Raw genomic sequence first — 105,515 nt, forward strand, 5'->3', positions numbered from 1 at the left:
TCCCGATCGCCGTTGTCGAGAACGATCACGTCACTCACCGATCTCGACAGATTGACTGCGACAGAGCCTCCCTGCTCCGCCACGCGGGACCGGATGTCTCCGGCCGTGCGGTGATCGCCGCCCAGGACGAGGATCCGTCGGCCGGCGAGCGGCCCGGGCCCCGCTGCGGGCTTTCTCTCCTGCGTCCTTGCCGGCGTCGCTTCCCGCAGAGCCGGGCTCGACTTGGGAATGCCGGGCACGATGTTGGCGAGGAGCCTGAGGAAGTCCGCTTCGCGGACGATCGGCGTGCCGTGCGCAACGGCAGCCCTCACCTTCCGCGAATCACCATCGTGCCGGTGGGCGACGAGCAGGCTCGTGTGCCGACTCACTGAACCGACCATGTCCAGGCCCGCACGGTCGCCGGCCGCGGTCAGTTCGAGCCGAGACGATGCCGTTTCGCCCGTGATCGCTACCTTCATCCCCTGAACCAGGACGGTCTCCAGACGTCCCGGGTTCCGGAATGCACAGGGCGGCTTTGGCCCCAGTCGAGACGGCTCGAAACGCGCTGCGCCGCTCGGCTTCGTCGCGGGTGCGCTCGGAACCACAGGGGGCTTCACCCCGAGCAGCGATGCGTCCGCGAGGAGGCGAAGCAGGACTCCAGCGAGCACACGCGAGTCTTCAAGAGCGTCATGCGCGCGCCGCTGAGGCACGCCGTAGTGCACGGCCAGAGTGCCCAGACGACAATCGACGGTCGGTGGGGCCACCCGACGAGCGAGGGCCAGGGTGCACATCCGGTCGACCACAGGCATCTCTCCACCGCAGCGTCGGAACTCAGCATCGAGGAACGCCATGTCGAACGCCGCGTTGTGCGCGACGACCGTGCGTTGCCGAATCATGCCGGCCACGCGGGGAAGAACTTCGGAGAATGCGGGCGCGCCGGCGAGCACCTGTCTCGTCAAACCATGGACGTGCACTGGTCCCGGATCGCAACCGGGGTCGATGAGGGTGTGGAACTCGGATTCGATCCGTCCGCTGGAATCGAGGAGGACGACCGCTATCGACAACACTCTGTGCCGCTCAGGCGAGAGGCCCGTCGTCTCGACGTCCACCAGGGCCAGGGACGCCAGATCCAGATCATGATTCAAGAGCGCGGGTTCAAGCACCCAAGATCAGTATCACGTCGGCCGGACAATTCCTGCGCTTCCGACGGTCCGATCGCCGCCCGCGACGATCCCGCACAGCAGAAGCGGGATCAGCAGCACCAGCAGGGTGATCAGCGGGAGGGTCCAGTCCCCGCGCACGCCGTGCAGGACGCCCATGAGCATCGGACCCCAGGCGGCGAAGAGGTAGCCCACGGTCTGCGACATCGCCGAGAGCGAGACCGCCTCGGACGTGGTGGCGGCGCGCAGGTTCATCATCGTGACCGCGAGCGAGATCATCGCGCCCAGGCCGAAGCCGACGAAGATGTTCGCGATCCACGCGCCGAGGCCGTTCCCGAAGGCGAGGACGCCGAGGACGCCGATCCCCTGCAGCGCGACGGCCGCGACCGCGACGATCCGCTGCTCGCGACGCCGCGCCGCCCACTGCGGGAAGGTCAGCGCGGTCACCACGCTGAGCAGGCCGCCGATCGCGAGCATCGCGCCGCCGGCCTCCGCGGACATCCCGCGGTCGCGGTAGATCGTGGGGATCCACCCGATGAGGGCGTAGGCCTGCAGCGACTGCAGTCCCATGAACCCGGTGACCGCCCACGCGACCGGGCTGCGCAGCACCGTCCGGGCCGCGCCGCGGGCGTCGGCACCGTCGTCCTCGGGGACGGTCCGGCGGAACCTGAGGTACCGCACCGTGACCACGACCAGCAGCGCGGCGGCGACCAGCGACGGGATCGCCCAGAGGGCGAGCGAGCCGCGCCAGCTGCCGCCGAGGGCCGTCGCACCGGGAACCGTCAGCGCCGAGGCGAAGCCGGTGGAGAGGCAGACCATCGAGGTGAACAGGCCCGTCATCAGTCCGATGCGGTGGGGGAAGAAGATCCGCACGAGGACGGGCCCGAGCACGTTCCCCAACGCGATGCCGGCGCCCGCGAGCATCGTGCCGCCGAGCAGGACGGCCCAGCTCGGCGCGATCCGCAGGGCGCTGCCGATCGCGATCATGGTGACGGCCACCGTCGCCACCACGACCGCGGTGTAGCGGCGGGCCAGGCGCGGTGCGGCGGCCGAGAACAGGCCGAGGCAGATCACGGGGCCGGTGGTGAGCATCGCGACCTCGGCGCCGCTGAGGCCGTAGGCGTCGCGGATCTCGTCGAGCACCGCGGACGAGCTGCCGAAGATCAGGCGCAGGCAGATGCCCATCGTGATCAGGGCGGCCGCGCAGGTCAGGACGCCGACGGCCCGGAGCGGGGCGGGGACGGGGTCGTGCGGGTGCGACGTCATCCCCGGAATCATGGGATGACTTTGACGTCCGCGTCAACTCACCGCCGCGACCTCCTCGTCGAGCGCGCGGAGCACAGCGGCCACCGCGGGCCGCCGCTCGGCGCCGGGCCGGGTCGCCACCTCGAGGATGCGGGCGGCGAGGACACCGACGATCTCCAGGCTGCGCACGCCGGGATGCGTCACGGCGTGGCGCGCGACCAGCGCCACGCCGAGCCCGGCCGCGACCATCGCCTGGATCGTGTGGAAGTCGTTGATCCGCTGCACCACCCGTGGCTGCACTCCGGTGATGGTCGCGAGGGAACGGAGCACGTCGTCGACGGGGAAGCCGTCGCGCACACTGATCCAGTCCAGATCCGCGAGCTGCGCCGCGTCGACCCGGCCGGCCTCCGCGAGCGGGTGGTCGACCGGCACCACCAGGTCGATCGGCTCACGCATGAGGACGCGGGAGGCGATCCGGGGCCCGCCGAGCGGCGCGGCCCGCTCGTCGCGGTGCGCGACCACCACGTCCGCGTCGGCGAGCATCGCCGGCAGCTCCGTGCCGGGCAGGTCGGCGTCCGCGGCGGCCACCTGGATGCCCGCGGCGGCGGTGCGGCGCAGCACGCCGGGCAGGAGGAGTTCGGCCGCCGACGGGAAGAGCGTCAGCCGGACCACGCCGATCGGCGTCGAGCGGTAGCGGTCCATCTCCGCGCGCGCCCGGTCCAGTTCGCCCAGAACGGATTCCGCGCGGACCACGAGCGCCAGCCCGGCGTCGGTGAGGCGCACGCGGCGACCGTGGGGCTCGAGCAGGTCGACGCCCGCCTCGCGCGCGAGCACCTTGAGTTGCTGGGACACCGCCGACGGCGTCATATCCATCGCCCGGGCCGTCGCCGCGACCGTGCCGCGATCGGCGAGCTCACGCAGGATCCGCAAGCGGTGCACGTCCATGCGCACCGAGAGTACGCGGGGCTCAGCGCAGGGCGTACCCGCCGTCGACGTACAGCGTCGAGCCCGTCGTGTAGGTGTTCGTGAACAGGTGGACCACCGCGGCGGCGATCTCCTCCTCGGTCCCCGGCCTCCCGAGCACGGCCTCGCGCTCAATGTGCGCGAAGGCCGCGTCGCGCACCTCCGGCGGCCTGCCCGCCCAGAGATTCCCGTCGACGGTGCCCGGCGCGATCGCGGTGACGCGCACGGGTGCCAGCTCGACGGCCAGGCCGCGCGCGAGGCCCTCGATCGCGGCGTTCGCGGCGACGTACGGCGCCGCCGGACCCGCGGGACGCACGCTGGCCGCGCCGGAGGTGAGCACCACCGCGGCGTCGGAGGTCAGCTTCGGCAAGGCCGCCTTGACCACGCGATACTGGCCCCAGAACTTCGATTCGAAGGGACTGCGCGCGTCTTCGACGGAAAGGTCTCGGAACGACCCGACGGTGTAGGTGGCCGCCGTGGTGAACAGCGCGTCGACCGCATCGATCCCGGCGAAGAAGGCCCCCACCGACTCCGGGTCGGCGGTGTCGACCGTCCGCGCGGTCGCGGCAGGACCGAGCTCGGCGACGGCACCGTCGAGCCGCTCCTGCGAGCGTCCCCCGAGGACGACCCGGGCCCCCTCCGCGACGGCGAGACGGGCAACGGCCAGGCCGATTCCGCTGCCTCCCCCGATGAGGACGACGGTGCGGTCACGCAGTGCGAAGGTCATGCCGCGAAGCTAGCGACCCCACCCCAGCGCGGGGCAGTGCTGCGCGCCGCGTGATTCCAGATCCGTGTAGCGCCGCTACATGGACACTCAAGAAGTATTCGATTGTTCTTCCTGTCCGGGGCCGGGACAGTGGAGTTCATGAGCCCCCGTCACCGCCTCGTCGCCCTCACCGTCGTCGTGCTGTGGGGTCTCAACTTCCTCGCCATCCGCTACAGCCTCGACTACTACCCGCCGCTGTTCCTCGGCGCGCTGCGGTTCCTCGTGCTGGCGCTCCCCGTGCTGCTCTTCGTGCGACCGCCGAAGGGACCGGTCAAGTGGCTGCTGCTCTACGGCATCGGGTCGGGCACCTTCCAGTTCGGCCTGCTGTTCACCGCGATGCACATCGGCATGCCCACCGGCCTCGCCTCGCTGGTGCTGCAGTCGTCCGCTCCCTTCACCGTGCTGCTCGGTGCCGTGCTGCTGCACGAGAAGCTGACCGTCCGACAGATCGCGGGCATCGGGATCGCCGTCGTCGGCATGGGCCTGATCATCGCCGACCGCGCGGACGCCGCGGCCGGGGTCGGGGTGCTCGGCGTGATCCTCACCCTGCTCGGCGGGCTCAGCTGGGCGTTCGGCAACATCGGACAGCGGCTGGCGGCACCGTCGGAGCCCTTCCGCTTCACGCTCTGGATGTCGGTCATCCCGCCCCTGCCCATGCTGGCGCTCAGCGCGGCGGTCGAGGGCCCCACGATCGGCTGGAAGGCGCTGGCCCACAGCCTCGACGGTGTCGACGGTCGCCTCGCCCTCCTGGGCGTCGCCTACATCGCCATCCTGAGCACCGTCGTCGGGTACGGGCTGTGGGGCGCGCTGATGGCCCGCTACCCCGCCTCGACGGTCGCGCCAGCGACGCTCCTCGTTCCCGTCGTCGGCATCGCGGCGAGCGCGGTGGTGCTCGGCGAGCACCCCACCGCACTCGCGCTGGCGGGCGCCGGGATCGTCATCGCCGGCTGCCTGCTGGGGATGCTGCGCAGGCCCGCGCCGCTACCGCTCGGCGATGAGCGCGATGGTGCCGGCGGCGAGCTCGACGTCGCCATCGCCGATGACCTCGGCGAGCGCGGCGCGCAGGGCGACCCGGCGGTCGTCCGGCAGGGTTGAGTGGCCCGAATAGGTGAAGACGAGGTCCAGCCACCGGTCCTTCTCCTGCGTCTCGGTCCACGAGTCCTCGCGCTCGGTGACGGTGAAGCCCGCGGCCTCGAACCGGCCGCGCAGCTCCGCCATCGCGAACATCTGGTCGTGGGCCGTGCCCGCACCCGCCGCCTCGACGTTGACGTAGTCCTCGCTCGCTGCCCGCAGGTCGTCGTTCGACGGTGCCGTCGGCCGCAGCTTGTTCCACAGCAGGACGACGCGGCCGCCCGGGTTGAGCAGGCCTGCGAGCCGCGGGACCGCGGTCTCGGCGTCGACCCAGTGCCAGGACTGGCCGAAGGTCACCAGGTCGAAGGTGCGGCCCCGCGCGTCCCACTCCTCGAAGGTCGCGACCTCGGCGGGGACGCCCGACTCGCGCGCGACCGCTGCCATGGCACCGTCGGGCTCGACGGCGAGGACGTCCAGCCCGCGGTCCCGCAGCTGCCGGGCGAGGATCCCGGTCCCGGCGCCGACGTCGAGGGCGGTGCCACCGGTCGCGATCGCGTCCAGCGTGACGTCGCTGTAGCGCGGGCGGAGCCGGTCGTAGTCGTCGGCGATCGCCCCGAAGGAGAGGGCGCGGCGCCGATCTTCGTGCAGTTCAGCCATGAATCCAGCTTGCCCTATCCTGGAGCGCATGCCCGGACTCCCCCTCCGCGCCCGCGCGGCGCTGCTCGCCGCCCGATCCGCAGCCTGGGCGTCGCAGCGCGCCGGGCGCGGCAAGGGCTCGATGATCGGCGGCCTCGTCGCACTCAAGATCGAGCCGAACCTCATGTCCCGGCTCGCCGCCGGCAAGCGGACCGTCGTCGTGACCGGCACCAACGGCAAGTCGACCACCACCCGGATGACGGCCGCCGCGCTCGGCACGCTCGGCCGGGAGGTCGCCACGCAGGCCGACGGGGCCAACATGGACGCCGGCATCGTCGCCACGCTCACCGCGCACCAGCGCGCGCCGCTCGCGGCCCTCGAGGTCGACGAGCTGCACGTGCCGCACGTCCTCGACGCCACCGCCGCCGAGGCGCTGATACTGCTGAACCTGTCCCGCGACCAGCTCGACCGGGTCGGCGAGATCAACGCCATCGAGCGCCGACTGCGCGCGGGCGTCGACGCGCACCCCGAGCTGACCGTGATCGCGAACTGCGACGACGTGCTCGTGACGTCGGTCGCGTACGACGCGAAGAACGTCGTCTGGGTCGCGGCCGGCGCCGGCTGGACCAGTGACTCCACCTCGTGCCCCCGCTCGGGCGAGCCCATCGTCCGCGACGGCGCGCACTGGTACTCGACGGGGACCGACTTCTCCCGTCCCGAGCCCGACTGGTGGGTGGACGACACCTCCATCCACGGGCCGGACGGCTTCGTCGCGCCGCTCACTCTGAGCCTGCCGGGCCGCGCCAACCGCGGCAACGCCGCGCAGGCCGTCGCCGCGGCGGTCGCCATGGGCGCCGACCCGCAGGCCGCGGTCGAGGCCGTCGGCACCGTCGGCGAGGTCGCCGGACGGTACGCGACGGTCACCGTCGGCGAGCACACCGTGCGGATGCTGCTCGCGAAGAACCCCGCCGGCTGGCAGGAGGCCATGTCGATGATCGACGGCACCGCCGAGGGCCTGGTCATCGCGGTGAACGGGCAGGTGCCCGACGGCGAGGACCTCTCCTGGCTGTGGGACGTGCAGTTCGAGCGGTTCGAGAACGGCAAGGTCGTCGCCTCGGGCGAGCGCGGCGCCGATCTCGCGGTACGGCTGACCTACGCCGGCGCCGAGCACTCGCTGGTCGCCGACCCCCTGACCGCGATCGCCTCGTGCCCGCCCGGGCGCGTGGAGGTGCTCGCGAACTACACAGCGTTCCGCGACCTGAACACGGCTCTCGAAGGGCGGCGCGCGTGATCGACTTCTCCGGATCCGAGTCCCGGATCACCGAATCCACGCTGGTCATCGGCCTGGTGCTGCCCGACGTGATGGGCACCTACGGCGACGGCGGCAACGCCCTGGTCCTGCGCCAGCGCGCGCGGCTGCGGGGCATCGACGCCGAGGTCCTGCCGATCACGCTCGCCGATCCCGTCCCCGCGACCTGCGACATCTACACCCTGGGCGGCGCCGAGGACTACGCGCAGCGGCTCGCCACGCGGCATCTCACGCAGTACCCGGGCATGCAGGAGGCCGCAGCGAAGGGCGCGCCGGTGCTGGCGATCTGCGCGGCGATCCAGGTGCTCGGCCACTGGTACGAGACGTCCGAGGGCGAACGCGTCGACGGCATCTCGCTGTTCGACCTCACCACCACGCCGCAGGCGGAGCGGTCGATCGGCGAGATCGAGGGTGTGCCGCTGATCGACGGGCTCACCCAGCCGCTCACCGGTTTCGAGAACCACCGTGGCGGTTCGGCTCTCGGCCCGGACGCCGCGCCGCTGCAGCGCGTGGTGCGGGGTACCGGCAACGGTGCGGGTGCCGCGGTCGACGGGGTAGTGCAAGGCAGCGTGCTCGGCACCTACATGCACGGCCCCGCGCTGGCCCGGAACCCGGAGCTGGCCGACCACCTGCTGTCCCGCGCGACCGGGCGGTCGCTCGAGCCGCTGGACCTGCCCGACGTGGACCTGCTGCGGCGCGAGCGCCTGCGGAAGTAGGACCGCCGGGGCCGTCCGGGGTTCACGCACGCTCGGCCCGGGCCCGCGGGGCAGGTGTCTCGTCGCGAAGCCATGCGTGCGACGCATGGCTGCGTCTGCCCAGTTCAGCGTGTGTTTTTGGGACGCCGGCCATGCGTACGACGCATGCCTGCGTCACCCGCCGCGCCGGATCCAGGTGGTGCCCACGTCGCCGACGAAACATGTCGGTGCGGCGTCCTAGCCTGTCTCATCATCGAGAGTTCGGGGGGACATCGTGAGCAGAACCAGCAAGCAGCGGCGCGACGCGCGGAAGAAGCGGAATCGCGGAGCTGAGAACGGCGCAGCATGAGTAGCACAACGGGTGCTACCGTTGGGCACATGGAGCAGATCGGGGTCCGTGAGCTGCGGCAACATGCGTCGAAATACCTCGCCCGCGTGGAGGCGGGCGAGGAGATCGAGGTGACCAATCACGGCAGGCTCGTCGCCCGGCTGGTCCCGGTCAGCGAGAAGGAACGCCAATTCCGCGAATTGGTCGCGGCCGGAAAGATCAAGCCCGCCAAGCACCCGTTCGACCTCGAGAAGCTCGTCGCGATGCGGAGGCCGCTACGGCCCGGCGAGAAGTCGCTGACTCAGATCCTCCTGGAGATGCGGGAAGAATGATCTACATGGACACCTCCGCACTGACCAAGCTCATCATCGCGGAGCACGAATCGGACGCGCTCACCATGTGGGTCGCCGAACAAGCCGAAGCGCACGAGTCGTTGACAACCAGTGACGTCGGCCGCATCGAGCTGATGCGCACGGCGGCGCGCCGCGATGACGAGGAGATCTTCGACCACGCCCGATACGTCGCGAACTGGATCAACGGCGCTTCAGTGACCGAGGAGATCGTTGCCGGAGCCGAGCGCATCGGACCACCGACTCTGCGATCGCTCGACGCGATTCACCTGGCGTCGGCCGTGAGCATCCACGAGCAACTCAGTGCATTCGTCAGCTACGACAAAAGACTTCTGGACGCCGCGCGAGCGGAGGGGCTCACCGTCGTCTCGCCCGGCGCGGAGTAGTCACCAGAGCCCCAGAACTGCCTGCTCGGTCGCGAGGAGACGCATCTTGGTCTCCACGCCGCCGCCCGCGGAGAAGCCGCCGGTGCGACCGTTCGCCGCGGTGACGCGATGGCACGGAACGACGGGCGGATACGGGTTCTCGCCCAGCGCCCGGCCTACCGCGCGGGCCGAGCCGGGAAGGCCGATCTCCGTGGCTATCTCGCCGTAGGTGCGAGTCGAGCCGGGCGGGATCCGTCGCGCCACGTCGTAGACGGCGCGCTGGAAGTCGGTGAGCCCCCGCATGTCCAACGGCACCCAGGCGAGGTCGTCGTCGAGGTTCGCACCGGAGACCAGGCCGACGACGGCCGCGATCACCCGCGCGATGGACTCCGGCGGTTCGGACGGCTCCGCGCCGTCGCCGAGGTATTGCGCGGTGATCTCGTCGGATTCCTCCGGCAACCGGACGGCGGTGACGGCATCGTCAGCGCCCCAGGCGATCCCGCACCGTCCGACAGCGGTGTCGAAGAGGGCGTACCCGGCGGCCACGTCAGCCCACCTCCCGCGCGAGCAGATCGAGGTTGGCATCCATGTAGTCGCGCCAGAGGCCGAGGCGGAAGTCGATGATCTGCGCCTCCTGCTCCGGGTGCTGCGCGATGTACTCGCTCAGCGGCGAGGCCCCGGTCCCGGCGCGCGCCCACTGCCGCACCAGCGCGCCGCCCTCGGCGGGTTCGACCTCGAATCCCCAGGTGGCCAACGGATCATCTGCCGGGCCCACTCGCCAGACCCAGCGCCGACCGTCCTCGACCTCGGCGACCTCGGGCTCGGTGAACCACTCGCCGATCTCCGGATCGGCGTTGTAGCCGCGGAACCGCGCTCCGACGGCGACGCCGTCGGCACCGTCGAGCCATTCGGCGCGCTGCAGCTCCCCCTCCGCCCGGGTGGGCAGCGTGATGTCCGTGACGAGGCGCCATGCCTCCTCCGGCGAGCAGGGCAGCCTCCGGGAGACCTCGATGATCGGATGGTCGCGCAGGCGCATGGGGCGATCCTATTCCGCCGCCCGCGCCGCGGCTTCGACCTTGGCGCGGTACGCGACCCAATCGGCACCGTCGGGAAGGTTGGTGTTGCCGGGCTGGAGGCCGGCGGCGCCGTCGATCATCTCGCGGAGGATGTCGGCCTGGCCGGCATGCCGGTCGAGGTCGAAGAAGGTGTGCATCGCGAGCCGGTGCACCGTGACCGACCGGCCGCGCTCGCCCCACCATGGCACGCTGCCCGTGGCGCCGAGGGGGAGCTCGGCGAGGGTCGCGGTGGCGTGGGCGCGGGACCGCGTGAACAGGTCGACGATCGCCTCCGTCGGCTCGTCAGCGCGCACCCACAGGTCATCGTCCGCGACGTACTCGGGCGACTCCGGATCGGGGAGGTGGGGATGCGCGAAGGGACGGCCGAAGCAGCCGCCGAGGTAACCGGAGTCCACCATCGCGCAGTGCTTGACCAGCCCGAGGAGATTCGTGCCCGTCGGCGTGAGAGGCCGGCGCAGGTCGTACCCACCGAGTCCGTCGAGCTTCCAGAGCAGCGCGTCCCGCGCCTGGTCCAGGTAGCGCTGGATATCGGCCTTAAGGGCCGCCTCGCTCGACTGGACGTCCATGCCCCGGCGGTGCCACAGGGCACCGACAGGTTTCTACGTCTCGACCATCCGGGGCTCGACGACGACGCAGCGATCACGCGTCCCGTCGACCGCGAACCAGCCGCGCTCGAACTCCTGCCAGCGCACGAGCTCGGCGCGCGACTCCTCGCCGTCGCGCGCGACGGCCCGTTCGAGTCGCTGCTCCGCGGTGCCGCCGTCCAGCCAAAGGCCCAGCGAGAGGCGATCGGCGAAGGAGCGGCGCGCGCTGGAGACGCCCTCGATCACGACGAGGGACGCCCGTGGCACGCGCAGCTCCTCCCCCGGCGTCGGCACGCCGTCGCGCCAGACCATGGGGCGGTAGAAGGCGTCCCGGCCGCGGACCAGGGGGTCGATCACCTCGTCGACGAGCTGCGGCCACCACGACACCGGGTCGTCCCAGGTGGCGTAGTGGTCCGTGCGGATCAGGGCGACCCGGGCACCGTCGGCCCGGAGATCGCCCACGAGGCGCTGCGCGTACGTCGACTTGCCGGCCCCGGAGGGACCGTCGATCGCGACGATGCCCTCGGCGCCGCCCAGCCGGGCCAGCAGTTCGGAGGCCTCCATGCCTCACCCGCCCGCGGGCGGGAACTCCTCGAGCACGCGCGGCGGCTCGGACAGGGCACGACGGCCGCTCATGGCACGGCCGAGGGTCAGCTCGTCGGCGAACTCGAGCTCGGCGCCCATCGGCAGGCCCGCGGCGGGGCGCGTGACGGTGAGGCCCGGGAAGTCCTTGAGCATCCGCACGAGGAAGGCCGCGGTGGCCTCCCCCTCGGTGTTCGGATCGGTCGCGATGATCACCTCGTCGACGTCGACCCCATCGACCGATGTGCCGAGGCGGACGAGGAGCTCGCGGATCCGCAGCTTGTCCGGACCGATCGACTTGATCGGGTTCAGCGCGCCGCCGAGCACGTGATAGAGCCCGCGGTACTCGCGGGTCCGCTCCACGGCCTGGACGTCCTTGGCCTCCTCGACCACGCAGATCTTGGAGGCGTCGCGGCGCGGGTCCGAGCAGATCCGGCACCGGGTCTCGGCCGAGACGTTGCCGCACACCTCGCAGTAGCGCACGTCGTTGCGCACGCGGGTGAGTGCGTTCGTGAGCCGGTCGATGTCGGTGGGCTGCACCCCCAGGAGGTGGAACGCGATGCGCTGGGCACCGCGCGGTCCCACCCCCGGGAGCTTGGCCAACTCGTCGATCAGCTCCTGAACGGGTCCTTCGTACACGTGCCGACCGTCAGAAGGGCAGGCCGCCGGCCAGCGGCCCCATCTTCTGCTGCGCGACGGCGGCGGTGTTCTCCGCCAGGTTCGAGAGCGCTCCCAGGACCAGGTCCTGCAGGGTCTCGACGTCCTCCGGGTCGACCACCTTGGGGTCGATGGTCACGGACTGCACCTGGCCGTCGCCGGTGCCGGTGACCTTCACGAGGCCGCCGCCGGCCTGTCCCTCGACGGTGGTGACCGCGAGTTCCTGCTGGGCCGCCATGAGCTGCTGCTGCATCGCGCCGACCTGGGCCATCAGGTCTTCCATCGAGCCTCCGGGCTGCATGCTTGTCTCCCTAACGCCGGTCACATGACCCGCTATGTCCGATTCGTGTTACTTGTGTTACCACCGTGCCGGTTGGGGCGGTACAGTGCGATCCGTGACGAACCGCCGTTCCGCCCTCCTGGCCGCGACCGTGCTCCCCGCACTGGTCCTCTCCGGCTGCACCCTCGGTGACGCCGGACAGCAGCGGAACGCGGCCGCACCCACCAGCCTATCGCCCGACGGCCCCGCCCTCGTGAACAACGCGGCGCCGCTCGCCGCCGGCGCGCTGAGCGGGAAGAAGATCTTCGTCGACCCGGGACACAACGGCGCGAACGACGCCACGATCAACAAGCAGGTCCCGACGGGGCGCGGCGGCACCAAGCCGTGCCAGACCACCGGAACGACCAGCGTGAACGGGGTGCCCGAGCACACCTTCAACTACGCGGTGGCGTACAAGCTCTACCAGGCGCTCACCGCCGCCGGCGCGCAGGTGATGCTCTCCCGCACCGACGACACGTCCGTCGCGTCGTGCATCGACGCCCGCGCCGCGGCCGCGAACTCCTGGGGCGCCGACGCCGCCGTGAGCATCCACGCCGACGGTTCCACCCCCGGTAACCGAGGGTTTCACGTGAATCTCTCCTCGCCGCCGCTCAACCCCGTGCAGGAGACGGCGAGTCCCGCGTACGCGGCGAAGATGCGCGACGCGCTGGTCGCCGGCGGTTTCACCCCGGCGGCGTACATCGGCTCGGGCGGGCTCTACCCGCGCTCCGACCTCGCCGGGCTCAACCTCGCGACGGTGCCGTCGGTCCTGGTCGAGGCGGGCAACCTCCGCGACGCGACCGAGGCGAAGGTGCTCGAATCCGCCGACGGCCAGCAGCGGCTCGCCGACGCCATCGCCGCCGGGCTCGCCGCCTACCTGGGCACTCCTGCGACGCGCTAGTCGTGAATCCGGCCGAATTCGGGGCTACGAAGCCTCATCCGGCTCGCTGATACGCTGAGCCGCCGAATTCACGACCGCCAGGTCCCGCCGGCTCACGTATTCGCGCTCGGTGCCGTCCACCGGATCGGCGAAGGCGAGCGTGCGCGCCAGCAGGCGCAGCGGGTCGGAGAAGTCGCCGTCCACGAACTCCCGCGGTTCCGGATACAGCGGATCCCCCAGGATCGGCACCCCCAGGCCGGACATGTGCAGGCGGAGCTGGTGCGTCTTGCCCGTCTCCGGGCGCAGCCGGTACCGCCCGACGGTGCCGCCCCGCCCGTCCGGCACCTCGGCCTCCAGCGCGACGTGCGAGCGCGCGTTCACCGGGCCGTCCACCTCGTAGGCCCGCATGATGCCGGGCGTCTTCTCGATCCGGGACTCCACGACCGGCGGCAGCGCAAGGCCGGCGCGTAGCGGCGCGAGGGCCGCGTACTCCTTGCGGGCCCGCCCGGTCGCGAACAGCTGCTGATAGGCGCCGCGCACCGCCGGGTCACGGGTGAACAGCAGCACGCCGGCGGTGAGCCGATCGAGCCGGTGCGCGGGCGAGAGCAGCGGCTCATCGAGCTCCCGACGCAGCCGCACCAGGGCGCTCTGCACGACCCGCGCGCCGCGCGGCATCGTCGCCAGGAAGTGCGGCTTGTCCACGACGACGATCCGCTCGTCCTCGTACAGGATCGGCATCGGGAAGGGCACGTCGATCTCGTCCGGCAGCTCGCGGTACATCCACACCGCCTGCCGGGCGGTCACCACCGAGCCTGGGCCGAGCGGCGCACCGTCGGAGGACAGGACGCGTCCCGCCGCGCTCTCCCGCGCGACGTACTCCGCCATACCCGGGAAGCGGGCCTCGAGGACCTCGCCGAGCGTGCGCCCGGCCTCCTCCTCGGCGATGACGAGCCGCGTCGGGTCGACCCCGTCGCGCAGCGGCAGGGGCGCGACGGGGGCGCCCCGGTGCCGCCGCGGCCGTCTAGCCGTTGGACTCGACCTGCACCTTGAGGTTGGTGAGCAGCTCGTCGTAGATGCGCCCGAGGCCCTTGGGGGCGAAGGTCTTCTCGAAGAAGCCGCCGATGCCGCCCGCGCCCTGCCAGGTGGTGGTGATGGTGACGGTGGTGGCGTCGCCCGCGCTGTCGGCGGCGACCGCCCGGTAGGTGGTGACCATCGAGCTGTTCGCGTCGGTCTCGGTCACGGTGACGCCGTCCACGGCGACAGTCGCGCGCACGTTGCGCGAGCGCTTCTCGGTGGCCTGCAGCACCCACTCGGCGACGGTGCCGGAGCCCTGGCCGCCCTCGACGACGCGGTACTCGCGGTAGTTCGGGGGCAGGATCTCCGCGCGGCGGGTGTAGTCGGAGATGGCCGCCAGGACCTTCTCGGGCGCGGCGGCGATGGTGATGGACTTTGTGGCGGTTACCTGGGCCAACGTACTTCGATCCTCTGAGTATCGGTGCCCCCGAGCAGGTCGGAGGCGTGGATGTCGGCACCGCCGACGGGTTCGATGCCAGCCTAACCAATCGGTAACGACCCGCGCGCGTCGCGCCCGAGAGGTATAGCGTCGATGATTGTGAGTGCTCGCAACGCAACGCCGGCGCGAACCCCGACGACGGTCCCGATCGCAGGCGAAGCCGCCTACCAGGAGGGCCTCGCGCGGCTCCGCGACAGCTATCGCGCCATCCCGCCGAACGCCCGGGTCCGCCTGGCCAAGAAGACCTCCAACCTGTTCCGGGCCCGCGCGGCCACGGACGCCCCCGGGCTCGACGTCTCCGGCCTCGCCTCGGTCATCTCCATCGACCCCGAGGCCCGGACCGCCGACGTGGGCGGCATGTGCACGTACGAGGACCTCGTCGCGGCGACGCTGCCCTTCGGCCTCGCCCCCACCGTCGTCCCGCAGCTGAAGACGATCACGCTCGGCGGCGCGGTGAGCGGCATGGGCATCGAGTCGAGCTCGTTCCGGGCCGGGCTGCCGCACGAGGCGGTGCTGTCGATGGACATCCTCACCGGCAGCGGCGAGGTGATCACCGCGACGCCGGACGGGCCGGACGCGGAGCTCTTCTTCGGCTTCCCCAATTCGTACGGCACGCTGGGCTATTCGACGCGGCTGACGATCGCCCTGGAGCCCGTCACGCGGTACGTGGAGCTGCGGCACGTGCGCTTCCACACGCTGGACGACCTGCAGGAGGCGATGGCGGACATCGTCGATGCGCGGGAGTACGACGGCGAGCCCGTCGACTACCTCGACGGGGTGGCCTTCTCCGCGACGGAGTCGTACCTGATCCTCGGCCGCAAGACCGACGAGCCCGGCCCGCTCAGCGACTACACGGGCCGGGAGATCTACTACCGTTCGATCCAGCACGCCGACGGGGTGAAGCGCGACCGGCTCACCACGCACGACTACCTGTGGCGCTGGGACACCGACTGGTTCTGGTGCTCCCGCGCCTTCGGAGCGCAGAATCCGAAGATCCGGCGCGCGTGGCCGAAGCACCTGCTGCGCAGCAGCTTCTACTGGAAGCTGGTGGCACTGGACCGCAAGTGGGACATCGGCGACCGGCTCGCCGCACGCAAGGGCGAGCCGCCCGGCGAGCGGGTGGTGCAGGACATCGAGGTGCACATCGACGAGATCGTCGACTTCCTCGAATGGTTCTTGGACGAGATCCCCATCGAGCCGATATGGCTGTGCCCGTTGCGATTGCGTGAGCCGCTGCCGCCCGGCGCGGATCCGGACCGGCCGTGGCCGCTGTACCCGTTGGAACCCCGCGAGACCTACGTGAACGTCGGTTTCTGGTCCGCGGTCCCGAAGCAACCCGGCCAGATCGAGGGCCGGGCGAACCGCCTGATCGAGGAGAAGGTGTCGGAGTTGGGTGGACACAAGTCCCTCTACTCCGAGGCCTTCTACGAGCGCGCCGAGTTCGACGAGCTCTACGGCGGAATCCACTTGGAGAAGTACAAGTCCCGCTACGACCCGGAGGATCGTCTGCTGGGGCTGTACGACAAGACAGTCAGGAGGCAGTGAATTGACGCGATCCACTGAGCATCTCCCCAAGCTCAGCCTCGCCGAGATCATCGAGAAGGTGGCGGGCGGGAAACTCGCCATCCGGGTGAAGGCCTACGACGGCTCGTCGGCCGGCCCGGACGACGCGGCCTACGGCCTCGACCTGCTCACCCCGCGTGGAACCACCTATCTCGCAACCGCACCCGGCGACATGGGCCTCGCCCGCGCCTACATCGCGGGCGACCTGGAACTGACCGGCGCGCCCCCCGGCGACCCGTACGAGGCACTGCGTGCGCTCTCGGACGACCTGAAGTTCGCCAAGCCGGGGCCGCGGCTGATCGCACAGATCGCACGCTCGGTGGGCGCGGAGCACATGATCCCCATCGCGCCGCCCCCGCAGGAGGCGATCCCGCGCTGGCGGCGGATCGCGGAGGGTCTGCGGCACAGCAAGTCCCGCGACGCCGACGCGATCCACCACCACTACGACGTCTCCAACCGGTTCTACGAGCTGGTGCTCGGACCGTCGATGACCTACACCTGCGCGTGCTACCCGGATGCCGAGGCGACGCTGGAGGAGGCGCAGGAGAACAAGTACCGCCTCGTCTTCGAGAAGCTGCGCCTCAAGCCCGGCGACCGGCTGCTGGACGTCGGCTGCGGCTGGGGCGGCATGGTGCGCTACGCGGCCCGGCGCGGCGTGCACGCCATCGGCGCGACGCTGTCCAAGGAGCAGGCGGAGTGGGCGCAGGCCGCGATCGAGGCCGAGGGCCTCGGCGAGTTCGCCGAGGTGCGCTACAGCGACTACCGCGACGTGCCCGAGGGCGACTTCGACGCGATCAGCTCCATCGGTCTCACCGAGCACATCGGCGTGCACAACTACCCGGCGTACTTCACGTCGCTGCGCGAGAAGCTGAAGACCGGTGGGCTGCTGCTGAACCACACGATCACGCGGCACGACAACAAGCTGTCGGGCAAGGGCGGCCAGTTCATCGACCGCTACGTCTTCCCCGACGGTGAGCTCACCGGTTCCGGCCGGGTGATCGCCGCGATCCAGGACATCGGCGGGATGGAGGTGCGGCACGAGGAGAACCTCCGCGAGCACTACGCCCTCACCCTCGCCGCGTGGTGCCGCAACCTCGTCGAGAACTGGGACGAGGCCGTCGCCGAGGTGGGCCTGGGTACCGCGCGCGTCTGGGGCCTGTACATGGCCGGTTCACGGCTGGGCTTCGAGCGCAACGTCGTCCAGCTGCACCAGGTGCTCGCGGTGAAGCTGGACCCGAAGGGCGGGGCGGGCGATCTGCCGCTGCGCCCCTGGTGGGACGCGTAGGGCTTCAGCCCCGGAAGTACTTCACCACGAGCACTCCGCGCTCCGGGTACAGGAAAGCCCGCACGGTGCCGGGCTCGACGGCCACGTAGGCGTCGAGCCCGGTGCTCGTGACCCCGGCACCCGGATCTCCCAGTGCCTCGGAGACGTCGGGCCGCCCGCCAGCGGGCGTATCGCCCGCCGCCGCGCGCAGTCCTCGCACCACGCCTGGGTCGTCCACGACGACCACGGCGTCGAGCCACGTAGCGTTCGGCCCGGGCACGCGCTCGTCCCCGCGGATCCCACCGACCCAACGGGCTGTGAACCGGTCGCCGATGTTCTTGACCCGCTTCTGAATCGGCGCGATATCCGTCCGGACCGTCGGTTCCGGCGCGGGGCTCGACGGAGCACATCCTGCCAACGCGGTCGCGGCCAATGCGGCCGCAAGTAGTCGCCGCGACCTCGCCATCAAATCGGACGGGCGCCGAGTTCGTTCTTGAGGAGCTCGAGGGCGATCTCGTCCGGGTCGCGGCGCGGGGCGGCTGTGCCGCCCGAGGCGGCGTCCTCCCGGTGCGCCGCGTCGATCATCTCCTCCTCGGAGATCTCCTCGACCGGTGCCGGCTCGGGGTCCGGCTCGGGCGGAAGCGGGATGTCGTCGTGGTGCGACGGTGCGCGGTTCTCCCGGCCCGCCGGCCGTGAGTCCGGTCGTTGATCGCCCGCGCGGCTGCGCCGCTCGAAGGTGGGCGGCGCCTTACGCGGCTCGCCGGACGGACGCTGCTGCTGTGCCGGCGCCGCCGCGGCCGCACTCTGCGGGCGGGCGCTACCGTCGCCGACCTCGACGTTCCACTGCGTGCCGAAGACCTCGCGGACGGCGTCGCGCAGGTTGCCGACGTGCTGCTGATCGCTGAACCTGCTCAGCAGCGCGGGAATCGGCAACGCGAGATGCAGGACGTCGCCGGCGAGGCCGAGCACCTGGACGTTCGGCATCAGCGCGAACGTCACCGTGCTGCGGTCCTTGACCGCCCGCAGCACCTTGGGCCACGCCGTGCGGACCTCGTCCACGGACGGGCCCGACGGCGCCTGCGCCGCGGCGGCGGCCGGCTCGGGCTCCGCGGCACGTGGTGGCGCGGCCTCGGCCGGAGGGGCCTGCGGGGCGGGCTCCGCAGCAACTGCCTGCGGGGCGGGCTCGGCCGGAGGGGCCTGCGGCGCGGGACGCGGCGGCGCAGCGGTTTCCGGGTCCGGCTCGGGCCGGTGCAGCACGGGCTCGGATTCGCCGGGCTGCGCGGGCTCGGCCGCAGTGGCGGGCTCCGGTTCGGCGACGACGGCGGCCTCGTGCTCGGCCGCAGCAGTAGGCTCCGGCTCGGCCGGGGCGGCGGGAGGCGCGGGCTCTGCGGGCGGGGTGACGGCGACCGGCGCAGCCGGTTCCGGGGCGACGGGCGCCGGTTCCGGCGCGGGCGGTGCCGCCGGAGCCACTGCGGACGCAGCGGCCGGGGCCGATTCGGCGGGGGCCTCCGGCTGCCGCTGGCTGGGCCGGACGAAGCGGGACGGCGGACCGTCGGACGGCGGAGTGCTGCCGGCGGCGGGGCTCGGCGGGCCCGGCGCCGCGGCGGGCGTCGCAAGGGCGGGCGCGGCACCGTCGACGGGAGCACCCGCGGGGCGGCGCTCCAGCGCCTCGATGCGCTGCAACAGGGCGGCCTGCGAGTCGTCCGCGGCGGGGAGCAGCATGCGGGCGCACATGACCTCGAGCAGCAGGCGCGGCGACGTGGCGCCGCGCATCTCGGCGAGCGAGGCGTGCGTGACCTCGGCGCAGCGCGTGAGGGTGGCGAGGCCCAGCTTCGCCGCTTCCCCGCGCATGGTCTCGAGCACGTCCTCCGGCACGTCGATGAGGCCGCGGTCGGCGGCGTCGGGGACGGTGTGCAGGAGGATCAGGTCGCGGAGGCGCTCCAGCAGGTCGGTGGCGAAGCGGCGGGGGTCGTGCCCGGCCTCCATCACCTTCTCGACGGCGCCGAAGAGGGCCGCGCCGTCGGCAGCGGCGAGCGCGTCGACGGCGGCGTCGATGAGCGCGGTGTCGGTGACGCCGAGCAGGCCGAGGGCGCGCTGGTAGGTGACGCCCTCCGGCCCGGCGCCGGCGAGCAACTGGTCCATGATCGACAGCGAGTCACGCGGCGAGCCGCCGCCGGCGCGGATGACCAGGGGGTACACCTGCGGCTCGACCGTGACGTGCTCGGCGCCCGTGATCTTCTCCAGCAGCGGCCGCATCACATTGGGCGCGAGCAGCCGGAACGGGTAGTGGTGCGTCCGGGAGCGGATGGTGGTGAGGACCTTCTCCGGCTCCGTGGTGGCGAAGATGAAGATGAGGTGCTCCGGCGGCTCCTCGACGATCTTCAGCAGCGCGTTGAAGCCCTGCGGCGTGACCATGTGCGCCTCGTCGACGATGAAGACGCGGTAGCGCGACTCGGCCGGGGCGTAGAAGGCGCGGTCGCGCAGCTCACGGGCATCGTCGACGCCGCCGTGGCTGGCGGCGTCCATCTCGGTGACGTCGAGGTTGCCGGGCCCGCCGGGCGCGAGCGCGACGCACGAGTTGCAGACGCCGCAAGGCGTGCTGGTGGGGCCCTGCTCGCAGTTCAGCGAGCGGGCCAGGATGCGGGCCGACGAGGTCTTGCCGCAGCCGCGGGGGCCGGAGAACAGGTAGGCGTGGTTCACCCGGCCGGAATCGAGCGCGGTGCTCAGTGGCTCGGTGACGTGCTCCTGCCCCACGACCTCGGCGAACGTCGCTGGACGGTACTTGCGGTAGAGAGCCACGGTGCCAGGTTACCGGCAGGGTCCGACAGCGGCGCAGCTCGCTCCAGCACCGTCCGCGCGTCCGCCGGGCCGTGCCGTCAAGGTCGCTCGTCGGCCTGGGGCGGGACTGAGGGGAACCGACCCGACGGGGGCGGCGGATCCGCGGGGAACTGCCCGGTGTGGTGCGGCGGGACCGCGGGGAACTGCCCCGTCGGATACGGGGGCGGGGGCGCGAACTGCCCCGGTCCCGGGCCCGGGACCGGCGGCTGCGGCGGGCGGGCGCCGCCGAGGCGGTCGGCGAAGGACATCGCGAGCAGCATGCAGAGCGAGACGAACAGGACCAGGACGTAGGCCGGGTGCACCTGCACCGCGACCAGACCCAACAGCATGAGCACACCCCAGATGCAGCAGCTGGCGACGCGGGCCGGGAGCGACCCGCGCGCGACGAAGACGGAGAGGCCGATGAGCGGCACGAACAGGAGCGCGACCTGGATCAGCGTGGGCGCCAGCAGGATGAACATCATCCCGCCGAAGCCGAGGTCGTCCTCGTAGTCGTCCCCCATCGACGAGTACGACGACATCCACCAGATCACGAGCCCCACCAGGGTGAGCGCGGCGATCATCGCCTGGATCAGCGCGAGCGCGCGATAGATGCGCGGAATCGGTACGGCGTTCGGATACATGCGGGCCCTCCCCCTCGACGTTTGCGTCTGCACCCACGGTAGCGGGCGGACCGTCGGCGGAGAAGGGCGAAAGCCGCGTGCGGCGACCCGGAAGGAATCCGGGCCGCCGCACAGTCGGTGGTGCTACTTCTTGTCGCGGTCCAGGCCCAGGACATCCGTGATGTAGAAGAACGGGTCGGTCTGGTCGGTGAGGCCGACGACGTTGGCGGCGCCGGGGCCGTACGCGGCGATGCGGACCTGGCCGCCGGTGTGCTGCTCCTCGCCCGGCTCGAGCGAGGTGCCGTAGTTGACGGTGAGCAGGCCGCCGTCCTTCGTGTTCAGCGTGCGGGTCAGGCCGGGCGTGACGGTGCCCGCCTCGATGATCTGGCTGGTGTGCGCGTGATCGCCGGTGACGATGACGAGGGTGTCCTTGTCCTGCTTGGCGAACTCGAGCGCCGCGGTGACCGCCTCGGAGAGCTGGACCGTCTCGCCGATCTGGCCGCAGGGGTCGGCGTCGTGGTTGGCCTTGTCGACGGATCCGGATTCCACCTGGAGGAAGAAGCCCTTGTCGCCCTTGAGCAGGTCGATGGCCTTCTTCGTCATCGACGCGAGCTTCGGGGTGGCGCCGAAGGCGGGGTTGGGCGCGCAGGTGACGGCGGGCTCTCGGCCGCCGTCCTTGGTGGCGGTGGCCTTGTCCCACAGGCGCGGGAGGTTGCCGTCGGCGAAGACGCCGAGCACCGGCTTGTCCTGGTTCGCGGTGCTGATCGCGTCGAGCTCGGAGCCCGACCGCACGATCTGGTAGCCGCGCTCCTTGGCCTGCGCCTCGAGCGTCTTGTCCCGGTACTCGCCGCCGGTCGCGGTCTCCTGGAAGGTCTTCCAGCCGCCGCCGAGGGTGACGTCGGCACGGGCCGCGATCAGCTGCTCCGTGATCGACCCGAGGCCGCCGTTCTCCAGCGCGTCCGAGCTGCACTTCTCCTTGGTGGCGACGGGGCCGTAGCACTTGCGCTGGGCCACGTGCGCGACCTGCACGGCGGGGGTGGCGTCCTGCAGCTCGGTGGTGGTGACGTTGCCGGTCTTGCGGCCGTTGGCCCGGGCGATCTCGAGGATCGAACGCTGCGGCTTGCCGTTCACGTCGACGCCGACGGCGCCGTTGTAGGTCTTGGTGCCGGTGGACCACGCGGTGCCGGACGCGGCGGAATCGGTGGTGTAGTCGGGCTTCTTCGTCGTCTTGTCCAGCGCGTACGTGGTGTAGTCGCCCGACAGCGGCAGCTCGTCGATGCCGGGGATCTTCCCGCCCGCGCCCCACTGGTAGTCCCGGGCGAGGGTCAGCTCCTGGTTGGCGGTGCCGTCGCCGATCACGAGGATCACGTTCTTGGCCTTGGAGCGCTGGATGGACTCGGCGATGGCCTGCGTCTGGTCGCCGGCCAGGCGCTTAGCGCCGCCGTGCGTGGTGATGTCGCCCGCGGCCTGGCGGTTGATCTCCACCTTCGAGGCCGTGTCGCCGGACGTGCCGGGGCCACCGTCGTTGCTCCCGCACGCGCCGACCACGCCGAGAACCGCCACCGCGCTGACGGCGAGCGCCGTCCGAGCCTTGCCCCTACCGAGATTCGTCATTGCTGCAGCGAAACATGCGCATGTGAACATAAGTCCATGCGCGGGTGAACTTTCCGTGATCGCGGCTAACGAACCCGCTCGGCGCGCCCGATCATCGCCTGCGCGAGCGCCGAGCCGAACAGCAGGCCGAGGGCGAGGGCGCAGATCACGGCCGCCACGTCCACGACGGTACGCGCGCCCTGTTCGGGATCGATCCCCACCGACGTGACGGACAGCAACCCGAGGCTGCCCGGCACCAGCACCCAGAACGCCGGCAGGAAGACCACCAGACGCGGCAACTGCGGCCGCACGTACGCGACCAGCGAGGCGCCGAGGCTGCCCGCGATCGCCCCGAGGAAGCCGCCGAGCACGGCGCCGGAGACGTGCTGCCCCGCGAGCTGCGCCCCGAACGCGGCCGCCACCACGAGGCCGATCGCCGGGAACAGCCGCATCGACGCGCCCTCGTTGAGGCACACGCCCACGCAGATCAGCGCGAGCCCGACGGGCGGGCCCCACCAGCCGAGCTGGTTCACCCGCTCGTTGACCATCAGCTCCGGCCCGACGCCCAGCGCGGTCGTCGCGGCGAGGATGCCCAGCGAGAACATCAGCAGCTGGACGGTCCCGAAGGTGAGGCGGGCGCTGCCCGCGACCATCGCGCCGGCCGCGAGCTCCGACATCCCCGTCACCATGAGGGCGCCCGGAAGCAGAACCGCGAGCGGCGCGAGGAGGGTGCGCAGCGGACCGTCGAGCCAGCCCGCCTGCGCGGCCGCGAAGACCCCCGCGCCCACCGTGAAGGCGGCGATCGTGGGCAACAGCGTCGCGGCCAGCCGCACCCGGCCGGCCAGCTTGACCAACAGCATCACGACGACACCGCCGATCGCCGCGGCCGCGATGTTGGGCCAGCCGGGCTGCAGCAGCATCGCGATGCCGACGGCGATCACCGGCCACGAGACGTCCTGCACCCACTGGGGGTAGTGGTGCGGCAGCGAGCGCAGGGTGCCGAGTCGCGCGAAGGCCTCGTCGACGGAGAGCGTCCGGGCGACGAGGCCCCTGCGCACGTCGGCGACGACGGCCGACTGGTCGAGCCGCATCGGCCCGTCGACGGACTCGAAGGTCGCGGCGGCGCCCGGCTCCAGGCCCAGCGTGAGCCCGGTGGGGGTGGCGCCGATCTGCGCGAGCGGGTGCCCCATCGCGGTGGCGACGCTCTTGAGCTCGTCCTCGACCTCGTGCACGGGCTGGCCGCCCGCGATCATCGCGGCGCCGAGGTAGGCGAGCAGGCGGCGGTCGTCCTCGACCCGGTCAGGCTGCACGGGCGGCCGGCTCCGCGCTCGCCGGCACGGACCCGTCCGTGCTCCGCAGGTACCAGGCCGATCCGATCAGGGTCGCGACGAAGATCCACACGTAGGCCCCGCCCGCGAGGGCCTTGAGCACCGGGTTGTCCATCGGCCGCAGGAAGATGCCGATCGCGTAAGTGTCGTGGACGTCGTCGACCCCCGTCGGCTGCAGCGTCGGGAAGTAGGTGACCCAGATGAAGGTCGCGGCGACGAGTCCGGCGGCCGCGACCAGCGCGAGCACCCGCCGGCGCGGGTCGTCGGTGAGCATCGCCAGGGCGAGGAGGAGCACCAGCAGCGGCACGATCCACACCCAGTGGTGGCCCCACGAGAAGGGCGAGACCGCGCACGCCGTGAGCCCGACGACGGTGACCGCGAGCAGCACCACCCCACGCCGGTACGCCCAGGCCGCGACCGCGAGGCCCGCGAGGGCCGCGGGCACGGCGACCGCCAGCCAGACGACCGTCGACGGCTTCTCCGCGTTGGTGAGGTAGGCGATGAGACCGTTGATGGACTGGTTGCCCACCTGGTTCGGCTCGCCCACGCGGTTCGCGTCGAGGAACGTGCCCGACCAGTACTGCCACGACTGCTGCGGGATCACGATGAAACCGATCACGACGGTGCCGGCCAGCGTCGCCAGAGCCGTGCGGGACTCGCGCCACTGCCGGGTTACGACGAGGTAGGCGAGGAAGAACAGCGGCGTGAGCTTGATGCCGGCGGCGATGCCGATGCTGAAGCCCTTGAACCGCGCGCCCGGGGGCCGGCCGAGGTCCCACAGCAGGAGCAGCATGAGGAAGACGTTGATCTGGCCGAACCACAGCGTGGTTCGGACCGGCTCGAGCACCGTCGCGACCAGCGTCAGGCAGATCGCGGCGAACCAGACCCGGCCGTCGCGCACGAAGCCGACCAGCCGGAAGGCGATGAGGATGCAGGCGAACAGCGCCAGCATCACGGCGATGGACCACACCCACCGCAGCACGTCGGTCGACATCCAGCTCAGCGGCACGAACAGCACACCGGCGAACGGGGTGTAGGTGAAGGGCAGGATCTCGTTGAGCAGCGGACCGTCGTACAGCCCGTCGCCCCCGTGCGCGACGATCTCGCCGCCCTTGCGGTAGACCTCGGCGTCGATCTGGTTGTGGAACAGCCCGTACATCGGCGTGGAGAACGGGATCCGGACGAACTGCTGCCAGACGGCCACGCCCGCGGACACCGCGAAGAGGGCCAGCACCCACCACTGCCGGGGGAACCGCCGGCTGTTCTCGTCCGCCACCGGCGCGATCCTCCTGCTCAGGCGCGGCCCCTATTCGGGCTGCGACATCAGCTTTTCAGCAGAAGCCAAGAGTACACAGGTCGCCACGCCGTCCATTGCGGTCTCAAGCTCCGCGATGGACGGGAAGGTCGGCGCGAGCCGGATGTTGCGGTCGTGCGGGTCCTCGCCGTGCGGGAAGGTGGCGCCGGCGGCGGTCAGGGCGATGCCCGCCTCCTTCGCCAGTGCGATGGTCCGCTTCGCCGTCCCGTCGAGCACGTCGAGGCTGATGAAGTAGCCGCCCGTCGGCTCGCTCCAGGACGCGACCTTCGCCGCCCCGAGCCGGTCCTCGAGGATCTCCAGGACGCGCGCGAACTTGGGCGCGATGAGGTCGCGGTGCTTGCGCATGTGCGCGCGCACGCCCTCGGCGTCGCCGAAGAACCGGGCGTGCCGCAGCTGGTTGACCTTGTCCGGGCCGATCGAGGTCAGGCCCGTGTACTTGCCGTACCAGGCCAGGTTCTCGGCGGAGGCGCCGAAGAAGCTGACGCCGGCGCCCGCGAAGGTGATCTTCGAGGTGCTGGCCAGCACGTACGGCCGGTTCGGGTGGCCGGCCTCGGCGGCCAGGCCCAGGATGTCGGGGTCCGACGGTGCGTCGCCCACCAGGGCGTGCACGGCGTAGGCGTTGTCCCAGAAGATCCGGAAATCGGGCGCGGCGGTCGGCATCGACGCCAGCTCGCGGGTGACCTCCTCGGAGAACACCGAGCCCGTCGGGTTGGAGAACTTCGGCACGGCCCAGATGCCCTTGATCGCGGGATCGTTCGCGACGAGCTCCTTGACGACCGCCATGTCGGGGCCGTCGGGGTTGAGCGGCACCACGATCATCTCGATGCCGAACTCGGCGGTGATCGCGAAGTGCCGGTCGTAGCCGGGCGCGGGGCAGAGGAACTTCACCGTCTCCTCGGCGCCCCACGGGCGCTCGCCGTCGACGGTGCCGTGGATCCACGCCAGGGTGATCAGGCGGTGCATGATCTCCAGGCTGGAGTTGTTCTGCGCGTACAGGTTCGCGACGGGGATGCCGAGCAGCTCACCGAAGATGGCGCGCAGCTCGGGCAGGCCGGCGAGGCCGCCGTAGTTGCGGGTGTCGGTGCCGTCGGCGGCGCGGTAGTCGCCCTCGCCGGGCAGCGCGAGCAGCGCGTTCGACAGGTCCAGCTGGTCGGGGGCGGGCTTGCCGCGGGTGAGGTCCAGCTTCAGCCCCTGCGCCTTCAGCGTCTCGAACAGCCCCGTCAGCTTCGCGTGGACGTCGGCGAGTTCGGACTGACTCAGGGACACGTACGTGGACATCGGATGCGCCTCCGGCGGAATTCGGGCCCGGACATAAAGGGGACTCCGCGCACCCGCCAGAGCCCGTTGACCCTTGCTGCGTTCCCGCCCTGGGGGAGTTCACAGGATGGACGCCGCGCGGAGTCCGTGGACCACTATACGGGTCCGGGCTGGTTTGGGTCGACGGGGGCCTTCGTCTACAGTGGTCCACGGAGGATTCGCCTAGTGGCCTATGGCGCTCGCCTGGAACGCGGGTTGGGTTAATAGCCCTCAGGGGTTCAAATCCCCTATCCTCCGCAGATCAGGGGCGGTTTCCGAGCAATCGGAGGCCGCCCCTGAGTCATTCCCACCCCGATCGACCGGCGAAAACCACCGCTCTTGCCTGCTGCCCCTGGTCATCGCAGGGACCACGGCTGCCACCGGCGGTCTGGGCGGGCATCGAGGAGCGCGGCGGCCGCACGTCGTTCGTCGGTCATCGCCACATAGGTCGTGCCGTCCTCGGACGCTCCCCTGGCAGGGTCTTCGATCCTGTATCCGACCGTGCACCTCTCGCCCGGCACGTCCCAGTCCGTGTCCGACTCGATCGCCTCGTTGAACCTTCCCGCTGCGACCGCGAGCACCAAGTGCTCGATGTCCTCAGCGCAGGTCTCCCACGTCTCATCGCACGCATCGCACGAACACCTGGGGAAGTCGACGTGGTGAGCAAGCCCCGAATCCACCTCCACCGACGGATAGTCGGTGAGACGGAACCGCAGGGACGCCCGACCATCGCCGGAGGGTGTCAGCCTCCATGCTCTGATCGTCGAGCAGTTCCATCCGGTGTCATCGAAATCGAAGGGCGTGCTCGTGACCTCGTACGTGCTCACCAGGTGGTCGATGAGCGCTTCAGCAACGAGCAGCAGGGGCTCGAACCTGTCCAGGTTGCTCGTGCGGGTATAGCTGTCGTCGGGCGGGGACTCGACACCCCAGCGATTCCCGTAGTCGATCACCGCGCCCGACTCGTCGCGGTACACCTGCTCAGGCACCGACGGTCTCACGTAGCCGTTCACACTCGTAACCCTATGGCGCGACAGCGCGCCGTCGCGATGAGTTTTCCTTCGGAACGTCGACCTCGCGGAGCGAAACTGCCTAGATGTGTCGCACTGCCGCCGGCGGGAGAGTGAGCACGCTCAGACCCTCGACCGTCTCGACCCCGTGCCTCAGCGAAATCGTCACGCGCTCGTCCGCGGCTTGAACCAGGTCCGCGTCGATCCACAACTCGGTAGGCAAGTCCGAGGCAGGGGTGTCGGGATACAGATCGAGTGCGGTCAGAACGGGCACCTTCTCGCTGATCCGATGCGTCCGACCGTCCGCGTCCGTCACCTCCACCTCGACCCAGCCTGGGTATCCATCCCAGTGCCACCGCACAATGCTGACGCGCGTCGCCGAGATGCCTACGGTCGGAGAATCTGCTGGAACCACATCACCGCTGGCAACGGACACATATGCGAACCACGGGAACTCATCAGGGGTCACCTGGAACCGCTCGCCGCGCTCGATGCGCGCACCCTCCTCCCGCGCGTGAGGGCAGATCACATCGAGGACCGACTCTGCCATCTTCCGCGCATCCGCCTCCGTGACATCGGCAGCCAGGTGGCGCACTCGTCGATCGTTCAGGGGCTCGTTCGGATGCTCGACTTTCCACTGCTCGGCGAGGGCTTCATGCGAAGGTTCATCGGCGGCGGCGTCCACAAACTCGAACCGAGGTGCCGATTCACCCGAAGCGGCGGTTACCGCTTCGATCACACGGGTCTCATCACCCGGTCGGATAAGCACATCGAACAGAACACGGCTCTCGCTCATGACAGCGAACCTATCGAGACCGCGGGCGCGAACGCATCGGGACTTCCACCCACTTCGACCCGTCGCGGACGTCGCGATGATGCCCATCGCCACGGACGAGTTGGCCACTGGTTCGGTACTGCGATCAGCCGTCGAGGGCGAGGGCGGCGTCAGCCAGCTTGGGGATCAGGGTGTTGCGGTAACCGCGCTCGGCGGCGTTGCGGGCGAACAACTGCTGTCGATCGTCGACGTCGAAGCCCGACATCGTCAGGACCACACGGGTGCCCTTCCCCTCCGGAACCAGCCGCCAGTCCACGATCCAGCGCGCGGGCCGGGCGGCGCGGAGGTCGGTGTAGCTGTGCGTGAAGCGCTCGCCGGCGACGGCGGCGGTGACCTCGCAGGACACCTCCCCGGGCGGATCCGACGGGATCTCGAGAATGAACGTCGTGCCCTCCTCGGGCCGGAGCCCGACGGACCGCACCAGCCACTGCTCGACGATCTCGGGCTCGGTGAGCGCCCGCCACACCACGGCGGGCGTGCAGGGCACGAAGCGGTCCAGTTCCACGATCGCCGGGTCGCGCTCCATCTCGAACACGGGACCAGTACAGCACGGTCCCGTCCTGCGCCCCGAGGGCTTCGGTGCTGCCAGACTGGGGCGGAACGAGGGGAATGCGATGACCGACGACCGATTCCGCAGCGACGAGGGTGCCGGCGCGGTGCGCGACGAGTACGACCGGCTGCTGTCGGCGTACCTGCCGGACGTGGAGCGCACCGTCGTCGACGGGACGCACGTCCTCAGTGCCGGGCCCGACGGTGCGCCCGCGGTCGTACTCCTGCACGGCTCGGGCGGCACGTCGCTGAACTGGGCGACGGAGATCCCGCTGCTGGCGCATTCCCACCGCGTGCACGCCCTGGACCTCCCCGGCGAGCCGGGCGGCACCGTCGTCGAGCGGCTGCCGCTGGAGCCCGGGGCGCACGCCGCGTGGCTCGCGGGCGTGACCGACGCCCTGGGCGCTCCGTACGCCGCGGCGATCGGCGAGTCCCTGGGCGGCTGGGTGGCGCTGGACTACGCCACCGAGCACCCGTCGCGCGTGCGGTCGCTGGGCCTGCTGGTGCCGGGCGGGCTCGGGCCGCGCCGGACGGCTCCGCTCCTGGTCGCGGGCCTGCTGAGCCTGCTGGGCGCGCCCGGCCGGCGGGCCGCGATGCGCTACTTCACGGGCTGGACGCCGTCGGACGAGCCGGGCCTCGAGCGCGACCTCGCCGCCTTCAGCGACCTCACGTTCCGGGCGTTCCGGCCGCGCACCGACGGCCTGCCCGTCTTCGCCGATGAGGCCCTGGGCCGGATCACCGCGCCGGTCACCGCCGCGTTCGGTGGCCGGGACAAGATGCTCGACGGTCCGCGGGCCGCCGCGCATGCGCGGACGGTCTTCGGCGACGACGCGGTGACCCTGCTGCCCGGCGCGGGGCACCTGCTCCCCGACCGCGCGAACCGAGCGCTGGCGGCCGCGGACCGGTAGCCGCCTGCGGGCGATTGAGTTCGCAAGCACAACGAGACGAGTCGTGCGAAACTGAGCGCAACCTGAACACGAGAGGTCGCCCCGTCATGCGCGATACCGCCCGCAAGCTCGGATACGCCCTGGTCGCAGTACTCGGTGCGATCGCCCTCACCTTCGTCTCCGCGGTCGCCTGGGCGGCCACGACGGTGCTCGTCGTCCCCGGGACGGGGACGAAGGACCCGTCGAAGGTGACGGGTTACCAGGAGAACGTCATCGGCTACTACGTGCAACCGACCGGCGCGTGCGGGGCGACCGCCTGCGTCGCGAAGCCGGTGCCCTACATCGCCGAGTTCTGGCCGATCCCGCTCGAGGGCTGGGGCGGGCTCGAGGGAGCGAAGTGGGACGACTCGGTCGCGAGCGGCGTGACGAGCCTGAACGAGCAGTACGCCGCCGCCGACAAGGACTCCCCGATCGTGATCTTCGGGTACTCCCAGGGCGGCACCGTGGTCACGGCGGTGAAGAAGCAGCTGGCCGAGAACGGCGGCATCCCCGACAACGTCTCCTTCGTGGTCATCGGCAACGCCAGCCGCCCCAACGGCGGCCTGTTCACCCGGCCGTCCTTCCTCGGGCACATCCCGATCCTCGACGTCACCTTCGGAACCGGCACCCCCACGAACACCGGCACCCCGACCCGCCCGATCAACACCACCGACGTGGGCTTCCAATACGACGGCGTCACCGACTTCCCCAAGTACCCGGCGAACCTGCTGGCGACCGCGAACGCGCTCGCCGGGTTCTGGTACGTGCACGGGAAGATGCTGGCTCCCAAGGGCTCCAACGCCCCGTCCGCCACGCCGATCGGCTACACCCCGGACGAGGTCCGCGCGGCCGTCGAGGCGGCCACCGCGAACTGCACCGCCGGAAACCACTGCCAGGTCAGCGGCGACACCCGCTACGTGACGCTGCCGGCGAAGATCCTTCCGCTCATGCTGCCGCTGCTGGATCTGGGTAAGGCCACGGGCACCACCGGACTGGTGACGCCCTTCGTCGATCTGGTCTCGCCGGTGGCCCGCGTGCTGATCGAGACCGGTTACGACCGTCGCGATTACGGCGCCGCGAGCCCCTTCGGGCTGTTCCCGGTGATCGACCCGCTGCGCCTCGGCGTGGACCTGATCGGCGCCGCCGTGCAGGGCATCGGCCAGGCCACGACCGGCACCGGCGACGCCTCGAAGTTCCTGGCGCCGAAGCCGACCGCCCCCGCAGCGACTGACGCCGCGGACACGGCCGCGTCGAAGACCACGGAGACCTCCGCGCCGCAGACGACGCAGGAGCAGTCGCCGGTGCTGCAGCTCGTGAAGACCGCGGAGCCGAAGACCACGGAGCCGCAGTCCGATCCGTCCCCGACGACCGCACCGACCGGCACCGTCGGGACGAGCGCGCCGAGCACGACGGCCGAGCAGACCACCGAGCCGGCAGCGAGCGCGACGGAGAAGACCACGGCGCCGACGGCGACCGAGCCGAAGACCGAGACCTCCGAGCCCGCCGCGGACGCGCCGACGGTGGCGGCGTCCGCAGCCTGAGCGACTACTCGCCCGAGAAGAAGGCGGCGGTCCGCTCGCCCTGCGCGAGAGCCCGATCCGCTGGCACGCCGGCGGCGATCGTGGCCTCGGCCCACGCCTTCGCCGACGCCGCGACGAGGTTCTTGGCGGCGGGCGTCGCGAAGAACGCCTCGGCGTCCTCCGGGCGGTCCTGCCCGGTGGTGAGGAGTGCGTTCAGGCCCAGGAACGCGAGGTCCCAGCCGACGCCGGTGGCGCCGGGGCCGAACTGCTCGTAGAAGTCCCGCACGTTCTCGCCCGAGTGGGTGAGCGTCAGGCGCGCGCCGTCACCGTCGGGCTCGACGACGACCTCGACCTGGGAGGTGCCGCCCATGATCTCCCAGGAGACGAGGTAGCGGTGCGGGGCGTCGCATTCGAGGACGGTGCCGGCGGCGTTGCCCTCCACCTGGAAGCGGCCGCCCAGGGCGAGCTCCCCGTGGACGGGCGCGAACCAGCGCGGGAGGCGCTCGGCGCTGGTCACCGCGTCCCAGAGGTCGGCGACGTCGGTGGGATAGGTCTGGCTGAGCGAGCCGGAGACGTAGACGTCCCCCTCGCCGCTGTCGCGCACCTCGGCGCGCCGGGTGACCGCTGCGGGCTGGGCCGCGGCGAGATCGTCGATGTCGTAGGTCATGATTCGTCCCTCTCGGTAGCCGTTCGGCGCGCCTTCTTGCCGCGCGAGATCTCGGTCCCCAGGGCCCACAGCTTGGGCTCCCAGAAGTGCCGGAACGGGACCAGCCAGTCGTCGACCTCCCGCAGGGGTTCGGGCTGCACCGCGTACAGGCGGCGCGTCCCCTCCGGCCGGACGGTGACGAATCCCGCTTCCCGCAACACCTTCAGGTGCTGCGAGACCGCGGGCTGACTGATGCCGAAACGTGCACGCACGTCGTCGCTCAGCTCGCCCGCCGAGAGCTCGCCCTGAGCGAGGAGCTCGATCAGGTGGCGGCGGACGGGATCACCGAGGACGTCGAAGGCGTGCACGAGATCGAGTATTTCACTTTGGACTTATATAAGTCAAGAATGAAATACCCGGAATCCGGGAAAGGGCTGGTCGCGCTACCCGACGGTGACCGTGATCGTACGCTCGGCGGTGGGCTCGCTCAGCTTGGTGGTGTCGACCTTGAGCACCTCGAGGCTGTCCTGCAGACCGTTGGCGAGGATCTTCGCCTTGAGCTGGAACGGCGTCTTCGGGCCCGCGATCCCGGCCAGGCCGAAGTCGCTGTCGTTGGCGATGAACAGCGTCTTGCCGCCGTCGGGCGAGGCGAGGCCCTCCACCTTGTCGTGGCCGAAGAACGTCCCGGCGGGGTTGAGCTTGTCGACCAGCCTGCTGAGGTCGAGGGCCACCGACTTGCGGACCGGGGTGATGCCCGCGCCCTTGAGCGCGGCCTCCGCCTCCGCGGTGCCGGTCACGCCGGCAATGGTCTCGGGGTTCTGCTCGCCGAGCACGGTCGCGCCGTCGAGACTGATCCGGTAGATCGTCTTGTTCGCCTTGGGCGCGGTCTTCCCGTCGCGCTCGTCGACGAGGAACTCCGTGTTCGAGATCGCGGTGATCTCGGAGACGGCCTTCTTGGTGTCCTTCGGGTTGTCCAGGAGGTAGGCGTACTGCTGGACGGCCTTGGTGGCGAGGTCGATCGCGACGATCCGCGTGACAGGCACCTCCTTGGCGTTGCCGCTCAGGCCGGGAACGTTCAAGGCGGACTGCATGATTCCCACGAGCCGCTTGCCGTCGGGGGTCACCGTCAGGCCCTCCATGCCCTGGTTGGGCGTGCGGCTGCGGAGGACCTCGGGCAGGCCCTTGCCGGGCAGGAGGCGCTCGAGCTCCTGGCCGTTGGCGTCGAAGTGGACGAGGAAGGGGCCGTACTCATCCGAGACCCAGAACGAGCCGTCGGGCAGGGCGACGAGGCCCTCGGAGTCGATGCCGTGGTCGGTGGGCGGGAGCTCGGCGCCGTCGAGGTCGAGCATCTTCTCACCCGTGGGCGCGGCGGTGTCGTTACGTCCGTTGAGCGGTCGGCCGTCACGGCCCTTGAGAGTGATGACGCTCTGCAGGACCGCGGCGCCGTCCTCGAGCTTGAACCGGCCGATCTGCGGGGTGAAGTCCGGCGTGGCGGCGATCTTCTCGTCCTTGCCCGGGCCGTCGACGTTGGGCCCGCGGTCGGTGAGGCCGTAGAACTCGCCGGGCGCGCCAGGGACCGGCGTCCACGACGAGCCGTAGCCGCTGCCGTCGATGGAGACGCCGCCGACGGTGGCGAGCGGCGGGATGTCCGACGAGTACAGCGCGACCGCCGGCGAGACGACGGCCTTCAGCTCCACCGAGCCGGTGAAGCCCGCCTTGGGCTTGAAGACGAGGGCGCCGCCCTTCGCCGCCTCGACGGTGCCGTCGGCCGTCGGCTTGACGTCGACGACCGCGCCGCCCTGCGCGAGGCCTGCGAGCTGCGCCGCGGTGATGGTGAGCGGCGAATTCGTGCCGGTCTTGAGGTCGAGCTTGGCGGCGTCGTCTCCCCCACCCGAGGAGCAGGCGGCGAGCGAGCCGCCCGCGAGGACGGCGACGAGGGCAACGGCGAGGCGGCGGTTCGAGCGCATGCCCTGTGCTTACCAGACCCATATGAACCGTGCGTGGATCGCGCCGTCTGGGCGGGACCCGCCACGCATCAGTCGTCCGCAGCCACGATCAGGTGGAGCACTCGCGACCCGCGGTCGATGACGACGAACTCGTGGTAGCCGCTGCAGCCTACGATGCCGCCGAAATCATGGAAGGCCTCGTCCCCGGGCGGCCGGAGCTCGAACACGTCGCCCCCGGCGAACAGCGAGAGGACCTCGTCCCGCAGGGTGTCGCGGGTCTCGTCAGTGGGACCGGTGTAGCCGTCGCTCCACTCCTGGTCCACCGCCCACGACGTCACTGTGTCCACTGCGTCATCGGCCGCGACTCGCGTGAACATGGACGGCGCGAGGCGGTCGAGCCACCAATTGGCATGGCGCGAGGCGCCGGGATAGTCCATGCGTGCCGGGTCGAAGGGCGAGCAGTAGTCGTCGCGATAGGCGGACGTCGCCATCAGGGCGGCCAGCAGCTCGGCGTCGGTGGCGGCAGCCGTGATCACGAACGTCTTGAGGTCGACCCACATGTAGGTACCCCGGTCCATGTGGACGAGGGAGAAGTCTCGAAGAGTCAGCACCGACGGTTACAGCCTGTTGCCCTCGGCGTCCCAGTGCTCGGCGACCTTCTTGCTGGGCTGCACGCGCGGGGGCTCGCCGGGCATCTTGGGGTAGTCGGGCGGGTAGTTCAGCTCGACGGGGTGCTGCTCCCACAGGTCGAGCAGGGGCGTGAGGTCGTGCGCGACCTCGTCCATGTCGGCCCACGGGTTGCCGTCGGCGAGGCGCTCGGGGACGGTGAACAGGTTGAGCTCGTGCGGGTCCTGCAGCTCGGCGAGCGCGTCCCAGGTGACCGGGGTGGAGACGGTGGCGCCCTGCACGGCGCGCAGCGACCAGGCGGAGGCGATGGTGCGGTCGCGGCTGTTCTGGTTGTAGTCCACGAAGATCCGCTCCCCCCGCTCCTCCTTCCACCACGCGGTGGTGACGCCGCTGTCGCGCTTCTCCAGCTCGCGGCCGAAGGCGATCGCGGCGTGGCGCACGTCCACGAAGCCCCAGCGCGGCGCGATGCGGATGAAGACGTGCACGCCGCGGTTGCCGGAGGTCTTGCAGTACGCCCGGAGGCCGAGGTCGTCGGCGAGCTCGCGGGCGACGCCCGCGACCCGCACGGCGTCGCGGAAGTCGGTGCCGGGCTGGGGATCGAGGTCGATCCGCAGCTCGTCGGGGTGGTCGACGTCGGCGCTGCGCACCGGCCACGGATGGAAGGTGATGGTGCCCATCTGCGCGCACCACACCGGGATCGCGATCTCGGAGGGGCACAGCTCGTCGGCAGGGCGGCCGGACGGGAAGGCGATCCGCACCGTCTGCGCGTACTCGGGGGCACCCTTCATCATCCGCTTCTGATAGAAGCCGTCGGCGTCCTTGTCCTGCGGGCCCTGCGCGAGCCGGCCGCCGGGGTGGACGCCGCCGGGCCACCGCTCGAGGGCGGTGGGGCGGTCGCCGATGGCCGCGAGCAGCGGCTCGCCCACGGCCGCGAAGTACTGCGCCACCTGGAGTTTGGAGACCTCGGGGGTGAGGTCGGTGGCGGGATAGATGATCCGGTCCGGACTCGACACCCGGACGGGGCGGTCACCGTCGGGCCCGGGGACGATCACCTCGGCTGCCGGGGCCTTGGCCATCACTCACCCTCCTGCAGGACGTCGTCGAGGTCGTAGTTGACGGGGACCTCGAGCTGGTCGTAGCCGCAGCTCGACGGTTCGCGGTCGGGGCGCCAGCGCTTGAACTTGGCGGTGTGCCGCAGGCGCATGCCCTCCATCTGGTCGTAGTCGAACTCGACGACCAGCTCGGGGCGCACGGGCACCCACTCCCCCGTCTTCTCCGGGGTGGCCCAGCGATTCGGCTCGCCCTGGACGGAGTCGGCGATGCGCATGGGCTCGAGGAGCTGCAGGTACTCCTCCCGCTTGGCGGCGGTGAAGGCGCCGATGCCGCCGATCGGCAACAGCTGCCCGTCCTGGTAGAGGCCCAGCAACACCGATCCGACGGCGTTCGGCTGCGACTTGTGCGGACGGTAGCCGATGACCACCGCCTCGCCCGTGCGGGCGTGCTTGACCTTGATCATCTCGCGCTTGCCGGGCAGGTAGTGGCCGTCGATCCGCTTGGAGATCACCCCGTCGAGGCCCGCGCCCTCGAACCGCTCGAACCAGTCGGCGGCGGCTTCGGCGTCGGTGGTGACGCGGCTGATCTTGCAGGTCCCGGTGCCGGCGTACGCGGAGACGAGCACCTGGCGGCGGGCGCTGAAGGGCTTGCCGGTGAGGTCGACGTCGGCCATCGCGATCGCGTCGAAGCCGATGAAGATCGCCGGGGTCTCCTCCGAGAGCTTCGTGATGCGCGACTCGGCGGGGTGGATCCGCGCGGAGAGCGACTCCCAGTCGAGCCGCTTGCGGCCCTCGCGGTGCACGGCGACGGCGATCTCCCCGTCGAGCACGCAGCGCTCGGGGATCTCCTCCCGTGCGGCGGCGACGACCTCGGGGAAGTAGCGGCCGAGGTCCTTGCCGCTGCGCGAGCCGATGAACACCTCGTCGCCGTCGCGGAAGATCAGGGCGCGGAAGCCGTCCCACTTGGGCTCGTGGGAGTAGCCCTCGCCGGGCACCGCCTTCGCGGCCTTGGCGAGCATCGGATCGAGCGGCGGGTTCACGGGGAGGTCCACGCCTCGATCCTAGGCGCGAGCACCGACGAAACGCCCGAAAGCGGGACCCCGCACCCGCGGGGTCCCGCTGCGAGGATCCGTCAGCCCATGCTCTTCTGGCCGTCGATGGCCTCGCGGATGATGTCGGCGTGACCCGAGTGGTGCGCGGTCTCGGCGGCGACGTGCAGGAACACGCGGCGCACGGTCCAGAACACGCCGGCGGGCTGCCAGGGCGCCTCGGGCAGCTCGTACGAGGCGTCGAGGTCGAGGGTGCGCACCAGCTCATCGGTGCGGGCGGCCGCGGCGTCGAAATCGGCGAGGATGCCCGCGAGGGTCTCGCCCTCGGCGATCCGGAACTTGTCCGCCCACTGCGCGAGCACCTCGGGGCTGGGGTTCTCCCAGTCGACGTCCGCATAAGCGTTGTCGGGCTTGGCCTCCGCGAAATCGGCCCAGCTCTTCTCCACTTCTGCGCAATGCTTGATCAGTCCGCCCACGGTCAGCTCGCTGACGGTGCTGCGGGTGTTGGCCTGCTCGTCGGTGAGGCCCTCCGCCGTGTGGCGGAGGAACTGCCGGCGATCGGCGAGGAGGCTGAGGATGTCGGCGCGTTCGCCGGTGGCGGTCTGCTGCGTCTCGTTCATGAGATAAGACTATTGAGCCAAGTGCCAGTTTCTGTCCTCAATTGAAGGAATTCTGAAAGACATGGCGAACACGAGCTCCCGAACCCTGCGGCTGCTGTCCCTCCTGCAGACCCACCGCTACTGGCCGGGCTCCGAGCTGGCGGACCGGCTCGAGGTGTCGGTGCGCACCCTGCGGCGCGACATCGAGCGCCTGCGCGACCTCGGCTACCCCGTCTCCGCGTCCCGCGGCGTCGACGGCGGCTATCAGCTGGCGGCCGGCGCCGCGCTGCCGCCGCTGGTCCTCGACGACGAGGAGGCGGTGGCGATCGCCGTGGGCCTGCAGACCGCCGCGCAGGGCGGGATCGCGGGCATCGCCGAGACCTCGGTGCGCGCGCTGGGCAAGGTGGCCGCGGTGATGCCGCCGCGGCTGCGCAAACGTGTCGAGGCGCTGGGCGCCGTGACCCAGCCCGCCGTCCTCACCGGTGGCCCGGCCGTCGACCCGCGGATCCTCACCGGGCTCGCGGAGGCCTGCCGCGCGGAGGAGCGGATCGAGTTCGGCTACACCGCCGCCGACGGTGCGCGCACCGACCGCCTCGCCGAGCCGATGCGGCTCGTGCCGCTCGGGCGCCGCTGGTACCTCGTGGCCTACGACCTGTACCGGCACGACTGGCGCAGCTTCCGGCTCGACCGGATCAGCGGACCGTCGAGCACGGGCGTGCGGTTCCGGCCACGCGAGCTCCCCGCCGAGGACGCCGCCGCCTACGTCCGCGCGTCCGTCGGCCAGCGCACGCCCGCGCACCGGATCGAGTTCCACGTGGCCGCGCCCGTCGAGCACGTGCGGCCGCTCATCGGCCGGTACGCGCGCCTCGAGAAGGTGCCCGACGGCACCGTCGTGCGGATGGAGGCCGACACGCTGGACTGGCCCGCGATGGCGATCGCCGTGCTCGACGCGGAGGTCACCGTCGTCGAGCCGGCGGAACTGACGGCGCACCTCGCGCGCTGGGCCGGAAACCTCGCGCGCGTGCGCTCGTAAGCTGGGGCGGTGACAGCTGGACGGTACGCGCCGAGCCCGTCGGGCGACCTGCACGTGGGCAACCTGCGCACGGCCCTGCTCGCCTGGCTCTTCGCCCGCTCGACGGGGCGGGACTTCCTGATGCGCGTCGAGGACCTGGACTCCGGGCGCACGGCCGACGGTGCCGAGGCGCGCCAGCTCGCCGACCTCGCCGCGCTGGGCCTGGACTGGGACGGCGACGTGGTGCGCCAGTCGTCGCGGACGGAGCTCTACGCGGCCGCGCTGGAGCGGCTCGACGTCTACGAGTGCTACTGCACCCGCCGGGAGATCCTCGCCGCCCCGTCGGCGCCGCACGCCCCGGAAGGCGCGTACCCGGGCACGTGCCGCGATCTCACCGAGGCCGAGCGGGACGTGCGGCGGCGGGAGCGGCCCGCGGCGGTGCGCCTGCGCGCGACCGTCGACCGGTTCACGGTGACCGACGTGCTGCACGGCGAGTTCACCGGCGCCGTCGACGATGTCGTGCTCCGCCGGGGCGACGGGACGTACGCCTACAACCTCGCCGTCGTGGTCGACGACGCCGCGCAGGGCATCGACCAGGTGGTGCGCGGCGATGATCTGCTCTCCTCCGCGCCGCGGCAGGCCTACCTGACGAGCCTGCTGGGCGGTACGCCGCCGACTTACGCCCACGTGCCGATGGTGCTGGGGCCCACCGGCGTCCGGCTCGCCAAGCGCGACGGTGCCGTCACCCTCGCCGAGCGCGGCGGGCCGTCGGTCGTGCTGCCAGAGCTCGCCGCGAGCCTGGGGCTGCAGGGCCGCACGCCGCAGGAGATGCTCGACGGCTTCGACCCCGCGCGGCTACCGCGCGAGCCCTGGACGCTACCGCTCTGACGCGTGCCGCCCCGCGGGTGCCTGCCCCAGGCGGGGCCGCTCGCAGATCCGCGAGCCGTGCGCGCCGGGGACGCCGGCGCCGTGCCGAACGAGGTTGCCCGCCGCGACGCCGGAGGCGAACTCCCGCAGCCATCCCGGGGATCGGTTCGTCGTCGTCGGGGCCGCCCGGGTGCCGCCGAAGACCTTCCTCATCTGCTGAATCCTCATGTCCGAAACGCTATCCGGGGTGCGCCGCGCCGCCCAGGTCTGCGGTGCCGGAATTCCTCAAGATCCGGCCACGGGCCGGGCGGAGCTGCGGCCCACCTCGCTGCCGCGGAAGCGCTCGCGGTACGCCGTCGGCGCGAGTCCGGTCTGCCGCTTGAAGTGGTAGCGCAGCGTCTCCTCGGCGTCGAAGCCCGCCCGGCCGGTGATCACGGTGACGGAGTCGTTGGTGGTCTCCAACAGCCGCATGGCCCGGTAGACCCGTTGCCGCATCAGCCATTCCAGCGGCGCGATGCCGGTGTACTGCCGGAACCGGCGGTGCAGGGTGCGACGGGAGACGCCCGCACGGGCCGCCATGTCATCGAGTCCCCTGACCCCGCCGATGCCGTGCGCGAGGCCCTGGAGGAAGTCGGCGAAGCGCTTGTCCATGTCGGGCCGCAGGGTGTCGATGTTCACGAACTGCGACTGGTCGCCGTCGCGGTGCGGCGCGACCACCAGGCGGCGGGCGACCTCGTTCGCGGTGGCGGCGCCGTGGTCGGTGCGGATGAGGTGCAGGCACAGGTCGAGCCCCGCCGCGGAGCCCGCGCCGGTGAGCACCGGGCCGTCCTGGATGTACAGCTCCGACGGCGTGACGTGCACCCGCGGGAAGCGGTACTGCAGCAGCCCCGCGTGTCGCCAGTGCGTCGTGGCCCGCCGGCCGTCGAGCAGGCCCGCCGCGGCGAGCGCGAAGGCGCCGGTGCAGATGGAGACGATCCGCGCGTCGTTCGCCGCGGCCGCCCGCAGCGGCTCGTGCCACTCCGGATTCGAATCGATCCGCGGATCCGAGACCGCCGTGATGATGACGGTGTCGGCGCCCGCGATCTCGTCGAGGCCGTACGCCGGCCGCAGCACGGCACCGCCGAGCGTCCGCACGCCCTCGGCCGGCCCGCAGCCGCGCACGTCGTACCCGAGCGACGGGAGGTCGTTCCACTCGAAGCTCAGCGCCTCGAGCACGGTGCCGTACTCGAGCATCGTCATCCCGTCGCAGACGGGCAGCGCCACCACGTGGGACATGTCCGAATCCTACGGGGCGCCGGGCCCCCGCGGCCTAGTCGGACTTGGCGAGGTGCTGCTGGGTGCCCTTGTAGTAGCGACCCAGGAACTCCTCCTTGAAGTCCCAGTACGTGCCGTCGAGCATCGACTGCCGGATCTTCGCGACCAGGGAGACGATGAACTGCTCGTTGTGGATCGTGGCCAGCGTGGCCGCGAGGCCCTCCTTCGCCTTGAACAGGTGATGGATGTACGCGCGGGTGTACTGCGAGGTGTAGTTCTGCGTCTCCGGATCCAGCGGGCGGAAGTCCGTCTTGAACCGCGAATTGGTCACGTTGTAGCGGCCGTCGAGCGAGTAGATCGCGCCGTTGCGGGCCACCCGCGACGGGGAGACGCAGTCGAACGTGTCGATGCCCTGCTCGACCGCGGCGAAGATGTCGTCCGGCTCGGAGATGCCCAGCAGGTGCTTCGGCCGGTCCTCCTCGAGCTCCTGGTTCACCCAGCGCACGATGGTCGACAGGTTCGCCTTCTCCAGCGCGCCGCCGATGCCGTAGCCGCCGAAGCCGAGGCCGCCGGAGAGCCGGTCCTCCTCGCTCAGCGCGCGCAGGTCGCGGGCCGCCTTGCGGCGCAGGTCCTCGTACTGCGCGCCCTGCACGACGCCCCACAGCGAGATCGCGTCCCGCCGCTGCGCGGTGAGCCAGTTGTGCTCGGAGAGGCAGCGCCGCGCCCACAGGCGGGTGCGCTCCAGCGACTCCACCTGGTACGCGCGGCTGTTGTGCAGGGTGGTCAGCTCGTCGAAGGCGAAGATGACGTCGGCGCCCAGCTGATGCTGGATCTGCATCGACACCTCGGGCGTGAACCGGTGCTCGGTGCCGTCGAGGTGACTCAGGAAGGTCACGCCGTCGTCGTCGACGCGGGAGAGGCGGTCCTTGCCCTCGGCGATCGCGTCGTCACCCTGTAGCTCCTCGCCGCCGGTCATGTCGATGACCTTCTTGAAGCCGGAACCGAGCGACATCACCTGGAAGCCACCGGAATCGGTGAAGGTGGGGCCGTCCCAGTTCATGAAGGCACCGAGGCCGCCGGCCTGCTCCACGATCTCCGGGCCGGGCTGCAGGTACAGGTGGTAGGCGTTCGCCAGCACCGCCTGCGCTCCCAGCTCCGAGACCGCCTCGGGCAGCACCGTCTTCACCGTGGCCTTGGTGCCGACGGGGATGAAGGCGGGGGTGAGCATCTCGCCGTGCGGCGTGAGCAGCCGGCCGGCGCGGCCGAGCGGACCGTCGGGGCCCTCGAGGCGCCCCTCGATCTCGAACCGCGTGGGGTCGCTGATGTGCTCGCTCTGCAGCCGCGTGCGGCTCGTCATCGAGCGGTAGTCGGAGCGCAGCGCGCTGAGCTCCGCCGCGATCGCCTTGTTCTGCTCGCGCAGCTGGGCGATCTCGTCGCGGGTGCGGTCGCGCGCGACGATCGGGCCGGTCGCGGTCTGGTCCGGGCGCGGGACGCCGGGCCGTGCGACCGGGTACTCGCCGGTGTCCGGCGCGACCGTATCCGGTGCCGCGGTGGCCACCTGTTCCGTGTCGGCGTACACGGGCGCCTGCTCCGTGACGTGCTCGTCGTCCTTGCCGAGGGGCACCAGCGGCACGGGCACCGTCGGTGCGGCCGTGGGGAGCTCGGCGCCGATGGCCATGCCGTTGGCGTGGCCGTTCACGCCGGCCTGCGCGACCCGCGCCTTGCCGCGGGCGTGCACGTCGGTCGCGCCGGCGGCGACGAGCTGCTCGGTCGGGACCGGGATCTCGGCCGTGGTCTGCGCGGGGATCGCGGCGGTGTCGGCGTTCGCGTCGCTGCGGCCGAGCTGGGCGACGAGCGCCTCGCCCTCGATGTCGACGTTGGGCAGGATCTTGTCGAGCCACTTCGGCAGCCACCAGGCCCACTTACCGAGCAGCATCATCACCGACGGGATGATCACCAGGCGCACCACGAAGGCGTCCAGCAGCACGGCGGCGGCGAGGCCGAAGCCGATCTCCTTGATGAAGACCTGCTCGTTGAGGATGAACGAGGCGAAGACCGAGATCATGATGATCGCCGCGGCGGTCACCACGCGGGCGCCGTACTGCACGCCCGTCACCACGGACTGCGTGGCGTCGCCGGTGTGCACGAATTCCTCGCGCATCCGGGAGACGAGGAAGACCTGGTAGTCCATCGCGAGGCCGAAGACGATGCCGATCATGAAGATCGGCAGGAACGAGACCAACGGCTGCGTGTTGTCGATGAGGCCGAGGGCACCGTCGGTGAAGATCGCGGAGGTCACGCCGAACGTCGCGACCACGGACAGCAGGAAGCCCAGCGCGGCCGTGAGCGGCACGAGGATCGAGCGGAAGGCGACGAGCAGCAGCAGGAACGCCAGCCCGACGACGATCGCCAGGTACTTGGGCAGCGCGTTCTTGTTGAGCTCCTCCGAGATGTCCATCTCGATGGCGGTGCTGCCCGCGACGCCGAGGTCCACGCCGAGCCGCGCCTTCGTACCGGCGTCACCGTTGACCATGGTGCGGAGCTTGGTCACCAGGGTCTTGGTGTCGTCCTCGTTGGGGCCGGACTTGGGCGTCACGATGATCGTCGCGGCCTTGTTGTCCGCCGCGAGCTGCGCGATCTGCGCGTTCGCGATCAGCGGCGCGATGTTGGGGTTGCTGTTCAGCTGGTCGACGATCTGCTTGTAGGCGCCCAGGCGCTGGTTCGGCTGGGCCCCGGCACCGTCGACCGCGACGAGGAGGGTGCCGTTGGCGCCCTTGCCCCAGGCGTCGGAGATCAGGTCGTAGGCCTGGCGCTCCGACGTGCTCTTCTCGCTCATGCCCGAGCCGGGCAGGGCGGTCTTCATGTCCTTCATCGGGATGGCGAGGATGCCGAGGACGGCGACACCCGCGACGAGGGTGACGACGGGAACCTTCTTGACCAGGTTGGCCCAGCGCAGGCCGTTCGCGACGCGGCCCTCGCCCTGGTCGGTGTCCTGCGGGTGCAGGCCCTTGACGCGGCCGGCGAAGACCTTGGAGCCGAACAGGCCGAGCAGGGCAGGGAGCAGGGTCAGCGCGACGATGACAGCGATGAACACGCCCCACGCGGCGGCGACGCCCATCTGGCCGAGGAAGTCCATGCCGATGAAGGCCAGCGCGGCGAGCGCGATGATCACCGTCAGGCCGGCGAAGATCACGGCGGTGCCGGCCGTGCCCACGGCGATGCCCGCGGCCTCGGCCCGCTGCTCCTTGGTGGTGGCGCCCAGGCGCCGGAGTTCGTGCCGGTATCTCGAGACGATGAACAGGGCGTAGTCGATGGTGACGGCCAGGCCGATCATCGACGTCAGCACCGTCGGGAAGGTGCCGAGCTCGACGAAGTGGGTGGCGATCATGACGCCGCCGATGGCCACCGGCACCGCGATGATCGCGTTGATCAGCGGCAGGCCCCAGGCGACGAGCGAGGCGAAGGTGATGATCAGCACGATCGCGGCGACGATCATGCCGATGATCTCGCTGGTCATGCCCATGTCCTCGGCGCCGCGGGCGGCGGAACCGTCGGCCTCGACCTGCAGGGTGCCGTTCGACGCGGCCTCGCCGGCCTCGCGGGCCTTCTTGATGTCCTCGGAGAGGGTGTCCGGGAGCTCCGTGACCTTGCCGATGAAGTTCACAGTGATCTTGGCGGTCTTGCCGTCGGGGCTCACCGACGAGGTGGCCGCCGCGTCGGCGTCCTTCTGCGCCTGCGTCTTGGTCGACGCGATGTCCTTGCCCTGCGCCGTCATCGTCTCGAGCTTCGAGCGCTGGTCCGGGGTGAGGGCGTTCGTGTCCAGCTTGCCCGTCGGGTTGTGCAGCAGCTCGGGGTCCTGCACCACGGAGACCTTCCGGCCGTCCTCGTCCTTGGTGAGGTTCTTGATGTCGGCGATGGTGCGGTCGATGCCCGCCGCGGCCGCCGGATCGGTGAGCTTGCCGTCCTTGGTGTGGAAGACGATGGTCGCCGAGGCGGTGGTGAACGGGTCGCCGCCGTTGTCGCCGAAGTTCGCGGAGACGATGTCCGTCGCCTTCGCCGAGGGCAGGCCCGGCAACGAGAAGTTGTCGACCGTGGGCTTGCTGAGCAGCGCGCCGCCCGCAAGCATGCCGACGAAGATCAGCAGCCAGGCCGCGATGACTTTGAAACGATTGAGGTAGGCGAACCTCCCCAGCCGGTACAGGAACAGTGCCATGCGAGTCACTCCGAGTCGTCGAGGCGCGACGGGCTGCGCGATGCGGGTCGTGTTCGAGTGTACCGATCGTTGCCGCCCGCAATAATGTCGCTGACCGGCACTTTTGTGAGGCTCATCACCGAAACGCGGGTAGCGTGCAGGGCATGACCGCATTTCAGCACTTCGCAACGCCTGTCACAGCCGTCGCAACTGCAACAGTGTGCGGCCTGCTCCTCGCGGGCTGCGGCAGTTCGTCCGACCCCGCACCCGCGCCGTCGGGCGCACCGTCGGCCACGGCGACGGTGGCCGAGACCCGCGCCGAGATGTGCGGGCAGACCCGCGGCCCCGACGGGGCCCTGTACGTCCACGCGCTCGGCACGGTGAAGGTGGACTGCGCCGAGGCGATGCGCGTCGCGAACGCCTTCGGCCCACAGATCGCGCAGGCGAAGCCCGTCACCGTCGACGGCTGGAACTGCACCTTCCCGCAGACCCCCGGCATGCTCGCGCGCTGCGACAGCGGCGACAAGGCGATCGGCTTCTTCAGCTCCCACTGACCGCCGCGAGCGCGGCGGCCTCGTCCTCGGGCAGGTCGATCGCGAAGGTCGCGGCGAGGATCGCCCGACGGTCCGCCGCCGCGTACGGCACGGACTCCTTGAACCCGTCGGGGCGGGTGGTGATCACCGCGTCGCGCGTGAGCACGTGCCGCTCGCCGGGCCGGTTGACCACCGCCATGAGCCGCCCGCGGAAGGGCGAGTGCGGCGAGGTCGCGACGTAGAAGTTGGTCATCCGCAGGTCGGACCACGTGCGGTCGGTGAGCGCGAACCGGTACTGCGGCCGCCACTGGGCCGAGCTCGGGTCGAGGAAGTCGAGCTGCCACTCCTCGCCGAAGCCGACGGTCGACGCCGTGAGCCGGTAGCGCCAGCCGTCGGCGTACTGCTCGAGGCCGCTCTCCAGCCGCAGCGACGCGAGCGGGACCGCGCCGAAGCCGACCTCGGCGAGGTGCGGCGCACCGTCGACCTCGACGACGAGCAGGGCGTGCGTGCTCGCGGAGGGGCGGCCGTCGACCAGCACGCGGCCCGACGCGGCGCCGAACCGGAAGCCCGTCCGCTGCAGGACCGCAGCCAGGAGCGGGACGTGGCCCGTGCAGCCGTAGCCGCGGCGGCCGTCGATCATGCGCCGCTGCAGCGCGTCGACGGTGAGGTCGCCGGGAATCCCGCGGACGGCGTCGAAGTTCTCCCACGGCAGGGTCGTCGCGTGCGCCCGGACCAGCGTGGAAAGGCCGGCGAGGTCGGGCGCGGGCGGGGCGCTGAGGCCGACGCGCTCCAGGTACCGCGGCAGGTCGAGGGCGGGCGCGCCCCAGGCACCGTCGTCGTTCATCGTTTCCCCCTCGAAGGATCCCACGATCATGGTGCCTCACCCGTGCGGACTACGCAGGTCCACCCGCGCGGGTGATCCGCCGCCGCGGGCTCCGCTCCTAGCGTTCCCCGTATGAAGAAACTGCTGGTGGGCGCCCTGCTGGTGCTCGTCTTCCTCGCCTACTCCCTTCCTCCCTACCTGACGGGCGGCAGCCGCGTCCCGCTCGACGACCAGCCGAACTGGTACTACGGGCTGCTGGTCGGGCACATCCTGCTCGGGTCCGTGGCCATGCTCGCCGGGCTCGTGCAGCTGGGGCGCCGCTGGTTCGCGAAGTACCACTGGATCGCCGGCCGGATCTACGTGGCGTGCGCGCTGCCCGTCGGGCTCGCGGCCATCGCGATCGGCACCGTGACGCCCTTCGGGCCGGTGAACGCCGCGTCCAACATCACGCTGGGCTCGCTGATGCTGCTGTTCACGGCGCTCGGCGTCCGCGCGATCGTGGGCGGCGACGTGGCCGCCCACCGGCGCTGGATGCTGCGCAGCGCGGCGCTCATGTACTCGGTGATCATCAACCGGATCCTGGGGCCGATCTCGTTCCTCGTCCTCGACGCCGCGGGCGTGCCGGAGTCCTTCATGGACTCGTGGGGGCCGGCGATCGTCGCCTGGCCGAGCTGGCTGATCGCGATCGGCTTCTGCGAGTGGTGGCTGCGGCGCACCCCGCCGAAGCGGCGCCGTGCGGCGGGCACGCCGGCCCGGAACGGAGAAGACCCCCTCCGACCGGGGTCGGAGAGGGTCTCTCTCGGCGGTGGCGGAGGGATTTGAACCCTCGGTACGGGGTTACCGCACACAGCATTTCGAGTGCTGCACCTTCGGCCGCTCGGACACGCCACCGTCGGAGTACTTTACCGGAAGTCACCCCGGGAGATAAATCGGCAGGTCAGGACCGGTGCGACTGGAAGAACCGGTGCAGCAGCGCCGCGCACTCCGCCTCCCGGACCCCGCCGCGCACCGTCACCCGATGGGTGACGCGGGGGTCGCGGACCACGTCCCACACGGAACCGACGGCCCCGGTCTTGGGCTCGAAGGCGCCGAAGACGAGGTGGCCGATGCGGGCCGAGACCAGCGCGCCGGCGCACATGGCGCAGGGCTCCAGGGTGACGGCCAGGGTGCAGCCCTCGAGCCGCCAGCCGTCGCCGAACCGCGTGGCGGCCTCGCGGATCGCGAGGATCTCCGCGTGGGCCGTCGGGTCGCCGAGCGCCTCCCGGCGGTTCCCCGCGAGCGCGAGCACGGCACCGTCGGGCGCGATGACGGCGGCGCCGACGGGGACGTCGTCGGGGCCCGCGAGGCCCGCGGCCTCCAGGGCGGCGCCCATGGCCGCGCGTTCGGCGTCGAGCAGTGCCACTAGCCCAGCGAGTCGAGGATCGCGCCCAGCTCGGCGTCGAACTGGAGCCGCTCGGCGATCACCTGGAGCTGCTCGTCGGGATAGAGGTCCGGGTCGGCCAGCAGCACGCTGAGCTCCTGCTCGCCCAGGCCGAGGTCGCCGAGGATGCCGAGATCGCCCTCGGGCCAGGGGTCGGTGTCCTCGATCTCCTCGGGGTCGATGTCCGGCACGTCGACGTTGAGCCGGTCGAGCGCCTGCACGGCCAGCTCGTCGAAGACGGCGGCCGTCGCGTCGGAGAGCAGGATCCGCGAGTCCGACGGCCCGGGGCGCACGATGACGAAGTACTCATCGTCCACGTTGAGCAGGCCGATCACGGCGCCGGTCGCGCGCAGCGCCTTGAGCTCCTGTTCGGCCTTGGCGATGCTGCCCAGCGCGCCGGGGTCGAGCAGGTGCACCGTCCAGGCGGTCTCCCCGCGGATCACGGCCACGGCGTAGCCGTCGGTGTCGTCGTAACGCTCCGGTGAGGTCTCTGCGGCCATGCAGAGAACCGTATCCGTAAACGCGCGTCCGCGACACGTCTCATACGGCTTCCTCACGCCGCTGTGGAACGCTAGCGGGGTGTCCACACCTCATTCCGGCGTCCCCGTGTGCGTCCTCGGCCTCGGCCTCATCGGCGGATCCATCCTCCGCGCCCTCGGCCGCGCGGGACGCCCCGCCTACGGTTGGAACCGCTCCGCCGCCGCCGTCGACGATGCCGGGGCCGCGGGCTTCGACGCCTCGTCGGACCTCGCGGCGACGCTGCGTCGCGCGGAGGAGGGCGGGCACGTCGTCGTCGTCGCGGTGCCCGTCCCCGCGCTCGACGGGGTGCTCGCGGCCGTCGCCGAGCACGCCCCGAACGCCTGGCTGACCGACGCGGTGAGCGTCAAGGGCGACGTCGCGCGCCGGGTCGCCGCCGCCGGCCTGACGGGGCGGTACGCGGGCGGCCACCCGATGGCCGGGACCGCCTTCTCCGGCTGGGAGGCCACCGACGCCGGGCTGTTCGACGGCGCGACCTGGGTGGTCACCGCCGACGACGAGACCCCCGCGGAGGCCTGGCGGCTCGCGGCCTCCGTCGGCCTGGACTGCGGCGCGGTGATCGTGCCCGCGGGCTCCACCGAGCACGACGCGGCGGTCGCGCGGATCTCGCACTCGGTGCACGTGGTGGCCGAGGCCGTCGCGATCACGGCGGAGCTCGACCCGGCCGCGAAGCAACTGGCCCTGTCGCTGGCCGCGAGCAGCTTCCGCGACGTCACGCGGGTGGCGGGCACGGCGCCGTCGCTGGTGAACGCGATGTGCGAGGCGAACGCGGAGGCCCTGCTGGACGCGCTGGACGACACCATCGCCGAGCTCATCGCCGCCCGCGCCGAGCTGGCGGAGCGGGGCACCGTCGGCGACATCACCGAGCGCGGCTACGCGGCGCGCAGGCGGTACGAGAACGCCCGCCGCACCCCCTTCACCCCCGTGCTCGACGGGGCGGGGTGGCAGCGGGCGCTGCGCGAGGCCGGTCACGCCGGGGGCGTGATCACGGCGCTCGACTGACTACTCGACTTATTCGACGCGGCGCGAGAGGCCCGGGTAGTCGACGACGAAGCCGTCGGCGTCGACGGAGATCTTCGAGCTGCTGATCGGGGAGATCACCGTGATGCCGTCGGCGGCACCGTCGTAGTTGATGACCGTCTCCTTGACCGCAAGCGTCGGCAGGTCGACGTACACGACCGGCACGTCGATCTCCTCCGGGTGGCTCTGCAGGTCGAACCGGCGGATGGTGAGGGCGTTGAAGAACGCGGACTTGAGCACGTCGACGCTGAGCGCGCCGGAGAAGAAGCCGCGCTCCGAGCCCTGCGCGCCCTGGACCAGCCAGTGGTTCTCGCCGTCGCGCGCGATCGTCACCTGCGCCTCGCCGGCCTCGGTGAGGGCGTGCACGGAGAGGCGCTTGGTGACGCCCTCGTCGTCGGTGACCAGGTCGTACGAGGCGTTGAAGGCGGGGCCGTCGGCCGACGGGGCCGCGATGATCCGGCCGTACGCCTTGATCCGGTCGCCCGTGAGCTGCACGCGCACCGACTCCAGGAGGTTCCCGTCCTCGGAACGCCAGGTGAGGATCCTGGGCCAGCTCGCGCCGGTGATCACGGTGGCCACTGCGTCTGCGGATGTAGGGGTACTCACGCCCCTACGGTAACCCCTCGCATCCGGCGCGAACGAACCCCTGTGGCCGCCACTCGGTCAGCGCTGTCGCTGTGCCGGCGCTCACAGGGGTCCGCCCGTCACGCGCGTCCGTCGGGCCCGCTCAGAGCGCCGCGACGGCCTCGATCTCGACCACCTGATCGTCGTAGCGCAGGCGGCTGACGCCGATGATCGACACGGGCGGCAGGTCGACGAAGACCTCGGCCAGCGTCTCGGAGGCGACCTGCAGGTCCACCTGCAGATGCTCGGCGACGAACACGGTCAGTCGCGCGACGTCGGACAGCTGCGCGCCGCGCTCGCCCAGGATCACCCGGAGGTTCGCCACGGCCGCGCGGACCTGACCCTGCACGTCACCGGGGGCGACGGTGGTGCCGCCCTGGTCGAGCGGCGCCACACCGGCGACGTGGAGCGTGGCGCCCGCGGGCACCGTCGCGCTGTAGGCGTGCTCGACCGCGGTGGTCAGCTGGTCCGAGCCGTGGAGCTGCACCCCGCCCATGATCAGGCGGCGTTCTTCTGGACGGCCGCGCCGACGCGCGGGAGCGCCGCGACGACGTTCTCCTTGGCCTTGCCGCGCAGGCTCGAGTAGGCCTTGCGCAGCGCGGGCTGGCTGGTGGACTCCGCCTTCTTGTCGGTCACCGCGAGCAGCGCGTCGCCGACGGCGTCGCCGCGGGCGGCGAGGTACTGGCCGAAGTCGCCGGGGCCCTGGGCCTGGAAGTCGGTCCAGAAGGGGTCGAGTGCGGCGGCGAAGTCGGGGAGCAGCTTGGTCAGCGCCGACTCGATGACGTTCGGCGAGACCTTCTTGACCGCGGCGTACGCGGTCTTGATGACGGTGCCCGACAGCCCGCTCTTGTCGCCCACCTCGGATTCGACGACCGACGCGAAGTCGGCGACGACGGCCGGCTGGCGCGCGGGGTCGAGGAGCGTGGTGGTCAGCGACATGGGGGTACCTCCGAGTCTTCGCGGTCGATTGCGATGACGAGCTTATCGGGCCTTCCGGCGGCGTGCGGAGTGCTGAATCCACGCTGAGCCGGACCCGCCGGGAATGCAACCGTTCTGCATCGGATCTGCAACAACGGCCACCGCGGTTTGTGAGGTACGTCACCCGTGATCTAAGTTGACGATTGAAGGAAGGGGTTGCAATGGTGACCAGCCGATCCGGTAGAGCGAACGCACGACTGTCCGGTGTGCGCTTCCCGCTCTGGGACCGCAGCCCCGTGCTGCCGTCCCCGTCGGGCGGCGAGCACCACTCGCGCGTCGACCACACGCTCCCCCTCGGCGATCCCACCGGCGGCGCCGACGCCCTCGCCTGGCGCGAGGCCGTCGACGGCCGGCTCACCTACCCGCGGGTCCACATCGACCGCAACGTCGACATCCGCATGTCCGACGGTGTCGTCCTGCGCGCGACCGTCGTGCGGCCCGCCGAGCTCGACGGGGTGCCCGTCGAACGCCCCTACCCCGCGATCCTCAACCTCAACCCGTACAACCGGATGATCGTCGACGCGATCGACGAGACCACGCACGCCGCGTTCGTCGGGCCGGCGCTGACCAACGCCTCGAAGGCGCTCACGGGCGGCACCGTCGACTTCTCCGGCGGCCTGCTGCAGGGCTTCGGCATCAACCGCCGCCTGGTGCGCAGCGGCTACGTGCAGGTGATCGTCGACGTCCGCGGCACCGGCACGTCGCACGGCGTGTGGCAGATCCTCGGCCCGCGCGAGCAGCAGGACTCCGTCGAGGTGCTGCGCTGGGCGCGCGGGCAGGACTGGTGCGACGGGAAGCTCGGCATGGGCGGCTGGTCGTACTCCGCGATCAACTCGCTGCAGGCCGCCGGGCACGCGCCGGAGGGCCTGGGCGCGGTCTTCGCGATCGAGGGCAGCGAGGACATCGTCCGCGACATCTACATCACGGGCGGCCTCCCGTCGGTGTTCATCCCGCTGTGGCTCGGCGCGGTGAACGCGCTCAAGTGGCTCTACAACCCCCGCACGCTGCTCCGCGACACCGTGAACGGCAACGTCTTCCGCTGGCTGCACAGCCGCATCGTCTCGCCCGCCACGGAGATCCCGTCGGTGGTGACCGGCGTACTCACCGGCCGCGACCCCCGCGTCAACGACAACCCGTACTTCACCGAGCGGAACGCGAAGATCGAGGGCATCACCGCCCCGACCTTCCTGTTCGGCGGCTGGCACGACCTCTTCGGCCGCAGCACGCCCCGCACCTTCGACCGCCTGAACCTGCCGGCGGGGAGCAAGCAGATGGTGATCACCGACGGCTTCCACGTCGACATGGGCGCCGGCTTCGGCGGCACCCAGGCGCCGCCGCGCATCGACGTCCTCGAGCGGGCCTGGTACGACCGCTGGCTCAAGGGCATCGACAACGGCGTCGACCGCTACGGCCCCGTCACCCTGCAGCAGCAGGGCGGCGGCTGGACCGCCGGCGAGTCCTTCCCGCGCCCCGGCGCCCGCACCCGGCGGCTCTACGCGACCCCGGCACCGTCGGGCACGGCGGAGCACGCGAAGTACGACGGTGGCCTCGCGACCTTCCCGGCGCGCCGGCACGCGTCCGCGTCCACGCGGATCGACCTGCGCGGCCTGGCCTCGCCCGACCTGACGCAGGTACTCGCGGGCCTGACCAAGGCCGTCCCCGCACTGGGGCACGCCGGCGTCCAGGAGCGCGGCGCGATCTGTTTCACCTCCCCGCCGGCCGCGGTGCCGGTGCAGATCAGCGGCGCGATCAACGTGCACCTGGTGACGCAGTGCGAGGGCGAGGAGGCGATCTGGACCGTCACCGTCAACGACGTGGCGCCCGACGGCACGTCGACGGTGCTCTCGGGCGGCGCCGTCATGGCCTCGAACCGCGCCCTGGATCCGGCGCGCAGCACCTACGACCTCGACGGCGAGCTGCTCGGCGCCTTCCACCCGCTCACCTGGTCGGCGAAGCAGAAGGTCGTGCCGGGCGAGACGATCGAGATCGACGTCGACGTTGTCCCCACCGACGCCCTGCTCGAGGAGGGCCACCGCCTGCGGGTGGACGTCTACGCCGGCAGCGTGCCGCGCTACCTGGCGACGGTCCCCGATCTGGTGAAGACGCGGTTCGGCAAGCAGACCGTGCTGCTCAGCCCCGAGCAGCCGTCCTACGTGAGCCTGCAGATCGTGGGCGATCCGGGCTGGTGACGGCCTCTTCCGGGCTATCGTCGGAAGCACGATGGTGACCGGTTCCCGAGCCGTCGCGTCCGCGGGTGCGGCCGCGCGGCTGCACAGCATGTTCGTCGACGGTGCGGTCGACGAGTCCGCGCTGCGCGCGTCCCAGCTGCGGCACCTCATCGCCGAGAGCTGGCAGCGCAGCCGCGACCTGGGCGTGAACCCGGACGGGGAGGCACCGTCGGGCGACGGTGCGCTCGACGCCCTGCGCGCCCGCAACCCGCTGTCGGGCGTGATGCCGGTGATCCGCAGGCTGCTCGTCGACGATTCCGCCGGCGCGATGGTGGCCGTGGGCGACCGGGACGGGACGCTGCTGTGGGTGGAGGGCGACGGTGCCGCCGTCCGCCGGGCCGCCGCGATGAACTTCATCCCGGGCGCGAACTGGAGCGAGACCGCGGCCGGCACGAACGCGCCCGGCACGGCGCTGGCGCTGGACACCGAGGTGCAGATCGCCGGGTCGGAGCACTTCGCCCGGCGGGCCCACCGGTGGAACTGCACCGCCGTGCCCGTGCACGATCCGGTGACCCGCGCACCGATCGGCGTGCTCGACGTGACCGGCGGCCCCGAGGTCGCGACGCCGCAGGCCCTGGCGCTGGTGCGGGCCGCGGCGCTGGCCGTCGAGGGGCAGCTGGCGATCCTCCGGCTGACCCCGCCCGCCCCCGCGGCGGGCCCGCGGCTGCGGCTGCTGGGCGGCCGCCCCGTGCTGGAGCGGGACGGCCGCGAGGTGCCGCTGACGGGCCGGCACGCCGACATCCTCGCCCTGCTCGCACGGCACCCCGAAGGTCTCACCGCCGACCACCTGGCCCTGCTGCTCGACGAGCGCGACCTCGACGTGGTGACGGTCCGCGCGGAGGTCTCGCGGCTGCGCAAGACCGTCGGCGCCGACCTGCTGGGCTCGCGCCCCTACCGGCTGCTGGGCGCCCTGGCCTCCGACGCCGACGACGCCGCGCGCGCCATCCGCGCGGGCCGCGTCGCGGACGCCCTCGCCGTCTACCGCGGGCCCCTGCTCCCCAACTCCGCGGCACCCGGCGTCGCGCGGCTGCGCACCGAGCTGGCGGAGAGCCTCCGCTCGGCCGTGCTGGCGAGCCGGGACCTGGGCCTGCTCCGACGGTGGCTCGACCTGCCCGACGCGCGCGACGACGAGCACGGCTGGCGCGTCCTGCGCGCGCACGGCGATGCGCGGGCGCGCGCCGAGGCCGACGGCCGCCTCGCGGCGATCGCCATCGACCTGGCCTGACCTGGGCGGATCGACGTTGCAACCGACTGCAACGTTGTTGCAACGGTCACTGCGTAGGGTGGAATGTGACTGACATCACGCCACTCTTCTGGAGGTCCTCCATGACCGTTTACGCACGCCCCGGGGCAGCCGGCTCGCTCATGAGCTACCAGTCCCGCTACGACAACTGGATCGGCGGCGAGTGGGTCGCGCCCGTCAAGGGGCAGTACTTCGAGAACGTCACCCCCGTCACCGGCCAGGGCTTCTGCGAGGTCGCGCGATCGACCGCCGAGGACATCGAGCTGGCGCTCGACGCCGCGCACGCCGCCGCCCCCGCCTGGGGCAAGACCGCGCCGGCCGTCCGCGCGGGGATCCTGCTCAAGATCGCCGACCGCATGGAGGCCAATCTCGAGTCGATCGCGCTCGCCGAGTCGTGGGACAACGGCAAGCCGATCCGCGAGACCCTCAACGCCGACATCCCCCTCGCGATCGACCACTTCCGGTACTTCGCGTCGTGCCTGCGCTCCCAGGAGGGCGGGATCTCGGAGATCGACGAGAACACCGTCGCGTACCACTTCCACGAGCCGCTCGGCGTGGTCGGCCAGATCATCCCGTGGAACTTCCCGATCCTCATGGCCGTGTGGAAGCTGGCCCCCGCGCTGGCCGCCGGCAACGCGATCGTGCTGAAGCCGGCCGAGCAGACGCCGGTCTCGGTGCTGTACCTGTGGTCGCTCATCGGCGACCTGCTGCCCGCGGGCGTGGTGAACATCGTCAACGGCTTCGGCCTGGAGGCCGGCAAGCCGCTGGCCTCGTCGAAGCGGATCCGCAAGATCGCCTTCACCGGCGAGACCACCACGGGCAAGCTGATCGCGGGCTACGCCGCCGACAACCTCATTCCCGTGACCCTGGAGCTGGGCGGCAAGAGCCCGAACGTCTTCTTCAAGGACGTCATGGCCGCGAACGACGACTACCAGGACAAGGCCCTCGAGGGCTTCACGATGTTCGCGCTGAACCAGGGCGAGGTGTGCACCTGCCCGTCGCGCGCGCTGCTGGAGAAGCCGATCTTCGACGAGTTCCTCGAGCTCGGCTCCATCCGCACCAAGTCGATCATCCAGGGCGACCCGCTGGACACCGACACCATGATCGGCGCGCAGGCGTCGAAGGAGCAGCACGAGAAGATCCTGTCGTACATCGAGATCGGCAAGAACGAGGGCGCGACGCTGGTGACGGGCGGCGAGGCGGCCGACCTGGGCGGCGACCTCTCCGGCGGCTACTACATCCAGCCGACCATCTTCTCCGGCACCAACGACATGCGGATCTTCCAGGAGGAGATCTTCGGCCCGGTGCTCGCGGTGACGTCCTTCGACGGCTACGACAACGCGATGGAGATCGCCAACGACACCCGCTACGGCCTCGGCGCCGGCGTGTGGTCGCGCAACGGCGACGTCGCCTACCGCGCGGGCCGCGACATCCAGGCCGGCCGCGTCTGGACGAACACCTACCACCAGTACCCCGCGCACGCGGCGTTCGGCGGCTACAAGGACTCGGGCATCGGCCGTGAGAACCACAAGATGATGCTCGATCACTACCAGCAGACCAAGAACCTGCTGGTCTCGTACGCACCGGGCGCGCAGGGCTTCTTCTGATCCCCTGCCCGGGCTACGCCTGAGGGTGTCTGCGGCGCCGTCTCCCATCCGGGGGCGGCGCCGCTCGCATGTCCGGGTGCTCACTGGGGCGGCCGCGGGGCAACCTGTCCCCGAGGAGGGAGGCGTCGTTGTTCGCGCAGGTGATGCACCCTGCGCATACCCATGAACATGCAGGTCACAGCGATATTCAGGGAGAAGGCGATGCGCGGTACGCATACCCCTCCGCGCAGCCGCCTGACCGCCACCCGAGCGCTCGAACGCGCTCCCATCTTCGGTGCAGTCCTGCGACGACACGCCGGCGATCCTTCGCCGACACGCACCGAGGTTCGGGCGGAAGCGGGTGCGTCCGTCCCCGCCGTGTGCGCCCGACGGTGCCGCCTCACACCGTCCGGTACCTGGCCCCGACCGCCTCGTAGGTCCGTGGCGCCCGCAGGTCGGCGGTCAAGAGTGTCATTCCGTGGTGCGCTGCGGTTGCGCCCACCAGTGCGTCATAGGTCGCGCCACCACCGATCCCGCGCGCTCCTAGGGCCGCCACCACTCGCCTGTGCTCACTGCCAGGAAGATCGATCAACGGTGCGTCGACACCCGCGATGAGCGCGGCGGCCTGCTCCGGCGAGAGCCGATTCTCGGGGAGCCTGGTGAGCACGCTGAAGGTCTCCATCAGCGCATGCGCGGGCACCGCGAACTCCTGCTGCGCCAACGCGAAGGCGCACCTGGTGTGCGCATGGTGCCAGGACAGCAACGACGGAAGCAGAACGCTGGTGTCGCACGCTAGCGAGGCCACTGCCGGACCTCTTCGAGGGTCCGACGGACCATCTCGTCGGTCAGTGGCGGAATCGGCTCCCGCGGTACGGCCTTCGGAAACGGGTGGCCCGGCACGATGTCGATCTCAACAGGTGCCACCTCGATCTCGATGCGCCCGTCTGCGAACGTCACGTCCACCGCCCTCCCCGCGCTCAACCCCATCGCGTCCCGGATCGCCTTCGGCACCACGATCCGGCCCGCTGCGTCGATGGTAGTTCTCATACCATTTTCCTACCATCGCTCCTGGAATATGTCGATGCGGTCGCACAATCGCCCACGTAGCCTGGGCGGATGCCCGACTCCTCCCTCGTCCCGACCCGCGTCCTACGCGTGTATCCGGATTACGAGCCGACTCCGCTCCTCGGCGCGGACAACCTGCGCCCGCTGACCGGCGCCGATGTGGGACTGTCCGCGCAACTCACCGCTCGCATCGATGCCTGGCACGCGCTCTTCCAGGCGGAGCACCTCGAACGCCACGAGTGGCGCTCCGCCGACGCCGCGGCCGCCTACGCCCGCGACGGCCGCGCGATCGTCGACGCACTCGTCACCGAACTGCCCGGCTTCCTGATCGAGTACAGCCTGTGGCCGGTCGGGGACGGCGGCGGCTACGCCGGAGGCTGGGCGACGGGGTGGTCGCCGTCGGGCGAGAGACCGCTTCCGGCGGGCACAGTGGTGCGCTCCTTCCACGTCGCACGGGAGCGGTGGATCCGCCTCATGAGCGACTACAGCAGCACCGCGCTGTGGGCCACATCCGGCAACGTCGGCCCCGACAGCTTGGGGCTACAGGCGGAGCTCGCCGCCGAACTCCAAGCCTGGCAAGACCTCTGGGAGCGCGAGCTGGACTGGGAGACGGGCTGGAGCTCCGACGCGGCGGCGCAGCGGTACCGCGACGAGGGCCTGCGTCTACTGCCCCTCGTCGCCGCGGAGCTGCCCGGGCACGTCGTCGAGCTGATCGCGGGCGGCGACCGGGTCTACGCGGGCGCGTGGGTCGACGGCTGGCTGCCGGCCCTCCCCGAGGGGTACTACACCGCGTACCGGAACTGACTCAGTCCACCGGGATCGTGGTGGTGCCGAGCAGATCCCCGAGTTGCCACGGGTCGAGGCCGTTGGCGGCGTTCATGTCGCACCGCACGCGGCCGTAGCCCTCGGGCAGCCCGCCGCCGTAACCGCTGCCGTCGGTGTACTGGTGGATCGCGAAGCGCCGCCCCAGTTCCGGCGCCCGGGCGAAGTCGGGCAGCGCGCCGTAGGAGGGGACCACGAAGGGCATGTCGGGCAGGGTCTGCCAAATGCTGATGTCGTTGGGGTTGAGGTAGCCGATGCACCGGGTCGGGCGCGGGTCCGCGCCGCCGCCGCGCCAGTCCGAGGCGCCCCAGGTGAAGCCGTTGAAGGCCTCCGAGTGGTCGCCCACGATCTGCCCGCCCCAGGACTCCGCGTCGGCCATCGTCACCACGTCGGGCCGGTCCTCGCCCTGCATCTCTATGTGCACGGCGAGGGTCTCCTCCCAGTTGGGGCGGACGACGGCGTAGACGATCGCGCCGACCAGCCGGCCGTCGTCGAGCATGCGCCGCACCGTGTCCCAGTTGGCGGCGAACCTGCGGTCGCGGTAGGTGCCGTCGTTGGACCGGATCGCCACCCACCGGTAGGGGTACTTCTCGGGCAGCTCCGGCTGCCATTCGGAGACGTCCGCGTACAGGGTGTCGCGCTGCAGCCGCGCCGCGCGCGCCCGCCTCAGTCGCTTCCGCATGGCCTCACGCTACCCGCACCACCCCCGGTCATGAGGCATGCTTTACCCGGTCTTGGGTTGCGCGAACGACTTTCGCGCGGGCAATCTGGACTGATGCCCACTCTCGACCGGCTCGGCCGGTACTACCTGGCCGCCGCCGTCGCGCTCGTCGGCGCCGTCGTCGCCCTCGGCCTGCTCGTCGGGTGGCGGCCCGTCACCGAGGCCGACGGCGAGGTGCTGGAGGAGATGATCGAGCACCGCGACTCTGCCACCACGTCGGTGATGACCCTCATCACCGACGTCTTCTCGCCGGGCGGCACCATCGCACTCGGCGTGCTCGTCGCCGCGCTCCTGGCGTGGCGACGGTCCGCCGCCTCCGCCGTCTTCGTGCTCGGCAGCACCGCCGTCGCCTCCGCGGCGACCCTCGCGCTGAAGTACGCCTTCGCCCGCCAACGCCCGCCGCTCGTCGACCATCTCGCGAACGAGACGGACTACGGCTTCCCGTCGGGCCACGTCACGGGCACGACGGCCCTGCTCCTGGCCACGACGGTGGCCGTCACCGCCGGCTGGACCGCCCGCCGGCGGCTGCTCGCACTCCTCGCGCCCGCGGTGGTGATCGGTGCCGTCGCGGCGAGCCGCCTGTACCTGGGCGTGCACTGGTTCTCCGACACCGCGGCCGGGTTCGCGATCGGCCTCGCGGGCGTCGCCGTCGGGCTCGCGCTGCTCCCGCCCGCGTCGTGGGCGCGCTGGGACCGCCGACTGGCCGACACCGTCAGGCGCGGTCGCGCTCCGCGAACACGTCCCGCGCGACCAGCGTCGCGTTGATCGCGCGCGGGAAGCCCGTGTACACGGCGGCATGCAGGAGGACCTCGTTGATCTCCTCGCGGGTGATGCCCACGTTGAGCGAGGTGTTCACGTGCACCCGCAGCTGGTTCTCGGTCCCGCCGAGCGCGGTGAGGATGCCCAGCGTCACCAGCTGACGGTCGCGCGGGTTCAGGCCGGGCCGGGCGTAGACGTCGCCGAATCCCCATGCCGCGATGTGGTGCGCGAGCGCGGGGTTCACCTCCGCCAGCCCGTCGATCACCGTCCGGGCCGCGGACCCGTCGATGCCCTCCAGCACCTCCACGCCGGCCTCCCGGCGGGCGATCGACGCCTCGCTATCGATGTCGTACTGCTCGGGCACGGGCCCACCTCCGTCGACGACATGTCATTCGCATGTCTCACGATCGACGGTAGTCCTCGGGCCCCGTGCCCGCTCGCCTCAGGCCTGCGGGACGGGGCAGGCGGCACCGTCGGCGCCCGTGATCCGGACCCGGGAGACGAACCGCTTGCCCGTGGAGCCCTCGAGCGAGAAGCCGGCGGCGCGGCCCGGCTCGAGGTCCAGGACGAGCACGCTGTTCTCCCAGACCCGCGCTTCGCCGTCGGACACCCAGACCGGCACGTCGCGCCCGTCCCCGAGTTCGACGGTGCCGAGCCGCACGTTGGCATCGCCCACGCGGAACTCGTCGACGGCGAACACCATGGGCGCCGAGCCGTCGCAGCAGCCGCCACTCTGGTGGATCAGCAGCGGGCCGTTGCCGTCCCACAGCTCGCCCAGCATCGCCCGCGCCGCCTGCGTCGATTCCACCCGCTCGTCCATGCCCGCTCCCGTCGTCGCCTTCGACGGTAACGCAGCCGGAACGCAGAAACGCCGGGTCAGATGAACTGACCCGGCGTCTGCCTGTGCGCCCGAAGGGATTCGAACCCCTGACCTTCTGACGCGCTGAGCCACAGAGCTACGTTCTACACGATGGCACATATTCCATCTAGCGTTGAGCTGCAACATGATCCATGTGGTACCGACTCCATTGAATCTACACGTTGGTAGCACGTATCGGTGCCGTTCTGGTGCCCGCGCAGGCAATCAGCGGCCGCGTGAAACATCGTGAAACATCAATAGGTCCGCACGACACCGTATTGTTCCAGCTATGGCGAGCATGTACCTGTACATACCGGACGTCGATCTCAACATCGCAGTTGTCAACAACGCCGCGAGCGGAGATGACGCCGTACTCCGGGCGATCTCGAACAGGATCGAGGCGCGGACTGTTGAGGCACTCGCCGGCTACGGTCGTCCGCCGCGGCTGGTGTTGAACTGGGCTGCGATCACTTCGGTCGTGGTGACAGATGGCGACACCGATTCCGCGCGCTTCCACGCCGAGGCGACTGTGACTGATGCAGGCCTCGTGCGCCTCGAGGTCCAAGACCACGAGGCGGACGCCGCCGACTAACGGCGACTAGTTGGCGAGCACGAACTGTCGAACAGTCTCGTTCCAATGCCACGTGAGGTCCTGTCCTGCCCAGGCGCTGCCGACCTGTGGGAATGGGCAACGCGTGTCAAGCAGGAGTTTCGCAATCGCCGGATCGAGTGGCTCCGAGTTCTCTGCCGCGGCCTCCTTCAGGATGTTGCGCTGCTCCTCGGTTCGGTTACCCCACCACGTTTCGATTAGTGTGGCGAAAGATGTCTCAGGCATGTGCTAATCCTCTCCTACGTTGTCGGCGATCTTGCGCCTTCGGCGAGTATTGAACTTGTGCCGGATACCGGAGCTCAGCGGCGCGACGGCACCGAGTCTCTTCTCAGCAATACTGATCAGCTCAATCCGCTCAGCTTCGAGCAGATCCGCGGTAGACAGGATCTTTCTGATGAACCGGCGATACGGTTCGCCGCCGTTGGCGATCATCTGCCCAGCGAGTGGGTGGTTGAGGGTGAGAGCAAGCTTGTCGAATTCGGCCTGAGCACTCGCCAGCTTCTCTCTCGTCTCCGGCTCGGCCACAACCAGGCGACAGACTGCGAAGGCGCGATCTGTCTCCATGAGGCCGCGCACCAACGCATCGAGAATTCGACTCGTGTCCTCGTGCGACAACTCCGTCACGAGTGCATCCCCAATCGCCGATGCGGCGATTTTCATCTCGTTGTGCGCGACCATTAGGGCAGCGATAGCGTCCCGCTGCGGTGCCCTGTACACCTCGCGATTGCGCCGCCGCTCCCGTACCCACGTCGCAAGCTGGGTCGCTGCTGCGCCGATCACGCCACCAACAGCAACCTGCGCGACGTTGAAAGCTAGATCCATCGGCAAATGGTAGATCTACCGCGCGGGACGCGAGCGCGGATCGCCTGGCATCAGCGGATTCCTCGGCCAGTCAAATTCAAGCTCATCGCGGCTCACGGGGACTAGCGTTTCGCTCATGTATGCACACGTAAGCCACCGCGGCGCACTGCTGCCAGCAGCCTCGAGGCTCGACCCCGATGCCAACCGCCGCCTCCTCGAGTGGATCGCCTCCAACTGCACAGATCTCGACCAACGAATCACGGTGATGCCGAACCGAAACGCGCCTCTAGACGGAAACGCCGTGCTGAAACGCTTCTCGAGCGCCGGCACCGTGGAGATCGCCCGAAACCACCCGCGGAGCCCAGGTGGTCCCGTTCTGTCGGCATGGCCGACCCTCGACGACCTGGCCGTCGCGATCGGTGCGACACCGAAGGATCAGACGGTGATCTGCCTTGAGTGGTCCGAGTCCTACCAGGGCTGGGCGTCCGCGGTGGGTGCATACAACGCGGCCACCGACGAGATCGAGCCATCGATCGATGATGAGCTCATAGGCGATTTCAAGTTCGTCCTGCAGTGGGATTCGGAGATCTTCGGCGGCGCCAAGCGCGGACACGGTAGGGAGATCATCCAACCCACGATCAAGAAGCTGAAGAACGCCGGCCTGAGCGAACTCTTCGTCGCGTCCTATGCGGTCGGGCTCGGAGCTAGCGCCAGCATCGCTGAGAACCTGCGGAAGCACTATCGAGAGGTCTGACGACGCAAGGGCGGGGCGCAATGCCTCCGTGAAACGGAGGGGCGCCCCGCACCACCCAGGATACGCCTGGGGAGGGACCCCGATCGCTCGGCACACCACAGCCGGGACGTATAGCACTCCCGACCCTGCGTGCGGGTCTGCTGGTGTTTTCAGGTCACCCAGGGACCACAGGCCGGCCAAGCTGCACCGTCACCCGCGCCCGCAGATCGAACGGGCACCCCTCGAGCTCCCACGCCCACACACAGACCGGATCCCCGTCGAGCAGGCGATCCGCCAGGGCCGCCCACGGCGTCGACCCCACGAACGGCGCATACATCTCGTCCAACGCCCTGTACTCGCCGATCAAGGCGTGCACCAGCGCGTCATCCGTGCGGGCAGCTGTGCGGCGGGCCATCAGCTGGCCCCGCGCCAACGAGCGTTCGCCGCCGCCTGATGCCGCGCCGACTTCACCCGCGTATCCGGGTCCGGCGTCAACAGCGCCATCATCCGCGCCACCGACATCTCGCCCTGCCGGATCTCCCCGGCCACCTCGGTGATGCGGCGCGTCGACCGCTCAGGCTTCGCCATCTCAGCTTCGAACAGCTCACCGAGCATCGTGTTGCGGTCCGTGACAGCTGCGATCTGAGCGAGCAGGTGCACCTCCCGCTCATCCCACTCCACGCCCTCGGCGAGCCCGGCGGTCAACGAGGCCACCAGCTCTTCACCTGCAGATTTCCGACTGGTCATGCGGGTACCTTCCTCCTCGCAGGGGTCTGGGGTTGACGGATGCGATGCACGCAGCCGGAGGCGCTATACGTGCCGCCTGCGCTGGTGGGGCGGTCGGGGGTCCTCCCCCACCTGGCGTAGACCGGGGTGCGGTTCGGCGGGGAGCCGGAGGCGTGCGCGGCGGCGGCGTTGGCCGGCGAGGGCTTCGCGTTTCGACTTGTCGAGGTGGCAGTCGTGGCACAGCAACTGGGTGTTCTCGGGGCTGTCCTGTCCGCCTTCGGCGACGGGGGTGATGTGGTCGAGCTCGAGGCGGACGCCTGTCTGGTCGCCGTGGGCGCCGCATCGTTGGCAGCGGTTGCCGTCGCGTTCGAGGATCTGGGTGCGGAGGCGGCGCCATGCTGGGTTGCTGCAGCGGCGGTCGTTGGACCAGTTGTGGGCCATTCGGTGTCCCTTCTGGGTGTGGCTACCGGATCGGGATGGTGAGGCCGGCCGCGCAGCTCGGGCATGGGACGCCGGGGCTGGTCTCGTGGCGGTGGCGGGTCGCCGGCATGGCTATGCCTGGCCTGGTGCCGGTCCTGAGGGCGTGGCGGGCGGCGGCGCTCGCGGTGGCGTCGGGGACGCGGGGTGCGACGCGGCCGCGCTTGGTGAAGCCGGGGACGGGCCCGCCGTCGGCGAAGCCGAGGGCCGCGACCCACCACGGCTTGTTGCTCTTCATCTCGTTCACGGTGTGGTGGACCGCGGACTGCACGGCTGACACTGGATCGCCCGTGGGGTTGGCGGGCTCGGGCATGTTCCAGAAGTCGGAGAATCCCATGGTCTTGTCCCTGTTCGTAGGCGGGCTCTGGGTCCAGGGCGGGACGCTGTTCCCGGTGACCGTTCCGGTCTGGCGTCCCTGCCCTGGTGCCCGCCTGTGTGGTGTCGCCCAGGAGAGGCCACCAGGTTGGCGGGCAGTCTGTGGTGCGGCTACTCGGGTAGGTAGCCCCAGTGCCGCGGGTACGGCTCGTCCGGCGTGGGGCCGTGCTCCTGCTCGTGCTGCCAGCTCTGCGCGGCCTCGAGGTCTGCGCGGGTGCGGACCTGGTGGGCGCGCGGCTGGATGCTGGGCGGCCCGCTCGGTTGGGTGGCGGCACGGTGCTGGTCGACGAGGGCCAGCTCGTCGTCGGTGAGCGGGAAGTCCGCGCCCATCGGCAAGTGGTTAGCCACTGTGGGTGGCCGCGTACTCGGCGGCCCGACGCTCGGCGGCCTGCTGGCGGTGCGCGGTGATGATCGCCTTGGCTTCGGTCAGGGTGTTCAAGTGCAGGTAGTTCGGGCCGAGATGCCAGCGGCCGCCGCGGTAGCGCATGCCCCCGTCGGCGGTATTGAGGATCTCGCCGACCCGGTGGATCGGGCCGTCGACGCCGTTGGTGTACATGGCGGCGTAGAGGTAGCCGCGGGCGTAGCCCTTCATCCAGTCCTCGGGGGATCCGAGGGCGTCGAAGCTGATGAGCAGGGTGTCGACGAGGCTGTGGATCTTGTCGAGGACGGCGCGGGCTTCGGCGAGGTCGCGCCAGGCGGCCACGCCGCCGTCGATCTCGAGGGCCTCGGCTGCGGTGGTGCTGGCGGGGAGGACGTCGCGGGCTGCGGTCATCTTGGTGACGGCCGCGGAGTGGGCGGCCTTGACGCTGGTGAGGATCGCGTCGCCGGCGGCGCCGAGGATGAGGGTGGCGGCGCGGTCGGCGAGGGCCCACTCGGCGCGCTGGGCGACGGCCTGGGGCTGCCGCTCGGGGGCGGTGAGGGCGGCGTCGAGGACGTCGTGGGTGGTGGCCGCGGTGAGTTCTCCGCGCTTGATGACGTCGGCGATGTCCTCGGACTGCGGCGGGGACCAGGTGCGGACAGCTGCCCGGGCGGCGACAACGTCGGTCAGGGACGCAGGAACGGTGCCGCCTACCGCGGTGACGGTGTCGAGGAACTGGGTGATGCTGGGCCAGGGGATGCTCATGGGAGGGGCCTACTTCCAGGTGGTCGGGTAGTCGGTCGGCTGCTGCTCGGGCTCCGGTTCGCCGGGCTTGGCGGTGCCGCGGGCGCTGGAGACGAGGGCGGCGAAGGTCTCGGGGTCGAGGGCGGCGAGGAAGTCGACGACGGCGTTGACGAGCACGTCGCGCGGGTCGGTTCGCTTCTCGGTGGTGGGACTGGTCATGCGTTTTCCCTTCGGCGGGTTGCGTATTCGGTGACGGTGGCCCGGTCGAAGACGTACTGCCGGCCGGAGAGGCGGGTGCCGTCGAGATCGGCGGCGATACGGCGTACGTATCGGGGGCTGCAGCGGAGGATCGTGGCGGCTTCTGCGGTGCCGATCGGATCGGCTGCTGTGATCGAGTCTTCCTGAGCCGGTTCGGTTTCGGTTCCGAGTTGGGACACGCTTGCGAGGAGTTCCCGCATCCACACCGGGATCGGCTGCCCGGTGTGCCGGCGACGTTGGATCGTCTCGAGCACCACGTAGCGCACGGCCGCGGTCTGCCCATCTGTCAGTTCCACGTGGACGCCCCGTGCTTCGAGAATTCCAGTAGCTCCTCCGGCGGGAGCGCGACCATGGCAGTCTCCTGAGAATGACCGACGAGGAGATGACTCCCGCCCAGCGACGCCACGCCCAGAGCGCGCTGGCGTACCTGACCGCCGCCCACTACTTCCAGCCGGGCCACAAGACTAGCCAGGAGGTCCTGGCCGAGATTCTCAGCGAAAGCGAGGACACGACCCTCGCGCTCGCGAACCTCATCGTCGGAATGGCATCTGTCGCCAATTACGCAGTCGCGCTGAGAGCTGCAACACGGGGAGGAGTTCCCGGCGTGCCTGCAGAGAACACTCTCGCGGAGATCGGACGGGCCCTCGCAGCGGACTAGCTGTGCCGTGATCATCGGCGGCGCTTCTCGATGGCGTCGTGGATGCGGTCGGCGAGGTCGCGGGCTTCTTGGTCATTGAGCCGCCAGTGGTCGTGCCCGAGACGGATCAGGATGTGCCGGGCGTCGAGCCGGCGCACGGTCCCGCCGTCACCGCCGAGCTGCAGGCGTCGCATTGGTCCTCCGCTCCAGCTCGTGCGGCAGCGGTGCGAGCACGGGCTCCCCGCGGCGGCGTGCATCGCGTTGCTGGCGTGCCTTGCGGCGGTGGGTAGGCCATGCCGACTCCCATTTGCGGCTCATGCGGACTCCTGGGTGTAGGTCGGGCGGATGCGGAGCTTGGCGTTGCGCCCGGAGGTTCCGGACTTCTCGATCTGGTCGCAGCGGTCGGCGGCGCGCTGCAGAGCGGCAACCGTGTAGCCGAGAGGTTCGCCGGCGGCCTGGAGGTCGCCCGAGCGGACCCAGCCGTCCGGGCCGGCGTTGTCGGCGAGGTACTGCAGCTGCCAGTCCCTTGCGGGCACGGTGGGTACGGTCGGGACTGGCGTTTTGGGTTCACCCCTGAACTCGGGGTTCACCCCTTCTGAACTGGCATTTTTCGGGGCGAACTCGGGTTCACCCCTGAACTCATCGTTCAACCGCAGACGCCTCCCGCGATCGGTCTGTAGAACCGACACGACGCCCTCATCCGACAGCGCGGAGACGACCCCGTCGAACAACTCGCGGTACTCCTTCTTCCCCATCCGCCCGCGCGTATCGGACCACGACAGCTCACCCGAGGCGAGAACCTTGAGCACCCGGCGACGGACAACGTCAGCTCTGCGCTCGTCGATGAACTCCTCACCGGCGGCCTGGCGGAGAGCGCGGCCGCGGATCTTCTCCCGGTCCATGCGCTTGGCCTCACCGAGCAGCCACTCGCGGGTGCGGTCCGATTCCGCCATCGCCACCCGGGACAGCTGCCAGTCGGTCTCGTCCACGACGGAGCGCTTGTGCAGGATCGCGAGCAGAGCGGCGACCTTGAGTCGGGTGAGCATCGCGTGCCCGTCGAGCGCGCCGGACTCGCCGCGCTGCCGGGCCAGGTGCGCGCCGATCACCGTCTGCGTGATCTCGTCGGGCCCGTACTGGATCTCGACCACGCCATCTATGCCGGGCGTCCAGAACGGCACCCTGGTGTCGAGCGGGTCCGGTGCTGCGGTGGGTTCGGCCGGCATGTCCGGGTCGATGGTGAGCGCCCAGATGAACCGCTGCGGGGTGCCGCCGGTTGTGTCGTCGAACACCACACCGGTGTGGCCTGGTTGCGCGCCGACGGACAGGCACGCCCGGTAGGTGTGCTCGCCGATCACGCGGCTGGTGGCCTTGCTCGCGTTGTGCTGGCCGATCTGCTCGCCCATCGCCATGCTCTTGAGCTGAGCGAGCAGCACCGAGCCCTGGCGGGACGCGAGACCGGTGAGGGTGTCGATCTCGGGGCAGTTGAACAGCACCCGCGTGCGGGGCTCCTCGCCCTCCTTGTCGGGCTTCTTGAACGCGGCAGCGATGCCCTCACCCGATCCGAGGGGCAGCTCCTCGATCGGCGCTGGCCACGCCTGCCGGGCCACCTTGTCGCTGATGCCCTTGCCTCCGCCCGATGGGGCGACGAACGCGCACAGCAGGTTCAGCGACGCGCGGCCGCCGATGAGCCCAGGGAGTTGCACGGTCGGCTCGACAGTCGCGGCGACGCGGAGCAGCACCGCCCAGAACACGGCCCATGGTGCGGCGTACCGGGCGCGGGCCCACCGGTAGATCGTGGTCAGCTCGTCGGTGGCTGCGAAGAACTCCGGCACGGGTCCGGGCGGGTTGGTCATGCTGCCCTCCTGGGCGGGTAGTCGAATGGCGGCTGCGCGGCGTCGTCTGCGACGTACCGGGCGCTGCTTGCCGGGCTGGGTGTGGTGTCCGAGATGGCTTCCGCGGCGGCGGTCGAGGCGGTCTCGGCGGCGGCCTGGCGGGCGTCCTGGTGCAGGGCCCACAGCACGGCGGCGATGAGGACCGCGACGAACTGGAGCTGCCCGTCGGGCTCGTCCTGCCACTGCGGGGTGAACGCCGGCGGCGGGGTGGTGGGGCACGCGGCCAGGAACGGGGCGAGGAAGTCGAGCGCGGCGCTGAAGCTCACCTCGCGTGAGCCGGTGCGGGCCGAGCCCGGGGTGGGCAGCAGGTTGTTCTCCACTGCCCACGCCCGGATCGACTCGACGGTGATCTTCTCCGTCACGCCGGCCTCCGCGCGCACCGAGGGCCCATGCCACGGGCCTTCGATTCACGGGCGGTCAGCGGAGCCCCACACCGCGAGCACGTCGGGCACAGCACCCACCCGGCCCCATACGCCTCGAACACACCGTGCTCCTGCCCAGCGATCCGGCCAGCGGGAAGATCGTCGTCGTCGATCACAGTGGCTACACCTCCCCGCGGGCGCCGCGGAGGACCTTCTCGGCCTCGTCGTCGAAGACCTCCATGACGCGGGTGAGCGCGCCCACGACGTTCGCGACCTGGCGCCGCATCCCCTCGACGTCCTCCGACGTGAGGTCCACCTCGTAGTCGCCGTCCATGCCCGTCGTCTGCGCGCGCAGGGCCCACTCCACCAAGGCCGGCGTGCCGTCGTCAGGCCGGTAGTCGAACCGCTCGGCTGTGACCGCGGCCTGGCCGGCGCGAACGGTGGCGAGCTTCTCGTGCCGCCCGGACCCCACCTGCGTCAGCGGGAGGGACTCGGCCGGGGTGAGGACGACCTCGGGGGTCTCGACGGTGACCTCGACGACGCCGAGGAGCCAGTCGGCGTGTCGGGCGCGGTCGCGGATCGCGGCCGTACCCGCCTCGGTGAGGTACCGGCCGAGCTGAATCGCAGACTCTGGCGGCATCGACAGCTCGTTGCCGACGTTCCCGCGTGCCGACCAGCGGACGCAGACCTCGTGCTCGAGGATTGGCTTCCCGTACTGGGGCTGGTTGTTCGCGGAGCGGTGCAGGTGCACCGCGAGGTTCGGGTCCTGGTTGTGCGCGGGGCTGGACACACCGTCGACCCAGGGCGAGCCGATGCTCTCGGCCCACTCGCCGACGCGTTCGGGCAGCAGGTAGAGGCGGGTGTCGAGCCTGCGCAGGTAGTCGCGCATCGTGTCGTAGTTCATCGCACTGCCGCCTTCGACGCGGCACGCCAGCGGAGGACGGTGCGCTCGGTGACGCGGCAGACCACGGCGGCGTGCGAGTTGCTGAGCTGGCCGCGGTCGACGAGCGCGCAGACGCCCGCGATGTCGTCGGGGTGGCTCACGCGGGGCCGGTGGCCGGCGCGAACGAGGGCGAGGAGGAGACGATCGGCTCGAGCGGGGTCGCCGACGAGACGAGGCGGGCGACCACGACGGTGCGGGACCTGGGCGGAGTGGGTTACGATGGACATGAACGGATCTCCTGTCGGGTGATTCGGTCGGGCCTCGGTAGCGGAGTTCTTGGCGGGACAGCGCTCCGGGGCCTTCTTCGTGAGTAGGGGCGTGCGGTCGGGCTGGGCACCACTGCACAGGTCCGCGGCCTCGTCGAGGGCCGCGTAGCGATCGCGTCGGCGCTGGTCCGCGTCGGCAGCTGCGGCCATGACGCAGAGCGTGCCGAGAAACACGACGAACGCCCAGTAGTGCGTCACGCAGCGTCACCCCCAACCGCCACCGGCGCGGTGAGCCCGAGGAGCTCGCGGAGGCCCACGGTGGGGACGATGTAGCGGCTGCCGGCGCGAATCACCCGGCACGGAAACTCCCCCTTCTGTGCAAGCTGGTAGGCGCCGGAGACGCTGAGCCCAAGGGCCCGTGCCGCGGTGCGGAGGTCGGTGGAGACACCAAGGGCGTCGAGTTCTTCAGGGGTCACGGAAGGCTCCATCCGTTAGAAATGAACACACACAGCGCGTGCTCTGTGTATAGAACTATCATGTGTTGAAATCCTCCGCAAGCGTGTGCATTCTGTGTGTCATGAACACATGGGAGCGGGACTGCGCGCACGCGATCGGTCAGGAAGTACGTCGCCGACGCGGGAAGCGATCTGCACAGTGGCTTGCGGATCGCGTGACCGAAATCGGCGTCAAGATGACCCGACAGTCCATCGCTGATCTCGAGAACGGCCGACGTCGGTACGTCACCACAGGCGAACTTGCTGTGCTTGCCGCCGCTCTCGACACAGCGCCAGCACAGTTGCTCTATCCCGGTCTGCCGACTCGCGATTCCGAAGTGCTGCCCGGGATTACAACATCGAGCGGCGAAGCATTGCTGTGGTTCAACGGCCACTGGAGAATCCCCGTTCCTGGCGGCAATGACACTGCGGCCTACGAAATGCGCGAGACGATGAAGCTGGTGTGGGAGTACATCAACCTCAAGAGGGCGATCCCCGAGCTGCGACTCCAGCGGAGTGTCGAAGCGGCCACCACAGGAGGCCCCGCGGACGACAGCTGGGCGAAGGAGATGCAGGATCGAATCAACGAGATCGCCAAGATCCTCGAGTCGAAACGACTGTCCGGCGATGGGTAGGCCACCGACGCCGCTCGGCACGGCGGGCGAAATCTGGTACGACGAGGACGAAGACGGTGTGACCGCCCGGTGCAAGTACCGCGACGACGCCGGCCGCACCCGGTGGATCAAGCGGCGGCGGAAGTCGAAGACGGCCGCGAGGAACGCGCTCAAGGAGGCCATCCGCGACGCTGAGGAGCAGGCCGGCACCGGACCGATCACTCGAAACACGACGGTGGCCGCTCTCCTAACGGCGTGGCTCGAGCATCACCGCACGACGCCGATGCCGAACGGGCTCATGCGTGCGCCGTCGACCATCGAGTTCTACGAGGCGCCGGCGAAGCGGCTCACGGAGCGCGTCGGGAAGCTGCGGCTGTTCGAAGCGACCACCGCAGTCCTCGAGCAACACCTCGGCGAGGGGACGACGGCGCAGTGGCGCGCCGATCGGAAGACGCTGCGGCTCGCGTTCACGTACGCGGTGCGCATGGGCGCGGTCGCGGTGAACCCGGTCACGGAGACGACGACAGCGCCCGGTCCGACGATGGAACCGCGGGCCCTGACGGCGGCGGACGTGGCCGCGGTGCGCGCGCGGATCGCGGAGTGGCAGGGTGCCTCGAAGTTCGGGCCGAAGCGGATGCCCGATCTCGGGCACATCGTGGACGTCATGCTCGGCACGGGCCTGCGGATCGGCGACGTGCTGAACCTCCGGTGGGCGGACATCGACCTCGATGCGGACCCGCCGACGGTGGCGGCCGCGGTGCAGAAGGCGCGGGGGAAGCGGCTGACGTTCGTGTTGCCGGCGTTCGCGGCGGACGCTCTGCGCGCCCAGCTCGCGCGGGATCTGCCGTCGGATGACGGGATCGTGTTCCCGACGCGCACGGGGACGGTGCAGTCGCGGCGGAACGTGTCGACCCGACTCCGCGAGGCCCTGGCCGCGGACGAGTCGCTGTCGTGGGTCAGCTCGCACAACTTCCGGAAGACGACCGGGACGCTCGTCGAGCGTGCATACGGGATCGAGGCAGCGTCGAAGCAACTGGGCCACTCAGGCGTCGCGGTGACCGAGCGACACTACGTCGAGAGGGCCGCGGTGGCGCCGGATACGCGGGCGGCGCTAGACCAGCTCTCGCGCTGAATCGGTGCCGTTCTGGTGCCCTGATACGAGTCAGGGCCGGAATCCTGTATCGGAAACCGGCCCTGACCTGTACTTTCTGTGCGCCCGAAGGGATTCGAACCCCTGACCTTCTGATCCGTAGTCAGATGCTCTATCCACTGAGCTACGGGCGCATACCCATATTCAATTCTCGCCGGTCCGAAGACCGACGTGGCGGAGGCGAGAGGATTTGAACCTCCGGTCCGGTGTTGGCCGGACAACTCATTAGCAGTGAGTCCCATTCGGCCGCTCTGGCACGCCTCCAAATCGGACGCGATGCGCGAGCGATCCTTACGGGTCACGCGCAACCGCCGAGCAGCTACATTACACAACCTCTCCGCAACCCACAAAACCGCTGGTCATCTTCCGTTCACGTGCGGGGCGCGCGGCGCGGTCAGATCAGCTCGGGCGTGAGCACGTCCTCCCAGGTGAGGTCGATGCGCACGTCGGAGGTGCCGACCATCCGCCGCACGACGTCGGCCGTCAGTGCGCGGAGGCGCTCGCCACCGTCGAACAGCGTGTGGGACCGGCCGTCGGCACCCACCGCGACGAGATGGACGTGCACGGCGGCGAGCGCACCGCCGCTGAGATCGAGCGCGACATCGGCGACGGCTGCGGACTCGGCGGCTGCGGTGTCGGAGAGCGCCGCCGTGATCGCCTTCGAGAGGGCCAGTTCGGTCACCGAGACCCCCTGCCGCACCGTCGGGATCAGGCGGGAGCGCCGGGGCTGCGCGGAGACCTGCTGGGCGACGGCCTCGCGCAGCCGGTCGATCGCGTCCGCACCCCAGCGCGGATCGACCTCGGGCGCCTCGGCATCGGGTGCGGACAGCCCGGCGAGCCGACGCGTCGCGTCGGCAATCCAATCGGTGGCCTGCGCCGGTTCGGCGTCGCCACTCTCCACTCGCCTGAAACTCATCGCTCCCCCAGTGTGACCACGTCCTGTCGGATTGCACAACGGTCCGGCCTCCGTGGGCCGCGTCGGATCGCTCATGGCCAGTACTCCCCCAGCGTCTCCGCGAGCCGCTGCCGGGTCCGCTGGAGGTGGCCGCGCACCGAGCCCTCCGTGGTCCGCAGGACGCCCGCGATCTCGGCGATGGACAGCCCGTCGACCTCGCGGAGCCACCACGCCGCGCGGGCCGGGTACGGCAGGCGCCCCAGCTCCCGGGCGAGCGCGTCGAGGAAGTCCCGGTCGGTCGCCTTCTCGACGGGGCCGGGCTCCCGCGCGACGGCCTCGTCGACGGCCTCCGAATCGACGACGGGCGCGCGGCGACGCAGCACGTCAGCGGTCTTGCGGGCCGCGATCGAGAACAGCCACGTCCGCAGCGTCGAGCGGAAGGCGAAGCTCGGGAGCGCCTTCCACGCGGCGATGAGGGATTCCTGCACGATGTCGTCGCAGTCGCTGCGTTCGGGCATCGTCCGCGCGACGAACCGATGCAGCGCGGGGGCGTGCCGCTGCACGAGCACGTCGAAGGCCGCGGCGTCGCCCCGCTGGGCGCGCCTCGTCAAGGTCTCGTCGGACAGCGACGGCAGCAGCTCCGAGTCGAACAACCACCCTCCAAATGTGAGATGGGTCACAATCGCGTGCCGATCTCCGCGAGCCGGCGACTCACCCAGTGTGCCGGAACGGATCCCGGTACATCAGTCGACACAAGGGAGACCGAACATGACCTCGACCACCACCAAGCCCGCCGCGACCGCCGACGAGTCGAAGGCCGCGAAGCCCGGGACCGCGGTCGCGACGCAGGTCGGGCGCGGCAGCACCAACATCGCCGACGTGGTCGTGTCCAAGATCGCCGGTATCGCGGCCCGCGAGGTCGACGGTGTCTACGACCTCGGCGGCCAGGCCGCCCGCGTGGTCGGCCGCATCCGCGAGACCCTCCCCGGCGCACCGGACCTCACGCAGGGCGTCACCGTCGAGGTCGGCGAGCGACAGGCCGCGGTCGACGTGACGATCGTCGCCGAGTACGGCGTCGCGATCCACGACCTCGCCGCCGGCATCCGCAGCAACGTCATCGACGCCGTCGAGTCCATGACCGGTCTCGAGGTGACCGAGGTCAACGTGACCGTCCACGACGTCCACTTCGCCGATGATGACGATGTCGCCACCGGCGAGACGTCGGCGGAGTCGCGGGTCCAGTGAGCTCCGCACGCGCCGCCCGGGTCGACGGGGTCGTCGCCGCCGTGACGGCGATCGACGGCGTCGTCGGCGTCCACGCGGGCGGGCCCGGCTCCCCCGCCACGCACCTCCCGGGCCGGACGGTGCGCGGCGTCCGGCTCGACGACGACGGAGGACAGGTCTCCGTCGTGCTCGAGTTCCGGCGCGATCTCGACCTCGTCGACCTCGCGGACCGCGTCCGCGCGGCCGCCTCCGACGCCGCGGGGGTCCCCGTGGACGTCGTCGTATCCGACATCGCGGTGTCCGACCAGGGCACCGCAGCACCGAAGGAGTTCACCGCATGACGCCAGGACACTTCACCGTGTGGGGAGGCGTGATCGGCCTGCTCGTGGCGATCGCCGTCGTGGTCGGCGGCCTGGTCGGCTTCCTCCTCGCGATCGTCCTCGGCACTGCCGGGGCGGCCGTGGGCGCGCACTTCGACGGGCTCATCGACCTCACCGCCCTGCGGCGCCGCGACCGGAGCTGACCATGACCACCGAATCGGAGACCCCGGATGCCCCGGGCATCCCCGACGACACCGGCGCCGGGCGTGACGCCGACACCGCGGGCCGCGGCCGCACCGTCATCGACGACCGCGTGCGGCGCCGACTGGTCGAGCACGCCGCGCTCTCGGTGCCCGGCACCGAGCGGGTCCGCGGGCTCACGACGCGGCAGCTGCCCGCGGTGCGCTTCGCCGACCGCGCCCGCAGTGACGTCGACGTGCAGATCGCCGCGCAGTGGCCGCTCGACTCCGCCCGGCTGGTTCCCGCGGTCCGCTCCGCGGTCGACGACGAGCTCGCCCGCAGCCTGGGCACGGCCCCGAAGGAGGTGCACGTGCACATCACCCGGATCAGCGACGAGCGCACCGGGTCTCGCGCCGCACTCGCGCACCACGCCGCCGTCGCCGCGACGGACGACGCGCCCACAGCCCGGGACCTGCGCCGTCACGCGCCGCGCCGCACCGCCGGCGCCAGCATCGCGACGGTGCCCCTGCTGCTCGCCGTCCTCGCGCTCGGCGTGATCGCGGTCCGCGACGCCCTCGTCTCGCTCGGCTGGGTCGCCGGGAGCCGCTGGATCGACGCGGTGCCCCGCATCGCCGACGACGTCCGCTGGTCGTGGTGGGCCTGGCCCGCGACGGTCGGCGCCATCGTGCTCGGCCTGCTGCTGCTGATCGCCGCGCTGAAGCCGCGCCGGCGCAGTCATACCCCCGTCTCCGACGAACTCTGGTTCCACCGGCGGATCGACCCCGACCGCCGCAGCGCCGAGGAGGTGGCCCGATGAAGGGCTCGACCCGCGTCATCGACCGGATCGTCGCCGGTCTCGTCGGGCTGGTGCTGCTCGGCGGTGGCCTGTGGGCGCTCGGCGACCGGCTCGGTCAGCGGACCGCGGCCGACGCCGCCGACCGCGTCTCGGTCCCGACGATCGTGCGGCTGCCCGACCAGCCGTGGTGGCCCGCCGTCACCGGCGCGGCCGGCGCGGTCCTGGTGCTGGTGGCGCTGTGGCTGCTGGTCCGGCACCTGCGCAGCTCCTCCTCGCGCACCGCGCACGTCCCGGGCGACGGCACCGTCGACCTGAGACGGGTCGCGGATGCCGTCGCCGCTGACCTCGGGCGCAGCCCCCTGATCCGGCGCGCCCGCCCGTCGACCGTGATCGAGAAGGGCCGGCCCGTCATCCGGGTGGCGGTCGCGATCTCCCCCGGCGCACCCGTCGACGAGCTCACCGCCCTGGCGGCCGCCGCCCGCAACGACGTGGCCGCCGCGACCGGGCCCGACGTCGCGTTCCAGGTCCTCGTGAACGACCGGCGCGGCGACAGAAGACTTGGGGAACTCCCCCGAGATGAAGATCCAACGACCATCGAGAGGACGTGACCATGGGCATCGCAGACGACGCCAAGAACAAGGCTGAGGACCTCAAGGGGCGCGCCAAGGAGGCCGCGGGCGCGGCCACGGGCGACGACGATCTCAAGGCCGAGGGGCAGGCGGATCAGGGCCTCGCCGCAGCGAAGGAGAAGATCGCCGACGTCGCGGACAAGGTCAGGGAGGGCGTCGACGCCGTCAAGGACAAGCTCTCCGGAAACTGAAACCGCAGGTCCGTCGTGATCGCAATCGATAACCCTGCGCGGTTGTGCCGAGCAGCGCACAATCAAAGCCTCGGGGATCCGCCTCGGGGGAACACATCGGGTGTATCGGAAGGATCACGCATGGGCATCGCAGACGACGCGAAGAACAAGGCCGAGGAGCTCAAGGGCCGCGCCCAGGTGGCCGCCGCGGCCGCCGGCGAGAAGGTCGACCAGGCCACCGCCGCCGCCAAGGAGAAGGCGGGCGAGCTCGGCGACAAGGTCAAGGGCGAGGCTGACTCCCTCAAGGGCAAGCTCTCGGGCAACTGATCCGTTGCACCCACGGCCACCGGGGCCGGTCCACGTGGACCGGCCTCGGTGGCCCCGGGGGCCGAGCCGTCGGTCTACCCTGGCCGAGTGGCCATTGAGAACTCCTCCCGTCCCGCGCCGCTGAGCATCCGCTCCGATCTCGACGCGCTCCCGGCGTACGTCCCGGGGAAGTCCGCGCCGGGCGCGATCAAGCTCGCCTCCAACGAGATCGTCGACGGTCCGCTGCCGTCCGTCGCCGCGGCCCTCGCCGAGGTGCTGCGCAGCGCCAACCGGTACCCCGACAACGGGGCGGTGGCCCTCAAGGCCGAGCTGGCGAAGCTCACCGGCGCCACGGAGGAGCAGCTGCACGCGGGCTGCGGCTCCGTCGCCCTCTGCCAGGACCTGGTCCAGGTCACCTGCCGCCCCGGCGACGAGGTGATCTTCGCGTGGCGCAGCTTCGAGGCCTACCCGATCGTGACCCGCGTCGTCGGCGCGACGCCGGTCCAGGTGCCCCTCACCGCGGACCACGCGCACGACCTCGACGCCATGGCCGCCGCGATCACCGACCGCACGCGCCTGATCTTCGTCTGCAACCCGAACAACCCGACCGGCACGACGGTCTCCGAGGAGGCTCTCGAGGCGTTCCTGCAGAAGGTGCCGCCGCACGTGATCGTCGCCCTCGACGAGGCCTACTACGAGTACCACCGCGCCAACGAGCAGACCGGCGAGCGCATCGACGGCGCCGCCCTGATCACCCGGCACCGCAACGTGATCGCCCTGCGCACCTTCTCCAAGGCCTACGGCCTCGCCGGCCTGCGGGTGGGCTACGCCATCGCCGATCCCGAGCTCATCGCCGCACTCACCAAGGTGCACCTGCCCTTCTCCGTCAGCGTGCCCGCGCAGGCCGCCGCCATCGCCTCGCTGCACGCGAACGACGAGCTGCTGGCCCGCACCGAGACCGTCGTCGCCGAGCGCGCCCGCGTCCGGGACGCGTTGCTGCAGGCCGGTTTCGAGGTCCCGCACACCCAGGCCAATTTCGTCTGGCTCCCGCTGGGCACTGACTCGGTGCGGTTCACCACCGACGCCGCCGAGGCCGGCCTCCTGGTCCGGGGCTTCGACGGTGCCGGCGTCCGCGTCACCGTCACCGTGCCCGAAGAGAACGACGCCTTCCTCGCCTTCGCCACGAAGTGGCAGCGATGACCCTCGGCAAGTACGAGTTCGCCTTCACCGCACACGTTCCCGTCCGCTGGTCGGACATGGATGCGCTGGGCCACGTGAACCACGCGCGGATGGTCACGCTGCTGGAGGAGGCCCGCATCCAGTGGCTGCTCTCCGCCGGCGAGAAGTACGCGCCGCTGATCAAGAGCGCCTTCATCGCGGACGTCGCGATCAAGTACAAGGCGCAGCTGTACCACGAGGATTCGCCGGTGCAGGTCGGCATGTACATCGCGTCGAACCGAAGCGTCGACTTCACCATCGGCTACGAGGTCCGCGCGAAAGACGCCGCGCCGGAGTCGAAGCCGGCGATCCTGGCGACCACGCAGATGGCGGTCGTCGACATCGAGAAGCGCAGCCTGCGGCGTCTCACCGACGAGGAGAAGACCTACCTCGCGTCCTGGTCGCGCGGCTGAGCCGGCGCGGGCTTCCACGCCTTCGGCGCCTCCCCCGGAAGGGCCGTATCCGGTAGCGCCGCACCGGGCCGCGCGCCCGCACCGGCTCCACCCGAATCGGCGCCCGGCCCCGCGCCGGGCAGGGCGCGTCGCGTACCGTCGGGCAGCGCGGGCGGGAGGTCGCCCCGGGCGCCCATGATCTGCCCGGCGACGCGACGCGCACTCTGCGTGGAGATCTCGCGCTCGCCGGAGCGCTGCACCAGCTCGTGGATCTGCTGGTCGATCGACTCGATCGACAGGCGGCGCGGCCGTTTGGAATCGGCGACGTCCACGAGGTCACCCACGCGGGTGAGCGCAGTTACCCGATCGACGAGCTCGTCCCACACCGTGTCGAGCTCGCTCGACCGGGTGCCGTCGGCGAGGCCCGGCGCGTACCGCAGCTGGCCCCAGACGGACTTGAGCTGCACCACGTCGGCGGAGATCTGCACCAGGTCGGTCGGGAGGTCCAGTTGGCCGAGCTGTTCGTCGAACTCGCCGGAGCTCACCGACCGCGAGTAGCTGACCTTGTCGTAGACCAGGCCGGCGACGAAGAGCAGCACGTCGTACCGGTCCTCGAAGACGAGCAGGCCCTCGTCGGGCGCGCCGTGGCCGTCGACCCAGCCCGCGAGCTGCGGGGCGAGCCGCAGGGCCGGCCCGGCCACCCGCGCGACGGTCCGCGCCGCGACCGCGGCGGCCGACGGGGTGACCGGCAGCGGCGTCAGGCACAGTGCGTCGAACAGGGCGTCGCGCTCGTCGAGGTCGAGGTGCAACGCGTCCTTGCGGGCACGCCGCACGGCGCGGACGCCCGCGGCGAAGGAGATGCGGTTGAGGGTGAAGGCGTGCCGGAAGCCGGCGAGCTTGCGGCGGGCGTCGGCGCCGCGGACCGCGTCGGCGGCGGCCTTGGCCTGCTGCAACGGGTTCGGCGGGAGGCCGTCTGCCGAGGGCGGCGGCGCCTCGTGCTCGGCGATCCGGCTGAGCCGGCGCAGCTTGGCGTAGCCGCCGATGTCCGGGAAGGCGCGCTCGGTGTCGAACCGGTTGAGCACCACCTCGCGGGCCGCGGGCTGCAGGTGCCCCGCGGCGATGAGCAGTGCGGCCTCGTCGGAGAGCTCGCGCCGCGGCACGGGGATGGCGCGGGCGTCGCACCAGCGGCGCACCGGCGCCTCGATGTGCACTTCAGGCTCCTGCGCGGACATCCGTCACCCCCTTCTGCGTCGACGTGCGACCTTCATCATCCCCGAAGGGCAGGGCCGCGCGCAGCGCCCACGCGAGCACCACGCTCACGACGGAGGTCGCGAGGAAGGCCACGGCGATGTTCCCGGTGAACGGCCGCCAGCCGAAGACGTCGAGGAGCAGCACGTCCATGACGATGAGGTGCACCAGGAAGTACTCGTAGGAGATCCTGCCCAGCCACACCATCGGGCGGCTGCCGAGCAGCCGGTGGTACGGCGAGCGCGCACCCGGCGCCAGCCCGAGCGGGGCGATCAGCGCGGTCGCGATCAGCAGGTACAGCGCCGACTTCACGAGCGCCTCCACCTGGCTCGCCGGCACCATCGTCGGCGGGCCGCCGATCACCGGCAGGGCGGAGACGACGAACCCCGTGAGGGCGACGGCGAGGCAGGCGGGCGTGGCCCACCGCGGCCACCGTCGGACCAGGGGGACCGCCACCGTCAGGGCCATGCCCCCGACGAACCACCACAGGTAGGCGGGCGGCCACATGCGCGCGGTGCGCTCGATCTCGGGGGCGATCATGATCCACACGGGCGTGATCGCGGCGACGCCGGCGAGGCCCGCCAGCAGCCGCGCGGGCCGCCACCGGTACCGGCACAGGACCGCGGTGAGCGCCCAGCCGATCAGCGGGAGCGCCAGGTAGAAGGCCACCTCCACGGCGAGGCTCCACGCCTGGGTGAGCCCGACCCGCAGGTGCCCGAAGCCGTAGATCTGGGTGAAGGTGAGGTTGCGCAGGAGCCCGTCGATCCCGCCGCCCGACGGGTTCGGCTCGTGCCGGACGAGCCCCAGCGCGTACACCACGACGACGACCGCCCAGTACGCCGGCACCACGCGCCGGAACCGGTGCCAGGCGTACCGCCGCAGGTCGGGCTGGTGCCCGGTGCCGTCCTGCAGCAGCCGCACCCACGGCCGGAACAGCAGGAAACCCGACAGCGCGAAGAAGATGGGGACGCCGATCTCGAACCGCGCCCAGAGGTGGCCGGCGAAGTCGTCGGTGTAGTGCCCCGTCGAGAAGGCGGCGTGCGTCAGGCACACCGTGGCCGCCGCGACGGCACGCAGCCCGGTGAGCGGCGCTACCCGACTCTGCATCCCTTCATTTTGCCCGGTGTCCCCCGGGCCCCGTCCAGCCGCCCGGGCGGCGGTCGCCCGGGCCCGACGGTGCGCGGCTCACGCGACCGGGGCCTCCCGGAAGACGCGACGGTAGCCGAGCGGCGTCATTCCGGTATCGCGCCGCAGGTGAGCCCGCAGGCTGGCGCCGGTGCCGAGCCCGGAATCCCGGGCGACGGCGTCGACCGACAGCTCGCTGGTCTCCAGCAGCTCGCGGGCGCGGTCGAGGCGGCGGCGCAGGATCCACGCCCCCGGCGTCTGCCCCGTCTCCTCGCGGAACCGCCGATTGAAGGTGCGCACCGACATTCCCGCGCGCCGCGCGAGCACCTCGACCGAGAGGTTCTCGTGCAGATTCCGGACGGCCCAGTCCCGCGGTTCGACGGTGCTGCCCGCCCCGCTCACGGGCACGGGGACGTCGACGAACTGCGCCTGCGTCCCCTCGCGGGCGGGCGGCACCACGCAGTGTCGCGCGACCTTGTTGGCGACGGCGGCGCCGTGGTCGCTGCGGATCAGGTGCAGGCACAAGTCGAGGCCGGCGGCGAGCCCGGCGGAGGTGAAGACGTCGCCGTCGTCGGTGAACAGGACGTGGTCGACGAGAGCGACGGCCGGGTAGAGCTTGCGCAGCTGCGCGCCGTACTTCCAGTGCGTGGTCACGCTTCGCCCGTCGAGCAGGCCCGCGGCGGCGAGCACGAAGGCGCCGGTGCAGATGGAGACGATGCGGGTGCCCGGGCGGATGGTGGCCAGGGCGGCGCGGATGTCGTCGGGGAGCGTGCCGTCGAACCGGGGGCCGTTGATCTTCGTACCCGGCACGATCACCGTGTCGGCGAGGGCAAGCGCCTCGGGGCCCGCCTCGGGCGTGATCGCGTAGCCGCCCGTCGCGCGGACGGGGTTCCGGTCGACGCCGCAGGTGATGACGCGATAGAGGGGCCGGTCGGCCTCGTCGGTGGCCTCGGAGAAGCACAGCGGCGGGATCGCGGCGTCGAAGCCGACGATGGGTTCCAGCAGCAGGACGGCGACGGTGTGCATGGCACGATTCTTTCATATCTTGTCATTGATGCCACTGGTTCGGGCTCGTGGAATCCGGGAATCTAGTCCGGTGACTACACCGCTGAGGCGCCTGCGCGCGCCGCACTACGCCTGGATCGTGGCCGGCGTCGCCTTCGTGACGATGCTGGGTGCGGCCGGTTTCCGGTCCGTGCCCGGCGTCATGATGGACCCGCTGCACATGGAGTTCGGCTGGTCGCACGCGACGATCGGCGCCGCGATGTCGGTGAACATGGCGCTGTTCGGGCTCACCGCGCCGTTCTCCGCGGCGCTCATGGACAAGCTGGGTGTGCGACCCGTGGTCATCGGCGCGCTGACGCTCGTCGCCGCGGGCACCGGACTCGCGGTGTTCATGACCGACGCCTGGCAGCTGGTCCTGCTGTGGGGCGTGTTGGTCGGCCTGGGCACCGGCTCGCTGTCGACGGCCTTCGTCGCCACCATCGCGATGCGCTGGTTCGTCGCCCGACGGGGCCTGGTGACCGGCGTCCTCACGGCCGCCAGCGCCACCGGACAGCTGATCTTCCTGCCCGTGGTCGCGGCGCTGTCCGAGGCGCACGGCTGGCGGACGGCGACGCTCGTGGTGACCGCCGTGGCGGTCGCGGTGATCCCCGTCGCCGGGCTGTTCCTCCGGTCGTGGCCGGCGCAGCTGGGCCTGCCGCCCTTCGGCGCCGACGAGGTCGCACCCCCGCCCGCCCCGACGCGCGGCGCGGTGCGCGCGGCCTTCGCGGGCCTGGCGATGGGCGCCCGGCGCCCCGCCTTCTGGCTGCTCGCCGCGAGCTTCGCGATCTGCGGCGCGACGACCAACGGCCTGCTGCAGACGCACTTCATCCCCGCCGCCGGCGATCACGGGATGCCCGCGACCACGGCCGCGTCGCTGCTCGCGGTCATCGGCGTCTTCGACGTGGTCGGCACCATCGCGTCGGGCTGGCTCACCGACCGCGTCGACTCCCGGATCCTGCTGGTGGTCTACTACCTCGGCCGCGGCCTCGCGCTCGCGCTGCTGCCCGCGCTGCTCTCCCCCGGCATCGCGCCCGGTCTGCTGGTCTTCATCCTGTTCTACGGTCTCGACTGGGTCGCGACAGTGCCGCCGACGATGGCGCTGGCCCGCGAGCACTTCGGGGAGTCCACGCCGGTCGTGTTCGGCTGGATCTTCGCCTCGCACCAGCTGGGCGCCGCGGTCGCGGCCTTCGGCGCCGGCTACATCCGCGACGCCTCGGGCGGCTACGACCCGGCCTTCTACACCGCGGGCGCGCTCTGCGTGGGCGCCGCCGCGATGTGCTGGGTGATCCCGCGCGCCCGCGCCCGGGCGGCCGAGCCGGAGCCCGTCGCCGTCTGATCGCCCGACCGCGGCAGCGCCGACGCGCGGCGTGAGAACGCCGGGCCCTGGCGCCCCGGACCGCGGATCCGACCGCGGGATCAGACGGCGGCGTCGGTGAACAGGCGCAGGCCCTCGGCCCGGACCTGCGCCGGATCCGCTGCCGGGACGACGCCCACGAGCCGGACCCCGGCGACCACGCCCGCCGCGGCGGGCCCACCCGCCTCGGGCCGGTCCTCCGGCCAGACCGTGGCCTCACGGACCTCGCGGTAGTCCACGGAGGCGGGGTCGATGTCGAGCTCGCCCGACCGCTCGCGCACGTACGTGCCGGTCTCCTCGAGCAGCACCTCCACGGTGCCGAGCACCGTCGGCGCCGGCCCGGCGTCGTGCCAGCCCAGGCTCACGATGAGGTCGGTGCGGTAGGGATCGGTCACCGAGAAGCCGAGCTGCGCGTACAGGTCGCCGACCCGCACCAGGCCCGTCTCGGGATCCCACTCGAGCACCTCCGGCGCCGGGTAGCCCGGCCGGCGGCTGGGGTGCAGAGTGAGCGAGCCGCGCACGGCCCCACCGACGCGGGGCACCGCGCCGCAGCACTGGTACTCCCAATTCGAGATGTGCACGTACAGCAGCGACACGTCCAGCGACAAAGGAGAATTCACGACTCTGCACCGAGCGTTCGACGACCCGCAGGATCGGTTCCGCGGGGTCCCGGCGACCTCCGCGGCTATCGTAGCCACGCCCTGGGCGGACTGATGCGATTGCACTCGCCGTGGCGCTGAGATGTGCGCTCCAGCGGCGCGAGGCCGGCGTGTCGAGGCGGTCGCGCCGCTCAGGCGCACATCTCAGCGGCCACCTCGGACACGAGCGTCAGCAGAATCCGCACTCACCGTTGGCGGCGAGCTGGGTGAAGCAGTTGGGGCACAGCTTCGCCGGGCGGGGCTCGGGCTTGGCGGGCGACGCCTTGGTCGGCCGCGCCGACGGTGCCTTCGCGGCCCGCGGTGCGGCAGCGGTGCGGGCCTTGACGACGCGGCCGTTCGACGCGGCCTTCGCCGGCTTCACCTTGGCGACCCGCGCCGCGGCGACCCGACGGGCCTCCTCCAGCTTGGGGGTGAGCTGCGGCGCCGCGCCGGCGGGCATCGTCGCTCCGAAGTGCAGGTAGCAGGCGAAGCGCGCCGCGGCCGCGTGCTGATCGAGGTTCTCGGGAACGGGCAGCCCCGCCGCAGCGACGGCGTAGGCGTAGCCCTCGCCGACGGTCTGGTCGTGCGCGACCATCAGCGCGACGAGGGGCGGCTCCCCGGCGGCCTCGCAGCGGTCGGTCACGCGGCGCTGCAGCGCCGCCACCCAGAGGCGCACGGGGGCGCGGGTGGCGATGCCGGCGTCGGCCTGCGCGCGGGCGGCGAGCTCGGCGAAGGAGATGAACGATCCGTACCGTCCGGCCAGCTCGACGAGGGCGGCGTGGGCAGTCTCCGCCCACAGATCCAGCGCCTCGGAGAAGGGCACGGACAGTTCGTTGGCGGTGCGCCACGCTTCGAGGTCGGTCGGGTCTTCGGGGACTGCAGCACCGGCTTCACTCACCGACTCATTTTACGGCGATCCATGGGGTGCAACGCAAACCGTCGACCTCGACGTGAACTCGGCCACACCCTGCGCCCGTCGCGACCAAGGCGGCACGGGGTTTGTTGGAGGTTCGGACAAGTCATCCGCGCGCCCGCGCCGATACCGTGGTCGGATGCCGAATGAAACCGCCACCGCCCCGCTGACCCCCGAAGAGATCAGCGCGCGCACCGCGAGCGCTGTCGGCCACCACTACGTGCACCGCGACACCTACCTCGTGGGCCGCGAGAAGATCCGCGAGTACGCACTCGCCTCCCAGTTCTCCGACCCGGTGCACTTCGACGTCGAGGCGGCGCGTGCCGCCGGCTACACCGACCTGGTCGCGCCGCCGATGCTCGTGAGCGTCGCGGGCATCGTCTCCAACCGCCCGCTCTTCGACGACTCCGTGATCGGTTACGGCGCCAGCCAGCTGATCCAGGCCGACGAGTCGATGACCTACCACCGGCCCGTGGTCGCGGGTGATGAGTTGACCATCCATGTGTACGTCGACAAGCACCGCCGCGTCGGCGGGTACGACATGGTGACGCTCCGGAACGAGATGTACGCGCAGGACGGCGAGCACCTGGTCTCGCTCTCCACCACGCTCATCGGTGGTTCGCCCGACGGCGACGAGGCCGGGGACTTCAGCGAGGCCGCGAAGAGCGTCGTGATGCACGGCGTCGTCATCGCCTGACCGCGCCGACGCTGCCGGGCCGTCACCGCGCGAACTGCATCACCACGTCGTAGCCGAGCTTGCAGATGAACGCCGAGACCACGACGAGGAAGACCACCTTGACGAAGCCACTGCCCTTCGCGACGGCGGTCCGCGCCCCGAGGTAGCCGCCCGCGACGTTGGCGCACGCCATGGCGACGCCGAGCTTCCAGTAACCCGCGCCCTGGGGCAGGAAGACCACGAGCGAAGCGAGGTTGGTCGCGAAGTTGGCGACCTTCGCCTTCGCCGAGGCCTCCAGGAAGGCGTAGCCCATGAGGCCGACCATCGCGAAAACGAGGAACGATCCGGTGCCCGGGCCGAGCGCACCGTCGTAGACGCCGATCGCGAACCCGGCCAGCCCTGCCGTCACGAGATGACGATGCCCGCGGTACCGCAGGTCCGTCTCGTCGCCGAGGTCGGGCTGGCGCAGCGTGTAGACGAAGACCGCGATGAGCGCGGCCAGGATGATCGGGTTGAACGCCGACCGCGGGATGTGCGAGGCGATGAGCGAGCCCGCGATCGCGCCGGCGAACGCGGGTACCGCCAGCGCGACGGCGGTCCGCCAGTCCGGCCGCACGCGCCGCCAGTAGGTGATGCTGCTCGTCGTCGTGCCCGCGATCGAGGCCATCTTGTTCGTCGCGAGCAGATGGATCGGCGCGGCCGTCGGGAAGGCGATGAGCAGCGCGGGGAGCTGGATCAGCCCGCCCCCGCCCACGACGGAGTCCACCCAGCCCGCGGCGAGGGCCGCGAACAGGAGCAGGATCAGCGTCGTCGTGGTGATGTCGGGCACCGGTCGATCGTGCTGTAATGGCCTTGTGCACATCAACCCTTACGGCGAGGGCCCCGTTCTCCTCGCGGTCGACCTGGCGAACGCTCCGGCCGTCGACCTCGACGACCTGGTCCGACGGTGCGGTGCGCACGACATGCTCGTCGAGACCGTCGGCGCGGAGGACTTCGCCGGCTGTCGCGCCCTGATCGACGCGTGGCTCACCGTGGTGGACGCGGACGACGTCGCGACCCGCGTCGCGCGACTCAACGCGCTGCTCGCGGAGCACGCCTCCCACCCGCGCGTCACCGACCACGCCGGCACCGGCTGGCACATCCACTACCGCGAGTCCGGCGCGACGCTCACCGGCCAACTCGCCGTTCTGATCCTCACCGGGACGGCGCTGCACCTGACCACGCGCGGCATGAGCCGGCTGGGGCGGTGCGCCTCGTCGGACTGCGCAGCGGTGTTCGCGGACGTCTCCCGCAACGGCCGGCAGCGGTACTGCTCGCCGCGCTGCGGCAGCCGGGAGGCGGTGCGCCGCCACCGCGCGGCCTGACCCGGCGACGAATACTGTATTCCAAGTCACAGGATTTGATATTCCGAACGAGGGTTGTCGATACTTGCCCTCATGACCATCCCCACCGCTGGCCCGACGTGCCGGTTCTGCGGCGCCGCACCCGCCCTCGAGACGACGGTGCGCGGCCACCAGGGCTTCCTCATCGCGATGCGTTTCCTCAAGCAGAAGGGCCCGTTCTGCCGTACCTGCGGCATCGCGACGGTCCGGGACATGTCCGCGAAGAGCCTCTGGCAGGGCTGGCTGACGCTGGTCTCCGTCGTCGTCAACCCGCTCACCCTGCTGTGGAACCTGTCCGTGTGGGTGCGCCTGCGTCGCCTCCCCGAGCCACAACCCGCCTCGGCGCCGCACCTGGATCCGGGCAAGCCGCTGTACCAGCGGCTCGCGATGCTGGGCCTGCTCATCCCGGTGGCGATGATCGGCACGATCGCCTACTTCGGCCAGCGCGACGTGGCGGGAGCAACGGTCGGCGACTGCGTCTCGATGTCGGGCACGGGGAGCAACGCCGATTCCGACAAGGTGGACTGCTCCGATGCGAGCGCCCGGTACCGGATCGTCGGCAAGCTGAAGAACACGACCGACGACACCGGCTGCGCGGAGTATCCGACCGCCACGGTGTCCTACACGATGAAGCGCAAGACCGGATCGATCGTCGTGTGCCTGGAGCCGCTCAAGGCCGAGTAGTCGACTCGTCCGCAAGCGGCCTGCGCGCCAGCCAGGCCGCGACAACCGCCCCGGAGATGTTGTGCCACAGCGAGAAGACCGCCGACGGCAGCGCCGCGAGGGGCGAGAAGTGGGCGGTGGCCAGCGTGGCTGCCAGGCCCGAGTTCTGCATGCCGACCTCGAACGCGAGGGCGCGGCGGGCGCGGTCGTCGAGGCGCCCCACCTTGCCGGCCAGGTAGCCCAGGCCCAGCCCGAAGCCGTTGTGCAGCACCACTGCGAGGAAGACGATGCCGCCCGCCGCGGCGAGCTTGCTCGCGCTGCCGGCCACAACGATCGCGACGATGAAGGCGATGACGAGCGCGGACGCCCACGGCAGCACGGGAAGCGCCCGCGCGACCAAGCTCTTCGCGAATCGCCGCGCCAGGACGCCGAGGATCACCGGCAGCAGAACGGTTTTGACGATGTCGAGCACCATGCCGCCGGCGTCGATGGGTAGGTAGGAGCCCGCGAGGAACAGCACCAGCAGCGGCGTCACGATCGGGGCGATGAGCGTGGAGACGCTCGCCACCGCGACCGACAGCGCGACGTCGCCCTTGGCCAGGAAGGCCATGACGTTCGACGCCGTGCCGGACGGCGCGCAGCCCACGAGGATCACGCCCACCGCCAGCTCGGGCTCGAGGTTCAGGCCGTGGGCGATGACCCAGCCCGCGCCCGGCATGATCACGTAGTGCGCGACGATGCCGAGCACGACCGCCCAGGGCCGCTTCGCCACGGAGGCCAGGTCGGGCGGGGTCAGGGTGAGGCCCATGCAGAACATGATCACGCCGAGCAGGTAGGGCACCGAGGGCGCGAGCGGCGTGAACGTGCTCGGCGTCAGGTAGCCCACGACGCCCGCCACCAGGACCAGGAGCGGGAAGACAGTGACCGCCGTCCGCGCGATCCGTGCCTCCGCCGCGAGGGCGGGGTTCTCGGGGGTTCCGGGCGGCGGGGACGCAGACATTCTTCGATAGTCTCACTTCAAGCGTCGAGCCCGGTCACGCGGCCCGACGGTGCCGCGGGGCCCGGTCTCAGACCACGGTCGGTCCGTCCGGAACCGCGCGCCCGATCGCGGCGACGGCGTCGCGAACGCGGGGATCGGCGACGATTCCCGCAGTGCTCCATGCGGCGTGCGTGGAGAGCGATCCGGCACCGTCGACCTCGAGGAAGACGACATCCTCGTCGCGGAGCAGTCGTGCGGCGGTCCCCGTGTCGCGGGTCGAGAGCGTGAAGGCCTGGCCGGCTGCCACGAGCTGCGCGACTCCGGCGAAGTTGGAGTCCGCGACGGTCGCGCGTCGATGCACTCCCGCAGCGCGGAGCGCCTCGTCCAGGCGCCCGTACAGCGCCGGCGCGGCTGTCATGTCGATCGACGCGAAGGCGAGGTCGGCGAGCTCCGACAACCGCACGGACGTCCGATCGCCGAGGGCGGTACCGCGGCCCACCACCGCGTAGCTGCGTCGCCGCTCGAGCAGGACGGAGTCGATGCCCGGCTCCTCGATCGGGCCGTGCGCGACCGCGAGTGCCAGGTCGCCGGCGCGCAGGCTCACGAGGAGCGGACCGGTGTGGGCCGGTGCGAGCGCGACCTCGACGCCGGGGCAGGCCTCGGCGACGGCGCCGAGCACGAGGTCCCGGGCCTCTGCCGAGACGTCGGGTGCGATACCGACGGTCATCCGGGCGGGGGCCGCCGACGCGGCGATCGCGTCGAACCGCGCCAGCACGTCCGCCGCGCGGGTCAGCAGGTCGGCGCCGTCCGGCGTGAGATCCACGCGATGGTGCGTCCGAACGAACAGCGTCGTACCCAGCTCGCGCTCCAGATCGCGGATCCGGCGACTCAGCGGCGACGCCGCCATGTGCAGGCGCTCGGCGGCGCGGGCGATCGTGCCCTCCTCCGCGACGGCCACGAAGTACCGCAGGTGCCGGATCTCCACCCCGACAGCGTAGGCATAACCGGACCGCCGCGGTCCGGCTCCGGCGTCGGAAACGGTCCTGGTCCGACGGTGCCCGACGGCCTACCGTCGGACGGGAACGACGTGAGAGACGGAGGCGGACATGGACCAGCGACCGGTGCGGATCGCGAACTTCTCGGGGTACCTCGGGGATCGCGCGACCGCGATCGACGAGGTGATGGCCGGCGACCCCGTGGACGTGCTGGTGGGCGACTACCTGGCCGAGATCACCCTCGCGGGGCTGGTCGCCGCGCACCGGGCGGATCCGAGCGCCGGCTACGTCCCCGTCTTCGTCGACCAGCTCCGTCCCCACCTCGGCGCCATGGCCGAGCGCGGGCTCAAGGTCGTGACCAACGCGGGCGGCTTCAACCCCGCCGCGCTCGCCTCCGTCCTGCGCGAGGAGGCGCAGCGGGCCGGCGTCGAGCTGTCGGTCGCGCACGTCGAGGGCGACGCGGTCTTCGACCGCCTCGACGAGCTCGTCGCCGCCGGCCACCGGCTGGACAACCTGGACGACGGTGCGCCCATCGCCGGGTGGCGGGCCACGCCCGTGGCCGCGAACGCGTACCTCGGCGGCTGGGGCATCACCGCCGCGCTCGCGGCGGGCGCCGACATCGTGGTCTGCGGCCGGGTGACCGACGCTTCGCTGATCACGGGGCCCGCGGCGTGGTGGCACGGCTGGGGCCGTGAGGATTTCGACGCGCTCGCCGGCGCCGTGGTCGCGGGCCACGTCATCGAGTGCGGCCCGCAGGCGGTCGGCGGCAACTTCTCCGGCTTCACCGGCATCGGCGACCTGCGCCGCCCCGGCTTCCCCGTCGCCGAGATCGTCGCCGATGGCACCGCCGTCATCACGAAGCACGCCCGCGACGGCGGCACCGTCACCGTGGACACCGTCACCGCGCAGCTCGTCTACGAGATCCAGGGGCCGCAGTACCTCAACCCGGACGTCACCGTCGACCTGCAGCACGTCCGCCTCGACCAGGACGCCCCGGACCGGGTGCGCGTCTCCGGCGCCACGGGCGCCCCGCCACCTCCGACCACCAAGGTCGCCGCGTTCGGCGTGGTCGGCCACCGCGTGGTGGGCACCGTCTTCGCCACGGGCACCGAGGTTCCCGCGAAGGTCGAACTGCTGCGGTCCCAGCTGGACCTGGACCGGCCGGACGGCGTCACGGTCACGGTGACCCAGGTTGGCGTGCCGGCCGACGATCCCGAGACCCAATGGGAAGCCACCGTCGCGCTGCGCGTCCTGGCCACCGCGCCGGATGCCACAACCCTCGCCGACTACAACCTTGTTCGCCGTCTCGGCAGCCTCTACCTGCAGAGCTTCCCCGGCATCTTCCACGACGGCGCCTCCGTGCTGCAGGGCAGGCCCGTGCCGATCGTCGACTACTGGCCGGGCCTGCTGCCGACCGCGGCGCTCGCGCACCGCGCCGTCCTCGCCGACGGCACCGCACTCGAGATCGGGCCCCCGGAGCGGACGCAGTCACCGGCTCAACCCGTCCACCCGGAGCCCGATGCCGCCCCGGAATCGGTTCCGACGGTGTCGGTTCCACTCGGCGTCGTGGCCCACGCCCGCAGCGGCGACAAGGGCGGCAACAGCAACGTCGGCATCTGGGCAGCGGACGCCGCGGCCTGGCCCTGGCTGCGCCGCTTCCTCAGCACCGACGAGGTACGCCGACTCTTCCCGGACGCCAAGGGCCTGGACATCGTCCGGCACGAGTTCCCCGAACTCCGCGCGGTGCACTTCGTCTTCCGGGGCCTGCTCGGCACCGGGGGTTCCTCGAACGACCGGATCGACCAGGTGGGCAAGGCCGTCGGCGAGTATCTGCGCTCCCGCGTCGTCCCCGTACCCGAATCCGTTCTCTCCACCACCGCTACGGAGGCCCGACGATGACCGACCCTCTCGCCGAACGCATCCGGGCCACGGTCGCCGCCCCGGCCACCGACGACACCTACGACCTGAACGCCGCCCTCGACGAGGTGCTCGCCGGCCTCGGCATGTCGGCGGAGGACACCGGCGGCGCCATCCGGTTCCGCGGCGCGGACCCCGTGGTGCCCAGTACGTTGCGCATCGGCGGCGCCACCTCGATCGCCCTGGCCGCGAAGTCCGCGGCGGTCGCGAAGCTGTGGCGGCTGCGCGGCGGCGAGGGGCAGGACATCGACATCGACATCCGCCCGACGCCGCATCGCCTGTGCCCCTTCTACGACCGGCGCTGGGAGCTGGTGAACGGGTACCCGGCGGCATCGTCGGCCAATGCCACCAACGCCTTCGGCTTCCGCTTCTACCGCACACGCGACGAGCGGTGGGTGATGCCGCTCAACCCGTATCCGAAGATCAAGGTCGCGGCGCAGAACCTGCTCGGCGTCCCCGAGGACGAGGACGCGGTGGCCGCCGCGGTCGCGCGGTGGGACGGCCTCGAGCTCGAGGAGGCGGCCGCCCGGGCGGGTGTCGTGCTCCCGATGCTGCGCACCGCCGAGGAGTTCCTCGCGCACCAGCAGTACCTCGAGGGTGTGGCCGGAGCACCGCTGGTGGAGATCAAGAAGATCGGTGACTCGGAACCGGAGCCACTGCCGCCGGGCGAGCAGCCGCTGTCCGGGATCCGTGCGCTCGGGATGGGGCACGTCATCGCCGGCGCGGGCGCGGGGCGCTCCCTCGCGCTGCACGGCGCGGACGTGCTCAACGTCTGGCGGCCGGGCGAGCACGAGCACGACACGACGTACGTCACCGCCAACGTCGGGGTCCGTTCGTGCGTCCTGAGCCCGTACCGCGAGGAGGGCGCCGCCCGCCTGCGCGAGTTGGCCGACGGCGCCGACGTCTTCTACGCGAACCGGCGGCCGGGCTACCTGGCCTCGATCGGGATGTCCGCGGAGCAGATGGCCGAGCGCCGGCCCGGCATCGTCCACGCGACCGCGTCGCTGTTCGGCACCGGCGGCCCGTGGACCGACCGCGTGGGCTTCGACCAGACGGCCGGCAGCCTCGTCGGGATGATGAACCTGGAAGGCGGCGAGGGCGATCCGGCGCTCCCTCCGATCCTCGTGGTGAACGACTACATCGTCTCCTGGCTCATGGCAGCGGGCATCACGGAGGCGCTCGCGCGGCGTGCCGTCGACGGCGGCAGCTACCGCGTGCACGTCTCGCTGGTGCGGGCCGCGCTCTGGGTCCTCTCGCTCGGCGTCTTCGACCGCGAGTACGCGCACGCTATCGCCGGCACTTCCGGCGATCACGAGTACCTGCCGCCCGAGATCTTCACCGCCGCCACGCCACTGGGGCAGTTCCAGGGCGTCACCGATCAGGTACGCATGTCGGCGACTCCGGGCGCGTACCGCACCGTGCTGGTGCCGCGCGGGTCGAGTGCCGCGGAGTGGCTACCGGCCTGAGCCCGTCGGCGGACCGTCGGACCGGCGGCGGTTCCGGCGACGCTCGGCCGGCGTGCGCCCCTGCTCGCCCAGCGGCGCGTCGAGGATCTTCTCGGGCCCGAGGATCGACCCGCGCAGGCGCAGCCTCAGGCGGAGGTCGAGAAGCAGGACCTGGGAGTACGTGCGGATCGCGTGCGGGTTCACGACGTCGGCGACGCGCAGTAGCCGGAGCAGCCGGTCGAACCACAGTTGCTCGGCCTCGGACCACTCCCACCCGAGCATGTCCCGGAACTCGGGCGGGAGGTTGCCGCGGGTGAGGAAGTGATTGAGCGGGCCGAAGACCTTCGCCAGCACCCATCCCGGGGCGCCGAGTGCCTCGTTGAGGAACATGAAGTCCGAGAGGGACTTCAGGTCGTCGCGCACCTCCGGGGCGATCGCGAGGCGGGGCAGCATCGAGTCCCAGTAGTCCTCGAACTCCTGCCAGCTCTGCGGCCACTCGGCCTCCCTGACGTTGACGCCGGTAGCGAGAGGGGCGGCGACGGGGGTGAGGACGTCGAGGGTGGCGCGGTCGAGCGGGCCGTAGAGGAACTCGTACTGATCGATGTAGAAGCGGTACAGGCACGCCGCCACCCAGAGCTGAAGATCGCGTGCGTTGCCGCTGTACTTGACCGGGCTGCTCGCGGTCGAGTGGACGTGCGCGTGCACCTTCCGCATCTCCTCCCGGAAGGCCGAGCGGTCGGACTCGTTCCCGACCACCGAGACCACGAGATGCTGCCCCGTCGTCCGCAGACGCTTGAAGGGCCTGCGGCGGGGGCTCCCGGAGACCACCCGGCTCTCGTGCACGCCGTGTCCGACCGGAGGCAGCGCGAGCTGCATGATGATGTTCGCGACTCCGCTCGTGAATCCCACGAACGTCATCAGATCCGCCAGCGTCTCCGGCTGCCGTGCGCGCCGGGAGCGGGTCAGAGCCTGATCGATGACAGCCATATCCCTATCATGCAGTCGCAATCCTGGATGCGGAAGGAAATCGAGAACATTCGATAACTTCGCAGGAGCGGCCGGGGCGGTAGCCGAGGCGACTACCTGGTCGGGCCGCCTATCGGTGGTCGGCCGGCGCATCGACCAGGAATGGGACGCAGCGGCTGTACAGTCGACACAGCACACCGACGTCTCGCAGGTAGTTCCATCACTTCGTCAGACGCCCGATGTCGGTGCCCGACTTCTCGGTGGAGTTCCCACGCTGAGGATCCTCAGAGTGCCGGACCGGCACGACATCGATTGGAGCCAGCGATGGCACCCAGTTCCACTCCGTACGGCTCCGGCGCGAGCCTCGTCTCGACCCGCCCGATGACCCAGCTGGAGCTCCTTAAGGAGCTCTCCGGTGTCGCCGAGGACAACGTCAACCGCCATCTCTCGATGACGAAGGACTGGAGCCCCCACGACTACATCCCGTGGTCGGACGGCAAGAACTTCGCCGCCCTCGGCGGATCGGACTACGACCCCGAGGAGAGCCGCCTCGACGAGGTCGCCAAGGCCGCCATGATCACCAACCTCCTCACCGAGGACAACCTCCCCACCTACCACCGGGAGATCGCCGCCAACTTCTCCATGGACGACGCCTGGGGCCACTGGGTCGGCCGCTGGACCTCCGAGGAGAACCGCCACGGCATCGCCATGCGCGACTACCTCGTCGTCACCCGCGGCGTCGACCCGGTCAAGCTCGAGCAGGCCCGCATGATCCACATGACCAACGGCTGGGACCCCCAGGGCAAAGTGGCTCAGCAGACGGAGCAGACCGGCACGATGCTGCACTCGGTGGCGTACGTGACCTTCCAGGAGCTCGCCACCCGCGTCAGCCACCGCAACACCGGCAAAGTCTGCCAGGACCCCATCGCCGACAAGATGCTCCAGCGCATCGCCGCCGACGAGAACCTGCACATGATCTTCTACCGCAACATCTCCGCCGCCGGCCTCGACCTCGTCCCCGACCAGGCCATCCGCTCCATCACCGACACCATCAAGCACTTCGAGATGCCCGGCGCCGGCATGCCCGACTTCCGCCGCAACGGCGTCCTCATGGCCAAGCACGGCATCTACGACCTCCGCCAGCACAAGGACGAGGTCGTCATGCCCGTCCTGCGCAAGTGGAAGATCTTCGAGCGCGAAGACTTCACCGCCGAAGGCGAGCGCACCCGCGAGGAACTCGCCGCCTTCCTCGACGAGCTCGAAGCCGCCGCCGTCAAGTTCGAGGAGATGCGCGACCGCTCGCTCGCTCGGGCAGCGGCCAAGCGGAACTGCTAGACTCGAAAGACGTTCTGCGGTAGGCCGTTTTCCTCCTACCCGCCACGGTTCTGCGCGTTTCAGCACCCCTACAGTGCGGGGCACCCGCGAGGAACACCTCGCCTCCTCCCCCGGACCCGGGGACCGCGATCGAGTACGCGCGATCGCGCCGACGAGACGGACCCATGCCCGCCACCACCGAATGTTGCCGTGAGTCGCGATAGGGCGACGCCGTCCGAACTGCTCGACATGCTGCGGCGGCCGCCGGTTCCGATCGGCCGCCCGGTGCCCGGCCGGGTACTGCTGCGCAGCCCCTCGGCGCTCCCTCATCACATCGCGGGCGTGTGGTGGCCGCGGAGCCGGCACCTCGACCACGAGTTGCCCACCGTCATCCCCACGATCGGAGTTCGCCTGAGGACACTCACCCGCATCAGCTATAGCACGTCCGACTGGGACCGCCGCGAGCCGCGGATGGAGATCATGGGTGATCTCGTCGAGCTCGATCCGGCGCACCCGTCGGGCCTGATCGTGTTCGCCGGCCCGAACGCCACGATCGCCTTCGGGCTGATCGCGCCGAACACGACGCAGCAGCAGGCGGAGCACACCGCCACCGCCATGCTCCAGGAACGATGACCCCGGATAACGAGGAGAGACATGACTGACGAAGCACCCGAGAAAGCGCGGACACGGCGCAAGTGGCCGTGGATCGTCGCAGCCGTCTTTATCGCTTGCACCCTGCTGTCGATGACGTAGCCCTGTCGCCTCAACGTGTGGCTGGGGCCCGTAGCCGGCTGACGCAGAACGACGAAACCGGCAGCGCTCCAGGAGGATTCTCCTGAGCGCCGCCGGCTATTCGTGCGGTATGGAAACTAGATCTTCTGCACCGCGACGGCCTGGGGCCCGCGGTCGCCGGCCTCCTCCTCGAAGCTCACCCGATCGTTCTCATCGAGGCTGCGGAAGCCGCCGTTGCCGAGAATGCCGGAGAAGTGCACGAACAGATCCTTGCCGCCGTTGTCCGGGGTGATGAACCCGAAACCCTTGTCGGCGTTGAACCACTTGACGGTGCCCTGTGCTGCCATGTTGTTACTCTCCTGAGTATCTGTACGGGATCGACGATCGATCCCGGGCCTGCGGAGATACGCGAAACCAAGGCAACTGAGTGTCACAGAGATCTGGTGTAGAACTGCCGCGGAAAGTCTTCGCGAGCGTGTCACCAAGAAAATCAACCGCTTTCACAGTAGCACCCCCGACGAGCAAGCGCCACCGTCAGGCGGAGGGCCTCTCGTCTCACTGCGCAGTCGACGTCAGGGCGGCCGCCGCCCGATGCGGACGCGCCCCGGCGAGGCCGTCCACCACCGCGAGGACGATCAAGACGAAGGGCAGAACGAAGTAGCCTGCGCGGGAGACCGGCGAGACGACGAAGAGGACCGAGTATCCGGCGGCGGCGAGGAGGAGCAGGTCCGCGAGCGTCAGGCACCGCTTCGTCAGAATCCACCACGCGATCGCCGCCGCCGAGACCACCAGGACCACAACGATACCGGCGTAGCCGAGGCCGCCCTGCGCGGCGAGTGGACCTCCGACGAGGCCGGTACCGGCGGGCGACGTGATCGAGGAGAGTCCCAGCGGGAACTCGAGCGCGCTTCGAACGAACCCCCGCGGATCGATCAATGCGGCCGGCAGCACGGTGCCGACGACGATCCCCGCCACGACGACGCCCCACCGCCGGATCTCCATCCTCCTGCCGCGGCGGATCTGAACGACGAGCATCATCACCGCGAGCGGCCAGAACGTGAACTTGATCGCGCACCCGATCCCCACCACCACGGCATTGAGCCGGTACTCGCCCGTCCATAGGGTTATCACCGCGAGGCCCGCCAGCGCGACGACCGGAAGGTCCACCCCGCCGGTGGCGATCGGAATCGCCACGAGCGGACACGCCGAGACGAGCAACAGGACCAGCGCCGAGGTCCTCGCTGCGACCAACCTACGCAGGCCCATCCACGTCACCACGACGAAGAACAGGGTGAAGTAGATCCGCGGATCACCGAGAGGACTCCCGCCGAGCGCGGCCCCGGGAACCCCGAAGACACTCATGAGCGGGAAGTACGGGAAGACATCGTCGACCACTGCCGGCTCGCTCACGTACGGGCTGCCGCTGGAGAGCACGCGGACTGCCCCGTCGCGGACGATGCCGACCTCGTGCTGAGACAACCTCCGCAGGACCAGTGCGGCGAAGGGGATGACGACACAGAACCCGGCCAGCACCGCAACGATCGCACCGAAGGACCTTCGGCAGAGGATCATTCCAGCACCCGCGCAGTAGCCGACGAAGGCGAACACGGCCCAGACCTCGTGCGGTTCCATCCGCGTGGAGGTACCCAGGACGAAGGCGTGAACGGCGAGGCCGGCCGCGCCCGTCGCACCGACGAAACGAACCAGCGGTTTCGCTCCATGCCACGGAATCATGATGCGCGAGAGTGTTTCCTGTCGAGGTAGCCCGATCGTGTCCATGGCGTCCACCTTGGTGTCCACCAGCGGGATCGGAGTCCCCCGAAAGAGCCAACTTCAGCCGTGAGAACGGTCCGGGCCCCGTCACCCGGGCTACGGTGACTGCACGATGGACGCAATGAGCAGGGCAGGTGACGAGCGTCGGCCGCGTGGCCGCGCACGGTGGTCGACGGTCCTCGCAGCGGTCGTATCGCTCGCCGGCGGCGTCGCCATGGCCTTGCTCGCCCTCGTCCCGAACGCGACTCTCTTTCCCACGTTCTCCGTCGGCGTCGCGGTCTCCGTGCTCCAGGCGCTCCCTCTTGTGCTGGTGCGACGGTGGCCGATCGCGGCGATCGCTGTGCATTGCGGCGGCGTGGTCGCGGTGTCGGCGCTCGCGCCTGACGTCCGGTTCCCCTGGTCCGCCGCGAGCATCCTCGTCGGGATCGTGGTGATCGGGACCGCCGCCGCCCGGACCTCCGACCGGGCGGCCGCCTGCTGTCTTGCCGCGATCGCGGCGACGGCATCGGTCGCCGTGTTCCGTCACCACATGCCCCCGGGCTACTTCCTCGCCGGCCTCCTCGCAGGAGCGACTCTCGTGCTCCTGATCCGGCTGATCGTGCATCTGCGAGAGTCCTCGACACGCCTCCAGGAGGAGCGGCACCTACGTGCCGTCGACGAGATCCAGCGGGACGCCGAGGCCCAACGCTCCGCGCTCTCCGTGCAGGTCCACGACATCGTCGGCCACCACCTCGCCGCCATCTCGCTGACCGCGACCTCCCAGGAGGGGCGCGCGAGCTCATTCGCCGAGAAGGACCGTGCACTGACCGAGATCGCATCGTCCGCCGCCGTCGCCCTCTCCGAGATCCGTTCCGTTCTCGAAGGGTCCCCGACGGAGGCGTTCCGTGACCCCGGGACTGCGCTGGACTCGCTCGACGGGCTCATCGCCGCGTGGGAGGAACTCGGCGTACGGATCGAACACCGGGGCACCGACGTCCTCGACGGCGTCGCGCGACCCCTACGCGACGAGGCGTACCTCGTGGCTCGACAGGCGATCACGAACGCCGTGCAACACGGGGCGACGAAGGCGCTCCGCCTCGCCGTCACTGACGAGGGCCCGGTCGTTCGCCTCACGATCGCCAATGCCGCCGATCACGAGGAGATCCTCCCCGGCCGGGGGCTCACGGGCATGAGGACCCGGCTGGAGAAGAACGGCCACGACCTCGCCATCCGCACCCGCGACGGTGTCTTCGAACTCGACGTCACCCTCGTGAAGGAGGCCTGACCGGTGGTATCGGTACTCCTCGCCGACGACGACCCTGCTATCCGCACGGCGATCCGAAAGATCCTGTCCCGCCACTCCTCGATCACCGTCGTCGGCGAGGCCGTCAACGGCGGCGACGCCCTGATCCAGGCCCGCCGGCACGATGTCGACGTCATGCTCCTCGACATCCGGATGCCGCTCCTCAGCGGCCTCGAAGTCGCCCGGGAGGCACTCGGCGACCGGACCAAGTCGACGAAAGTCGTGCTGCTCACGACGTTCGACCTCGACGAGTACGTCTACGAGGCCCTCCGTGTGGGCGTGAGCGGCTTCCTGCTCAAGTCGTCGACTCCCGACGTGATCACGTCGGCGATCCTGGAGGCCGCCGACGGGAACGTGCTGCTCTCCCCGTCCGTCACCGTGCGCCTGGTTCGGAAGTACTCGAAGGCCTACGAGCCCGTGGACACCGGCGCGCTCGCCCGCCTCACCGGTCGGGAGCGCGAGGTCCTCAAGGCGGTCGCGACCGGGCTGTCCAACAAGGAGATCGCTGCCGGCCTCGTCATCGCCGAGGAGACCGTCAAGACCCACATCGGCAGGATCCTGCACAAGCTTCAGCTGCGTGATCGGACCCAGCTCGTGGTGTTCTGGTACGAGAACGGCCTGGGCTGAACCCAATCGGTAAAGGTCAGCACACCCTGCATTCCGGCGGCCCGCGTGGTCCAGGACGCCGATCACGACGAAGAGCGCAAGCGCATCAACACTGCGCCGCGAGCAGAGGCGCCTGCGTGTGATCTACGCCATGATGACTCACGCGCACTCCGCGCCGCCGGTACAGCCTGCCCGGAACGTTGAGCTGCGACAACATGTCCGCAAGCACGCTCGAGCGGAATTCGAGATCGCGATTCGTGGATGTGTCAGTTTCATAAGGTCCTTCGCGGGGCTTCCAAAAGACCGAAACCTCTGCTTCAGTGTGACCAGAGTTGTTTATGTGACTGAAGTGAATTTCTTGAGCAGGGGGACAAGATGAACCGTGCTGGTGTGAACCAGGCTGCGCGGCCGGGCAACCTCGAGCGTCGGCGACGAGATCGCGGGATCCGGAAGCAGCTGTGGAGGGCCGGAGCGTTCGGCGTCGTGGGGGCCACGGTGCTCGCCGGTGGCGTCGTCGCGGCGGCACCGCCGGCAGCGGACAAGGCGCCGCGCCCCGGAGCCATCCGGACGGGCTTGTTCGCCGACACCTCCCGTGCGCTGGAGACGCGCGAGGGCTACGTGATCCGGGCGTGGAAGTACGGCGAGGAGCTGCGGTCGATCATCCCGCTCGGACGGGCACTCAACACGTACGAGGCGATCGTCTCGATCGCCGGTGAGGGACTGATCGAGTTCAAGGATCCGAAGAACAAGCCGAAGGTGCCGATCCGGAGCGCGTCGATCACGGTGGGTCTGACCTTGGCGTGCGCGGCCACGCCGCAGAACCTGCAGATCGGCGGCACCCTGTCGAACGCGGTGAACGCCTCGGTGACGCCATCGCTGTCGGGCACCGTCGGAGCCACCGCGGGCGGCCAGGGCGGTTCGAGCGGCGGGCAGGGCAGCGGCTCGGTGAACGGGTCCATCACGCCCGGCGTCTCGGGAACGCTCGGCGACACGGTCACCACGTCGGGAACCATGACCGGCACCATCGCACCGGGCACGTCCAAGGACTTCCCGATCGCCAAGAAGAGCCTCGCCGGGCAGTCCGGGTACGTGGTGACCAAGGAGACCCGGATCGCAATGGACTCGTGCCTCGGCGGCGCGCAGGTCCGGGCGTACGCGACGGCGACGCTGTCGACCGATCAGGGCGATTCCGCGATCACGACGTACGGCAAGCCATTGTTCATCGAGCGCGACAACCCCGGTCCGGCGAAGAACCCGCCGAAGATCACCGAGGACCCGAAGCCGGCACCTGCGCCCGCCGTCGCGGGAACCACGATCGCAGCCGCCAAGAAGGCCGAGCCGGTCAAGCCCGCCCCGAAGCCCGCGGCGCCGGCCGTGAAGCCCGCGGGCGTGGCACCGAAGCCGGTCGCTGTGTCCCCGGCGAATCCCGCACCGTCGAAGCCCGCACCGGCGCCGTCGTCGGCCGCCGCACCGCCGGCGAAGCCCGCCCCGGTGAAGCCCGCCGCTGAGCAGCTGGTGCAGGTCCGGTGACAGCGCGCCGTCGAGCAGGAGAGCGGGCGCATGGCTGAACAGGGACGCGGGAGCGTGCTCAAGGACGCGCTGGGTTTCGCCGCCGGTGCCGTGTTGATCGTATTCTGCGCGGTCACGCTGCCGCAGCTCCCGAAGGCCGTCGACGCGATCGGCCCCTGGCCGGTATGGGGCGGGTTCTTCGTCATCACGATCGTCGCGGGCTGGCTGTTCTGGTCGAACGTCCAGAACATCTACGACCACCTGAAACGATGACCGGCCCCGGCGAACTGAACCTCGCCCAGACGCTGCAACGAGCGTTCATCGAGGCCGGCGAGCCGAGCATCAGTTCGGTCGCAGCCGGGTCGGGCGTCTCACGCCAGCGGCTCTCCGATTGGCGCTCCGGCAAGCACGTACCGAGCCGGTTCGATGACGTCGAACCTGTCATCGCTTACATCCGACTCGTCGCCGACGCGAGCGGATCCGTCGCAGTGAACGGCGACCGAGTCACCGGATGGACCGACGACAACTGGCGGCAGGCGTGGAAGCGCTCGACTACGGTTGCGTCTTCCACTGCGTCCCGCGCATTGCCGCAAGCGGTGGTGCCGCCCGAGAAGGTGGATCGGCGGCCCGTCGCGATCGTCGTCGTCAGCCTGCTCGTTTTCCTCGTCGCGGCCCTCGCGGTAGCGGCCTTCCTCGCCAGCTGGGCGTACCGATAGGTGCGCCGGACCGCCGGTTCGGTGCGATCCGGCGACCTTCGGCAAACAACCGGCGGAGATCACGGTTCAGTAACGGTCACTCCTCTGACCTGCTTCGATTCGCTGCGGGATCCCGCCGGACATGGCCGGACCGTTGAACCGGCAGACGAGGCCGTGCTCTGGTGAATCCATCAACCGCCGATCGTGAATACACCGGCCGAGCGGCACCCCCTTCTCCGCACGAATCGAGGCACACGTGGCATCCCACTCCGACCCACCCACCGACAGCGCCGGCGACACGGAGCAGTTCCCCGTCACGCGCGTCAGCACCGACGCAGCGACTGACACCAACGGCTCGCCCGTGACCGGTGGGCCCGCGCACGCCGTCACTGCAGGCACTCCGGGGATCAGCCGCGGCGGATGGTGGGCCATCACGATCGCGGCCGGGGTCTTGTTGGTCCTCGGGTTCTTGCTGACCTTCGGCCCGGCCCGCTACTGGACTCCCGTGCCGGTGGTCTTCCTCGGCTACTTCCTCCTCTCCGGCCTCATCGGGCTCGTGTTCTGGAAGGGCGTCCGCGAACTCCGCGACTCGAACCCGACCCTCCATTCCGGTGACGGCCCCGCCTCGCCCAGCGCCCGGGTCGCCGCCGCGATCGGTGCGGTCGGTGTCGCGGCCGCGCTGGTCCTTCTCCCCGCCGGCCTCACTGATGCGCCCGCCAACGCAGCGCCCTGCCCGGACGGCAGCAACACCTGCGGGCCGCAGCCGACCATGGGCCCACAGCCCACCCAGGGCAACGGCGGCAACACCACCGCCCCGCAAGCACCGAACACCACCGTGCCCGGCTACACCCCACCGGACACCCCGCCGCAGCAGGGCAACGGAAGCACCCCGACCGTGCAAGGGCAGGTCCCGACCATGCCCACCGGCGACAGCCCCTCGAACGGTTGCATCCTCAACTGCGGCCCCACCCAGGCCCCGCAGGCCCCGCAGGCCCCGCAGACCGGGCAGGCCAACCCGCCCCAGACCGGCCAGAACCCGGTCACCACGGCGCCGAACACCCCGGCAACCACCCCACGAGTGCCGACCACGACCCCACGGCTGCGCACCCCGACACCCGAGACCACCACCTCGACGACCTCGAGCAAGGCACGCGACCGCGACGACGACCAGCAGCGCAGCAGCGATGAGAACCGCGACAAGAACTCCGGCACCCCGTACCAGGCCGCCGAGATCGCCGCGCTCGCCGGAACGTACCGACGGAAGAAGATCTCGGAGTCGGACACTGCGGTCGAGAATTCTACGTTTACTCGCACGCTTGACGATCAGGGCGATCCCACAATGGTGTACAATGATTTGATTACAACCTACCCTGTGGGTGACGCTTTCGGAAGAACGGCCTATCCGCCTAAGCCGGAGGCGGATTTGCAGCAATCCAACAACAGGTTCGGCACGATTCGACCAAAGGCTTCTGCACAGTACGGACAAGCTCGAGCCCTGGCCGCAGAGTTGAACGCTGGACTTCTGACGGGAGTCCTAACGCCTACCCTTCAAGGGTTGAAGCACTACTTGAATCCCAATTCTGGGGACTTCGTGATCTGGGCAAAGGATATGAATAAGGTCATCGGCACCTCTCAGTATCAGTCTACGATCAACGACAGGCTGCGCTCAATGGCCAATCAAACAGCATTAAATGGAGCCCCCATGAAACCTGGCGAAACTCGAACTATTTACTTCAAGACCGACTGGGAAAAGGCGCCTGCAAGTTTTCTTACCAGGGATTACCGACTACTTCTTGGGGATCATTCGTATCAAATGGTTGGCCGGATGGTTGTCACGGCGACCGAGAATGGCTATGATTGGTCTTCGAATTACGCCGTGAGCATCTACGATCACTATAATTTTGCGGCGGGAGCGGACGCTCCAACCGTACTGGCGGCTCAGGGCATCAGTAATGCCGACCTCGTCGCCATGGTTGACCAAGGAGTCGCGCAGGAATTCCGAACCGTTGGAACGTCAGATGTTCTCGCGGCGAGCGGGCAACTGGGCACTACCGGAGCCACATTGAACTAAGGTAGGGAACGTCATGTTTGGAGCCGGTAGGATTGGCGAATCGGGCATTTTTTCACGCTTCGCGCTCATCTCGCTCGCGGTGCTGTTCACGCTATCCTGCGCCAGCCAGGGAAGCGATGTCAGGTATTTTCAAGAGACGAACGCTCGCCACTCGGAAGCAGCGCGACAGTTGGATAACGCTCAAATTCAACTTCCTCAGTCAGCGCAGGTCGAATTTGTGGCCATCCGCACCACGGGGCTGGTCACTGGTGAAGCGTTCATAATATTCTCGATCCCCACCGGTGAACTGCAGCAATTCATGAATGCGTCGGATCTCAGGAAGTCTGGACCAGAGCTAGACGAAAAGATTCTGACGGATTGGCCTCACCGGACCTCCGATGCGCCTCGCACTCTTCCGAAGCATTACGAACTGGATAAGGGTAGGCGTGATCAGCCGGTTCGCACGCGTTCTACGCTTCGCGTATACGCGGCCGAAGACGACGGCAGAACCAGCATTTTCGTTTGGTCTTCGTACTAGGCGACGTTCTCGTTGTCGACGAGCTCAGCCCGGCCTACCACGTCCTGAACTGGGCGCCTGGAAGCGGCGAGCTCGCAGGCGATTGGGGTGTGAGCCTGCAGATCGACCGCGTCGAGAACGGACTGTGGCCCGACGACGTGCTTGAGGTGACCTTCTCGCCTCGGGCTGACGTGGATTCCCTCGTAGATGTCGGCGTCGAGGTGCTTCAGGCAACCAAGGTGGACGGTGTTGTGTTCGATCCAGACTGGCTGGAGAAGGTCGTGCCGAACGTGCCAGCGCCAGAGCCTGAGACCGCGACCCTCTACACGCGGTAGATCGAACGAGGAACGCCCGCCACCCTTGAAGGTAGCGGGCGCTCGGGCTACTTGATGCTGTCTCAGGCCGGGCGAACCGTCAGCGTGCGCGGTTGAGCTCGTCGACGTACTCGCCGACCTAGTAGAAGTCGCGGTCTCCGAGTTCCGGCCGGGCGCTGAACACCGGTCCGTCGTTCACGCAGACCCACAGCGGGCGGTCCTTGTGCAGCTCGTCGGTGAAGGTGCGGTGCCTGAACCCCGCCTGCACCATCGCGGCATGCGGCGTCAGCTCGCCGGCGAGCACCTTCTCGTGCAGCTCCGGCGCGTCCGTGCGGAGCTTGCGCAGGGCGTGGTCCCGAGAGTTTCCGTCGGGCCGAGGAGCATTGTGGACATTGTCCACAATGCTCCGGTCGCACATGCGCAGCGACGAGCCGCTCGACCTCGGCTTCACTGAGGACCCCGTCGAGCTTGAGCTCCAGCTGCCCGTGCGGCTTGCGCAGCGGCTCGACGAGCGCCACGACGTTGCGCGGAAGGACGCCCTGTGCGTGCAGGTCCTTCCACACGCTGCGCCAGCGCGCGAGCATCGGGTTGATCGACGTGCGCTTCCATGCACCACGGGGCCCAGTGCCGGTACTCAGCTCGATCACCAGGTTCTCTACGTCGGCCTTGGTGATCTTCTGCACGAGCTTGTCGCAGTACTTCTCGATCACGGGAGCCAGCGCGACGGGGTACGCGTCGTGCGTCGTCGGCCTTGATGCGCTTCCCCCGTCAGCCAAGCCTCGCAGGCGGCGCGCGCCGTGAGTTCAGACGGCGCGATATGCGTGCCGGCGGACACCTCGGCGGTGATCTTGCTGTGCCAGGCGACCGCGGCCTCGACAGTCGCGAACCTCCGCTTCTGCTGAGACCTGCGTCCGTTCGCGCGCAGGGTGTTGATGCGAACCTCGTAGCGGGTGCCCGCGCCAGTCTCGACGCGGGTCACGTAGTCAGGTCTTCTCGCCATGGCCGGGCACTTCACCTCAAAGAGAAGGGTGAGCCAAGCCGCAGAGGGCGACACGCCGAGGGCATTCCCCAGACGAATGTGTCAATCTGTGTCAACGGGCGATTCCCAGGCCCACTGCCGTGCTCCCGGAAACCGCCCCTGACCTGCGGAAGCGGAGGGATTTGAACCCCCGGTGGTTTCACCCACGCTCGCTTTCAAGTCACCGCTAACTGGGTAAACCTGACCGTAGCGGATCCGACCGACGTGTCCTGACGTGCACTTCGCAGCACTCAGCCAGGCTCGCGCAGAAGGGCTTAGTGGCAGAACTGTGGCAGCGTCGGCCACCACGTACGCCGCTGTTTCGGCGTGTCGCGACGTCTCAGTTGGTGATGTCAGCGGTCCAAGCGATCATCTGCGGCATGAATGAGAACCTCGCGGCTGACACGCCGCAGAAGCTGTACACGATGGAAGAGACCGCGGACATCCTCCGCGTGAGCCGAGAATATCTGTACCGGATGCGCCAGCGCGGCGAGCTGGTGGTCGTGAAGTTCGGGCGCAGAACCTTGGTAGAGGCCGACGAGATCGATCGGGTCATCGCGGCAGCGCGCGCCGCGTGATCGGCCGTACGCACACGTACGCAGGGGAGGCAGTCGATTCGACTGCCTCCCCTGCTGTGTCTGCAGACTCACCCGCCGCGGTGCACCAGGACGGTGTGCTCCGGGGTCCACCCGCGGCAGACGCCACCCGGGCAGAACCCGAGCACGGCGTGTTCCCACAGCGCGTCGGGTGCCAGGTCGATGACGCCGGCCTCCGTCTCCCAACCGACCGTGCCGCCGTCGCAGATGCCGGCCTCCGGGATCAGCTCCTCGGTGAGGTGCCGGAAGACGCCGGGCTGCCCGACCAGGTACTCGAAGTCATGGTCCGCCACCGTGCCGTCGGCGTGGCGTAACCGCACCACGGCGCCGCCGCGGGACTCGACACCGACGATGGGCCACGGAACGCTCACTGCTTCTCCTCGTTCATCCGCTCGAGCTCGTCCTCGAGTTCGCCGCGCCGGATCGCCTCGCTGATCCGTGCCCGCTCCTCGGTGCTCACCTCGTCGCCCGGGCCGACCAACCGGATGCTGTTTCCCGCAACGGTGTCCCAGTGCCCGCCGTAGAGATGTCGCTGGACATCGCCCGTCTCGGCATGCAGACGCTCAGCCGCGGCCGCGGCGCCGGGACCACGGAACTCCAGCCGCGTAACGGTGGGCACCTCCGCTGCCTCGACGGGACGGAGCTCGATGGTGAAGCCCGTGACGTCGGTCATCTCGA

129 protein-coding genes, 4 tRNA genes, 1 other RNA gene and 1 pseudogene (2 of these 135 cut by a window edge) are annotated in these 105,515 nt (G+C 70.6%); 52 read left to right on the top strand and 83 right to left on the bottom strand.

What is annotated here, in order from left to right; all coding sequences use genetic code 11:
- The 4 genes in view from ACLQ3K_RS15750 to ACLQ3K_RS15765 are tightly spaced (at most 33 nt apart) and all read right to left on the bottom strand, a layout consistent with a single transcriptional unit that may run on beyond the window.
- Positions 1-1,142: the 5' portion of an exonuclease domain-containing protein gene (locus ACLQ3K_RS15750; protein ID WP_426000608.1), read on the bottom strand. It extends 658 nt beyond the left edge of the window; 1,142 of the gene's 1,800 nt are visible here — the first part of the coding sequence; it begins with the start codon at positions 1,140-1,142; its stop codon lies beyond the left edge, outside the window.
- A gap of 12 nt (positions 1,143-1,154) precedes the next feature.
- Positions 1,155-2,405, bottom strand: a complete 1,251-nt coding sequence (locus tag ACLQ3K_RS15755; RefSeq protein ID WP_426000610.1) for an MFS transporter — start codon at positions 2,403-2,405, stop codon at positions 1,155-1,157.
- A gap of 33 nt (positions 2,406-2,438) precedes the next feature.
- On the bottom strand, positions 2,439-3,329 hold the full coding sequence (locus ACLQ3K_RS15760; RefSeq protein WP_224650734.1) for a LysR family transcriptional regulator: 891 nt from the start codon (positions 3,327-3,329) through the stop codon (positions 2,439-2,441).
- Between the two features lie 22 nt (positions 3,330-3,351).
- Positions 3,352-4,074, bottom strand: coding sequence for an SDR family oxidoreductase (locus ACLQ3K_RS15765; RefSeq protein WP_426000612.1), 723 nt, complete (start codon positions 4,072-4,074; stop codon positions 3,352-3,354).
- A gap of 138 nt (positions 4,075-4,212) precedes the next feature.
- Between ACLQ3K_RS15765 and ACLQ3K_RS15770 the strand changes: the two genes are divergently transcribed.
- The gene (locus tag ACLQ3K_RS15770; RefSeq protein WP_426000614.1) at positions 4,213-5,208 is read left to right on the top strand and encodes an EamA family transporter; all 996 of its coding nucleotides are present in this window, start codon (positions 4,213-4,215) and stop codon (positions 5,206-5,208) included.
- Here ACLQ3K_RS15770 and ACLQ3K_RS15775 read toward each other — a convergent pair.
- Entirely contained in the window at positions 5,095-5,841 is a 747-nt protein-coding gene (locus ACLQ3K_RS15775) for a class I SAM-dependent methyltransferase (RefSeq protein ID WP_224650741.1), read from the bottom strand. The two genes, ACLQ3K_RS15770 and ACLQ3K_RS15775, sit on opposite strands and share 114 nt — an antisense overlap.
- A 28-nt stretch (positions 5,842-5,869) precedes the next feature.
- On the opposite strand from ACLQ3K_RS15775, the gene ACLQ3K_RS15780 reads away from it, so the two are divergent.
- The 4 genes from ACLQ3K_RS15780 (at position 5,870) to ACLQ3K_RS15795 (ending at position 8,888) form a co-directional block, all read left to right on the top strand.
- A complete protein-coding gene (locus tag ACLQ3K_RS15780; RefSeq protein ID WP_426000617.1) occupies positions 5,870-7,111 on the top strand; it encodes a MurT ligase domain-containing protein in 1,242 nt (413 codons plus the stop codon).
- Between the two features lie 26 nt (positions 7,112-7,137).
- Positions 7,138-7,845: a glutamine amidotransferase gene (locus ACLQ3K_RS15785; RefSeq protein ID WP_336671054.1), complete on the top strand. Its 708-nt coding sequence runs from the start codon at positions 7,138-7,140 to the stop codon at positions 7,843-7,845.
- Between the two features lie 357 nt (positions 7,846-8,202).
- Positions 8,203-8,484, top strand: a complete 282-nt coding sequence (locus tag ACLQ3K_RS15790) for a type II toxin-antitoxin system Phd/YefM family antitoxin (protein WP_224650745.1) — start codon at positions 8,203-8,205, stop codon at positions 8,482-8,484.
- Positions 8,485-8,489: 5 nt separating this feature from the next.
- Complete coding sequence (locus ACLQ3K_RS15795) at positions 8,490-8,888, top strand: type II toxin-antitoxin system VapC family toxin (RefSeq protein ID WP_426000619.1); 399 nt, start codon at positions 8,490-8,492, stop codon at positions 8,886-8,888.
- Here the strand turns inward: ACLQ3K_RS15795 and ACLQ3K_RS15800 are convergent, their stop codons facing one another.
- From ACLQ3K_RS15800 to ACLQ3K_RS15825, 6 genes are read right to left on the bottom strand one after another with little or no spacing between them, the layout of a single operon-like run.
- A complete protein-coding gene (locus ACLQ3K_RS15800) occupies positions 8,889-9,413 on the bottom strand; it encodes a methylated-DNA--[protein]-cysteine S-methyltransferase (RefSeq protein ID WP_426000621.1) in 525 nt (174 codons plus the stop codon).
- A 1-nt stretch (position 9,414) separates the two neighbouring features.
- On the bottom strand, positions 9,415-9,903 hold the full coding sequence (locus ACLQ3K_RS15805; RefSeq protein ID WP_426000623.1) for an SRPBCC family protein: 489 nt from the start codon (positions 9,901-9,903) through the stop codon (positions 9,415-9,417).
- 9 nt (positions 9,904-9,912) lie between these two features.
- Positions 9,913-10,509, bottom strand: coding sequence for a DinB family protein (locus ACLQ3K_RS15810; protein ID WP_426000626.1), 597 nt, complete (start codon positions 10,507-10,509; stop codon positions 9,913-9,915).
- Between the two features lie 33 nt (positions 10,510-10,542).
- Positions 10,543-11,091, bottom strand: a complete 549-nt coding sequence (locus ACLQ3K_RS15815) for a uridine kinase family protein (RefSeq protein ID WP_426000628.1) — start codon at positions 11,089-11,091, stop codon at positions 10,543-10,545.
- 3 nt (positions 11,092-11,094) lie between these two features.
- Positions 11,095-11,748: a recombination mediator RecR gene (gene recR / locus ACLQ3K_RS15820; RefSeq protein WP_224650758.1), complete on the bottom strand. Its 654-nt coding sequence runs from the start codon at positions 11,746-11,748 to the stop codon at positions 11,095-11,097.
- A 10-nt stretch (positions 11,749-11,758) separates the two neighbouring features.
- A complete protein-coding gene (locus ACLQ3K_RS15825; RefSeq protein ID WP_224650774.1) occupies positions 11,759-12,049 on the bottom strand; it encodes a YbaB/EbfC family nucleoid-associated protein in 291 nt (96 codons plus the stop codon).
- Positions 12,050-12,161: 112 nt separating this feature from the next.
- Here ACLQ3K_RS15825 and ACLQ3K_RS15830 point away from each other — a divergent pair, with 112 nt between their 5' ends.
- Positions 12,162-12,986, top strand: coding sequence for an Rv3717 family N-acetylmuramoyl-L-alanine amidase (locus tag ACLQ3K_RS15830; RefSeq protein ID WP_426000630.1), 825 nt, complete (start codon positions 12,162-12,164; stop codon positions 12,984-12,986).
- Between the two features lie 24 nt (positions 12,987-13,010).
- On the opposite strand, the gene ACLQ3K_RS15835 is transcribed toward ACLQ3K_RS15830, so the two are convergent.
- Complete coding sequence (locus ACLQ3K_RS15835; RefSeq protein WP_426000632.1) at positions 13,011-13,850, bottom strand: pseudouridine synthase; 840 nt, start codon at positions 13,848-13,850, stop codon at positions 13,011-13,013.
- A 136-nt stretch (positions 13,851-13,986) separates the two neighbouring features.
- Positions 13,987-14,436, bottom strand: a complete 450-nt coding sequence (locus ACLQ3K_RS15840) for an SRPBCC family protein (protein ID WP_224650762.1) — start codon at positions 14,434-14,436, stop codon at positions 13,987-13,989.
- 135 nt (positions 14,437-14,571) lie between these two features.
- Between ACLQ3K_RS15840 and ACLQ3K_RS15845 the strand changes: the two genes are divergently transcribed.
- Together ACLQ3K_RS15845 and ACLQ3K_RS15850 are read left to right on the top strand one after the other, a co-directional pair.
- Positions 14,572-16,023 (top strand): FAD-binding oxidoreductase, encoded by a 1,452-nt coding sequence (locus ACLQ3K_RS15845; RefSeq protein ID WP_426000635.1) that lies wholly within the window; start codon positions 14,572-14,574, stop codon positions 16,021-16,023.
- Between the two features lies 1 nt (position 16,024).
- Complete coding sequence (locus ACLQ3K_RS15850; RefSeq protein WP_426000637.1) at positions 16,025-17,326, top strand: class I SAM-dependent methyltransferase; 1,302 nt, start codon at positions 16,025-16,027, stop codon at positions 17,324-17,326.
- Between the two features lie 4 nt (positions 17,327-17,330).
- On the opposite strand, the gene ACLQ3K_RS15855 is transcribed toward ACLQ3K_RS15850, so the two are convergent.
- The 8 genes from ACLQ3K_RS15855 to ffs all read right to left on the bottom strand — a co-directional run bounded on the left by ACLQ3K_RS15855 (position 17,331) and on the right by ffs (position 26,388).
- The gene (locus ACLQ3K_RS15855; RefSeq protein ID WP_336670776.1) at positions 17,331-17,585 is read right to left on the bottom strand and encodes a hypothetical protein; all 255 of its coding nucleotides are present in this window, start codon (positions 17,583-17,585) and stop codon (positions 17,331-17,333) included.
- A gap of 185 nt (positions 17,586-17,770) precedes the next feature.
- The gene (locus ACLQ3K_RS15860) at positions 17,771-20,104 is read right to left on the bottom strand and encodes a DNA polymerase III subunit gamma and tau (protein ID WP_426000639.1); all 2,334 of its coding nucleotides are present in this window, start codon (positions 20,102-20,104) and stop codon (positions 17,771-17,773) included.
- A gap of 77 nt (positions 20,105-20,181) precedes the next feature.
- The gene (locus ACLQ3K_RS15865) at positions 20,182-20,766 is read right to left on the bottom strand and encodes a hypothetical protein (RefSeq protein ID WP_426000641.1); all 585 of its coding nucleotides are present in this window, start codon (positions 20,764-20,766) and stop codon (positions 20,182-20,184) included.
- A 123-nt stretch (positions 20,767-20,889) separates the two neighbouring features.
- Entirely contained in the window at positions 20,890-22,359 is a 1,470-nt protein-coding gene (gene phoA, locus ACLQ3K_RS15870) for an alkaline phosphatase (protein WP_426000643.1), read from the bottom strand.
- 65 nt (positions 22,360-22,424) lie between these two features.
- The gene (locus ACLQ3K_RS15875) at positions 22,425-23,648 is read right to left on the bottom strand and encodes a threonine/serine ThrE exporter family protein (protein ID WP_224647732.1); all 1,224 of its coding nucleotides are present in this window, start codon (positions 23,646-23,648) and stop codon (positions 22,425-22,427) included.
- Positions 23,638-24,942 (bottom strand): glycosyltransferase 87 family protein, encoded by a 1,305-nt coding sequence (locus ACLQ3K_RS15880; protein WP_426000645.1) that lies wholly within the window; start codon positions 24,940-24,942, stop codon positions 23,638-23,640. Before ACLQ3K_RS15880 ends, ACLQ3K_RS15875 begins: the two co-directional genes overlap by 11 nt.
- A 30-nt stretch (positions 24,943-24,972) precedes the next feature.
- On the bottom strand, positions 24,973-26,259 hold the full coding sequence (locus ACLQ3K_RS15885) for an aminotransferase class I/II-fold pyridoxal phosphate-dependent enzyme (RefSeq protein WP_426000647.1): 1,287 nt from the start codon (positions 26,257-26,259) through the stop codon (positions 24,973-24,975).
- A gap of 34 nt (positions 26,260-26,293) precedes the next feature.
- An RNA gene (gene ffs, locus ACLQ3K_RS15890) (signal recognition particle sRNA small type) lies at positions 26,294-26,388 on the bottom strand.
- A gap of 61 nt (positions 26,389-26,449) precedes the next feature.
- Between ffs and ACLQ3K_RS15895 the strand changes: the two genes are divergently transcribed.
- Positions 26,450-26,535, top strand: a tRNA-Ser gene (locus ACLQ3K_RS15895).
- Positions 26,536-26,633: 98 nt separating this feature from the next.
- Here ACLQ3K_RS15895 and ACLQ3K_RS15900 read toward each other — a convergent pair.
- The 3 genes from ACLQ3K_RS15900 to ACLQ3K_RS15910 form a co-directional block, all read right to left on the bottom strand.
- Entirely contained in the window at positions 26,634-27,287 is a 654-nt protein-coding gene (locus ACLQ3K_RS15900) for a DUF6226 family protein (protein WP_426000649.1), read from the bottom strand.
- 79 nt (positions 27,288-27,366) lie between these two features.
- On the bottom strand, positions 27,367-28,080 hold the full coding sequence (locus tag ACLQ3K_RS15905) for a hypothetical protein (RefSeq protein WP_426000651.1): 714 nt from the start codon (positions 28,078-28,080) through the stop codon (positions 27,367-27,369).
- A 124-nt stretch (positions 28,081-28,204) separates the two neighbouring features.
- Positions 28,205-28,645, bottom strand: a complete 441-nt coding sequence (locus ACLQ3K_RS15910) for an SRPBCC family protein (protein WP_426000883.1) — start codon at positions 28,643-28,645, stop codon at positions 28,205-28,207.
- Between the two features lie 88 nt (positions 28,646-28,733).
- Between ACLQ3K_RS15910 and ACLQ3K_RS15915 the strand changes: the two genes are divergently transcribed.
- Together ACLQ3K_RS15915 and ACLQ3K_RS15920 are read left to right on the top strand one after the other, a co-directional pair.
- Positions 28,734-29,576 carry an alpha/beta fold hydrolase gene (locus ACLQ3K_RS15915; RefSeq protein ID WP_426000653.1) on the top strand — a complete coding sequence of 281 codons (843 nt, stop codon included), beginning with the start codon at positions 28,734-28,736 and terminating at the stop codon, positions 29,574-29,576.
- Positions 29,577-29,662: 86 nt separating this feature from the next.
- A complete protein-coding gene (locus tag ACLQ3K_RS15920) occupies positions 29,663-31,135 on the top strand; it encodes a PE-PPE domain-containing protein (protein ID WP_426000655.1) in 1,473 nt (490 codons plus the stop codon).
- Between the two features lie 4 nt (positions 31,136-31,139).
- On the opposite strand, the gene ACLQ3K_RS15925 is transcribed toward ACLQ3K_RS15920, so the two are convergent.
- The 7 genes from ACLQ3K_RS15925 to ACLQ3K_RS15955 all read right to left on the bottom strand — a co-directional run bounded on the left by ACLQ3K_RS15925 (position 31,140) and on the right by ACLQ3K_RS15955 (position 37,054).
- Complete coding sequence (locus tag ACLQ3K_RS15925; protein WP_426000657.1) at positions 31,140-31,781, bottom strand: SRPBCC family protein; 642 nt, start codon at positions 31,779-31,781, stop codon at positions 31,140-31,142.
- Positions 31,778-32,128 carry an ArsR/SmtB family transcription factor gene (locus ACLQ3K_RS15930; protein WP_426000659.1) on the bottom strand — a complete coding sequence of 117 codons (351 nt, stop codon included), beginning with the start codon at positions 32,126-32,128 and terminating at the stop codon, positions 31,778-31,780. Before ACLQ3K_RS15930 ends, ACLQ3K_RS15925 begins: the two co-directional genes overlap by 4 nt.
- 75 nt (positions 32,129-32,203) lie before the next feature.
- Entirely contained in the window at positions 32,204-33,727 is a 1,524-nt protein-coding gene (locus ACLQ3K_RS15935) for an esterase-like activity of phytase family protein (protein WP_426000661.1), read from the bottom strand.
- Positions 33,728-33,795: 68 nt separating this feature from the next.
- Entirely contained in the window at positions 33,796-34,266 is a 471-nt protein-coding gene (locus tag ACLQ3K_RS15940; RefSeq protein WP_426000663.1) for a hypothetical protein, read from the bottom strand.
- Positions 34,267-34,323: 57 nt separating this feature from the next.
- A complete protein-coding gene (locus tag ACLQ3K_RS15945) occupies positions 34,324-35,409 on the bottom strand; it encodes a DNA polymerase domain-containing protein (RefSeq protein WP_426000665.1) in 1,086 nt (361 codons plus the stop codon).
- Positions 35,409-36,437 carry an ATP-dependent DNA ligase gene (locus ACLQ3K_RS15950; RefSeq protein WP_426000667.1) on the bottom strand — a complete coding sequence of 343 codons (1,029 nt, stop codon included), beginning with the start codon at positions 36,435-36,437 and terminating at the stop codon, positions 35,409-35,411. The genes ACLQ3K_RS15945 and ACLQ3K_RS15950 overlap by 1 nt, the downstream gene beginning before the upstream one ends.
- Positions 36,438-36,517: 80 nt before the next feature.
- Entirely contained in the window at positions 36,518-37,054 is a 537-nt protein-coding gene (locus ACLQ3K_RS15955; RefSeq protein WP_224647744.1) for a DinB family protein, read from the bottom strand.
- A 61-nt stretch (positions 37,055-37,115) separates the two neighbouring features.
- Between ACLQ3K_RS15955 and ACLQ3K_RS15960 the strand changes: the two genes are divergently transcribed.
- Both ACLQ3K_RS15960 and gluQRS read left to right on the top strand, forming a co-directional pair.
- Positions 37,116-38,066 (top strand): helix-turn-helix transcriptional regulator, encoded by a 951-nt coding sequence (locus ACLQ3K_RS15960; protein ID WP_426000669.1) that lies wholly within the window; start codon positions 37,116-37,118, stop codon positions 38,064-38,066.
- A gap of 9 nt (positions 38,067-38,075) precedes the next feature.
- The gene (gene gluQRS, locus ACLQ3K_RS15965) at positions 38,076-38,933 is read left to right on the top strand and encodes a tRNA glutamyl-Q(34) synthetase GluQRS (RefSeq protein ID WP_426000671.1); all 858 of its coding nucleotides are present in this window, start codon (positions 38,076-38,078) and stop codon (positions 38,931-38,933) included.
- On the opposite strand, the gene ACLQ3K_RS15970 is transcribed toward gluQRS, so the two are convergent.
- From ACLQ3K_RS15970 to ACLQ3K_RS15985, 4 genes and pseudogenes are all read right to left on the bottom strand, one after another.
- On the bottom strand, positions 38,922-39,125 hold the full coding sequence (locus ACLQ3K_RS15970; RefSeq protein WP_336670758.1) for a hypothetical protein: 204 nt from the start codon (positions 39,123-39,125) through the stop codon (positions 38,922-38,924). The two genes, gluQRS and ACLQ3K_RS15970, sit on opposite strands and share 12 nt — an antisense overlap.
- Positions 39,126-39,197: 72 nt before the next feature.
- Positions 39,198-40,187: a GlxA family transcriptional regulator gene (locus ACLQ3K_RS15975; protein ID WP_426000673.1), complete on the bottom strand. Its 990-nt coding sequence runs from the start codon at positions 40,185-40,187 to the stop codon at positions 39,198-39,200.
- A 34-nt stretch (positions 40,188-40,221) separates the two neighbouring features.
- Positions 40,222-41,523, bottom strand: coding sequence for a tRNA guanosine(34) transglycosylase Tgt (gene tgt, locus ACLQ3K_RS15980; RefSeq protein ID WP_374201326.1), 1,302 nt, complete (start codon positions 41,521-41,523; stop codon positions 40,222-40,224).
- Between the two features lie 558 nt (positions 41,524-42,081).
- Positions 42,082-44,532 (bottom strand): annotated as a pseudogene (locus ACLQ3K_RS15985) (MMPL family transporter); the annotation flags it as partial.
- On the opposite strand from ACLQ3K_RS15985, the gene ACLQ3K_RS15990 reads away from it, so the two are divergent.
- Positions 44,523-44,912 (top strand): hypothetical protein, encoded by a 390-nt coding sequence (locus ACLQ3K_RS15990; RefSeq protein WP_426000675.1) that lies wholly within the window; start codon positions 44,523-44,525, stop codon positions 44,910-44,912. The pseudogene ACLQ3K_RS15985 and the gene ACLQ3K_RS15990 overlap by 10 nt on opposite strands.
- Here the strand turns inward: ACLQ3K_RS15990 and ACLQ3K_RS15995 are convergent.
- Positions 44,899-45,735, bottom strand: coding sequence for an arylamine N-acetyltransferase family protein (locus tag ACLQ3K_RS15995; RefSeq protein ID WP_426000677.1), 837 nt, complete (start codon positions 45,733-45,735; stop codon positions 44,899-44,901). The two genes, ACLQ3K_RS15990 and ACLQ3K_RS15995, sit on opposite strands and share 14 nt — an antisense overlap.
- 111 nt (positions 45,736-45,846) lie before the next feature.
- On the opposite strand from ACLQ3K_RS15995, the gene ACLQ3K_RS16000 reads away from it, so the two are divergent.
- Positions 45,847-46,536 carry a DUF2306 domain-containing protein gene (locus ACLQ3K_RS16000; protein ID WP_426000679.1) on the top strand — a complete coding sequence of 230 codons (690 nt, stop codon included), beginning with the start codon at positions 45,847-45,849 and terminating at the stop codon, positions 46,534-46,536.
- Here ACLQ3K_RS16000 and ACLQ3K_RS16005 read toward each other — a convergent pair.
- The 3 genes from ACLQ3K_RS16005 to ACLQ3K_RS16015 all read right to left on the bottom strand — a co-directional run bounded on the left by ACLQ3K_RS16005 (position 46,518) and on the right by ACLQ3K_RS16015 (position 47,634).
- Positions 46,518-46,605: transfer RNA gene (locus ACLQ3K_RS16005), tRNA-Ser, on the bottom strand. The two genes, ACLQ3K_RS16000 and ACLQ3K_RS16005, sit on opposite strands and share 19 nt — an antisense overlap.
- Before the next feature lie 46 nt (positions 46,606-46,651).
- A complete protein-coding gene (locus ACLQ3K_RS16010) occupies positions 46,652-47,086 on the bottom strand; it encodes a nucleoside deaminase (RefSeq protein ID WP_426000884.1) in 435 nt (144 codons plus the stop codon).
- A 29-nt stretch (positions 47,087-47,115) separates the two neighbouring features.
- Positions 47,116-47,634, bottom strand: coding sequence for a tRNA adenosine deaminase-associated protein (locus ACLQ3K_RS16015; protein ID WP_224647752.1), 519 nt, complete (start codon positions 47,632-47,634; stop codon positions 47,116-47,118).
- A 79-nt stretch (positions 47,635-47,713) separates the two neighbouring features.
- On the opposite strand from ACLQ3K_RS16015, the gene ACLQ3K_RS16020 reads away from it, so the two are divergent.
- Entirely contained in the window at positions 47,714-48,673 is a 960-nt protein-coding gene (locus ACLQ3K_RS16020) for a prephenate dehydrogenase (protein ID WP_426000681.1), read from the top strand.
- A 9-nt stretch (positions 48,674-48,682) separates the two neighbouring features.
- On the opposite strand, the gene ACLQ3K_RS16025 is transcribed toward ACLQ3K_RS16020, so the two are convergent.
- From ACLQ3K_RS16025 to ACLQ3K_RS16035, 3 genes are all read right to left on the bottom strand, one after another.
- Positions 48,683-49,297, bottom strand: a complete 615-nt coding sequence (locus tag ACLQ3K_RS16025) for a putative glycolipid-binding domain-containing protein (protein WP_224647754.1) — start codon at positions 49,295-49,297, stop codon at positions 48,683-48,685.
- A 121-nt stretch (positions 49,298-49,418) separates the two neighbouring features.
- Positions 49,419-49,811, bottom strand: coding sequence for a RidA family protein (locus tag ACLQ3K_RS16030; protein ID WP_426000684.1), 393 nt, complete (start codon positions 49,809-49,811; stop codon positions 49,419-49,421).
- Between the two features lie 2 nt (positions 49,812-49,813).
- The gene (locus ACLQ3K_RS16035; protein WP_224647756.1) at positions 49,814-50,254 is read right to left on the bottom strand and encodes a DUF6918 family protein; all 441 of its coding nucleotides are present in this window, start codon (positions 50,252-50,254) and stop codon (positions 49,814-49,816) included.
- A 245-nt stretch (positions 50,255-50,499) separates the two neighbouring features.
- On the opposite strand from ACLQ3K_RS16035, the gene ACLQ3K_RS16040 reads away from it, so the two are divergent.
- The 3 genes from ACLQ3K_RS16040 to exaC all read left to right on the top strand — a co-directional run bounded on the left by ACLQ3K_RS16040 (position 50,500) and on the right by exaC (position 55,371).
- Positions 50,500-52,482, top strand: coding sequence for a CocE/NonD family hydrolase (locus tag ACLQ3K_RS16040; protein ID WP_426000686.1), 1,983 nt, complete (start codon positions 50,500-50,502; stop codon positions 52,480-52,482).
- 31 nt (positions 52,483-52,513) lie between these two features.
- Positions 52,514-53,746 carry a GAF domain-containing protein gene (locus ACLQ3K_RS16045; RefSeq protein WP_426000688.1) on the top strand — a complete coding sequence of 411 codons (1,233 nt, stop codon included), beginning with the start codon at positions 52,514-52,516 and terminating at the stop codon, positions 53,744-53,746.
- A gap of 101 nt (positions 53,747-53,847) precedes the next feature.
- On the top strand, positions 53,848-55,371 hold the full coding sequence (gene exaC, locus ACLQ3K_RS16050; protein WP_068526037.1) for an acetaldehyde dehydrogenase ExaC: 1,524 nt from the start codon (positions 53,848-53,850) through the stop codon (positions 55,369-55,371).
- 379 nt (positions 55,372-55,750) lie between these two features.
- On the opposite strand, the gene ACLQ3K_RS16055 is transcribed toward exaC, so the two are convergent.
- Positions 55,751-56,155 carry a PIN domain-containing protein gene (locus ACLQ3K_RS16055; protein WP_426000691.1) on the bottom strand — a complete coding sequence of 135 codons (405 nt, stop codon included), beginning with the start codon at positions 56,153-56,155 and terminating at the stop codon, positions 55,751-55,753.
- Positions 56,143-56,397, bottom strand: a complete 255-nt coding sequence (locus tag ACLQ3K_RS16060; RefSeq protein ID WP_426000693.1) for an AbrB/MazE/SpoVT family DNA-binding domain-containing protein — start codon at positions 56,395-56,397, stop codon at positions 56,143-56,145. Before ACLQ3K_RS16060 ends, ACLQ3K_RS16055 begins: the two co-directional genes overlap by 13 nt.
- A 69-nt stretch (positions 56,398-56,466) precedes the next feature.
- On the opposite strand from ACLQ3K_RS16060, the gene ACLQ3K_RS16065 reads away from it, so the two are divergent.
- Positions 56,467-57,219, top strand: a complete 753-nt coding sequence (locus tag ACLQ3K_RS16065; RefSeq protein ID WP_426000695.1) for a hypothetical protein — start codon at positions 56,467-56,469, stop codon at positions 57,217-57,219.
- Position 57,220: 1 nt separating this feature from the next.
- Here ACLQ3K_RS16065 and ACLQ3K_RS16070 read toward each other — a convergent pair whose 3' ends face one another.
- On the bottom strand, positions 57,221-57,919 hold the full coding sequence (locus ACLQ3K_RS16070) for a hypothetical protein (RefSeq protein WP_426000697.1): 699 nt from the start codon (positions 57,917-57,919) through the stop codon (positions 57,221-57,223).
- Positions 57,920-58,012: 93 nt separating this feature from the next.
- On the opposite strand from ACLQ3K_RS16070, the gene ACLQ3K_RS16075 reads away from it, so the two are divergent.
- Complete coding sequence (locus ACLQ3K_RS16075; protein ID WP_426000699.1) at positions 58,013-58,723, top strand: phosphatase PAP2 family protein; 711 nt, start codon at positions 58,013-58,015, stop codon at positions 58,721-58,723.
- Here ACLQ3K_RS16075 and ACLQ3K_RS16080 read toward each other — a convergent pair.
- Positions 58,671-59,081, bottom strand: a complete 411-nt coding sequence (locus ACLQ3K_RS16080; protein WP_224647763.1) for a carboxymuconolactone decarboxylase family protein — start codon at positions 59,079-59,081, stop codon at positions 58,671-58,673. The genes ACLQ3K_RS16075 and ACLQ3K_RS16080 overlap by 53 nt on opposite strands.
- A 78-nt stretch (positions 59,082-59,159) precedes the next feature.
- A complete protein-coding gene (locus ACLQ3K_RS16085) occupies positions 59,160-59,537 on the bottom strand; it encodes a DUF779 domain-containing protein (protein ID WP_426000701.1) in 378 nt (125 codons plus the stop codon).
- Positions 59,538-59,865: 328 nt separating this feature from the next.
- Here ACLQ3K_RS16085 and ACLQ3K_RS16090 point away from each other — a divergent pair, with 328 nt between their 5' ends.
- Complete coding sequence (locus ACLQ3K_RS16090) at positions 59,866-60,168, top strand: hypothetical protein (RefSeq protein ID WP_426000703.1); 303 nt, start codon at positions 59,866-59,868, stop codon at positions 60,166-60,168.
- Positions 60,169-60,174: 6 nt separating this feature from the next.
- On the opposite strand, the gene ACLQ3K_RS16095 is transcribed toward ACLQ3K_RS16090, so the two are convergent.
- The gene (locus tag ACLQ3K_RS16095) at positions 60,175-60,411 is read right to left on the bottom strand and encodes a hypothetical protein (RefSeq protein ID WP_426000705.1); all 237 of its coding nucleotides are present in this window, start codon (positions 60,409-60,411) and stop codon (positions 60,175-60,177) included.
- Positions 60,412-60,414: 3 nt separating this feature from the next.
- Entirely contained in the window at positions 60,415-61,008 is a 594-nt protein-coding gene (locus ACLQ3K_RS16100) for a hypothetical protein (RefSeq protein ID WP_426000707.1), read from the bottom strand.
- 115 nt (positions 61,009-61,123) lie between these two features.
- On the opposite strand from ACLQ3K_RS16100, the gene ACLQ3K_RS16105 reads away from it, so the two are divergent.
- Positions 61,124-61,741, top strand: a complete 618-nt coding sequence (locus tag ACLQ3K_RS16105) for a hypothetical protein (RefSeq protein WP_426000709.1) — start codon at positions 61,124-61,126, stop codon at positions 61,739-61,741.
- Between the two features lie 154 nt (positions 61,742-61,895).
- On the opposite strand, the gene ACLQ3K_RS16110 is transcribed toward ACLQ3K_RS16105, so the two are convergent.
- From ACLQ3K_RS16110 to ACLQ3K_RS16145, 8 genes are all read right to left on the bottom strand, one after another.
- Positions 61,896-62,135 carry a hypothetical protein gene (locus tag ACLQ3K_RS16110; protein ID WP_426000711.1) on the bottom strand — a complete coding sequence of 80 codons (240 nt, stop codon included), beginning with the start codon at positions 62,133-62,135 and terminating at the stop codon, positions 61,896-61,898.
- Complete coding sequence (locus tag ACLQ3K_RS16115) at positions 62,135-62,467, bottom strand: hypothetical protein (protein ID WP_426000713.1); 333 nt, start codon at positions 62,465-62,467, stop codon at positions 62,135-62,137. The genes ACLQ3K_RS16110 and ACLQ3K_RS16115 overlap by 1 nt, the downstream gene beginning before the upstream one ends.
- A gap of 63 nt (positions 62,468-62,530) precedes the next feature.
- Complete coding sequence (locus tag ACLQ3K_RS16120; protein WP_426000715.1) at positions 62,531-62,887, bottom strand: HNH endonuclease; 357 nt, start codon at positions 62,885-62,887, stop codon at positions 62,531-62,533.
- 22 nt (positions 62,888-62,909) lie between these two features.
- Positions 62,910-63,260: a hypothetical protein gene (locus ACLQ3K_RS16125; RefSeq protein WP_426000717.1), complete on the bottom strand. Its 351-nt coding sequence runs from the start codon at positions 63,258-63,260 to the stop codon at positions 62,910-62,912.
- A gap of 149 nt (positions 63,261-63,409) precedes the next feature.
- Entirely contained in the window at positions 63,410-63,628 is a 219-nt protein-coding gene (locus ACLQ3K_RS16130; RefSeq protein ID WP_426000719.1) for a hypothetical protein, read from the bottom strand.
- A 10-nt stretch (positions 63,629-63,638) separates the two neighbouring features.
- Positions 63,639-64,421 carry a hypothetical protein gene (locus tag ACLQ3K_RS16135; RefSeq protein WP_426000721.1) on the bottom strand — a complete coding sequence of 261 codons (783 nt, stop codon included), beginning with the start codon at positions 64,419-64,421 and terminating at the stop codon, positions 63,639-63,641.
- Positions 64,422-64,430: 9 nt separating this feature from the next.
- Positions 64,431-64,619, bottom strand: a complete 189-nt coding sequence (locus ACLQ3K_RS16140) for a hypothetical protein (RefSeq protein ID WP_426000723.1) — start codon at positions 64,617-64,619, stop codon at positions 64,431-64,433.
- Positions 64,616-64,954: a hypothetical protein gene (locus tag ACLQ3K_RS16145; RefSeq protein ID WP_426000725.1), complete on the bottom strand. Its 339-nt coding sequence runs from the start codon at positions 64,952-64,954 to the stop codon at positions 64,616-64,618. The genes ACLQ3K_RS16140 and ACLQ3K_RS16145 overlap by 4 nt, the downstream gene beginning before the upstream one ends.
- Before the next feature lie 71 nt (positions 64,955-65,025).
- Between ACLQ3K_RS16145 and ACLQ3K_RS16150 the strand changes: the two genes are divergently transcribed.
- On the top strand, positions 65,026-65,316 hold the full coding sequence (locus ACLQ3K_RS16150) for a hypothetical protein (RefSeq protein WP_426000727.1): 291 nt from the start codon (positions 65,026-65,028) through the stop codon (positions 65,314-65,316).
- A gap of 11 nt (positions 65,317-65,327) precedes the next feature.
- Here ACLQ3K_RS16150 and ACLQ3K_RS16155 read toward each other — a convergent pair whose 3' ends face one another.
- The 7 genes from ACLQ3K_RS16155 to ACLQ3K_RS16185 form a co-directional block, all read right to left on the bottom strand.
- On the bottom strand, positions 65,328-65,489 hold the full coding sequence (locus ACLQ3K_RS16155; RefSeq protein ID WP_426000729.1) for a hypothetical protein: 162 nt from the start codon (positions 65,487-65,489) through the stop codon (positions 65,328-65,330).
- A gap of 120 nt (positions 65,490-65,609) precedes the next feature.
- Entirely contained in the window at positions 65,610-67,148 is a 1,539-nt protein-coding gene (locus ACLQ3K_RS16160) for a hypothetical protein (RefSeq protein WP_426000731.1), read from the bottom strand.
- Positions 67,145-67,549, bottom strand: coding sequence for a DUF2742 domain-containing protein (locus tag ACLQ3K_RS16165; protein WP_426000733.1), 405 nt, complete (start codon positions 67,547-67,549; stop codon positions 67,145-67,147). The genes ACLQ3K_RS16160 and ACLQ3K_RS16165 overlap by 4 nt, the downstream gene beginning before the upstream one ends.
- A complete protein-coding gene (locus ACLQ3K_RS16170) occupies positions 67,546-67,725 on the bottom strand; it encodes a DUF6011 domain-containing protein (RefSeq protein ID WP_238219708.1) in 180 nt (59 codons plus the stop codon). Before ACLQ3K_RS16170 ends, ACLQ3K_RS16165 begins: the two co-directional genes overlap by 4 nt.
- Before the next feature lie 5 nt (positions 67,726-67,730).
- Positions 67,731-68,453: a hypothetical protein gene (locus tag ACLQ3K_RS16175; protein WP_426000735.1), complete on the bottom strand. Its 723-nt coding sequence runs from the start codon at positions 68,451-68,453 to the stop codon at positions 67,731-67,733.
- Positions 68,450-68,908, bottom strand: a complete 459-nt coding sequence (locus ACLQ3K_RS16180) for a hypothetical protein (RefSeq protein WP_426000737.1) — start codon at positions 68,906-68,908, stop codon at positions 68,450-68,452. The genes ACLQ3K_RS16175 and ACLQ3K_RS16180 overlap by 4 nt, the downstream gene beginning before the upstream one ends.
- Before the next feature lie 44 nt (positions 68,909-68,952).
- The gene (locus ACLQ3K_RS16185; RefSeq protein WP_426000739.1) at positions 68,953-69,174 is read right to left on the bottom strand and encodes a DNA-binding protein; all 222 of its coding nucleotides are present in this window, start codon (positions 69,172-69,174) and stop codon (positions 68,953-68,955) included.
- Between the two features lie 101 nt (positions 69,175-69,275).
- On the opposite strand from ACLQ3K_RS16185, the gene ACLQ3K_RS16190 reads away from it, so the two are divergent.
- Together ACLQ3K_RS16190 and ACLQ3K_RS16195 are read left to right on the top strand one after the other, a co-directional pair.
- Positions 69,276-69,827 carry a helix-turn-helix domain-containing protein gene (locus tag ACLQ3K_RS16190; protein WP_426000741.1) on the top strand — a complete coding sequence of 184 codons (552 nt, stop codon included), beginning with the start codon at positions 69,276-69,278 and terminating at the stop codon, positions 69,825-69,827.
- A complete protein-coding gene (locus tag ACLQ3K_RS16195; protein ID WP_426000743.1) occupies positions 69,820-70,938 on the top strand; it encodes a tyrosine-type recombinase/integrase in 1,119 nt (372 codons plus the stop codon). The genes ACLQ3K_RS16190 and ACLQ3K_RS16195 overlap by 8 nt, the downstream gene beginning before the upstream one ends.
- Before the next feature lie 79 nt (positions 70,939-71,017).
- Here ACLQ3K_RS16195 and ACLQ3K_RS16200 read toward each other — a convergent pair.
- The 4 genes from ACLQ3K_RS16200 to ACLQ3K_RS16215 form a co-directional block, all read right to left on the bottom strand.
- Positions 71,018-71,090: transfer RNA gene (locus ACLQ3K_RS16200), tRNA-Arg, on the bottom strand.
- Between the two features lie 38 nt (positions 71,091-71,128).
- A tRNA-Ser gene (locus ACLQ3K_RS16205) sits at positions 71,129-71,220 on the bottom strand.
- Between the two features lie 130 nt (positions 71,221-71,350).
- The gene (locus ACLQ3K_RS16210) at positions 71,351-71,872 is read right to left on the bottom strand and encodes a hypothetical protein (protein ID WP_426000745.1); all 522 of its coding nucleotides are present in this window, start codon (positions 71,870-71,872) and stop codon (positions 71,351-71,353) included.
- Between the two features lie 71 nt (positions 71,873-71,943).
- Positions 71,944-72,504: an RNA polymerase sigma factor gene (locus ACLQ3K_RS16215; RefSeq protein ID WP_224647766.1), complete on the bottom strand. Its 561-nt coding sequence runs from the start codon at positions 72,502-72,504 to the stop codon at positions 71,944-71,946.
- Between the two features lie 115 nt (positions 72,505-72,619).
- Between ACLQ3K_RS16215 and ACLQ3K_RS16220 the strand changes: the two genes are divergently transcribed.
- From ACLQ3K_RS16220 to ACLQ3K_RS16260, 9 genes are all read left to right on the top strand, one after another.
- On the top strand, positions 72,620-73,096 hold the full coding sequence (locus ACLQ3K_RS16220; RefSeq protein ID WP_426000747.1) for an Asp23/Gls24 family envelope stress response protein: 477 nt from the start codon (positions 72,620-72,622) through the stop codon (positions 73,094-73,096).
- On the top strand, positions 73,093-73,416 hold the full coding sequence (locus tag ACLQ3K_RS16225; protein WP_426000749.1) for a hypothetical protein: 324 nt from the start codon (positions 73,093-73,095) through the stop codon (positions 73,414-73,416). The genes ACLQ3K_RS16220 and ACLQ3K_RS16225 overlap by 4 nt, the downstream gene beginning before the upstream one ends.
- Positions 73,413-73,598, top strand: a complete 186-nt coding sequence (locus ACLQ3K_RS16230; protein ID WP_426000751.1) for a DUF2273 domain-containing protein — start codon at positions 73,413-73,415, stop codon at positions 73,596-73,598. The genes ACLQ3K_RS16225 and ACLQ3K_RS16230 overlap by 4 nt, the downstream gene beginning before the upstream one ends.
- Positions 73,599-73,600: 2 nt before the next feature.
- Positions 73,601-74,392 carry a hypothetical protein gene (locus ACLQ3K_RS16235; protein ID WP_426000752.1) on the top strand — a complete coding sequence of 264 codons (792 nt, stop codon included), beginning with the start codon at positions 73,601-73,603 and terminating at the stop codon, positions 74,390-74,392.
- Positions 74,389-74,979 carry an alkaline shock response membrane anchor protein AmaP gene (locus ACLQ3K_RS16240; RefSeq protein ID WP_426000754.1) on the top strand — a complete coding sequence of 197 codons (591 nt, stop codon included), beginning with the start codon at positions 74,389-74,391 and terminating at the stop codon, positions 74,977-74,979. The genes ACLQ3K_RS16235 and ACLQ3K_RS16240 overlap by 4 nt, the downstream gene beginning before the upstream one ends.
- 2 nt (positions 74,980-74,981) lie before the next feature.
- A complete protein-coding gene (locus ACLQ3K_RS16245) occupies positions 74,982-75,191 on the top strand; it encodes a CsbD family protein (RefSeq protein WP_426000756.1) in 210 nt (69 codons plus the stop codon).
- 120 nt (positions 75,192-75,311) lie between these two features.
- Positions 75,312-75,497, top strand: a complete 186-nt coding sequence (locus ACLQ3K_RS16250; RefSeq protein WP_426000758.1) for a CsbD family protein — start codon at positions 75,312-75,314, stop codon at positions 75,495-75,497.
- 120 nt (positions 75,498-75,617) lie between these two features.
- Positions 75,618-76,676 carry a histidinol-phosphate transaminase gene (gene hisC / locus ACLQ3K_RS16255; protein ID WP_426000885.1) on the top strand — a complete coding sequence of 353 codons (1,059 nt, stop codon included), beginning with the start codon at positions 75,618-75,620 and terminating at the stop codon, positions 76,674-76,676.
- On the top strand, positions 76,673-77,107 hold the full coding sequence (locus ACLQ3K_RS16260; protein ID WP_082809595.1) for an acyl-CoA thioesterase: 435 nt from the start codon (positions 76,673-76,675) through the stop codon (positions 77,105-77,107). The genes hisC and ACLQ3K_RS16260 overlap by 4 nt, the downstream gene beginning before the upstream one ends.
- Here ACLQ3K_RS16260 and ACLQ3K_RS16265 read toward each other — a convergent pair.
- From ACLQ3K_RS16265 to ACLQ3K_RS16275, 3 genes are all read right to left on the bottom strand, one after another.
- Positions 77,080-78,318, bottom strand: coding sequence for a hypothetical protein (locus tag ACLQ3K_RS16265; protein ID WP_426000760.1), 1,239 nt, complete (start codon positions 78,316-78,318; stop codon positions 77,080-77,082). The two genes, ACLQ3K_RS16260 and ACLQ3K_RS16265, sit on opposite strands and share 28 nt — an antisense overlap.
- Positions 78,299-79,441, bottom strand: a complete 1,143-nt coding sequence (locus ACLQ3K_RS16270; RefSeq protein ID WP_426000762.1) for an acyltransferase family protein — start codon at positions 79,439-79,441, stop codon at positions 78,299-78,301. The genes ACLQ3K_RS16265 and ACLQ3K_RS16270 overlap by 20 nt, the downstream gene beginning before the upstream one ends.
- 78 nt (positions 79,442-79,519) lie before the next feature.
- Entirely contained in the window at positions 79,520-80,485 is a 966-nt protein-coding gene (locus ACLQ3K_RS16275) for a GlxA family transcriptional regulator (protein ID WP_426000764.1), read from the bottom strand.
- Positions 80,486-80,513: 28 nt separating this feature from the next.
- Between ACLQ3K_RS16275 and ACLQ3K_RS16280 the strand changes: the two genes are divergently transcribed.
- Positions 80,514-81,839 carry an MFS transporter gene (locus ACLQ3K_RS16280; RefSeq protein ID WP_426000766.1) on the top strand — a complete coding sequence of 442 codons (1,326 nt, stop codon included), beginning with the start codon at positions 80,514-80,516 and terminating at the stop codon, positions 81,837-81,839.
- 80 nt (positions 81,840-81,919) lie between these two features.
- On the opposite strand, the gene ACLQ3K_RS16285 is transcribed toward ACLQ3K_RS16280, so the two are convergent.
- Complete coding sequence (locus ACLQ3K_RS16285; protein ID WP_426000768.1) at positions 81,920-82,477, bottom strand: DUF6578 domain-containing protein; 558 nt, start codon at positions 82,475-82,477, stop codon at positions 81,920-81,922.
- A 208-nt stretch (positions 82,478-82,685) separates the two neighbouring features.
- Complete coding sequence (locus ACLQ3K_RS16290; RefSeq protein WP_426000770.1) at positions 82,686-83,393, bottom strand: hypothetical protein; 708 nt, start codon at positions 83,391-83,393, stop codon at positions 82,686-82,688.
- Positions 83,394-83,547: 154 nt separating this feature from the next.
- Between ACLQ3K_RS16290 and ACLQ3K_RS16295 the strand changes: the two genes are divergently transcribed.
- Positions 83,548-84,105 (top strand): FAS1-like dehydratase domain-containing protein, encoded by a 558-nt coding sequence (locus ACLQ3K_RS16295; RefSeq protein WP_426000772.1) that lies wholly within the window; start codon positions 83,548-83,550, stop codon positions 84,103-84,105.
- A 22-nt stretch (positions 84,106-84,127) separates the two neighbouring features.
- Here ACLQ3K_RS16295 and ACLQ3K_RS16300 read toward each other — a convergent pair whose 3' ends face one another.
- Positions 84,128-84,913 (bottom strand): sulfite exporter TauE/SafE family protein, encoded by a 786-nt coding sequence (locus ACLQ3K_RS16300; RefSeq protein ID WP_426000774.1) that lies wholly within the window; start codon positions 84,911-84,913, stop codon positions 84,128-84,130.
- Positions 84,914-84,938: 25 nt separating this feature from the next.
- Between ACLQ3K_RS16300 and ACLQ3K_RS16305 the strand changes: the two genes are divergently transcribed.
- Positions 84,939-85,448 (top strand): CGNR zinc finger domain-containing protein, encoded by a 510-nt coding sequence (locus ACLQ3K_RS16305; RefSeq protein ID WP_224647782.1) that lies wholly within the window; start codon positions 84,939-84,941, stop codon positions 85,446-85,448.
- A 72-nt stretch (positions 85,449-85,520) separates the two neighbouring features.
- Positions 85,521-86,150 (top strand): LppU/SCO3897 family protein, encoded by a 630-nt coding sequence (locus tag ACLQ3K_RS16310; protein ID WP_224647783.1) that lies wholly within the window; start codon positions 85,521-85,523, stop codon positions 86,148-86,150.
- Here the strand turns inward: ACLQ3K_RS16310 and ACLQ3K_RS16315 are convergent.
- Both ACLQ3K_RS16315 and ACLQ3K_RS16320 read right to left on the bottom strand, forming a co-directional pair.
- Positions 86,137-87,129: a bile acid:sodium symporter family protein gene (locus tag ACLQ3K_RS16315; RefSeq protein ID WP_224647784.1), complete on the bottom strand. Its 993-nt coding sequence runs from the start codon at positions 87,127-87,129 to the stop codon at positions 86,137-86,139. The two genes, ACLQ3K_RS16310 and ACLQ3K_RS16315, sit on opposite strands and share 14 nt — an antisense overlap.
- 67 nt (positions 87,130-87,196) lie before the next feature.
- On the bottom strand, positions 87,197-88,093 hold the full coding sequence (locus ACLQ3K_RS16320) for a LysR family transcriptional regulator (protein ID WP_224647785.1): 897 nt from the start codon (positions 88,091-88,093) through the stop codon (positions 87,197-87,199).
- 121 nt (positions 88,094-88,214) lie between these two features.
- Here ACLQ3K_RS16320 and ACLQ3K_RS16325 point away from each other — a divergent pair, with 121 nt between their 5' ends.
- Both ACLQ3K_RS16325 and ACLQ3K_RS16330 read left to right on the top strand, forming a co-directional pair.
- Complete coding sequence (locus ACLQ3K_RS16325) at positions 88,215-90,002, top strand: acyclic terpene utilization AtuA family protein (protein ID WP_426000777.1); 1,788 nt, start codon at positions 88,215-88,217, stop codon at positions 90,000-90,002.
- A complete protein-coding gene (locus tag ACLQ3K_RS16330; RefSeq protein ID WP_426000779.1) occupies positions 89,999-91,486 on the top strand; it encodes a CoA transferase in 1,488 nt (495 codons plus the stop codon). Before ACLQ3K_RS16325 ends, ACLQ3K_RS16330 begins: the two co-directional genes overlap by 4 nt.
- On the opposite strand, the gene ACLQ3K_RS16335 is transcribed toward ACLQ3K_RS16330, so the two are convergent.
- Complete coding sequence (locus ACLQ3K_RS16335; protein ID WP_224647788.1) at positions 91,475-92,452, bottom strand: oxygenase MpaB family protein; 978 nt, start codon at positions 92,450-92,452, stop codon at positions 91,475-91,477. The genes ACLQ3K_RS16330 and ACLQ3K_RS16335 overlap by 12 nt on opposite strands.
- 303 nt (positions 92,453-92,755) lie before the next feature.
- On the opposite strand from ACLQ3K_RS16335, the gene ACLQ3K_RS16340 reads away from it, so the two are divergent.
- Both ACLQ3K_RS16340 and ACLQ3K_RS16345 read left to right on the top strand, forming a co-directional pair.
- Positions 92,756-93,766 (top strand): acyl-ACP desaturase, encoded by a 1,011-nt coding sequence (locus tag ACLQ3K_RS16340; RefSeq protein WP_426000781.1) that lies wholly within the window; start codon positions 92,756-92,758, stop codon positions 93,764-93,766.
- Between the two features lie 189 nt (positions 93,767-93,955).
- Positions 93,956-94,378, top strand: a complete 423-nt coding sequence (locus ACLQ3K_RS16345) for a DUF5994 family protein (RefSeq protein ID WP_224645673.1) — start codon at positions 93,956-93,958, stop codon at positions 94,376-94,378.
- A gap of 236 nt (positions 94,379-94,614) precedes the next feature.
- On the opposite strand, the gene ACLQ3K_RS16350 is transcribed toward ACLQ3K_RS16345, so the two are convergent.
- Positions 94,615-94,824, bottom strand: a complete 210-nt coding sequence (locus tag ACLQ3K_RS16350) for a cold-shock protein (RefSeq protein WP_224645672.1) — start codon at positions 94,822-94,824, stop codon at positions 94,615-94,617.
- Between the two features lie 208 nt (positions 94,825-95,032).
- Positions 95,033-96,109, bottom strand: a complete 1,077-nt coding sequence (locus tag ACLQ3K_RS16355) for a glycosyltransferase 87 family protein (RefSeq protein ID WP_224645671.1) — start codon at positions 96,107-96,109, stop codon at positions 95,033-95,035.
- A 262-nt stretch (positions 96,110-96,371) separates the two neighbouring features.
- Here ACLQ3K_RS16355 and ACLQ3K_RS16360 point away from each other — a divergent pair, with 262 nt between their 5' ends.
- The 8 genes from ACLQ3K_RS16360 to ACLQ3K_RS16395 all read left to right on the top strand — a co-directional run bounded on the left by ACLQ3K_RS16360 (position 96,372) and on the right by ACLQ3K_RS16395 (position 103,244).
- On the top strand, positions 96,372-97,514 hold the full coding sequence (locus tag ACLQ3K_RS16360) for a sensor histidine kinase (RefSeq protein WP_224645670.1): 1,143 nt from the start codon (positions 96,372-96,374) through the stop codon (positions 97,512-97,514).
- A 3-nt stretch (positions 97,515-97,517) separates the two neighbouring features.
- On the top strand, positions 97,518-98,159 hold the full coding sequence (locus tag ACLQ3K_RS16365) for a response regulator (protein ID WP_426000785.1): 642 nt from the start codon (positions 97,518-97,520) through the stop codon (positions 98,157-98,159).
- Positions 98,160-98,513: 354 nt separating this feature from the next.
- Positions 98,514-99,668, top strand: a complete 1,155-nt coding sequence (locus ACLQ3K_RS16370; RefSeq protein ID WP_224645668.1) for an MspA family porin — start codon at positions 98,514-98,516, stop codon at positions 99,666-99,668.
- 30 nt (positions 99,669-99,698) lie between these two features.
- Positions 99,699-99,920 carry a hypothetical protein gene (locus ACLQ3K_RS16375; protein WP_224645667.1) on the top strand — a complete coding sequence of 74 codons (222 nt, stop codon included), beginning with the start codon at positions 99,699-99,701 and terminating at the stop codon, positions 99,918-99,920.
- Positions 99,917-100,363, top strand: a complete 447-nt coding sequence (locus ACLQ3K_RS16380; RefSeq protein WP_224645666.1) for a hypothetical protein — start codon at positions 99,917-99,919, stop codon at positions 100,361-100,363. The genes ACLQ3K_RS16375 and ACLQ3K_RS16380 overlap by 4 nt, the downstream gene beginning before the upstream one ends.
- 235 nt (positions 100,364-100,598) lie before the next feature.
- Complete coding sequence (locus tag ACLQ3K_RS16385; protein ID WP_426000788.1) at positions 100,599-102,413, top strand: hypothetical protein; 1,815 nt, start codon at positions 100,599-100,601, stop codon at positions 102,411-102,413.
- 13 nt (positions 102,414-102,426) lie between these two features.
- On the top strand, positions 102,427-102,930 hold the full coding sequence (locus tag ACLQ3K_RS16390) for a hypothetical protein (RefSeq protein ID WP_336672273.1): 504 nt from the start codon (positions 102,427-102,429) through the stop codon (positions 102,928-102,930).
- Positions 102,915-103,244 (top strand): hypothetical protein, encoded by a 330-nt coding sequence (locus ACLQ3K_RS16395; RefSeq protein WP_224645664.1) that lies wholly within the window; start codon positions 102,915-102,917, stop codon positions 103,242-103,244. Before ACLQ3K_RS16390 ends, ACLQ3K_RS16395 begins: the two co-directional genes overlap by 16 nt.
- 118 nt (positions 103,245-103,362) lie before the next feature.
- Here ACLQ3K_RS16395 and ACLQ3K_RS16400 read toward each other — a convergent pair whose 3' ends face one another.
- Together ACLQ3K_RS16400 and ACLQ3K_RS16405 are read right to left on the bottom strand one after the other, a co-directional pair.
- Entirely contained in the window at positions 103,363-103,623 is a 261-nt protein-coding gene (locus ACLQ3K_RS16400; RefSeq protein WP_224645663.1) for a hypothetical protein, read from the bottom strand.
- Positions 103,624-103,929: 306 nt separating this feature from the next.
- Positions 103,930-104,202 carry a hypothetical protein gene (locus ACLQ3K_RS16405; protein WP_426000791.1) on the bottom strand — a complete coding sequence of 91 codons (273 nt, stop codon included), beginning with the start codon at positions 104,200-104,202 and terminating at the stop codon, positions 103,930-103,932.
- Between the two features lie 419 nt (positions 104,203-104,621).
- Between ACLQ3K_RS16405 and ACLQ3K_RS16410 the strand changes: the two genes are divergently transcribed.
- Complete coding sequence (locus ACLQ3K_RS16410) at positions 104,622-104,819, top strand: helix-turn-helix domain-containing protein (protein ID WP_126195856.1); 198 nt, start codon at positions 104,622-104,624, stop codon at positions 104,817-104,819.
- Between the two features lie 68 nt (positions 104,820-104,887).
- Here ACLQ3K_RS16410 and ACLQ3K_RS16415 read toward each other — a convergent pair whose 3' ends face one another.
- Both ACLQ3K_RS16415 and ACLQ3K_RS16420 read right to left on the bottom strand, forming a co-directional pair.
- Positions 104,888-105,208 carry a hypothetical protein gene (locus tag ACLQ3K_RS16415; RefSeq protein WP_224645661.1) on the bottom strand — a complete coding sequence of 107 codons (321 nt, stop codon included), beginning with the start codon at positions 105,206-105,208 and terminating at the stop codon, positions 104,888-104,890.
- On the bottom strand, positions 105,205-105,515 hold the 3' portion of the coding sequence (locus tag ACLQ3K_RS16420) for a hypothetical protein (RefSeq protein ID WP_224645660.1). Its footprint extends 250 nt past the window's final position; the window shows 311 of its 561 coding nt (coding positions 251-561); its start codon lies off the right edge, out of view; its stop codon occupies positions 105,205-105,207. Before ACLQ3K_RS16420 ends, ACLQ3K_RS16415 begins: the two co-directional genes overlap by 4 nt.

It is taken from the genome of Tsukamurella sp. DT100 (assembly GCF_049844855.1).
GTDB lineage: Bacteria > Actinomycetota > Actinomycetes > Mycobacteriales > Mycobacteriaceae > Tsukamurella.

Bases quoted from the DNA above. Each gene is read 5' to 3' on its own strand.
- ACLQ3K_RS15755 (WP_426000610.1), bottom strand. From the start codon at position 2,405: ATGACGTCGCACCCGCACGACCCCGTCCCCGCCCCGCTCCGGGCCGTC.
- ACLQ3K_RS15760 (WP_224650734.1), bottom strand. From the start codon at position 3,329: ATGGACGTGCACCGCTTGCGGATCCTGCGTGAGCTCGCCGATCGCGGC.
- ACLQ3K_RS15765 (WP_426000612.1), bottom strand. From the start codon at position 4,074: ATGACCTTCGCACTGCGTGACCGCACCGTCGTCCTCATCGGGGGAGGC.
- ACLQ3K_RS15770 (WP_426000614.1), top strand. From the start codon at position 4,213: ATGAGCCCCCGTCACCGCCTCGTCGCCCTCACCGTCGTCGTGCTGTGG.
- ACLQ3K_RS15775 (WP_224650741.1), bottom strand. From the start codon at position 5,841: ATGGCTGAACTGCACGAAGATCGGCGCCGCGCCCTCTCCTTCGGGGCG.
- ACLQ3K_RS15780 (WP_426000617.1), top strand. From the start codon at position 5,870: ATGCCCGGACTCCCCCTCCGCGCCCGCGCGGCGCTGCTCGCCGCCCGA.
- ACLQ3K_RS15790 (WP_224650745.1), top strand. From the start codon at position 8,203: ATGGAGCAGATCGGGGTCCGTGAGCTGCGGCAACATGCGTCGAAATAC.
- ACLQ3K_RS15795 (WP_426000619.1), top strand. From the start codon at position 8,490: ATGGACACCTCCGCACTGACCAAGCTCATCATCGCGGAGCACGAATCG.
- ACLQ3K_RS15805 (WP_426000623.1), bottom strand. From the start codon at position 9,903: ATGCGCCTGCGCGACCATCCGATCATCGAGGTCTCCCGGAGGCTGCCC.
- ACLQ3K_RS15810 (WP_426000626.1), bottom strand. From the start codon at position 10,509: ATGGACGTCCAGTCGAGCGAGGCGGCCCTTAAGGCCGATATCCAGCGC.
- ACLQ3K_RS15815 (WP_426000628.1), bottom strand. From the start codon at position 11,091: ATGGAGGCCTCCGAACTGCTGGCCCGGCTGGGCGGCGCCGAGGGCATC.
- ACLQ3K_RS15825 (WP_224650774.1), bottom strand. From the start codon at position 12,049: ATGGAAGACCTGATGGCCCAGGTCGGCGCGATGCAGCAGCAGCTCATG.
- ACLQ3K_RS15835 (WP_426000632.1), bottom strand. From the start codon at position 13,850: ATGGCGGAGTACGTCGCGCGGGAGAGCGCGGCGGGACGCGTCCTGTCC.
- ACLQ3K_RS15845 (WP_426000635.1), top strand. From the start codon at position 14,572: ATGATTGTGAGTGCTCGCAACGCAACGCCGGCGCGAACCCCGACGACG.
- ACLQ3K_RS15865 (WP_426000641.1), bottom strand. From the start codon at position 20,766: ATGTATCCGAACGCCGTACCGATTCCGCGCATCTATCGCGCGCTCGCG.
- phoA (WP_426000643.1), bottom strand. From the start codon at position 22,359: ATGACGAATCTCGGTAGGGGCAAGGCTCGGACGGCGCTCGCCGTCAGC.
- ACLQ3K_RS15885 (WP_426000647.1), bottom strand. From the start codon at position 26,259: ATGTCCACGTACGTGTCCCTGAGTCAGTCCGAACTCGCCGACGTCCAC.
- ACLQ3K_RS15905 (WP_426000651.1), bottom strand. From the start codon at position 28,080: ATGAGCGAGAGCCGTGTTCTGTTCGATGTGCTTATCCGACCGGGTGAT.
- ACLQ3K_RS15910 (WP_426000883.1), bottom strand. From the start codon at position 28,645: ATGGAGCGCGACCCGGCGATCGTGGAACTGGACCGCTTCGTGCCCTGC.
- ACLQ3K_RS15915 (WP_426000653.1), top strand. From the start codon at position 28,734: ATGACCGACGACCGATTCCGCAGCGACGAGGGTGCCGGCGCGGTGCGC.
- ACLQ3K_RS15920 (WP_426000655.1), top strand. From the start codon at position 29,663: ATGCGCGATACCGCCCGCAAGCTCGGATACGCCCTGGTCGCAGTACTC.
- ACLQ3K_RS15925 (WP_426000657.1), bottom strand. From the start codon at position 31,781: ATGACCTACGACATCGACGATCTCGCCGCGGCCCAGCCCGCAGCGGTC.
- ACLQ3K_RS15935 (WP_426000661.1), bottom strand. From the start codon at position 33,727: ATGCGCTCGAACCGCCGCCTCGCCGTTGCCCTCGTCGCCGTCCTCGCG.
- ACLQ3K_RS15940 (WP_426000663.1), bottom strand. From the start codon at position 34,266: ATGTGGGTCGACCTCAAGACGTTCGTGATCACGGCTGCCGCCACCGAC.
- ACLQ3K_RS15945 (WP_426000665.1), bottom strand. From the start codon at position 35,409: ATGGCCAAGGCCCCGGCAGCCGAGGTGATCGTCCCCGGGCCCGACGGT.
- ACLQ3K_RS15955 (WP_224647744.1), bottom strand. From the start codon at position 37,054: ATGAACGAGACGCAGCAGACCGCCACCGGCGAACGCGCCGACATCCTC.
- ACLQ3K_RS15960 (WP_426000669.1), top strand. From the start codon at position 37,116: ATGGCGAACACGAGCTCCCGAACCCTGCGGCTGCTGTCCCTCCTGCAG.
- ACLQ3K_RS15970 (WP_336670758.1), bottom strand. From the start codon at position 39,125: ATGAGGAAGGTCTTCGGCGGCACCCGGGCGGCCCCGACGACGACGAAC.
- ACLQ3K_RS15975 (WP_426000673.1), bottom strand. From the start codon at position 40,187: ATGTCCCACGTGGTGGCGCTGCCCGTCTGCGACGGGATGACGATGCTC.
- tgt (WP_374201326.1), bottom strand. From the start codon at position 41,523: ATGACGAGCCGCACGCGGCTGCAGAGCGAGCACATCAGCGACCCCACG.
- ACLQ3K_RS15990 (WP_426000675.1), top strand. From the start codon at position 44,523: ATGACCGCATTTCAGCACTTCGCAACGCCTGTCACAGCCGTCGCAACT.
- ACLQ3K_RS15995 (WP_426000677.1), bottom strand. From the start codon at position 45,735: ATGAACGACGACGGTGCCTGGGGCGCGCCCGCCCTCGACCTGCCGCGG.
- ACLQ3K_RS16000 (WP_426000679.1), top strand. From the start codon at position 45,847: ATGAAGAAACTGCTGGTGGGCGCCCTGCTGGTGCTCGTCTTCCTCGCC.
- ACLQ3K_RS16010 (WP_426000884.1), bottom strand. From the start codon at position 47,086: ATGGGCGCCGCCCTGGAGGCCGCGGGCCTCGCGGGCCCCGACGACGTC.
- ACLQ3K_RS16015 (WP_224647752.1), bottom strand. From the start codon at position 47,634: ATGGCCGCAGAGACCTCACCGGAGCGTTACGACGACACCGACGGCTAC.
- ACLQ3K_RS16030 (WP_426000684.1), bottom strand. From the start codon at position 49,811: ATGGGCGGGGTGCAGCTCCACGGCTCGGACCAGCTGACCACCGCGGTC.
- ACLQ3K_RS16035 (WP_224647756.1), bottom strand. From the start codon at position 50,254: ATGTCGCTGACCACCACGCTCCTCGACCCCGCGCGCCAGCCGGCCGTC.
- ACLQ3K_RS16045 (WP_426000688.1), top strand. From the start codon at position 52,514: ATGGTGACCGGTTCCCGAGCCGTCGCGTCCGCGGGTGCGGCCGCGCGG.
- exaC (WP_068526037.1), top strand. From the start codon at position 53,848: ATGACCGTTTACGCACGCCCCGGGGCAGCCGGCTCGCTCATGAGCTAC.
- ACLQ3K_RS16060 (WP_426000693.1), bottom strand. From the start codon at position 56,397: ATGAGAACTACCATCGACGCAGCGGGCCGGATCGTGGTGCCGAAGGCG.
- ACLQ3K_RS16065 (WP_426000695.1), top strand. From the start codon at position 56,467: ATGCCCGACTCCTCCCTCGTCCCGACCCGCGTCCTACGCGTGTATCCG.
- ACLQ3K_RS16070 (WP_426000697.1), bottom strand. From the start codon at position 57,919: ATGCGGAAGCGACTGAGGCGGGCGCGCGCGGCGCGGCTGCAGCGCGAC.
- ACLQ3K_RS16075 (WP_426000699.1), top strand. From the start codon at position 58,013: ATGCCCACTCTCGACCGGCTCGGCCGGTACTACCTGGCCGCCGCCGTC.
- ACLQ3K_RS16085 (WP_426000701.1), bottom strand. From the start codon at position 59,537: ATGGACGAGCGGGTGGAATCGACGCAGGCGGCGCGGGCGATGCTGGGC.
- ACLQ3K_RS16090 (WP_426000703.1), top strand. From the start codon at position 59,866: ATGGCGAGCATGTACCTGTACATACCGGACGTCGATCTCAACATCGCA.
- ACLQ3K_RS16095 (WP_426000705.1), bottom strand. From the start codon at position 60,411: ATGCCTGAGACATCTTTCGCCACACTAATCGAAACGTGGTGGGGTAAC.
- ACLQ3K_RS16100 (WP_426000707.1), bottom strand. From the start codon at position 61,008: ATGGATCTAGCTTTCAACGTCGCGCAGGTTGCTGTTGGTGGCGTGATC.
- ACLQ3K_RS16105 (WP_426000709.1), top strand. From the start codon at position 61,124: ATGTATGCACACGTAAGCCACCGCGGCGCACTGCTGCCAGCAGCCTCG.
- ACLQ3K_RS16110 (WP_426000711.1), bottom strand. From the start codon at position 62,135: ATGGCCCGCCGCACAGCTGCCCGCACGGATGACGCGCTGGTGCACGCC.
- ACLQ3K_RS16115 (WP_426000713.1), bottom strand. From the start codon at position 62,467: ATGACCAGTCGGAAATCTGCAGGTGAAGAGCTGGTGGCCTCGTTGACC.
- ACLQ3K_RS16120 (WP_426000715.1), bottom strand. From the start codon at position 62,887: ATGGCCCACAACTGGTCCAACGACCGCCGCTGCAGCAACCCAGCATGG.
- ACLQ3K_RS16125 (WP_426000717.1), bottom strand. From the start codon at position 63,260: ATGGGATTCTCCGACTTCTGGAACATGCCCGAGCCCGCCAACCCCACG.
- ACLQ3K_RS16130 (WP_426000719.1), bottom strand. From the start codon at position 63,628: ATGGGCGCGGACTTCCCGCTCACCGACGACGAGCTGGCCCTCGTCGAC.
- ACLQ3K_RS16135 (WP_426000721.1), bottom strand. From the start codon at position 64,421: ATGAGCATCCCCTGGCCCAGCATCACCCAGTTCCTCGACACCGTCACC.
- ACLQ3K_RS16140 (WP_426000723.1), bottom strand. From the start codon at position 64,619: ATGACCAGTCCCACCACCGAGAAGCGAACCGACCCGCGCGACGTGCTC.
- ACLQ3K_RS16150 (WP_426000727.1), top strand. From the start codon at position 65,026: ATGACCGACGAGGAGATGACTCCCGCCCAGCGACGCCACGCCCAGAGC.
- ACLQ3K_RS16155 (WP_426000729.1), bottom strand. From the start codon at position 65,489: ATGCGACGCCTGCAGCTCGGCGGTGACGGCGGGACCGTGCGCCGGCTC.
- ACLQ3K_RS16160 (WP_426000731.1), bottom strand. From the start codon at position 67,148: ATGACCAACCCGCCCGGACCCGTGCCGGAGTTCTTCGCAGCCACCGAC.
- ACLQ3K_RS16175 (WP_426000735.1), bottom strand. From the start codon at position 68,453: ATGAACTACGACACGATGCGCGACTACCTGCGCAGGCTCGACACCCGC.
- ACLQ3K_RS16180 (WP_426000737.1), bottom strand. From the start codon at position 68,908: ATGGCCGCAGCTGCCGACGCGGACCAGCGCCGACGCGATCGCTACGCG.
- ACLQ3K_RS16190 (WP_426000741.1), top strand. From the start codon at position 69,276: ATGAACACATGGGAGCGGGACTGCGCGCACGCGATCGGTCAGGAAGTA.
- ACLQ3K_RS16195 (WP_426000743.1), top strand. From the start codon at position 69,820: ATGGGTAGGCCACCGACGCCGCTCGGCACGGCGGGCGAAATCTGGTAC.
- ACLQ3K_RS16210 (WP_426000745.1), bottom strand. From the start codon at position 71,872: ATGAGTTTCAGGCGAGTGGAGAGTGGCGACGCCGAACCGGCGCAGGCC.
- ACLQ3K_RS16220 (WP_426000747.1), top strand. From the start codon at position 72,620: ATGACCTCGACCACCACCAAGCCCGCCGCGACCGCCGACGAGTCGAAG.
- ACLQ3K_RS16230 (WP_426000751.1), top strand. From the start codon at position 73,413: ATGACGCCAGGACACTTCACCGTGTGGGGAGGCGTGATCGGCCTGCTC.
- ACLQ3K_RS16235 (WP_426000752.1), top strand. From the start codon at position 73,601: ATGACCACCGAATCGGAGACCCCGGATGCCCCGGGCATCCCCGACGAC.
- ACLQ3K_RS16240 (WP_426000754.1), top strand. From the start codon at position 74,389: ATGAAGGGCTCGACCCGCGTCATCGACCGGATCGTCGCCGGTCTCGTC.
- ACLQ3K_RS16245 (WP_426000756.1), top strand. From the start codon at position 74,982: ATGGGCATCGCAGACGACGCCAAGAACAAGGCTGAGGACCTCAAGGGG.
- ACLQ3K_RS16250 (WP_426000758.1), top strand. From the start codon at position 75,312: ATGGGCATCGCAGACGACGCGAAGAACAAGGCCGAGGAGCTCAAGGGC.
- ACLQ3K_RS16260 (WP_082809595.1), top strand. From the start codon at position 76,673: ATGACCCTCGGCAAGTACGAGTTCGCCTTCACCGCACACGTTCCCGTC.
- ACLQ3K_RS16265 (WP_426000760.1), bottom strand. From the start codon at position 78,318: ATGTCCGCGCAGGAGCCTGAAGTGCACATCGAGGCGCCGGTGCGCCGC.
- ACLQ3K_RS16270 (WP_426000762.1), bottom strand. From the start codon at position 79,441: ATGCAGAGTCGGGTAGCGCCGCTCACCGGGCTGCGTGCCGTCGCGGCG.
- ACLQ3K_RS16275 (WP_426000764.1), bottom strand. From the start codon at position 80,485: ATGCACACCGTCGCCGTCCTGCTGCTGGAACCCATCGTCGGCTTCGAC.
- ACLQ3K_RS16280 (WP_426000766.1), top strand. From the start codon at position 80,514: ATGCCACTGGTTCGGGCTCGTGGAATCCGGGAATCTAGTCCGGTGACT.
- ACLQ3K_RS16295 (WP_426000772.1), top strand. From the start codon at position 83,548: ATGCCGAATGAAACCGCCACCGCCCCGCTGACCCCCGAAGAGATCAGC.
- ACLQ3K_RS16310 (WP_224647783.1), top strand. From the start codon at position 85,521: ATGACCATCCCCACCGCTGGCCCGACGTGCCGGTTCTGCGGCGCCGCA.
- ACLQ3K_RS16315 (WP_224647784.1), bottom strand. From the start codon at position 87,129: ATGTCTGCGTCCCCGCCGCCCGGAACCCCCGAGAACCCCGCCCTCGCG.
- ACLQ3K_RS16325 (WP_426000777.1), top strand. From the start codon at position 88,215: ATGGACCAGCGACCGGTGCGGATCGCGAACTTCTCGGGGTACCTCGGG.
- ACLQ3K_RS16330 (WP_426000779.1), top strand. From the start codon at position 89,999: ATGACCGACCCTCTCGCCGAACGCATCCGGGCCACGGTCGCCGCCCCG.
- ACLQ3K_RS16335 (WP_224647788.1), bottom strand. From the start codon at position 92,452: ATGGCTGTCATCGATCAGGCTCTGACCCGCTCCCGGCGCGCACGGCAG.
- ACLQ3K_RS16340 (WP_426000781.1), top strand. From the start codon at position 92,756: ATGGCACCCAGTTCCACTCCGTACGGCTCCGGCGCGAGCCTCGTCTCG.
- ACLQ3K_RS16350 (WP_224645672.1), bottom strand. From the start codon at position 94,824: ATGGCAGCACAGGGCACCGTCAAGTGGTTCAACGCCGACAAGGGTTTC.
- ACLQ3K_RS16355 (WP_224645671.1), bottom strand. From the start codon at position 96,109: ATGGAACCGCACGAGGTCTGGGCCGTGTTCGCCTTCGTCGGCTACTGC.
- ACLQ3K_RS16360 (WP_224645670.1), top strand. From the start codon at position 96,372: ATGAGCAGGGCAGGTGACGAGCGTCGGCCGCGTGGCCGCGCACGGTGG.
- ACLQ3K_RS16370 (WP_224645668.1), top strand. From the start codon at position 98,514: ATGAACCGTGCTGGTGTGAACCAGGCTGCGCGGCCGGGCAACCTCGAG.
- ACLQ3K_RS16375 (WP_224645667.1), top strand. From the start codon at position 99,699: ATGGCTGAACAGGGACGCGGGAGCGTGCTCAAGGACGCGCTGGGTTTC.
- ACLQ3K_RS16380 (WP_224645666.1), top strand. From the start codon at position 99,917: ATGACCGGCCCCGGCGAACTGAACCTCGCCCAGACGCTGCAACGAGCG.
- ACLQ3K_RS16390 (WP_336672273.1), top strand. From the start codon at position 102,427: ATGTTTGGAGCCGGTAGGATTGGCGAATCGGGCATTTTTTCACGCTTC.
- ACLQ3K_RS16410 (WP_126195856.1), top strand. From the start codon at position 104,622: ATGAATGAGAACCTCGCGGCTGACACGCCGCAGAAGCTGTACACGATG.